99 protein-coding genes, 5 tRNA genes, 2 pseudogenes and 1 riboswitch (2 of these 107 cut by a window edge) are annotated in these 115343 nt (G+C 69.9%); of the genes and pseudogenes, 80 read left to right on the plus strand and 26 right to left on the minus strand.

What is annotated here, in order from left to right; all coding sequences use genetic code 11:
• Positions 1-17, minus strand: a riboswitch (glycine riboswitch); it reaches 79 nt to the left of the window's first position.
• A 232-nt stretch (positions 18-249) separates the two neighbouring features.
• The 12 genes from ACIHCQ_RS11300 to ACIHCQ_RS11355 all read left to right on the plus strand — a co-directional run bounded on the left by ACIHCQ_RS11300 (position 250) and on the right by ACIHCQ_RS11355 (position 12775).
• Positions 250-918: an AAA family ATPase gene (locus ACIHCQ_RS11300; protein ID WP_399660470.1), complete on the plus strand. Its 669-nt coding sequence runs from the start codon at positions 250-252 to the stop codon at positions 916-918.
• Positions 919-1202: 284 nt separating this feature from the next.
• Positions 1203-1955 carry an enhanced serine sensitivity protein SseB gene (locus ACIHCQ_RS11305; RefSeq protein ID WP_399660472.1) on the plus strand — a complete coding sequence of 251 codons (753 nt, stop codon included), beginning with the start codon at positions 1203-1205 and terminating at the stop codon, positions 1953-1955.
• Between the two features lie 115 nt (positions 1956-2070).
• Positions 2071-2859, plus strand: a complete 789-nt coding sequence (locus ACIHCQ_RS11310) for an enhanced serine sensitivity protein SseB C-terminal domain-containing protein (protein ID WP_399660474.1) — start codon at positions 2071-2073, stop codon at positions 2857-2859.
• Between the two features lie 328 nt (positions 2860-3187).
• Positions 3188-4192, plus strand: a complete 1005-nt coding sequence (locus ACIHCQ_RS11315) for an ABC transporter permease (protein WP_399660477.1) — start codon at positions 3188-3190, stop codon at positions 4190-4192.
• Between the two features lie 137 nt (positions 4193-4329).
• Positions 4330-6108: an ABC transporter substrate-binding protein gene (locus tag ACIHCQ_RS11320; protein WP_399660479.1), complete on the plus strand. Its 1779-nt coding sequence runs from the start codon at positions 4330-4332 to the stop codon at positions 6106-6108.
• 163 nt (positions 6109-6271) lie between these two features.
• Positions 6272-7270 carry an ABC transporter permease gene (locus tag ACIHCQ_RS11325; protein WP_399660481.1) on the plus strand — a complete coding sequence of 333 codons (999 nt, stop codon included), beginning with the start codon at positions 6272-6274 and terminating at the stop codon, positions 7268-7270.
• A complete protein-coding gene (locus tag ACIHCQ_RS11330) occupies positions 7267-8403 on the plus strand; it encodes an ABC transporter ATP-binding protein (RefSeq protein WP_399660484.1) in 1137 nt (378 codons plus the stop codon). The genes ACIHCQ_RS11325 and ACIHCQ_RS11330 overlap by 4 nt, the downstream gene beginning before the upstream one ends.
• Positions 8400-9602 (plus strand): ABC transporter ATP-binding protein, encoded by a 1203-nt coding sequence (locus ACIHCQ_RS11335; protein ID WP_399660487.1) that lies wholly within the window; start codon positions 8400-8402, stop codon positions 9600-9602. Before ACIHCQ_RS11330 ends, ACIHCQ_RS11335 begins: the two co-directional genes overlap by 4 nt.
• Positions 9603-9620: 18 nt before the next feature.
• A complete protein-coding gene (locus ACIHCQ_RS11340; RefSeq protein ID WP_399660489.1) occupies positions 9621-10292 on the plus strand; it encodes a trimeric intracellular cation channel family protein in 672 nt (223 codons plus the stop codon).
• A gap of 22 nt (positions 10293-10314) precedes the next feature.
• Positions 10315-11217 carry a thioesterase family protein gene (locus ACIHCQ_RS11345; protein WP_399660492.1) on the plus strand — a complete coding sequence of 301 codons (903 nt, stop codon included), beginning with the start codon at positions 10315-10317 and terminating at the stop codon, positions 11215-11217.
• Complete coding sequence (locus ACIHCQ_RS11350; protein WP_399660886.1) at positions 11214-11468, plus strand: DUF4190 domain-containing protein; 255 nt, start codon at positions 11214-11216, stop codon at positions 11466-11468. The genes ACIHCQ_RS11345 and ACIHCQ_RS11350 overlap by 4 nt, the downstream gene beginning before the upstream one ends.
• A gap of 143 nt (positions 11469-11611) precedes the next feature.
• Positions 11612-12775: a cysteine desulfurase family protein gene (locus tag ACIHCQ_RS11355; RefSeq protein ID WP_399660494.1), complete on the plus strand. Its 1164-nt coding sequence runs from the start codon at positions 11612-11614 to the stop codon at positions 12773-12775.
• Here ACIHCQ_RS11355 and ACIHCQ_RS11360 read toward each other — a convergent pair.
• Positions 12768-13496: an N-acetylmuramoyl-L-alanine amidase gene (locus tag ACIHCQ_RS11360; protein WP_399660498.1), complete on the minus strand. Its 729-nt coding sequence runs from the start codon at positions 13494-13496 to the stop codon at positions 12768-12770. The two genes, ACIHCQ_RS11355 and ACIHCQ_RS11360, sit on opposite strands and share 8 nt — an antisense overlap.
• A gap of 61 nt (positions 13497-13557) precedes the next feature.
• On the opposite strand from ACIHCQ_RS11360, the gene mnmA reads away from it, so the two are divergent.
• Positions 13558-14685 carry a tRNA 2-thiouridine(34) synthase MnmA gene (gene mnmA, locus ACIHCQ_RS11365; protein ID WP_399660500.1) on the plus strand — a complete coding sequence of 376 codons (1128 nt, stop codon included), beginning with the start codon at positions 13558-13560 and terminating at the stop codon, positions 14683-14685.
• A 662-nt stretch (positions 14686-15347) separates the two neighbouring features.
• Positions 15348-16172 (plus strand): carbonic anhydrase, encoded by an 825-nt coding sequence (locus ACIHCQ_RS11370; RefSeq protein ID WP_399660502.1) that lies wholly within the window; start codon positions 15348-15350, stop codon positions 16170-16172.
• Between the two features lie 137 nt (positions 16173-16309).
• On the opposite strand, the gene ACIHCQ_RS11375 is transcribed toward ACIHCQ_RS11370, so the two are convergent.
• Together ACIHCQ_RS11375 and ACIHCQ_RS11380 are read right to left on the minus strand one after the other, a co-directional pair.
• Positions 16310-17077 carry an alpha/beta fold hydrolase gene (locus ACIHCQ_RS11375; protein WP_399660504.1) on the minus strand — a complete coding sequence of 256 codons (768 nt, stop codon included), beginning with the start codon at positions 17075-17077 and terminating at the stop codon, positions 16310-16312.
• A gap of 67 nt (positions 17078-17144) precedes the next feature.
• Entirely contained in the window at positions 17145-17483 is a 339-nt protein-coding gene (locus tag ACIHCQ_RS11380; RefSeq protein WP_399660507.1) for a DUF427 domain-containing protein, read from the minus strand.
• Positions 17484-17588: 105 nt separating this feature from the next.
• Between ACIHCQ_RS11380 and ACIHCQ_RS11385 the strand changes: the two genes are divergently transcribed.
• From ACIHCQ_RS11385 to gatB, 9 genes are all read left to right on the plus strand, one after another.
• Positions 17589-18128, plus strand: a complete 540-nt coding sequence (locus ACIHCQ_RS11385) for a TIGR00730 family Rossman fold protein (RefSeq protein WP_399660510.1) — start codon at positions 17589-17591, stop codon at positions 18126-18128.
• 30 nt (positions 18129-18158) lie between these two features.
• Positions 18159-18848, plus strand: coding sequence for an SDR family oxidoreductase (locus tag ACIHCQ_RS11390; RefSeq protein WP_399660513.1), 690 nt, complete (start codon positions 18159-18161; stop codon positions 18846-18848).
• A gap of 50 nt (positions 18849-18898) precedes the next feature.
• Positions 18899-19933 (plus strand): methionine synthase, encoded by a 1035-nt coding sequence (locus tag ACIHCQ_RS11395; RefSeq protein ID WP_399660515.1) that lies wholly within the window; start codon positions 18899-18901, stop codon positions 19931-19933.
• A 30-nt stretch (positions 19934-19963) separates the two neighbouring features.
• Positions 19964-22150: an NAD-dependent DNA ligase LigA gene (gene ligA / locus ACIHCQ_RS11400; RefSeq protein WP_399660517.1), complete on the plus strand. Its 2187-nt coding sequence runs from the start codon at positions 19964-19966 to the stop codon at positions 22148-22150.
• A 327-nt stretch (positions 22151-22477) separates the two neighbouring features.
• Positions 22478-24607 (plus strand): putative bifunctional diguanylate cyclase/phosphodiesterase, encoded by a 2130-nt coding sequence (locus ACIHCQ_RS11405; protein WP_399660520.1) that lies wholly within the window; start codon positions 22478-22480, stop codon positions 24605-24607.
• 854 nt (positions 24608-25461) lie between these two features.
• The gene (gene gatC, locus ACIHCQ_RS11410) at positions 25462-25758 is read left to right on the plus strand and encodes an Asp-tRNA(Asn)/Glu-tRNA(Gln) amidotransferase subunit GatC (RefSeq protein WP_399660523.1); all 297 of its coding nucleotides are present in this window, start codon (positions 25462-25464) and stop codon (positions 25756-25758) included.
• Positions 25759-25763: 5 nt separating this feature from the next.
• Positions 25764-27275, plus strand: coding sequence for an Asp-tRNA(Asn)/Glu-tRNA(Gln) amidotransferase subunit GatA (gene gatA, locus ACIHCQ_RS11415; RefSeq protein WP_399660526.1), 1512 nt, complete (start codon positions 25764-25766; stop codon positions 27273-27275).
• Positions 27272-27511, plus strand: a complete 240-nt coding sequence (locus ACIHCQ_RS11420) for a hypothetical protein (protein ID WP_399660529.1) — start codon at positions 27272-27274, stop codon at positions 27509-27511. The genes gatA and ACIHCQ_RS11420 overlap by 4 nt, the downstream gene beginning before the upstream one ends.
• A 16-nt stretch (positions 27512-27527) precedes the next feature.
• Entirely contained in the window at positions 27528-29036 is a 1509-nt protein-coding gene (gene gatB, locus ACIHCQ_RS11425) for an Asp-tRNA(Asn)/Glu-tRNA(Gln) amidotransferase subunit GatB (RefSeq protein WP_399660531.1), read from the plus strand.
• 689 nt (positions 29037-29725) lie between these two features.
• Here the strand turns inward: gatB and ACIHCQ_RS11430 are convergent.
• Positions 29726-30637, minus strand: a complete 912-nt coding sequence (locus ACIHCQ_RS11430) for a hypothetical protein (protein ID WP_399660534.1) — start codon at positions 30635-30637, stop codon at positions 29726-29728.
• 240 nt (positions 30638-30877) lie between these two features.
• Here ACIHCQ_RS11430 and ACIHCQ_RS11435 point away from each other — a divergent pair, with 240 nt between their 5' ends.
• The 6 genes from ACIHCQ_RS11435 (at position 30878) to ACIHCQ_RS11460 (ending at position 38746) form a co-directional block, all read left to right on the plus strand.
• Positions 30878-33181, plus strand: a complete 2304-nt coding sequence (locus ACIHCQ_RS11435; RefSeq protein ID WP_399660537.1) for an MMPL family transporter — start codon at positions 30878-30880, stop codon at positions 33179-33181.
• An 18-nt stretch (positions 33182-33199) separates the two neighbouring features.
• Complete coding sequence (locus ACIHCQ_RS11440; protein WP_399660540.1) at positions 33200-33772, plus strand: GNAT family N-acetyltransferase; 573 nt, start codon at positions 33200-33202, stop codon at positions 33770-33772.
• 35 nt (positions 33773-33807) lie between these two features.
• Positions 33808-34425 (plus strand): hypothetical protein, encoded by a 618-nt coding sequence (locus ACIHCQ_RS11445; protein WP_399660543.1) that lies wholly within the window; start codon positions 33808-33810, stop codon positions 34423-34425.
• Positions 34426-34484: 59 nt separating this feature from the next.
• Positions 34485-35249: a GNAT family N-acetyltransferase gene (locus ACIHCQ_RS11450; protein ID WP_399660546.1), complete on the plus strand. Its 765-nt coding sequence runs from the start codon at positions 34485-34487 to the stop codon at positions 35247-35249.
• Between the two features lie 191 nt (positions 35250-35440).
• On the plus strand, positions 35441-35614 hold the full coding sequence (locus ACIHCQ_RS11455) for a hypothetical protein (RefSeq protein WP_399660548.1): 174 nt from the start codon (positions 35441-35443) through the stop codon (positions 35612-35614).
• 81 nt (positions 35615-35695) lie between these two features.
• The gene (locus tag ACIHCQ_RS11460) at positions 35696-38746 is read left to right on the plus strand and encodes an AAA family ATPase (protein ID WP_399660888.1); all 3051 of its coding nucleotides are present in this window, start codon (positions 35696-35698) and stop codon (positions 38744-38746) included.
• 372 nt (positions 38747-39118) lie between these two features.
• Here the strand turns inward: ACIHCQ_RS11460 and ACIHCQ_RS11465 are convergent, their stop codons facing one another.
• The 3 genes from ACIHCQ_RS11465 to ACIHCQ_RS11475 all read right to left on the minus strand — a co-directional run bounded on the left by ACIHCQ_RS11465 (position 39119) and on the right by ACIHCQ_RS11475 (position 41732).
• The gene (locus ACIHCQ_RS11465; protein WP_399660550.1) at positions 39119-39292 is read right to left on the minus strand and encodes a DUF6191 domain-containing protein; all 174 of its coding nucleotides are present in this window, start codon (positions 39290-39292) and stop codon (positions 39119-39121) included.
• Positions 39293-39317: 25 nt separating this feature from the next.
• Positions 39318-40475, minus strand: a complete 1158-nt coding sequence (locus ACIHCQ_RS11470; protein WP_399660552.1) for a PQQ-dependent sugar dehydrogenase — start codon at positions 40473-40475, stop codon at positions 39318-39320.
• Between the two features lie 159 nt (positions 40476-40634).
• Positions 40635-41732: an aldo/keto reductase gene (locus ACIHCQ_RS11475; protein WP_399660554.1), complete on the minus strand. Its 1098-nt coding sequence runs from the start codon at positions 41730-41732 to the stop codon at positions 40635-40637.
• 75 nt (positions 41733-41807) lie between these two features.
• Here ACIHCQ_RS11475 and ACIHCQ_RS11480 point away from each other — a divergent pair, with 75 nt between their 5' ends.
• The 6 genes from ACIHCQ_RS11480 (at position 41808) to serA (ending at position 52057) form a co-directional block, all read left to right on the plus strand.
• The gene (locus tag ACIHCQ_RS11480) at positions 41808-42776 is read left to right on the plus strand and encodes a 2-hydroxyacid dehydrogenase (protein WP_399660557.1); all 969 of its coding nucleotides are present in this window, start codon (positions 41808-41810) and stop codon (positions 42774-42776) included.
• 537 nt (positions 42777-43313) lie between these two features.
• Positions 43314-46421, plus strand: a complete 3108-nt coding sequence (locus tag ACIHCQ_RS11485; protein ID WP_399660559.1) for a putative bifunctional diguanylate cyclase/phosphodiesterase — start codon at positions 43314-43316, stop codon at positions 46419-46421.
• A 240-nt stretch (positions 46422-46661) separates the two neighbouring features.
• Positions 46662-48530 (plus strand): acetolactate synthase large subunit, encoded by a 1869-nt coding sequence (locus ACIHCQ_RS11490; RefSeq protein WP_399660562.1) that lies wholly within the window; start codon positions 46662-46664, stop codon positions 48528-48530.
• A gap of 29 nt (positions 48531-48559) precedes the next feature.
• Positions 48560-49084 (plus strand): acetolactate synthase small subunit, encoded by a 525-nt coding sequence (gene ilvN / locus ACIHCQ_RS11495; RefSeq protein ID WP_399660565.1) that lies wholly within the window; start codon positions 48560-48562, stop codon positions 49082-49084.
• Positions 49085-49202: 118 nt separating this feature from the next.
• The gene (gene ilvC, locus ACIHCQ_RS11500; protein ID WP_399660568.1) at positions 49203-50204 is read left to right on the plus strand and encodes a ketol-acid reductoisomerase; all 1002 of its coding nucleotides are present in this window, start codon (positions 49203-49205) and stop codon (positions 50202-50204) included.
• A 260-nt stretch (positions 50205-50464) separates the two neighbouring features.
• Entirely contained in the window at positions 50465-52057 is a 1593-nt protein-coding gene (gene serA, locus ACIHCQ_RS11505) for a phosphoglycerate dehydrogenase (protein WP_399660571.1), read from the plus strand.
• 31 nt (positions 52058-52088) lie between these two features.
• Here the strand turns inward: serA and ACIHCQ_RS11510 are convergent, their stop codons facing one another.
• A complete protein-coding gene (locus ACIHCQ_RS11510) occupies positions 52089-53519 on the minus strand; it encodes a PucR family transcriptional regulator (protein ID WP_399660574.1) in 1431 nt (476 codons plus the stop codon).
• Between the two features lie 173 nt (positions 53520-53692).
• Here ACIHCQ_RS11510 and ACIHCQ_RS11515 point away from each other — a divergent pair, with 173 nt between their 5' ends.
• The 3 genes from ACIHCQ_RS11515 to ACIHCQ_RS11525 all read left to right on the plus strand — a co-directional run bounded on the left by ACIHCQ_RS11515 (position 53693) and on the right by ACIHCQ_RS11525 (position 57316).
• The gene (locus tag ACIHCQ_RS11515; protein ID WP_399660577.1) at positions 53693-54619 is read left to right on the plus strand and encodes a proline dehydrogenase family protein; all 927 of its coding nucleotides are present in this window, start codon (positions 53693-53695) and stop codon (positions 54617-54619) included.
• A 47-nt stretch (positions 54620-54666) separates the two neighbouring features.
• Positions 54667-56298 (plus strand): L-glutamate gamma-semialdehyde dehydrogenase, encoded by a 1632-nt coding sequence (pruA, locus tag ACIHCQ_RS11520; protein ID WP_399660579.1) that lies wholly within the window; start codon positions 54667-54669, stop codon positions 56296-56298.
• 193 nt (positions 56299-56491) lie between these two features.
• On the plus strand, positions 56492-57316 hold the full coding sequence (locus tag ACIHCQ_RS11525; RefSeq protein ID WP_399660582.1) for an intradiol ring-cleavage dioxygenase: 825 nt from the start codon (positions 56492-56494) through the stop codon (positions 57314-57316).
• 30 nt (positions 57317-57346) lie between these two features.
• On the opposite strand, the gene ACIHCQ_RS11530 is transcribed toward ACIHCQ_RS11525, so the two are convergent.
• Both ACIHCQ_RS11530 and ACIHCQ_RS11535 read right to left on the minus strand, forming a co-directional pair.
• The gene (locus tag ACIHCQ_RS11530; RefSeq protein ID WP_399660585.1) at positions 57347-58327 is read right to left on the minus strand and encodes an alpha/beta hydrolase; all 981 of its coding nucleotides are present in this window, start codon (positions 58325-58327) and stop codon (positions 57347-57349) included.
• A gap of 45 nt (positions 58328-58372) precedes the next feature.
• The gene (locus tag ACIHCQ_RS11535) at positions 58373-58792 is read right to left on the minus strand and encodes a nuclear transport factor 2 family protein (protein WP_399660588.1); all 420 of its coding nucleotides are present in this window, start codon (positions 58790-58792) and stop codon (positions 58373-58375) included.
• Between the two features lie 110 nt (positions 58793-58902).
• On the opposite strand from ACIHCQ_RS11535, the gene ACIHCQ_RS11540 reads away from it, so the two are divergent.
• From ACIHCQ_RS11540 to ACIHCQ_RS11585, 10 genes and pseudogenes are all read left to right on the plus strand, one after another.
• Positions 58903-59469 (plus strand): TetR/AcrR family transcriptional regulator, encoded by a 567-nt coding sequence (locus tag ACIHCQ_RS11540; protein WP_399660591.1) that lies wholly within the window; start codon positions 58903-58905, stop codon positions 59467-59469.
• Positions 59470-59509: 40 nt separating this feature from the next.
• Positions 59510-60055, plus strand: a complete 546-nt coding sequence (locus tag ACIHCQ_RS11545; RefSeq protein ID WP_399660594.1) for a GNAT family N-acetyltransferase — start codon at positions 59510-59512, stop codon at positions 60053-60055.
• Positions 60056-60210: 155 nt separating this feature from the next.
• Positions 60211-60471: pseudogene (locus tag ACIHCQ_RS11550) on the plus strand (LysR substrate-binding domain-containing protein); the annotation flags it as partial.
• A 202-nt stretch (positions 60472-60673) separates the two neighbouring features.
• Positions 60674-60814: a hypothetical protein gene (locus ACIHCQ_RS11555; RefSeq protein WP_399660596.1), complete on the plus strand. Its 141-nt coding sequence runs from the start codon at positions 60674-60676 to the stop codon at positions 60812-60814.
• Between the two features lie 100 nt (positions 60815-60914).
• A complete protein-coding gene (locus ACIHCQ_RS11560) occupies positions 60915-61958 on the plus strand; it encodes a 3-isopropylmalate dehydrogenase (protein WP_399660598.1) in 1044 nt (347 codons plus the stop codon).
• A gap of 250 nt (positions 61959-62208) precedes the next feature.
• Complete coding sequence (locus tag ACIHCQ_RS11565; RefSeq protein WP_399660601.1) at positions 62209-63297, plus strand: branched-chain amino acid aminotransferase; 1089 nt, start codon at positions 62209-62211, stop codon at positions 63295-63297.
• Positions 63298-63416: 119 nt separating this feature from the next.
• Positions 63417-64091, plus strand: a complete 675-nt coding sequence (locus ACIHCQ_RS11570) for a TetR/AcrR family transcriptional regulator (protein WP_399660604.1) — start codon at positions 63417-63419, stop codon at positions 64089-64091.
• A gap of 275 nt (positions 64092-64366) precedes the next feature.
• Positions 64367-65980, plus strand: coding sequence for a citramalate synthase (gene cimA / locus ACIHCQ_RS11575; protein WP_399660606.1), 1614 nt, complete (start codon positions 64367-64369; stop codon positions 65978-65980).
• A gap of 264 nt (positions 65981-66244) precedes the next feature.
• Positions 66245-67570: a hypothetical protein gene (locus ACIHCQ_RS11580; RefSeq protein WP_399660608.1), complete on the plus strand. Its 1326-nt coding sequence runs from the start codon at positions 66245-66247 to the stop codon at positions 67568-67570.
• 106 nt (positions 67571-67676) lie between these two features.
• Positions 67677-68894: a S8 family peptidase gene (locus ACIHCQ_RS11585; RefSeq protein ID WP_399660611.1), complete on the plus strand. Its 1218-nt coding sequence runs from the start codon at positions 67677-67679 to the stop codon at positions 68892-68894.
• A 76-nt stretch (positions 68895-68970) separates the two neighbouring features.
• Here ACIHCQ_RS11585 and ACIHCQ_RS11590 read toward each other — a convergent pair whose 3' ends face one another.
• Entirely contained in the window at positions 68971-69621 is a 651-nt protein-coding gene (locus ACIHCQ_RS11590) for a YceI family protein (RefSeq protein WP_399660614.1), read from the minus strand.
• A gap of 337 nt (positions 69622-69958) precedes the next feature.
• Between ACIHCQ_RS11590 and ACIHCQ_RS11595 the strand changes: the two genes are divergently transcribed.
• The 3 genes from ACIHCQ_RS11595 to ACIHCQ_RS11605 all read left to right on the plus strand — a co-directional run bounded on the left by ACIHCQ_RS11595 (position 69959) and on the right by ACIHCQ_RS11605 (position 74355).
• Positions 69959-72322, plus strand: a complete 2364-nt coding sequence (locus ACIHCQ_RS11595) for a polysaccharide lyase 8 family protein (RefSeq protein ID WP_399660617.1) — start codon at positions 69959-69961, stop codon at positions 72320-72322.
• A 155-nt stretch (positions 72323-72477) separates the two neighbouring features.
• The gene (locus tag ACIHCQ_RS11600; RefSeq protein WP_399660620.1) at positions 72478-74061 is read left to right on the plus strand and encodes an acyl-CoA carboxylase subunit beta; all 1584 of its coding nucleotides are present in this window, start codon (positions 72478-72480) and stop codon (positions 74059-74061) included.
• Positions 74062-74145: 84 nt separating this feature from the next.
• The gene (locus ACIHCQ_RS11605; protein WP_399660623.1) at positions 74146-74355 is read left to right on the plus strand and encodes an acyl-CoA carboxylase subunit epsilon; all 210 of its coding nucleotides are present in this window, start codon (positions 74146-74148) and stop codon (positions 74353-74355) included.
• 452 nt (positions 74356-74807) lie between these two features.
• Here the strand turns inward: ACIHCQ_RS11605 and ACIHCQ_RS11610 are convergent.
• From ACIHCQ_RS11610 to ACIHCQ_RS11655, 10 genes and pseudogenes are all read right to left on the minus strand, one after another.
• Positions 74808-75291: pseudogene (locus ACIHCQ_RS11610) on the minus strand (response regulator transcription factor); the annotation flags it as partial.
• A 55-nt stretch (positions 75292-75346) separates the two neighbouring features.
• Positions 75347-75775 (minus strand): hypothetical protein, encoded by a 429-nt coding sequence (locus tag ACIHCQ_RS11615; protein WP_399660626.1) that lies wholly within the window; start codon positions 75773-75775, stop codon positions 75347-75349.
• Positions 75776-75931: 156 nt separating this feature from the next.
• On the minus strand, positions 75932-76513 hold the full coding sequence (locus tag ACIHCQ_RS11620) for an ATP/GTP-binding protein (RefSeq protein WP_050791473.1): 582 nt from the start codon (positions 76511-76513) through the stop codon (positions 75932-75934).
• On the minus strand, positions 76494-77117 hold the full coding sequence (locus tag ACIHCQ_RS11625; RefSeq protein WP_399660630.1) for a DUF742 domain-containing protein: 624 nt from the start codon (positions 77115-77117) through the stop codon (positions 76494-76496). The genes ACIHCQ_RS11620 and ACIHCQ_RS11625 overlap by 20 nt, the downstream gene beginning before the upstream one ends.
• A gap of 102 nt (positions 77118-77219) precedes the next feature.
• Positions 77220-77633 carry a roadblock/LC7 domain-containing protein gene (locus ACIHCQ_RS11630; RefSeq protein ID WP_018551717.1) on the minus strand — a complete coding sequence of 138 codons (414 nt, stop codon included), beginning with the start codon at positions 77631-77633 and terminating at the stop codon, positions 77220-77222.
• 10 nt (positions 77634-77643) lie between these two features.
• Positions 77644-80922, minus strand: coding sequence for a nitrate- and nitrite sensing domain-containing protein (locus tag ACIHCQ_RS11635; RefSeq protein WP_399660633.1), 3279 nt, complete (start codon positions 80920-80922; stop codon positions 77644-77646).
• A 337-nt stretch (positions 80923-81259) separates the two neighbouring features.
• On the minus strand, positions 81260-81841 hold the full coding sequence (locus ACIHCQ_RS11640; RefSeq protein ID WP_399660636.1) for a GTP-binding protein: 582 nt from the start codon (positions 81839-81841) through the stop codon (positions 81260-81262).
• Positions 81822-82229 carry a DUF742 domain-containing protein gene (locus ACIHCQ_RS11645; protein ID WP_399660639.1) on the minus strand — a complete coding sequence of 136 codons (408 nt, stop codon included), beginning with the start codon at positions 82227-82229 and terminating at the stop codon, positions 81822-81824. Before ACIHCQ_RS11645 ends, ACIHCQ_RS11640 begins: the two co-directional genes overlap by 20 nt.
• A 123-nt stretch (positions 82230-82352) precedes the next feature.
• Entirely contained in the window at positions 82353-82766 is a 414-nt protein-coding gene (locus tag ACIHCQ_RS11650; RefSeq protein ID WP_399660890.1) for a roadblock/LC7 domain-containing protein, read from the minus strand.
• A 9-nt stretch (positions 82767-82775) separates the two neighbouring features.
• Entirely contained in the window at positions 82776-86597 is a 3822-nt protein-coding gene (locus ACIHCQ_RS11655) for a nitrate- and nitrite sensing domain-containing protein (RefSeq protein WP_399660641.1), read from the minus strand.
• A gap of 690 nt (positions 86598-87287) precedes the next feature.
• Here ACIHCQ_RS11655 and ACIHCQ_RS11660 point away from each other — a divergent pair.
• The 18 genes from ACIHCQ_RS11660 to ACIHCQ_RS11745 all read left to right on the plus strand — a co-directional run bounded on the left by ACIHCQ_RS11660 (position 87288) and on the right by ACIHCQ_RS11745 (position 100836).
• Positions 87288-87458, plus strand: a complete 171-nt coding sequence (locus ACIHCQ_RS11660) for a hypothetical protein (protein ID WP_399660643.1) — start codon at positions 87288-87290, stop codon at positions 87456-87458.
• Between the two features lie 85 nt (positions 87459-87543).
• Complete coding sequence (locus tag ACIHCQ_RS11665) at positions 87544-88335, plus strand: fumarylacetoacetate hydrolase family protein (RefSeq protein ID WP_399660646.1); 792 nt, start codon at positions 87544-87546, stop codon at positions 88333-88335.
• Complete coding sequence (gene gltX, locus ACIHCQ_RS11670; RefSeq protein WP_399660649.1) at positions 88328-89806, plus strand: glutamate--tRNA ligase; 1479 nt, start codon at positions 88328-88330, stop codon at positions 89804-89806. The genes ACIHCQ_RS11665 and gltX overlap by 8 nt, the downstream gene beginning before the upstream one ends.
• Before the next feature lie 157 nt (positions 89807-89963).
• Positions 89964-90227, plus strand: a complete 264-nt coding sequence (locus tag ACIHCQ_RS11675) for a hypothetical protein (RefSeq protein WP_399660652.1) — start codon at positions 89964-89966, stop codon at positions 90225-90227.
• Positions 90224-90595, plus strand: coding sequence for a hypothetical protein (locus ACIHCQ_RS11680; protein WP_399660655.1), 372 nt, complete (start codon positions 90224-90226; stop codon positions 90593-90595). The genes ACIHCQ_RS11675 and ACIHCQ_RS11680 overlap by 4 nt, the downstream gene beginning before the upstream one ends.
• 359 nt (positions 90596-90954) lie before the next feature.
• Positions 90955-92265 carry a polysaccharide lyase family 1 protein gene (locus ACIHCQ_RS11685; RefSeq protein ID WP_399660658.1) on the plus strand — a complete coding sequence of 437 codons (1311 nt, stop codon included), beginning with the start codon at positions 90955-90957 and terminating at the stop codon, positions 92263-92265.
• 59 nt (positions 92266-92324) lie between these two features.
• Positions 92325-94340, plus strand: a complete 2016-nt coding sequence (locus tag ACIHCQ_RS11690) for a pectinesterase family protein (RefSeq protein WP_399660661.1) — start codon at positions 92325-92327, stop codon at positions 94338-94340.
• A 23-nt stretch (positions 94341-94363) separates the two neighbouring features.
• A complete protein-coding gene (locus ACIHCQ_RS11695; RefSeq protein WP_399660664.1) occupies positions 94364-95152 on the plus strand; it encodes a rhamnogalacturonan acetylesterase in 789 nt (262 codons plus the stop codon).
• A 76-nt stretch (positions 95153-95228) separates the two neighbouring features.
• Complete coding sequence (locus tag ACIHCQ_RS11700; protein WP_399660667.1) at positions 95229-96383, plus strand: pectinesterase family protein; 1155 nt, start codon at positions 95229-95231, stop codon at positions 96381-96383.
• Entirely contained in the window at positions 96376-97677 is a 1302-nt protein-coding gene (locus ACIHCQ_RS11705; protein ID WP_399660671.1) for a polysaccharide lyase family 1 protein, read from the plus strand. The genes ACIHCQ_RS11700 and ACIHCQ_RS11705 overlap by 8 nt, the downstream gene beginning before the upstream one ends.
• On the plus strand, positions 97674-98849 hold the full coding sequence (locus tag ACIHCQ_RS11710; protein WP_399660674.1) for a dienelactone hydrolase family protein: 1176 nt from the start codon (positions 97674-97676) through the stop codon (positions 98847-98849). The genes ACIHCQ_RS11705 and ACIHCQ_RS11710 overlap by 4 nt, the downstream gene beginning before the upstream one ends.
• Positions 98850-99056: 207 nt before the next feature.
• Positions 99057-99776 (plus strand): HAD family hydrolase, encoded by a 720-nt coding sequence (locus ACIHCQ_RS11715; protein WP_399660675.1) that lies wholly within the window; start codon positions 99057-99059, stop codon positions 99774-99776.
• A gap of 87 nt (positions 99777-99863) precedes the next feature.
• Positions 99864-99935: transfer RNA gene (locus tag ACIHCQ_RS11720), tRNA-Gln, on the plus strand.
• A 24-nt stretch (positions 99936-99959) separates the two neighbouring features.
• Positions 99960-100032: transfer RNA gene (locus ACIHCQ_RS11725), tRNA-Glu, on the plus strand.
• A gap of 83 nt (positions 100033-100115) precedes the next feature.
• Positions 100116-100188, plus strand: a tRNA-Glu gene (locus ACIHCQ_RS11730).
• A 13-nt stretch (positions 100189-100201) separates the two neighbouring features.
• Positions 100202-100273: transfer RNA gene (locus ACIHCQ_RS11735), tRNA-Gln, on the plus strand.
• Positions 100274-100318: 45 nt separating this feature from the next.
• Positions 100319-100391: transfer RNA gene (locus tag ACIHCQ_RS11740), tRNA-Glu, on the plus strand.
• Positions 100392-100479: 88 nt separating this feature from the next.
• Entirely contained in the window at positions 100480-100836 is a 357-nt protein-coding gene (locus ACIHCQ_RS11745; RefSeq protein WP_399660679.1) for an STAS domain-containing protein, read from the plus strand.
• Positions 100837-100867: 31 nt separating this feature from the next.
• Here ACIHCQ_RS11745 and ndgR read toward each other — a convergent pair whose 3' ends face one another.
• Positions 100868-101584 carry an IclR family transcriptional regulator NdgR gene (ndgR, locus tag ACIHCQ_RS11750; protein WP_399660682.1) on the minus strand — a complete coding sequence of 239 codons (717 nt, stop codon included), beginning with the start codon at positions 101582-101584 and terminating at the stop codon, positions 100868-100870.
• A gap of 144 nt (positions 101585-101728) precedes the next feature.
• Here ndgR and leuC point away from each other — a divergent pair, with 144 nt between their 5' ends.
• From leuC to ACIHCQ_RS11770, 4 genes are all read left to right on the plus strand, one after another.
• The gene (leuC, locus tag ACIHCQ_RS11755; RefSeq protein WP_399660684.1) at positions 101729-103162 is read left to right on the plus strand and encodes a 3-isopropylmalate dehydratase large subunit; all 1434 of its coding nucleotides are present in this window, start codon (positions 101729-101731) and stop codon (positions 103160-103162) included.
• A gap of 5 nt (positions 103163-103167) precedes the next feature.
• Positions 103168-103761 (plus strand): 3-isopropylmalate dehydratase small subunit, encoded by a 594-nt coding sequence (gene leuD / locus ACIHCQ_RS11760; protein WP_399660687.1) that lies wholly within the window; start codon positions 103168-103170, stop codon positions 103759-103761.
• 104 nt (positions 103762-103865) lie between these two features.
• Positions 103866-104093 (plus strand): hypothetical protein, encoded by a 228-nt coding sequence (locus tag ACIHCQ_RS11765; RefSeq protein ID WP_399660690.1) that lies wholly within the window; start codon positions 103866-103868, stop codon positions 104091-104093.
• Between the two features lie 143 nt (positions 104094-104236).
• The gene (locus ACIHCQ_RS11770; RefSeq protein ID WP_399660693.1) at positions 104237-104851 is read left to right on the plus strand and encodes an HU family DNA-binding protein; all 615 of its coding nucleotides are present in this window, start codon (positions 104237-104239) and stop codon (positions 104849-104851) included.
• Positions 104852-105059: 208 nt separating this feature from the next.
• On the opposite strand, the gene ACIHCQ_RS11775 is transcribed toward ACIHCQ_RS11770, so the two are convergent.
• Together ACIHCQ_RS11775 and cofC are read right to left on the minus strand one after the other, a co-directional pair.
• A complete protein-coding gene (locus ACIHCQ_RS11775) occupies positions 105060-105263 on the minus strand; it encodes a hypothetical protein (RefSeq protein ID WP_399660696.1) in 204 nt (67 codons plus the stop codon).
• Between the two features lie 35 nt (positions 105264-105298).
• Positions 105299-105943, minus strand: a complete 645-nt coding sequence (gene cofC, locus ACIHCQ_RS11780; RefSeq protein WP_399660699.1) for a 2-phospho-L-lactate guanylyltransferase — start codon at positions 105941-105943, stop codon at positions 105299-105301.
• Between the two features lie 189 nt (positions 105944-106132).
• Between cofC and ACIHCQ_RS11785 the strand changes: the two genes are divergently transcribed.
• The 3 genes from ACIHCQ_RS11785 to ACIHCQ_RS11795 are packed head-to-tail and all read left to right on the plus strand — an operon-like array spanning position 106133 to position 109087.
• Positions 106133-106885 carry a lysophospholipid acyltransferase family protein gene (locus ACIHCQ_RS11785; RefSeq protein ID WP_399660702.1) on the plus strand — a complete coding sequence of 251 codons (753 nt, stop codon included), beginning with the start codon at positions 106133-106135 and terminating at the stop codon, positions 106883-106885.
• The gene (locus tag ACIHCQ_RS11790) at positions 106882-107895 is read left to right on the plus strand and encodes an NAD(P)H-dependent glycerol-3-phosphate dehydrogenase (protein WP_399660705.1); all 1014 of its coding nucleotides are present in this window, start codon (positions 106882-106884) and stop codon (positions 107893-107895) included. The genes ACIHCQ_RS11785 and ACIHCQ_RS11790 overlap by 4 nt, the downstream gene beginning before the upstream one ends.
• A 34-nt stretch (positions 107896-107929) precedes the next feature.
• Positions 107930-109087, plus strand: a complete 1158-nt coding sequence (locus ACIHCQ_RS11795) for a D-alanine--D-alanine ligase family protein (RefSeq protein ID WP_399660708.1) — start codon at positions 107930-107932, stop codon at positions 109085-109087.
• 252 nt (positions 109088-109339) lie between these two features.
• On the opposite strand, the gene ACIHCQ_RS11800 is transcribed toward ACIHCQ_RS11795, so the two are convergent.
• On the minus strand, positions 109340-109573 hold the full coding sequence (locus ACIHCQ_RS11800) for an Lrp/AsnC family transcriptional regulator (RefSeq protein WP_029384521.1): 234 nt from the start codon (positions 109571-109573) through the stop codon (positions 109340-109342).
• Between the two features lie 250 nt (positions 109574-109823).
• Between ACIHCQ_RS11800 and ACIHCQ_RS11805 the strand changes: the two genes are divergently transcribed.
• Together ACIHCQ_RS11805 and thiD are read left to right on the plus strand one after the other, a co-directional pair.
• On the plus strand, positions 109824-110795 hold the full coding sequence (locus ACIHCQ_RS11805) for a thiamine-phosphate kinase (protein WP_399660712.1): 972 nt from the start codon (positions 109824-109826) through the stop codon (positions 110793-110795).
• Positions 110796-110825: 30 nt separating this feature from the next.
• Positions 110826-111653, plus strand: coding sequence for a bifunctional hydroxymethylpyrimidine kinase/phosphomethylpyrimidine kinase (gene thiD, locus ACIHCQ_RS11810; RefSeq protein WP_399660714.1), 828 nt, complete (start codon positions 110826-110828; stop codon positions 111651-111653).
• A gap of 143 nt (positions 111654-111796) precedes the next feature.
• Here thiD and rpmB read toward each other — a convergent pair whose 3' ends face one another.
• Positions 111797-111982 carry a 50S ribosomal protein L28 gene (rpmB, locus tag ACIHCQ_RS11815; protein WP_078877327.1) on the minus strand — a complete coding sequence of 62 codons (186 nt, stop codon included), beginning with the start codon at positions 111980-111982 and terminating at the stop codon, positions 111797-111799.
• A 394-nt stretch (positions 111983-112376) separates the two neighbouring features.
• On the opposite strand from rpmB, the gene ACIHCQ_RS11820 reads away from it, so the two are divergent.
• Positions 112377-113984 carry a DAK2 domain-containing protein gene (locus ACIHCQ_RS11820; RefSeq protein WP_399660719.1) on the plus strand — a complete coding sequence of 536 codons (1608 nt, stop codon included), beginning with the start codon at positions 112377-112379 and terminating at the stop codon, positions 113982-113984.
• A gap of 301 nt (positions 113985-114285) precedes the next feature.
• On the plus strand, positions 114286-115343 hold the start of the coding sequence (gene recG, locus ACIHCQ_RS11825) for an ATP-dependent DNA helicase RecG (protein WP_399660722.1). The gene runs 1153 nt beyond the window's last position; 1058 of the gene's 2211 nt are visible here — the first part of the coding sequence; it begins with the start codon at positions 114286-114288; the stop codon falls past the right edge of the window.

Below are 115343 nucleotides of genomic sequence, written 5' to 3' on the forward strand. Positions count from 1 at the left end.
TCTCCCGCGTGGATTCAAGCGGCCGGTATGCAGTTGGCGCGCACATCATTGCACGCATCATGGGGAAGTGGGCGGGTGGGGCGGTCCGTCCCGGCCTGCCCTGAGGCCGGTCTCGACTTGGCCTCAGCTTGTCCTCAATTTGTCCTCGGCGTGTCCCGAGCCCGTCCGCAGCCGCAGAACTATGGTGGGGCATTACCATTTCTTTACACTTCATGGGCAAGGGTGGGTGATCCGACATGGGGGAGCGTGATGACGTTGCAGCCGTCCGAGGCCTACGTTGCGACCGCGGGGGTGCCCGCCCGGCCGGACATGCCGGTACGGGACCTGTGCGGGGCGTCCGTGCCCGTACTCAGAGACCTGAGGGGCCGCTCGGGGCGCACTCCGCACAGTCTGGTTTTCGCCACCGGTGATGTGGTGGTCGTCTCCGGTCTGCCCGGCAGCGGGAAGTCCACGCTGATCCGGCGGGCGGCGCGCGGACGCGGGATCGACTCACAGGACACGCGCGACCGGTGGGACGCGCGGATGCCGCGGTTGCTGCCGTACGCGGTGTACCGCCCGTTCGTACGGATCGCCCACTACGCGGGGCTGCGGCGGGCGCTGCGCTCCGGCGAGAGCGTCGTCGTGCACGACTGCGGCACGCAGGCGTGGGTACGGCGCTGGCTGGCCCGCGAGACCCGGCGCCGGGGGAGCGGGCTGCACCTGGTGCTGCTGGACGTCGCCCCCGAGGTGGCCCGGGCGGGCCAGCGGGAGCGGGGCCGGGGCGTCTCCGGATACGCCTTCGCGAGGCACCGGCGGGCGGTGGGCCGCCTGATCGGCGAGGCGGAGGAGGGGAGGCTGCCGGGGGGCTGCGTGTCGGCGGTGCTGCTGGACAGGGATGCGGCGGGGGTGCTGGGGCGGGTGGGGTTCGGGGAGGCGTAGCTCGCGCTTGCGGGGTGCGGTGCGGTGCGTGCGGGGTGTCGGGTGCGGGGTGCGCCTGCGGCGGGCCTGTTCCCCTACCCGCCCCTTCCCGTAACTGGGGGCTCCGCCCCCAGACCCCCGGTCCTCAATCGCCGGACGGGCTGGAAATCAAGCCTCGCCGGCGATTGAGGCGCGGGGTTCGGGGCGGGCCCCGGCAAGGGCCCGGGCGCAGCGGTCCCCGGGGCGGCGCTAGGGTCGGGCGGACCGTGGAACCCGGGGCAGAAGGACGTAGAAGGACACCGCACATGCACACCCACCCGCCCAACACCTGGCCGGCGAACGAGCTCGAAGAGACGCTCGCCGCCTCCCTCGGCAACCCCTCCGCCGGCGGCCGGCTCGTCGAAGTGCTCGGCCGCAGCCGCATCTGGGTGCCGCTCCCCAACGGCGGCGGGCCCGACAGCCCCGATCTCGATCTCCCCACCATGGAGATCGACGGCGCCGCCTACGTCCCCGTCTTCAGCTCCGAGGAGCAGTACCTGCTCTGCGTCGGCAGCCATATCTCCTTCACCGTCGCGCCCGCCCGCGACTTCGCCCGCGGACTCCCCCCGCAGCTCGGCATCGCCGTCAACCCCGGCGGCGCGGTCGGCGCCCCCCTGCCGCCGCCCGCCGTCGCCGAGCTGTGCCGGGTGGGCCGTACGCCGCTCGACGGACCGACCACCGGCGGCCGGGTGCGGCTCTTCGAGCCCGACTGGCAGGAGGAACCCGTCGACTTCCTCGCCGCCGCGGCCGGGGAGTTCGAGTCCTCCGGCGTGGTGGAGAGCGCCCGCCGGGCGCTCGCGTCCATCGAGGGCGACCCGCCGACCCTGTTCATCGGTGTTCAGCTCAACTCCTGGGAGGCGGAGGAGCGCAACGCCCCGATGGACGCGCTCGGCAGGGCGCTGCACCGGGTACAGGTGGGCTGGCCCGTCAACCTCGTACTGCTGGATGTCGCGCAGGATCCCGTCGGCGAGTGGATGCTGGAGCGCGTGCGGCCCTTTTATCAACGACAGCACGCATAGTCGTCAGGGCAGTCAAGGCCGTCAGGGCCGTCAAGGCGTCAAGTCGATGTGCCGACTCCTGAATTAAGCTGGTTTGCTGTGCTGGATGCTGGATCGACGAGGGGCGGAACCCAGAGTGAGTGCGTCAGGCACTGCGGCGGCCGGGCAGGTCGAGCACATGCTGCGCCAGGTGACTCCCGGACGCTATGACGCGTACGAGGCGCTGCTGCACGCGCTCGCCGAGCCGGCCAGTGGCCAGATCTGGATGCTCCTCTGGCATGGCCAGGCCGGGTCGCCGGACGCCCAGTACGGGAACATGGAGGTCGACGGCGTCAATTACGCGCCCTGCGTCACCTCCGCCCAGGAACTCGCCGTCTCCGGCTGGAACCGTGCGCACGAAGTGGCCGCGGGCCGTGACATCGCCCGCGCCCTGTTCCCGGACCACTGGGGGATCTGGCTGAACCCGCATGCCCCGGGCGGCGGCGTCGGCATCCCGTGGCTGGATCTGCGCCGTATCGCCACCGGTCTCGACCGGATGCCGGCGGGACCGCTGCGACTGTCCGAACCAGCCATCGAAATCCCGCACTTCTACGGCCTGCTCTCGCAGAACGCCCACCGCACCCCCGCGGTCCGCTCGTTGCGCCGCGCCTGGGTACAGCCCGCGCTCGGTGCGCCGTATCTCGCCATCGGGCTGGATCTGTACGACACGAGCCACGCGTCGGTCGACGCGGTACGCGCCATGATGCGGCAGTCGATCGGCGCGGTTCCGGACGGACTTCCGGTCTCCACCGTCGCGATGTCCGACGACTACGACCCGGTGGCGATGTGGCTGCGGGCCAACTCCCGCCCGTTCTACGACCGCGACGCCCACGGCGGCGCACCGGCGGGCGGTGGCTACGGCTACCCGCCGCCGCACGGCCGCTGAGGTGGCTTGAATACGCCCCTTGGTGTAGACCTTTCGAGGGTCTTTCGTCCGATACGTCACGGATGGCCATCCGCTGAGCCGTTGGTGACGTCCGTATAACGGAAACCCCTCAACTCATCACGTTTGAGCAAACATTCCTCTGTGGGGCTGGCGGCTGATCACTTGACCGTTGAAGACTCCGCCACAAGGGGATATTCGTTCCCGCGTACGGAGCACTTCATGCGTGTTCGCCGTACAAGTGCACGACGTGCATCAGATGTTGTGAACAAAGCCGCTACAGCGGCGGGTACGGGCCGGTTACCTCCGGCCGAGAGGGGTCCCCACCACGATGACGGCACCATTGCACGACACGGGCACGGACGCGGAGAAGGCCGCGGCCGGCGATGTCGCGACGGATGTAGTCAAGAAGTCGGTAGAGGGGCGATCGCTGCGGCAGATCGCCTGGACTCGCCTGAAGCGGGACAAACTGGCGCTCACTGGCGGGATCGTCGTGGTCTTCCTGGTGCTCGTCGCGATCTTCGCGCCGTTGATTGTGAGCCTGCTCGGCCACCCGCCCAACGAGTTCCACCAGGACCAGATCGACCCGCTGTTCGGCACCCCCGCCGGTTCCTACGGCGGCATCAGTTCCGACTTCCTACTGGGAGTTGAGCCGCAGAACGGCCGCGACGTGTTCAGCCGCATCGTCTACGGCGCGCGGATCTCGCTGCTGGTGGCCTTCCTCGCGGCCATGGTGGCCGTCCTGCTCGGCACCATTTTCGGCATCGTCGCCGGCTACTTCGGCGGCTGGGTCGACTCGGTCATCAGCCGGGTGATGGACATGCTGCTGGCCTTCCCGCAGTTGCTCTTCATCATTTCGCTGGTCTCCGTGCTCCCCAGCGATCTGTTCGGCCTTACCGGCAGCAGCGTCCGTATCGCCGTCCTGGTCATGGTGATCGGCTTCTTCGGCTGGCCCTACGTGGGACGTATCGTGCGCGGCCAGACGCTCTCGCTGCGCGAGAAGGAGTACGTCGAGGCCGCCCGCAGCCTGGGCGCCGGTCGGCGCTATGTGCTCTTCAAGGAGCTGCTGCCCAACCTGGTCGCCCCGATCACCGTCTACACGACCCTGATGATCCCCACGAACATCCTCACCGAGGCGGCGCTCAGCTTCCTCGGCGCAGGCGTTCGGCCGCCGACCGCTTCCTGGGGTCAGATGCTCTCCAAGGCTGTGGAGTACTACAAGGAAGACCCGACGTTCATGGTCGTACCCGGCCTGGCGATCTTCGTGACGGTCCTGGCCTTCAACCTCTTCGGCGACGGCGTGCGGGACGCGCTCGACCCCAAGGGCACCCGTTGACGGCCACGGCCCCACCCCCTGCGGCACTGCCCGGCCGCGGACAACTGAACGCGCGCCTGCCACACAGGTCAGGCGGCTCCCCGATGGTTCCCCGGCAACAAGCCAAGGACCGCGCTACTCCGGAGGTTGCAGTAACAATGAAACCCCTACGTTCGTCGAGGAGCAGGCAGATCGCCGGTGCGGCGGTTGTCGTGGCATCTCTTATGTCCACCGCGGCGTGCGGTGGTGGCGACTCCAAGGATGAGGAGAGCGGCGGTGGCAAGGCCGCCGGGTACAACGCCGGTACGAAGGGTGTCGCCAACGCCTCCACCAAGGCGGGTGGCACGCTCAAGTTCATCGGCAAGCAGGACTTCGACTCCACCGACCCGCAGCGCCAGTACTACGGCATGGCCTGGGACTTCTCCCGGTTCTACGCGCGCCAACTGATCTCCTACGCGCCCAAGCCGGGCGCGGCCGGCGCCGAGCTCGTCCCGGACCTCGCCAAGGCGAACGGCAAGGTCACCAACGGCGGCAAGACGTACACGTACGAGCTGCGCGACGGGATCACCTGGGAGGACGGCACGCCGATCACCTCCAAGGACATCAAGTACGGCATTGAGCGCATCTGGGCCACGGACGTCATCACCGGCGGTCCCGGCTTCCTGCGGAATGTCCTCGACCCGAACGAGGAGTACAAGGGTCCCTACAAGGACGCGACGCCGGACAAGCTCGGCCTGAAGGCGATTCAGACGCCGAACGACAAGACCATTGTCTTCAACCTGGCGACGCCCAACGGTGACTTCGAGCAGATGCTCGCGATGCCGGCCGGCTCCCCGGTGAAGAAGGAGAAGGACACGGCGGGCAAGTACCAGCTCAAGCCGTTCTCCTCGGGCCCGTACAAGTTCGAGTCGTACTCGCCCAAGAAGGGCGCCGTCCTCGTCCGCAACGACAAGTGGACCAAGGCATCCGACCCGATCCGCCCCGCGCTGCCGGACAAGATCACGGTCACGGTCAACTCCAACCTTGAGGCGATCGACCAGCTGCTGATCAAGGGCGACTACGACGTCGACCTGAACGCCACGGGCATGACTCAGTCGGGTCGTACCACGGCGCTCAAGCAGCACAAGGACAACGTCGACAACATCGAGACCAGCTTCATCCGGTACGTCGACATCGCGACCAAGGTCGCGCCGTTCGACAACATCGAGTGCCGCAAGGCCGTCATCTACGCGGCCGACTACAAGTCGATGCAGACGGTCCGCGGCGGCCCGGACGCCGCCGGCGACATCGCCACGAACATGCTGCCCAAGGGCATCAAGGGCTCGGACGACTACGACCCGTACGGCATCCTGGCGCGCGACGGCAAGCCTGACGTCGCCAAGGCCAAGGACGCTCTGAAGAAGTGCGGCAAGCCCGCGGGCTTCTCCACCAACATCTCCGCCCGCGTCAACAACCCGGGTGAGGTCCAGACCGCCGAGGCGCTGCAGCAGTCCCTGCAGGCCGTCGGCATCAAGGCCCAGGTCGAGTCGATCGACGGCGCCGAGTCCTCCACCATCACCGGTTCTCCCGCGGTCGTGAAGCAGCGCGGTCTCGGTCTGGTCATGACCGGCTGGGGCCCGGACTTCCCGACCGGCCAGGGCTTCTCGCAGCCGCTGATCGACGGTCGCTTCATCGAGGCGAACGGCAACTACAACGTCTCCGAGACGAACGACCCGAAGATCAACAAGTTCTTCGACGACGCTCTCAAGGAGACCGACCCGGCGAAGGCCGGCGAGATCTACAAGCAGATGAACCACGCTGTCGCGGACCTCGCGGTCCAGATGCCGTTCATCTACGAGAAGAACTTCACCTGGCGCAGCTCGCGGCTGACGAACGCCTACTCCACGGCGGCGTACAACGGCCGCTACGACTACGTCTCGCTGGGCGTCGTCAAGTAGTCGTCGGTCAACCGTCACATGTGACGGGTTACGACACGTAACAACGAGTAACACCCCACCATCGCCCAACCCGCCAGTCCCGAAGGGCAGGTGATGGCCTCGGGCGGCGGCCCGGGGGACCCCGTAATCCGGGGATCTCCGGGCCGCCGCCGGGCCGCGCACAGTGCTTGCTTACATCATCCGGCGTTTGTTCGCCGTCGCCATGATGCTGCTGGTCGTCACGCTGACGACCTTCGTCATCTTCTTCGTACTCCCCAAGTGGGCCGGCTCCGACCCGGCGTATCTCTTCGCCGGCAAGCAGACCGACCCCGCCTCTATCGAGGGAATCCGGCAGAAGCTGGGCCTCGCCGACCCTGTGCTGGTGCAGTTCTGGCACTTCGTCCAAGGCCTGTTCGTCGGTCGGGACTACGCCAACGGCCCGGATGTCACGCACTGTCCGGCTCCCTGCTTCGGCTACTCCTTCCGCACCGAGCAGGCGGTTTGGCCGCAGCTCACCGAGGCCATTCCGGTCACCCTGTCGCTCGCGGCCGGCGCCTGCCTGCTCTGGGTCGTCGGCGGTGTCGCCGCCGGCGTCGTCTCGGCACTGCGCCGGGGCACCATCTGGGACCGCGCGGCGATGACCGTCGCGCTCGCAGGTGTCTCGCTTCCCATCTACTTCACCGGTCTGCTCTCGCTGGCCATCTTCAGCTACCAGCTGGACTGGATCAGCGGTGAGTTCGCTCAGTTCAGCGATGACCCGGCTCAGTGGTTCCAGACGCTGATCCTGCCGTGGATCACCCTCGCCTTCCTGTACGCGGCGATGTACGCCCGGCTCACCCGGGCCACCATGCTGGAGATAATGGGCGAGGACTACATCCGTACGGCCCGCGCCAAGGGCCTGACGGAGCGCGTCGTCATCGGGCGGCACGCGATGCGCTCGACCTGGACCCCGGTCCTGACGCTGCTGGGCCTGGACCTCGGCGCGCTGCTGGGCGGAGCGGTCCTGACCGAGTCGACGTACAACCTGCCCGGCCTCGGTCGGCTCGCCATCGACTCGATCAACACCAAGGACCTTCCGCTCATCCTGGGCGTCACCTTGATCGCGGCCATGTTCATCTGTGTCGCCAACCTCTTCGTGGACCTTCTCTACGCCGTCATCGACCCGCGAGTGAGGATCGGATGACCAACCTCGACAAGCCCGCCACCGGGGACCTCACCGGGGACCTCGCCGTGACCGGCACCGCACTGGGGGAGCCGGCCGCGGTCGGCTCCCCGGCCCCCACCGCCTTCCTCGAAGTACGCGACCTGAAGGTCCACTTCCCGACCGACGACGGGCTGGTCAAGTCCGTCGACGGGCTCAGCTTCCAGCTGGAGAAGGGCAAGACCCTCGGCATCGTCGGCGAGTCCGGCTCCGGGAAGTCCGTCACCTCGCTCGGCATCATGGGCCTGCACACGGCGGGCCAGTACGGCCGCCGCAAGGCGCAGATCTCCGGCGAGGTCTGGCTGGACGGCCAGGAGCTGCTGGGCGCCGACCCGGAGACGGTGCGCAAGCTGCGCGGGCGCGAGATGGCGATGATCTTCCAGGATCCGCTGTCCGCGCTCCACCCGTACTACACGATCGGACGCCAGATCATCGAGGCGTACCAGGTCCACCACAAAGTCGACAAGAAGATCGCGCGCAAGCGGGCGATCGAGCTGCTCGACCGGGTGGGCATCCCGCAGCCCGACAAGCGGGTGGACAACTATGCGCACGAGTTCTCCGGCGGTATGCGCCAGCGCGCGATGATCGCGATGTCGCTGGTCAACAACCCCGAGCTGCTGATCGCCGACGAGCCGACGACCGCGCTGGACGTCACCGTCCAGGCGCAGATCCTGGACCTCATCCGGGATCTGCAGAAGGAGTTCGGCTCCGCGGTCATCGTCATCACGCACGACTTGGGCGTCGTCGCCGAGCTGGCGGACGACATCCTGGTGATGTACGGCGGCCGGTGCGTCGAGCGCGGTCCCGCCGAGCAGGTCTTCTACGAGCCCCAGCACCCGTACACCTGGGGCCTGCTGGGCTCGATGCCGCGCATCGACCGGGACCAGACCGAGCGCCTCATCCCGGTCAAGGGTTCCCCGCCCAGCCTCATCAACGTCCCCCAGGGCTGTGCCTTCAACCCGCGGTGCACGTACGCCGATGTGCCCAAGGACAACCTGACGCGCACCGTCCGCCCCGATCTCCGCGAGGTCGGCAGCCGGCACTTCTCCGCCTGCCACATGTCGCAGGACGAGCGGACGCGGATCTGGACCGAAGAGATTGCGCCCAAGCTGTGAGTGAGAACGACGTGAAGAACCCGGAGTCCGCGCCCGCCGCTTCGCCGGCCGCGCCCGACGCGTTGCTGAAGGTCGAGGGCCTGGTCAAGCACTTCCCCATCAAGAAGGGGCTGCTGCGGCGGTCGGCCGGGGCGGTCCAGGCGGTCGACGGGCTGACCTTTGACGTCCGTTCGGGGGAGACCCTGGGCGTGGTGGGCGAGTCGGGCTGCGGCAAGTCGACGATGGGCCGGCTGATCACCCGGCTGCTCGAACCGACCGCCGGGAAGATCGAGTTCCAGGGCCACGACATCTCGCACCTGGGCGTGGGCAAGATGCGCCCGCTGCGGCGTGACGTCCAGATGATCTTCCAGGATCCGTACTCCTCGCTGAACCCGCGCCACACGATCGGCACGATCGTCTCGGCGCCGTTCAAGCTCCAGGGCGTCGCGCCGGAGGGCGGAATCAAGAAGGAGGTCCAGCGGCTGCTGGAGCTGGTGGGCCTCAACCCCGAGCACTACAACCGGTACCCGCACGAGTTCTCGGGCGGCCAGCGCCAGCGCATCGGCATCGCGCGCGCGCTCGCGCTCAAGCCGAAGCTGGTCGTCGCGGACGAGCCGGTGTCGGCGCTGGACGTCTCGATCCAGGCGCAGGTGGTGAACCTGCTGGACGACCTCCAGGACGAGCTGGGCCTGACGTACGTGATCATCGCCCACGACCTGTCGGTGATCCGCCATGTGTCGGACCGCATCGCGGTGATGTACCTGGGCAAGATCGTGGAGCTGGCGGACCGCAAATCGCTGTACGAGGCGCCGATGCACCCGTACACCAAGGCCCTGATGTCGGCGGTGCCGGTGCCGGACCCGAGGCGGCGGGGGGTGAAGAGCGACCGGATCCTGCTCAAGGGGGATGTCCCGTCGCCGATCTCACCGCCGACGGGGTGCCGGTTCCACACGCGGTGCTGGAAGGCGACGGAGATCTGCAAGACGCAGGAACCGCCGCTGCTCGAACTGAAGCCGGGCCAGCAGGTGGCCTGCCACCACCCGGAGAACGCGGCGGACCAGGCCCCGGAGGAGGGCGAGGTACTGGCGTCGGCGCGGGAGGCGATCGAGATAGTGACGGCTACGCCGAAGTCGGCGGAGCCGACGGTGACCAAGGCGGAAGCCGCGGAGACCGGCGGCGAGTCCGAAGGCTCGGAGGGCAGCCCCAAGATCAAGGAGTAGAACCGGCACAATCGTCCGGTGCTCCATGAACTCTTCACGCCCTCCGTCCAGCACGCGCTCGACCTCGCCGGGATCTTCGTTTTCGCGATCTCCGGCGCACTGCTCGCCGTACGCAAGAACTTCGACGTCTTCGGCATCGCGGTGCTCGCCGAGGTCACCGCGCTGGGCGGAGGGCTGCTGCGTGACCTGATCATCGGAGCGGTCCCGCCCGCCGCTTTCACCGACCTCGGGTACTTTCTCACCCCCCTGGTCGCGACCGTCCTGGTCTTCTTCCTGCACCCGCACGTCGAACGCATCCAGACAGGCGTCAATGTCTTCGACGCCGCCGGCCTCGGCCTGTTCTGCGTCACCGGCACCACCAAGGCGTACGAGTACGGGCTCGGCCTCACCTTCGCCGTGGTGCTCGGACTGGCCACCGCCGTCGGCGGCGGTGTGCTGCGGGACGTGCTGGCCAACGAGGTGCCCTCGCTGCTGCGCTGGGACCGTGACCTCTACGCCGTACCCGCCCTCGTCGGCGCGACGCTGGTGGCGCTGTGCATCCAGTTCGACATGCTCAACGCGGCCACCAGCGGTCTCGCCGCGGTGACCGCGTTCGTGCTGCGGCTGCTCGCGATGCGCTTCCACTGGCGCGCACCGCGGGCCTGGAACCGGCGCTCGGCGACCACCGAAGAAAAAGCTACCGCTCAGTAGTTCGACGTTGTACCGTTCAGCCATGGCTGAGGCGACAGAGGCAGTACGGGCATTCCAGGCAGTGCAGGCAGTGCAGGCAGTACAGACCATCCAGGCGACCATCGGCGACAGCGAGTTCGACCGCGACACCGCCGTCACTCTTCGCTCGCCCGGCGTCTACGACGTGGAGCTCTCGGCGGGCTGGACGATCCTGCACGCCGTCAACGGCGGCTACCTGCTGGCCCTGCTCGGCCGCGCGCTCGGCGACGCCCTCCCGCACCCCGACCCGTTCACGGTCTCGGCGCACTACCTCACCGCCTCCCAGCCGGGCCCCGCCGTCATCCGTACCGAGGTCGTCCGCGCGGGCCGCACCCTCTCCACCGGCCAGGCGGCCCTCTTCCAGTACGCGGACGACGGCACCGAGGTCGAGCGCATCCGCGTCCTCGCCTCGTACGGAGACCTGGCCGCGCTGCCCGACGACGTACGCACCACGGCGCAGCCGCCCGCCATGCCGGACCGGCAGCACTGCCTCGGCCCGTCCGACGGCCCCGCGCCTGAGATCGAGGGCAGCTCCGCGATCACCGAGCGCATCGACATCAAGCTCGACCCGGCGACCGTCGGCTGGGCGGTCGGCGCGCCCTCCGGCAAGGGCGAGATGCGCGGCTGGTTCGCCCTCGCGGACGGCCGCGACGCGGACCCGCTCTCGCTGCTGCTCACGGTCGACGCGCTCCCGCCGACCTCGTTCGAGCTGGGCCTGAAGGGCTGGACCCCCACGGTCGAGCTCACCGCCCACATCCGCTGCCGCCCGGCCCCGGGGCCGTTGCGGGTCTTCCTCACGACCCGTAACCTCGCAGGCGGCTTCCTGGAGGAGGACGCCGAGGTCTGGGACAGCGCGGACCGTCTGGTGGCTCAGTCCCGCCAGCTGGCGAAGGCCCCGCGCGGCTGACCGGGCCGTTTGCGGAAAGCGGGTTCACCCCCAACGGAGTGGCCTCCTTCGTCCTCGGGCTTGTCGGCCTGCTCGTGATGAACGTCCTGCTCGGCCCGATCGCCGTGGTCCTGGCGGCCATCGCCCTCAGGCGCGGCACCGCACGCCGCGGCCGGGCCCTGCTCGGACTGGCCCTGGGCGTGGCCGACCTGGCCGTTCTCGCCGTACTCCTCACGGTCAACGACGCGGTCGCCTGGTCCTTCGGCGGCTGACGGAGGCTTGCTGCGGCTGACCGAACGGGAGCCGCGCACACGTCCCCGTACGAACCTCGTACGGCTCTCCTACGCCCGTGCACCCCTCCTGCACCCCTGCGCCGCCCCGCGCCCCCGCCATGCCTCGTAGAATCGAGGCCACCATGGCTTACCTCGACCACGCTGCGACCACGCCCATGCTGCCGGAGGCGGTCGAGGCGATGACCGCGCAGCTCACCGTGACCGGCAACGCCTCCGCGCTGCACGCCGCCGGGCGTCGCGCCCGCCGCGCCGTCGAGGAGGCCCGCGAACTGCTCGCCGAGGCGCTCGGCGCACGGCCCAGCGAGGTGGTCTTCACCGCCGGCGGCACCGAGGCCGACAACCTCGCCGTGAAGGGCCTGTACTGGTCCAGACGCGGCGCCGACCCGGCCAGGACCCGGGTTCTGGCCAGCCCCGTCGAGCACCACGCCGTCCTCGACGCCGTGGACTGGCTCGGCGAGCACGAGGGCGCGACGGTGGAGTACCTGCCGGTCGACGCGTACGGGCGGGTGCACCCGGGCGCGCTGCGCGAGGCCATCGAGCGCAACCCCGACGATGTCGCGCTCGCCAGCGTGATGTGGGCCAACAACGAGATCGGCACGGTCATGCCGGTCGCCGGCCTCTCCGCAGTGGCGGCGGAGTTCGGCGTTCCGCTGCACGCCGACGCGGTCCAGGCCTTCGGCCAGCTCGACGTGGACTTCGCCGCGTCGGGGCTTGCCGCCATGACCGTCTCCGGGCACAAGATCGGCGGCCCGTACGGCATCGGCGCGCTGCTGCTGGGCCGGCAGTACAGCCCGGTCCCCGTCCTGCACGGCGGCGGCCAGGAACGCCACGTACGCTCCGGCACCCTCGACGCCCCCGCGATCGCCGCGTTCGCCGTGGCGGGCCACCTCGCGGCCCAGCGGCGCGAGGACTTCGCCCGCGAGATCGGCGGACTGCGCGACGAACTGGTCCAGGCCGTACGTACGGCAGTCCCGGACGCGATCCTCGGCGGCGACCCGGACGACCGCCTCCCCGCCAACGCCCACTTCACCTTCCCCGGCTGCGAGGGCGACTCGCTGCTCCTGCTGCTGGACGCGCAGGGCATCGAGTGCTCCACGGGCTCGGCGTGCACGGCGGGGGTCGCCCAGCCCAGCCACGTCCTGCTGGCGGCAGGAGCGGACCCGGACCTGGCCCGGGGCACGCTGCGCTTCAGCCTCGGCCATACGTCGACCAAGGCGGATGTGGAGGCGGTCGCGGAGGCGATAGGCCCGGCGGTGGACCGGGCGCGTACGGCGGGACTCAGCTAGCGCTTTTCGCCGCCGCTTCCGCCGACTCGGCCTCCGCCTGCTCCTTGCGCGCGGCCGGGGCGGCCTTCGCCACGAGCGCGATATAGCGGTTCCAGTCCCAGTGCGGCCCGGGGTCGGTGTGGTCCGTCCCCGGCACCTCCACATGGCCGATGATGTGCTCGCGGTCCACCGGTATGTCGTAGCGCGCGCATATGCCCGCGGTGAGCCTGGCCGACGAGGCGTACATCGCGGTCGTGAAACCGGCCGGCTTGTCCACGAACCCCTCGTGCTCGATGCCGATGCTGCGTTCGTTGTACGAGCGGTTCCCGGCGTGGAAGGCCACATCCAGCTCGCGGATCATCTGCGCCACATGGCCGTCCTTGCGTACGACGTAGTGTGTGGCCGCCCCGTGCCCGGGGTTCTTGAAGACCTTGAGCGCCGTCGGGTAGCTGCCCTGGACGACATGGATGATCACGCGGTCGATGCGGTAGTCGTCGGGCCGGTCGGCGAGCCGCCAGTTCGCCCGGGACGCGGCGGTCCACTCCGCGTCCCTGTGATCGAGCTCACCCTCGTTGCGCTCCTTGGTGATCCCGGGCGCCTTCCACCAGAGGCGCTCCAACTCGTCCTTGGCCAGAACGCCACCGCCCACGACGGCGACTCCGCCGCCGATCAGCAAGGCGCGCCGACTGACTCCGCGCCCGCTGTCGCTTTTGTCGCTGCCGTGCTTCGATTCGCTCCCCATGCGATGCTCAACGCTTACTCGCGAGCTTTCGGTTCCCCGCGCCCCGTACCCTGGTAGCGCTATGACTCACACTTCTCCTCAGCGCCCCCTCCGCGTGCTCGCCGCCATGTCGGGCGGCGTGGACTCCGCCGTCGCCGCCGCCCGCGCCGCCGAGGCGGGCCACGATGTCACCGGTGTGCACCTGGCGCTCTCCGCGAACCCGCAGTCCTTCCGTACGGGCGCGCGCGGCTGCTGCACCATCGAGGACTCCCGCGACGCGAGCCGTGCCGCGGATGTCATCGGCATTCCCTACTACGTCTGGGATCTCGCCGAACGCTTCCGCGAGGACGTGGTCGAGGACTTCGTCGCGGAGTACGAGGCGGGCCGCACGCCCAATCCGTGCCTGCGCTGCAACGAGAAGATCAAGTTCGCGGCGCTGCTGGACAAGGCGCTCGCGCTCGGCTTCGACGCGGTGTGCACCGGCCACTACGCCACGGTCGTGACGGCGGCGGACGGCAGCCGCGAGCTGCACCGCGCCAGCGACATGGCCAAGGACCAGTCGTACGTCCTGGGCGTACTGGACGAGCGCCAGCTCGCGCACGCGATGTTCCCGCTGGGCGACACCCTCACCACGAAGGGCGAAATCCGCGAAGAGGCGGAGCGCAGGGGCCTCGCGGTCGCCAAGAAGCCCGACAGCCACGACATCTGCTTCATCGCGGACGGCGACACCCAGGGGTTCCTGGCGAACCGGCTGGGCACGGCGGAGGGCGACATCGTCGACGAGTCGGGCACGAAGGTGGGCAGCCACGACGGAGCCTTCGGCTTCACGATCGGCCAGCGCAAGGGCCTCCGCATCGGCCACCCGGCGGCGGACGGCAAGCCGCGCTACGTGCTGGACATCTCTCCGGTGAACAACACGGTGACGGTCGGCCCGGTGGAGGCGCTGGACGTGACGGCTCTGACGGGGATCAAGCCCCGCTGGTGCGGGACGGCTCCGGCGGGCCCGGGGACGTACACGGCGCAGCTGCGCGCCCACGGCGGCGAGACGGAGGTCTCCGCCGAGCTGGTCGACGGCGAACTGCGCGTCTCCTTCGCGGAGCCGGTCCGCGGTGTCGCACCCGGCCAGGCGATCGTCCTGTACGACGGCACCCGGGTGGTCGGCTCGGCGACGATCGCGACGACGGAGCGGGCGACGGCGTCAGCGGTCTGACCCACGGGTCCCGCTCGCGTGCACCGGCCCAGCCCTGGTGGCCCCGGGCCGGCCTGCCTCGACATCTTCGTGAAGAGCAGCGCGGGAACGAGGTCCAAGGCATGGGCCGAAACGGCTCCGCGAACGGCGTCGCCCAATGGCTCCCAGCACGCCAAGTTCGGGCGAACCGTCAGGTTTCGATCATAGTAAGCGTCATCTTTGACCGAACATAACCTTGGTTTGCCTCCTCTTGTACGTGGCTTGTCCTGGCGATAGCGGACGAGGTCGAAAGATAGAGGTCAGCACCCGCCGGGTGACTGACCTCTCAGGAGCTGGCTCATGCCCCGCCGTGTTCGCAGGCCTATCACCCTCACCGTCGGCGGCCGCGCTGCGGATTCGCCCGGTGAGACGGGTGCCTGCTTAGAGGCCGTGGCACAAGCTGCTTGTCCTCGTCGTCGCCACACACCCTCTGGCTGATCACGGAACACCCTTCCCCGGCGATGCCCGGGGCAGGTTCCGTACGCCCACGCGCCGGGACGACGCGAAATTTCCCCAGCCTTGGTCAGCTGCTCTGTCATGCGCTGTCCCGCCGGATCGGCATGTCCACAACGGAGACATGCCACCGGCTTCCCCAACCATCATTTCTTTGAGGTGTATTCAACATGTCGCCGAAGCTCATACGTATGGCTGCGATAGCCGGAGTCGCCACCCTCACGGTATTCGCGGCCACATCCTGCGGCACCAGTGACAACAGCAGTGATGCGAAGGCGGATTCGACCCCCGCCGCGCACGCGTCCGCCTCGCCCCAGTCCAAAGACAAGCCAAAGGGCGCCCACTGGAGTTACGAAGGAGCTGCCGGGCCGGCGAACTGGGCCACCCTCGAAGAGGATTTCGAGGCCTGCGAGACAGGCCGTGAGCAGTCTCCGGTGGACCTGACCGAAGGCGCCGCAGTCGCGGTCAACAAGGGGATCACCGTCGACTACAGACCGGTGACCGCCGAACTGGTGAACAACGGCCACACGGTGCAGGCCACCGTTTCGGCGGGAAGCAGGATTGTCATTGACGGCGTTTCCTACGATTTGAAGCAGTTCCACTTTCACCTTCCGAGCGAGCACACCGAGGACGGCCACCACGCCGCGATGGAGATGCATTTCGTCCACTCCGACAAGAAGGGCAACCTCGCCGTCCTGGGCGTCTTGATGGAGGAGAAGACCGGCACCTCCGCGTTCGGGGACCTCTGGAAGAAACTGCCGGCCGAGGAAGGCGGCACGGCGAAGATCACTGAGGCGATCGACCTGACCAAGTTCCTGCCCGGCGACCGCGACCAGTACCGCTACGAAGGCTCGCTCACCACCCCGCCCTGCGCGGAGGGCGTCAAGTGGACCGTTCTCAAGGACCCGGTCCAGGTCTCTCCGGCCGAGACCGCCAAGTACCGCGAGCTGTTCCCGAAGAGCAACCGCCCGGTCCAGCCCCTGAACGACCGAAAGCTCACCGTCGTGGAGGACTGAGCGTGAACTGACCGTGAGGAGGTGACGCGGTTCCGCCCGGCCTTCCCGCATTCGACAGGTGGCCTGCTCGCTGACGGTGAGCAGGCCACTCCGTGGTTCAGCCGGTGCCGACGTCTCCGGCCACCTCGGCTGGGCGCTCAGCTGGTGAAGAACTCCGTCAGCGCCGGTGCCAGCACCTGCGGAGCCACCTCATGCGTCTGGCCGGTCAGCGTGTGGTGCCGGCCGCGCGGGACCGTGTTGGCCACCACGTGCGCCGCCTCCCGCATCCACGCCGGGCTCGCGCCGCCGTCGAGGATCAGGACGCGTTGGGTGACCGAGGTCAGCACGCACACCGGCACCTGTCCGCTGCCCATCACCTCGTCGTCGTAGACGAGCGTGTGCGCCACCGCCTCCAGGCCCGCCCACATCGGGGCCCGACGCATCCCGTCGAGTGCCTCCTGAGGCGTCCCGACCCTCCTCAGGAAGAGCGCGAGCGCATCGCCGGGCCGCCCCCGGGCGACCAGCTCGCGCAGTTCGCTGCCGTACGTCGTCGGCGGCGCGTCCAGGTGGAACGGCGGCTCGTAGACAGAGAGCTGAGTGATCGGCAGCCCGGAGGCCGCCGCCCTCAGCGCCAGTACCGCGCCCGAGGATATGCCGTGTACCGACGCCCTGCCGCCCGCCGCCGCGATCACCGCCGCGAGGTCCTCGATCTCGCGCTCCACCGCGTACGGAGCGGTGTCACCGCTCGCGCCGCGTCCCCGCCGGTCGTACGTGTACACGGTGAACCGGGAGGCGAGCCGCGCGGCCAGCGGCGCGTCCGTCGCCGCCGTGCACAGGGCGCCGCCGACCAGCACCACCGGTGGGCCGTCGCCCTGTTCCTCGTACGCGATGAACGTGCCGTCTCCCGACTTCGTCTTGTTCGCCATAAGAGGGGAGACTCGTGGCCGTCGCGGAACTCATCGCGCCGCGAGCAGAATTCTGAAGATTCCTACGTCAGTCCTGGACGACCTCGGTGTCGTAGAAGCAGAAATGGTCCTTGATCTCGGCGACCTCCGCCTTCGGCTCGGGGTACGCCCACACCAGATCGGCCGCGTCCGGCAGCGACCAGTAATCGGCGTCGCCCTTGAACGGGCAGTGCGTGTGCGTGTCCGACGGCGTGAGGAGATCCGTGCGTACGTCGGCGGGCGGGAGGTAGTAGCGAACGGGCAGCCCGGTCTCGCGCAGCAGCAGCGGGCGTCGGCTCTCCGCGAGGAGTAGTCCGTCGTGCACGACGCGTACATGGTCGGTGCCCTGCTCCACCGTGATGCGGTGGCCCTTGTGTGTCTCTGTCATGACTGTCGGAATCCTTTCGGTGATGACCGCGATGGCCCTCCTTGGTGCAGCGTCAGAAGCTGGCCGATTCTTCCGGCTGTCGGAGCCGGACCGTACCGTAGCCCCATGAATATCTGCGTCTTCCTCTCCGCCGCCGATCTCGACGATCGCTACACCCGCCCCGCCCGCGAATTCGCCGAGCTGATCGGCAAAGGCGGGCACACCCTGGTCTGGGGCGGTTCGAACGTCGGGCTGATGAAGGTCGTCGCGGACGGCGTGCAGGAGGCGGGCGGCCGGCTGGTCGGCGTGTCCGTGGACTTTCTCTCGGCCAAGGTGCGGGACGGCGCCGACGAGATGGTGGTCGCCAGGAACCTCGCCGAGCGCAAGGCGGAGCTGATCGCCCGCGCCGACGCGGTCGTGATCATGGTCGGGGGTACGGGGACGCTGGACGAGGCCACCGAGATCCTGGAGCTGAAGAAGCACGGTATCCACACCAAGCCGGTGGTGCTGCTCAACACCGCCGGGTTCTACGACGGGCTGAAGCAGCAGTTCCGCCGGATGGACGAGGAGGGCTTCCTGCCGCTGCCCCTGACTGATCTCGTGTTTTTCGCGGAGGACGGGGTCGCGGCCCTCGCGTATCTGGAGGAGTCCGCAGGCGTGCGGTAGCGAGGCGCGCGGTAGTGCGAGCATGGCCCTATGGCTACACATTTGATCACTGGAGCAGGTTCCGGCATCGGCGCGGCCGTCGCGCGCCGGCTGCACGAGCGCGGCGACGACCTCGTGCTGCTGGCGCGCAACGCCGGGCGCGCCAAGGAACTCGCCGCCCGGTACGAGGGCGCCCGTACGCTCGTCGCCGACCTGGCCGACCCGGACCGTATCTCCTGGGCCCTGGGCCAGCAGCCCATGCCGGACCGCCTGGACTCCCTCCTGCACATCGCGGGCGTGGTCGACCTCGGCCCGATCATCGAGCTGCGCCCCAAGACCTGGCATCAGCAGCTCAACGCCAATCTGATCTCTCCCGCCGAACTGACCCGGCTCTTCCTGCCCCAACTACGGGCCGCTCGCGGGCATGTGCTCTTCGTCAACTCCGGCGCGGGGATGAACGCCCATGCCCAATGGGGCGCGTACGCAGCGTCCAAGCACGGCCTCAAGGCGCTCGCCGACGCGCTGCGCCATGAAGAGCATGGCAATGGCGTACGCGTGACCTCGGTCTATCCGGGGCGTACCGCCAGCCCGATGCAGGTCAAGGTGCACTCGCAGGAGGGCAAGGAGTACGACGAGTCCCGCTGGATCCACCCGGATTCGGTCGCGACGACGATCCTGACGGCGATCGACCTGCCGCGTGACGCGGAGATCAACGACCTGACGGTGCGGCCGGGGCGGTAGGGCGGGGCGGTAAGGCCTGGTCAGCCGACCAGCGGGACTACCCTGCCTGAGTGAGCGACAACAGCGGCAACAGCGACAAGAGCGAGTTCCAGTGGGGCCCCGCCACCGGCATCGGGTCCATGCCCGGCGGCGACGCGCGCGAGGCCGCCAAGACCGTCATCGGCTCCTTCGGTGACTTTCCGTATCTGGCGGAGCTGCCCGCCCGCGGGCCCGGCGCCGACATGACCGGGCGCACCATCGGGATGCTGGTCGAGGTGTACGCGCACGTCGAGCCCAGTGGCTGGCGCGTCAGCGACCGGCCGGGCCGCGACACCCGCCGCGCCCGCTCCTGGCTCGGCGAGGACCTCGACGCGCTGGAGGAGTTCACCCAGGGTTACGAGGGCCCGCTGAAGGTCCAGGCGGTGGGGCCGTGGACCCTCGCGGCCGGCCTTGAGCGGCGCGGCGGCGAGGCGGCGCTCGGCGACCCGGGCGCCGTACGGGACCTGGCGGCCTCGCTCACGGAGGGGCTGCGCGCCCATCTCGCGGACGTACGCCGCCGGGTGCCGGGCGCGCAGGTGGTGCTCCAGCTCGATGAGCCGTCGCTCACCGCCGTACTGCGCGGGCACGTCAGGACCGCCAGCGGGTACCGCACCTACCGGGCGGTGGACCGTCAGCTGGTCGAATCCACGCTGCGGGACGTGATCGGGGGCGTGACCGAGGTCAGTGAGGGGCCCGTCATCGTCCACTCCTGCGCGCCGGACGTGCCGATCGAGCTGCTGCGCCGGGCAGGGGCCTCGGGCATCTCGCTCGATTTCGCTCTGCTCACCGAGCGTGACGAAGAGTCGATCGGTGAGGCGGTGGAGGGCGGTACGCAGCTGTTCGCCGGCATCGTGCCGGGTACCGACGCCCCATTGTCAGACCCTGCCGGTAGCGTCATGGGTGTCAGAACGCTGTGGCGCAGGCTGGGGCTGAATCCGGGGACTCTGAGCGAGTCCGTGGTGATCACCCCGTCGTGCGGGCTCGCGGGCGCTTCGCCCGCCTATGCCCGCGCGGCGCTCGCCCACTGCGTCCGGGCGGCGAGGTCACTCGCGGACAACCCTGAGTAACGGGTGCTTGGGATACGGGAGGACAGAACGATGGCTGGCGACGAACAGCAGACGGCACTGCCCGCCGACGTACGGGAGCAGCATGCCCAACTCGCCGAGCAGGTCGAGGAGCACCGCTTCCGGTACTACGTGAAGGACAGCCCGGTCGTCAGCGACGCGGAGTTCGACAAGCTGCTGCGCACGCTGGAAGCGCTGGAGGAGCAGTACCCCGGCCTGCGTACGCCCGATTCGCCGACCCAGAAGGTCGCCGGACAGTACGAAACAGAGCTCGCCAAGGTCGAGCACCGCGAGCGGATGCTGTCCCTCGACAACGCCTTCGACGAGGCCGAGCTGCTTGCCTGGGCCGAGCGGGTCGCCAAGGACGTGGGTTCCCCGGACTACCACTTCCTGTGCGAGTTGAAGGTCGACGGCCTCGCCGTGAACCTGACGTACGAGAAGGGGCTGCTGACGCGCGCGGCCACCCGCGGCGACGGCCGGGTCGGCGAGGACATCACTCCGAACGTCCGTACGATCGCCGATATCCCGAACCGACTCAAGGGCGACCGCATCCCGGATCTCGTCGAGGTCCGCGGCGAGGTCTATTTCCCGATGGACAAGTTCCAGAAGCTGAACGCCCGGCGGGTGGCGGCCGGGGAGCAGCCGTACGCCAACCCGCGCAACTCCGCGTCCGGCTCGCTGCGCCAGAAGGACCCCAAGGTCACCGCGACGCTGCCGCTGCACATGGTGGTGCACGGCATCGGCGCACGTCAGGGCTTCGACATAGAGCGCCTCTCGCAGGCGTATGACCTGCTGCGCGAATGGGGCCTGCCGACCGCCCAGCACTACAAGGTGGTCGACTCGCTGGAGGGCGTACGGGAGTTCATCGCCTACTTCGGCGAGCACCGCCATTCCATGGAGCACGAGATCGACGGCGTGGTCGTCAAGCTGGACGAGATCCGGCTGCAGGGGCGGCTCGGCTCCACCGCGCGGGCACCGCGCTGGGCGATCGCGTGGAAGTACGCCCCCGAAGAGGTCAACACCAAGCTGGTCAACATCCGCGTGGGCGTGGGCCGTACGGGCAGAGTCACGCCGTACGCCCAGGTCGAGCCGGTCACGGTGGCGGGTTCCGAGGTCGAGTTCGCCACCCTGCACAACCAGGACGTGGTCAAGGCCAAGGGTGTGCTCATCGGCGACACGGTGGTGCTGCGCAAGGCCGGTGACGTCATCCCGGAGATCCTCGGGCCGGTTGTGGATCTGAGGGACGGCAGCGAGCGGGAGTTCGTGATGCCCGCGGAGTGTCCCGAGTGCGGGACGGCGCTGCGGCCCATGAAGGAGGGCGACGTCGATCTGCGCTGTCCCAACAGCCGCTCCTGCCCGGCCCAGTTGCGTGAGCGCCTCTTCTATCTCGCCGGCCGCAAGTCGCTGGACATTGACAACTTCGGCTATGTGGCGGCGACCGCGCTCACCCAGCCGCTGGAGCCGTCGACGCCGCCGCTGACCGACGAGGGCGATCTCTTCAACCTCACGCCGGAACAGCTGCTGCCGATCAAGGCGTACGTCCTCGACCAGGACAGCGGACTGCCGAAGCGCGATCCGAAGACGGGCGAGGAGAAGGTCGTCACGGTCTTCGCCAACCAGGAGGGCGAGCTCAAGAAGAACGCCGCGGCGATGCTGGAGAGCATCGAGGCGGCCAAGCGGCGCCCGCTGGCCAGGTTCCTCACGGGACTGTCCATCCGTCATGTCGGCCCGGTGGCGGCCGAGGCGCTGGCCCGGGAATTCCGCTCGATCGAGCGGATCGAGCAGGCCTCGGTGGAAGAACTGCTGGCGGTGGACGGCGTCGCTGAGACCACTGCGGCCACCCTCAAACAGTGGTTCGAGGAGGACTGGCACCGCGAGATCCTGCGCAAGTGGCGGGCGGCGGGCGTCCGGATGGAGGACGAGGACGCAGGTAAGGACGCAGGGCCGGGTCCGCTGGCGGGACTCACCGTCGTCGTGACCGGAACTCTCCAGAACTACACCAGGGATGGCGCAAAAGAGGCCCTCCAGAGCCTCGGAGCGAAAGTGGCCGGTTCCGTTTCGAAGAAAACAGCCTTCGTTGTGGTCGGCGAGAACCCCGGCTCGAAGTACGACAAGGCAATGCAGCTGAAGGTTCCGGTGCTGGATGAGCAGGGCTTCACCGTACTGCTCGAACAGGGGCCTGACGCGGCGCGTGAGGCCGCTGTGCCCGCGGAGGCGTGACGGGACGTGAAAGTGGGGGGCGTGCGCGGGGCTTGGAAGGGGCTTGCGCGGAGGGCTGCAGGGGGCGTGCGGGGCTGGTTTCGGACGCGGGAATCAGCCTCTCAACGACCGGTACAGGTCACCCGTTCAGCGCATACCAGATGGATAAGGGTGGCCGGGTCGCATTCGGGCAAGAGCTGTAGAGCGCTGCCCGTCGGAGCCTGCTGCGGCCTACTGTTGAGACGTGCGCCTGTCGTGCACGGCTGCGTAGTGGGTTTTCAGTCGTGGTGGCATGACAACGCGAGCCATCGCGAGGCATCGGCACTGCCGGCTGTGAGAGGGACGGGAATGAAACCGACCGAGAGCGCCGCCCCGGTCTCACGGCCGCGTGGATGGGCGGCCTTTACGGGCATGAGTTCGAGCCTGCCCGCGGCCATTGGAGTGATCGCCGCGGCGGTGCTCGCCGCCGGAATCGTAGGGACCGTGCGCGCGGGCAACGCGCTCTTCCCCACCTCCACGGTGGGCTGGGCGCTCGCTGTCCTCACCGGGATCGTCGTAGGCCACCTTGTCGCGCTGGGCCGTGACCGCTGGTGGGGCGGCACCGGTTCCGGCGCCGCGCTCACGCTCGCCGTGCTCCTGCTGTTCGGCTGGGTGCCGGCCGGTCTGGTGAGTCTGGCCGTCGTCGTCCTGGTGGGAGCTGCCCGCAGGCACCGCTGGCGCCAGGGCGTCCTGCACGGTGCCATCGACATACTGGGCATCGGCGGCGCCGCGCTCGTCCTCGCGGTGTTCGGGGTGATGCCCACCGTCGAGGAGCCCTGGAACCCCCTGGAGTGGGACGTCGAGGCCGGGCCTCAAGTGATCCTGGCGGCCACCGCCTATCTCGCGGTCACCCGGCTGCTCCTCTGGTACGCGCTGGCGCCGCCGGGCGGCGGGCTGCCCACCGCCGCCCGTACGGCCGTGCTGAGGCAGGGGCTTGTCGCTGTCGCCCTGCTCGGCATCGCTCCGCTGATCTGCGTGGTCGCCACCGCCCTGCCGCTGCTGCTGCCCCTGTTCGCGGTCCCGCTGATCGCCCTGGACTCCACGCTCTGGATAGCCAGGGCGAGGGCCGAGGAGCAACTGCGCGACCCGCTCACCGGGCTGCCCAACCGTCAGTGGCTGCTGGAGCGGACCTGGGCCGCGCTGGAGGACGCCGAGGGCAGCGGGGCGCGATCCGCTCTCGTACTGATAGACCTCGACCGGTTCCGGTCGGTCAATGACACACTCGGCCACCTCGCGGGCGACCGGCTGCTCCTCCAGATAGCCGACCGGCTGCGCCTGGCCCTGCCTCGCGGGGCCGAGGCCGCGCGCCTCGGCGGCGACGAGTTCGCCGTACTGCTCCCGACAGCCGACTCCACCACCAGCGCCCAGCGCGTGGCCCGCCATCTGGTGGCCGAGCTGTCCTCGCCGCTCGACCTGGACGGGCTCACGCTGGTGCTGGAGGCGAGCGCCGGTGTCGCCGTCTTCCCCGACCACGCGCTGGACGCGGAGGGGCTGCTGCGCCGCGCGGATGTTGCGATGTACCAGGCCAAGCGGGACCGTACGGGCGTCGAGGTGTACGAGTCCAAGCGCGACCGCAACACCCCGGACCGGCTCGGCCTGCTGGGCGACCTGCGGCGCGCGCTGGACGCCGGTGACGTGGAGCTGCACTACCAGCCCAAGGTGGGCTTCGACGGCCATGTCGCGGGCCTGGAGGCCCTGGTCCGCTGGGTCCACCCGGAGCGAGGGCGGGTCCCTCCGGACGAGTTCATCGCGATTGCCGAGTCCTCGGGCCTGATGCCGCATCTGACCGAGTACGTACTGGACACGGCCCTCGCGCAGGTCGCCAGGTGGCGCGCGCAGGGCCTGAACGTCCCGGTCGCGGTGAACGTCTCGCCGCGCGACGTCCACACCCCCGGCTTCGCCGGTTCCGTCGCGGCGCGCCTCGCCCGCCATGGTGTGCCGCCGTGCTCCCTTCAGCTGGAGATAACCGAGCATGTCCTCCTGGAGGACCCGCAGCGCGCCGCGGACACCCTCGCCGGGCTCACCGACCACGGCGTGCGGATGTCCCTGGACGACTTCGGCACGGGCTACTCCTCGCTGGTGCACCTGCGCCGCCTCCCGGTGAGCGAGCTCAAGATCGACCGTTCCTTCGTGGCCCGGCTCGCCATAGACAACGAGGACGCGGAGATCGTCCGCTGCACGGTGGACCTGGCCCACTCGCTGGGCCTGCTGGTGGTCGCGGAGGGCGTCGAGGACGACGAGACGTGGGAGCGGCTGCGGGACCTGGGCTGCGACGCCGTGCAGGGCTGGCTGGTCGCGGCGGCGATGCCGCCGCAGGAGACGACCGCGTGGCTGCGCGCCAGGGGCGAGCGAGGCTGGCACCGCCCGGCGCGGCTGCCGGCGGGCTCGGAGGCGGACGAGCCCCCAGGGCCAGGTGCTGAACTGACGGCGCTGAACTGACGGCGCTGACGGCGGACGGGTCCGGGGAGCGGGCGAGACGGGTTCGCGGCCCAGCCCGGAGGGTCCCGGTGCCGGATGCGACGCCCGCCCCGAGGCCGGGGCACGGGTCCCGAAGCCCTTGCGTGGCCCCCTTCGAAGCCAAGGCGGAGCTGGATCTGAGGCCAGGCACAGGCTCTGGTCGGACAGATCCGAAGAGGTGCGCAGGCCAGTCGCTGCGTGGCGGGGCGCAGGCCCGTCCGAGGCGGGATCCCAGGCCAGTGAGCAGGATCCCGCCCTGTTGTGGCGAATTCCAGGCCAGTGCGCAGGCCCCCGCAGGGTCGTGGCGGAACCCAGGACAGGGCGTACGGCTCGGTTGGGCCCGGCCTGGCGGGATCCCCGTCCGGAGTGTCCGGGGCCGGAACGGAAGCCCCTCCGAAGCCACGGCGGATCCGGTGCGAGGCCAGGGCGTAGGCCCCGGTCCGGGCAGCCATCTGCACACGGTGCACGCTCCTCGGGGGGCGTTCCGGGCCTGGGGCAGGCTGGTCAAGGCGGGGGCGGGCCGGAACCCAGGCCTTGTCCGGGGTGGGGCCAGAGAGGGGCCGAAGCCCGGGCGCACGACCGGGTCGGGGCCGGGTCGGGGCCGAGCCGGGGCCGGGCTCGGCACGGTAGGAGGCCCGCCCGAGGCCGGGTCCCAGGCCTGATCGGAAGCCTGTTCCGAAGCACCCTCCGCAGCCACGGCGGAGCCGGGTTCCAGGCCCGGGGGAGCCGGGGCGGCGGCCCTCGCGGCGGCCCCTCGGGAATCCGTTTAGTGGCCGGAGGCCCGCGCCCCATAGGATTGGGCTCAAACCACACACTCTCACCCTGAGGATCGCTGCATGCCTGGCATCACGCGCGAGGAGGTCGCCCACCTCGCCCGGCTGGCACGTCTGGAACTGTCCGGCGACGAGCTCGACCATTTCGCCGGACAGCTCGGCGACATCATCGGCGCGGTCGCCCGCGTCTCCGAAGTCGCCGACCAAGACGTGCCCCCGACCTCCCACCCGCTGCCGCTGACCAACGTCATGCGCGCGGACGAGGTCCGTCCGTCGCTCACCCCCGAGCAGGCGCTCTCCGGAGCCCCTGCCCAGGAGCAGCAGCGTTTCAAGGTGCCGCAGATCCTGGGGGAGGACTAATCACCATGACGGCCATCAGCAACAACGAGAGCTGCATCAGGCTCACCGCCGCCGAGATCGCCGAGAAGATCGCCACAGGCGAGCTCACCGCCGTCGAGGTCACCGAGGCCCACCTGGCCAGGATTGAGGCCGTCGACGAGAAGGTGCACGCCTTCCTGCACGTCGACCGCGAGGGCGCGCTCGCCCAGGCGCGCGCAGTCGACGCCAAGCGCGCCGCGGGCGAAAAGCTCGGCCCGCTGGCCGGCGTACCCCTCGCGATGAAGGACATCTTCACCACGCAGACCATGCCGACCACGGTCGGTTCCAAGATCCTTGAGGGCTGGATCCCGCCGTACGACGCGACGGTGACCAAGAGGCTCAGGGCCGCGGACGTGATCATCCTCGGCAAGACCAACATGGACGAGTTCGCCATGGGGTCCTCCACCGAGAACAGCGCGTACGGCCCGACGGGCAACCCGTGGGACCTGACCAGGGTCCCCGGCGGTTCCGGCGGCGGTTCCAGCGCCGCCCTCGCCTCGTACCAGGCGCCGCTCGCCATGGGCACGGACACCGGCGGTTCCATCCGCCAGCCCGCCGCCGTCACCGGCACGGTCGGCGTCAAGCCCACCTACGGCGGCGTCTCCCGTTACGGCATGGTCGCGTTCTCGTCCTCCCTCGACCAGGGCGGGCCCTGCGCCCGTACGGTCCTGGACGCGGCGCTCCTGCACGAGGTCATCGCCGGCCACGACGAGCTGGACTCCACGTCCATCGACGCCCCGGTCCCGCCGGTGGTCGAGGCCGCGCGCAACGGCTCGGTGGCCGGGATGCGCGTCGGCGTCGTCAAGCAGTTCTCCGGCGAGGGTTACCAGGCCGGTGTCGTCCAGCGCTTCACCGAATCGGTCGAGCTGCTGAAGTCGCTCGGTGCGACGATTGTCGAGCTGGACTGCCCGTCCTTCGACCTCGCCCTGTCGGCGTACTACCTGATCGCGCCGTCCGAGTGCTCGTCCAACCTCGCCCGCTTCGACGCCATGCGCTACGGCCTGCGCGTCGGCGACGACGGCACCAGGTCCGCCGAGGACGTCACCGCGCTGACCCGCGAGGCGGGCTTCGGCGCCGAGGTCAAGCGCCGCGTCATCCTCGGTACGTACGCGCTGAGCTCCGGCTACTACGACGCGTACTACGGCTCCGCCCAGAAGGTGCGGACGCTGATCACCCGGGACTTCGAGAAGGCCTTCGAGCAGGTCGACGTGATCGTTTCGCCGACCACGCCGACCACTGCCTTCCCGATCGGCGAGCGCGCCGACGACCCGGTCGCGATGTACCTCGCCGACCTGTGCACCATCCCCACCAACCTGGCCGGCAACGCCGCGATGTCGCTGCCTTGCGGGCTCGCGCCGGAGGACGGCCTGCCGGTCGGCCTCCAGATCATCGCTCCCGCCATGAAGGACGACCGGCTCTACAAGGTCGGAGCCGCGGTCGAGGCCGCCTTCGTGGAAAAGTGGGGCCATCCGCTGCTTGAGGAGGCTCCGTCGCTGTGAGCACGCTGGCCAAGGCCAAGGGCTTCAAGAAGTCCAAGACCGGTACGTATCTGTCCATCGGCACCACCGCCTTCGGTGCGATCAGCGTCTTCAAGCAGGCCAGGAAGGCCCGCGACGAGGGCGACACGCTCCGGCTGATCGACGCCGCCGTATCCGCTGCCGCCATCGTCACCGGCCTGGCTCTGCTCTACCGCGAGCTGAAGCGCCTGGGCGACGACGACGTCCTGCTGGGCTGAGAGGGAAAGTTTCACCGTGACCGTCACTGAACTGGTGTCGTACGAAGACGCCCTCGCCGCCTACGATCCCGTCATGGGCCTTGAGGTCCATGTCGAGCTCGGCACCAAGACCAAGATGTTCTGCGGCTGCTCGACGGAGCTGGGCGCGCCGCCCAACTCGCAGACCTGCCCCACCTGCCTCGGCATGCCCGGCTCGCTGCCGGTCATGAACCGCATCGGTGTCGAGTCGGCCATCAAGATCGGCCTCGCGCTGCACTGCGAAATCGCCGAATGGTGCCGCTTCGCCCGGAAGAACTATTTCTATCCGGACATGCCGAAGAACTTCCAGACCTCCCAGTACGACGAGCCGATCGCCTTCAACGGCTATCTGGACGTCCAGCTGGAGGACGGCGAGATCTTCCGCGTGGAGATAGAGCGCGCCCACATGGAGGAGGACACCGGCAAGTCGCTGCACGTCGGCGGCGCGACCGGCCGTATCCACGGCGCGTCCCACTCCCTGCTCGACTACAACCGCGCGGGCATCCCGCTCATCGAGATCGTCACCAAGCCGATCGAGGGCGCGGGCGCGCGCGCGCCGGAGGTCGCCAAGGCGTACGTCGCCGAGCTGCGCGAGCTCATCAAGGCGCTCGGCGTGTCCGAGGCGCGGATGGAGCAGGGGCAGATGCGGTGCGACGTGAACCTGTCGCTGCGCCCGTACGGCCGGGAGAAGTTCGGCACGCGCTCCGAGACGAAGAACGTCAACTCGCTGCGCTCGGTCGAGCGGGCCTGCCGTTACGAGATCCAGCGCCACGCCGCGATGCTGAACGCCGGCGGCACGATCATCCAGGAAACCCGCCACTTCCACGAGGACGACGGCTCCACGACGTCCGGCCGGGTGAAGGAAGAGGCCGAGGACTACCGGTACTTCCCGGAGCCCGACCTGGTACCGGTCGCGCCGACCCGCGAGTGGGTCGAGGAGCTGCGGGCGACACTGCCGGAGCCGCCGCGGGTGCGTCGTAACCGGCTGCGTGAGCAGTGGGGCGTCTCCGAGCACGACATGCAGTCGATCCTCAACGCGGGCGCGGTCGATCTGATCGTCGCCACGATCGAGGCGGGCGCGGACGCGGCCGCCTCGCGCAAGTGGTGGATGGGCGAGCTGGCCCGCCGCGCCAACGAGGACGCCACGGACCTGACGGCGCTGCCGATCACGCCGGAGCAGGTCGCCCGGGTCGCGTCGCTCGTCGCGGCCGGCGACCTGAACGACAAGCTGGCCCGGCAGGTCATCGAGGGCGTACTCGCGGGCGAGGGCGACCCGGACACGGTCGTCGAGAAGCGCGGCCTCAAGGTCGTCTCGGACGAGGGCGCGCTGGGCGCGGCCGTCGACGAGGCGATCGCGGGCAACGCGGCGATCGCCGACAAGATCCGCGGCGGCAAGGTCGCGGCGGTGGGCGCGCTGGTGGGCGCGGTCATGAAGACGACCCGCGGTCAGGCGGACGCGGCGCGCGTCAAGGAGCTGATCCTGCAGAAGCTCGGCGCGGAGGGCTGACGCGGAACCGGGTCACCCGGGCGTATTGAGGAGGCGGCTCGCATGTGGGTGGTGCGGGCCGCCTCTTCGGCGTCCTGGGGGGCCTGCCGGGTGGGGCTGAGTGCGGGTTGCGGTGGTGCGGGCGGCATGGCGACCTGGCGGCGGGTCGTGCGGGTTGCCGCCCATGGCGGGTGCGGCGCTGACCGGGGAGCTGTGGGGCTGCCTCTGGCGGTTTGCCAGGGAAACCGACTACCGGGAGCAACCACCAATGCCCCGGCCCACGCCCACCCGATGCCGGTTGGCAGCTGCTCGCAGGAGAGTGTGTACGAGGTCGAGTTAGCTCGATCGTGTGATGGTTGGCTCGCGGGCTTGCGGCACCGTGGGTCGACCGGTCTGACGTGATCGTGCGGTCTGGGACGCCGGGTGCGGTGCCGGTGTGCGGTGCCGGTGTGCGGGGCCCCGCTCCACCAGAGGATGGTTCGGGGCCTCCCCGGTTGCCTCTGGCCGTACCCACGTCGCCAGGTCGCGCAGGGCAGTGTCCATGAGCGGCCTCCGGCCGCGTGGGCCTCCCGGGCTCGGACCACGCACAGGATGCGTGTCGCCGCCCTGGGGTTGAGTACGCCGGGGACCAGTGCGCCCAAGACCGTTCGGGGCGTGCGGCTGCATCGGCGCACGGCGGCGCATCCCGCATCAGTGGCGCGGGCCGCCGCTCAGTGGCGTATGCCCAGGCCCGGCAGCCACAGTTCGCCCCGGTCCTTGCAGCTGACGTCGCGCGCTCGTAGCTCCTCCGGCTCCCTTGTGCCGCGTGCCCGCAGTTCCGTCACCGCCAGCCGCGCCACCGCCGACACCTCCGCCCGCTCCGGCTCCGGGAATTCCGTCTGCCACCAGCCCCGGTCGCGGGAGTGCCAGCCGCGCGCTCGCATCAGCTCGGCCCGCTCCGGGCTGTCCTCGGCGTCCCGGTCGTCGACCGAGATGTACAGGCCGTCCCCCAAGGCGTACGAGATGAGCAGCTGCCGGCCACGATCCGCCGCGCTGGTCACGCTGAAGCTCGCCCAGTCGCCCCCGACCTGCACCGGAAGCTGCTCCACCCATGCCACGAGCAGCGCCTCCAGCGCACCCTGGAAGTGTTCGAGGCTGGACGCCGGCCGGGCGCCGGGGCGCTCGGTCGGGCGCTCGCCCGGGCCGCTGCGGTCCAACTGCCAGACGAAGGGCAGGAAACCGAAATCGTACGGCTCGTCAGCCGACCACGCGCCGCCCCACTCGAAGATCCGGCGCTCCTCGCCCTCCAGCGCCTCGGTGCCGTGGACCGAGAGCTGCGCACGCAGGCGGTCCCCGGCCAGCAGCACCAGCCTTCTGCCGTCCCGCCAGCGGACATTGGGGCCTTCCACCGAACCGCCGTAGAGCGTCGGCTGCCCGATCCCGGCCACAATCGCGTCGTACACGACCCGGAACCTTTCCCGCCGGTCCCTGAGCGATGCGCCGGGGTCATACGCGAACACCTGGACCGGGGCCCGGCCGAAATAGGGATCAGGCGTGTCATGGAAGGCGCGGGCAAACGCCGCCGCGCCGCCGGGCGTCAGCATCGACTCGTGGGTCCCCGCCGTGTATTCCATGGCACCCATCGTGCCAGCCGCTACCGACAACCCCCGCCGCACACAGGGGAATTTACCGTTCCGGCATCACCCGCCGAAGGGCGGAACAGGCCCTGCTGCCCCTCCGTCCTGGGCCGGCTTCATCGCTGTGAGTAACCCCACGAAAGGTACAAAAGATCATCATTGGCTGCCAGAGTGTCTTATACAGGTACTGAGTTCTTTGCGGGCTGTTCCCGGTCAAAGATCCACGACCACCAGGGAGCAACTCCGTTGGCAGCCATCGCGCGGTGGTGCATCACGCACCGACTCGGAGCCCTTCTGCTCTGGCTGCTCACCTTCGGCGGCGTCGCCGCAGCGGCAATCGTCGCAGGAACGGCGTACTCCAACGACTACGCGGTCCCGGGCACCGAATCCGGTCGCGCCACCGCTCTCCTGGAGGAGGGCTTCCACGACCAGGGCGGCGACAGCGGCACCATCGTCTGGCACACGGCCACGGCCACGCCCACCGGCACCCGGGCCGACGGCGGCACGGACACCGGCACCGGCACCGGCGCTGTCCGCGCCGCAGGCGTCCAGCAGCGCATGTCCCAGATGCTCCGCGACGTCGCCAGACTCGACGGCATCGCCTCCGTCACCAGCCCGTACGGCAGCGAATCCACCAGCGCCAGCGCCAGCGCCAGCGCCGGCGCCGACACCAGCGCCACCGGTCAGATCAGCGCGGACGGCCACACCGCCTACGCCACCGTCACCTTCGACCAGCAGGCCGACGCCATCCCCCTGGCCCAGGCCGAGGCACTCGTCACCACCGCGAAGGCCGCCGAGACCGACGGGATCGAGGTCGAACTCGGCGGCAGTGCCGTCGCGCTCACCCAAGCGCCGGGCACGCATATGGCCGAGATCGTCGGGGTGGCCATCGCCGCCCTCGTGCTCTTCCTCGCCTTCGGATCGCTCGCCGCGAGCATCCTGCCCATCGCCACCGCCCTCGTGTCCGTCGGCACGGCGTACGCGGGCATCGTGCTCCTCGGGCATGTGATGACCGTCGCCGACTTCGCGCCGATGCTCGGCATGCTGATCGGGCTCGGCGTCGGCATCGACTACGCGCTGTTCATTGTCACCCGGCACCGCAAGGGCCTGCGGCGCGGACTGCCCGTCGCCGAGGCGGCCACAGAAGCCGTCGCCACCACCGGTCGTGCCGTCGTCTTCGCGGGCGCCACCGTCTGCATCGCCCTCCTCGGCATGCTCATCCTGCGCCTCGGATTCCTCAACGGCGTCGCGATAGCCGCCTGCCTCACCGTCGTACTCACAGTGGCCGCGTCCGTCACCCTGTTGCCCGCGCTGTTGTCCTTCATCGGGATGCGGGCGCTCAGCGGGCGCGAACGCCGTCAGCTGATCGAACACGGCCCGCAGCCCGAGCTGCCGGCCGGCTTCGCCGCCCGCTGGTCCGCCTTCGTGGAACGGCACCCGAAGCTGCTGGGAGCCGTCGCCGCGGCGGTCATGCTGGTGCTGGCCGTGCCCACATTCTCCCTCCACCTCGGTACCTCGGACCAGGGCAACGGCCCCGCCCTGTCCACTACTCGCCAGGCGTACGACCTGATGCGGGACGGCTTCGGCCCCGGCGTCAACGGGCCGTTGACCCTCGTCGCCCGCCTCGACGGCGCGGACGACCGGCTGGCGATGGACAGGCTGCCCGACGCCCTGCGAGGCGCCGAGGGCATCGAGTCCGTCGGCCCGGTCACGTACAACGGCAGCGGCGACACGGCGCTGCTCAGCGCCGTACCGGACTCCGCCCCCCAGTCGCGGTCCACCAGCGATCTGGTCGACCGGCTGCGCCAGGATGTCCTGCCCGCCGCCGCGGACGGCACCTCCCTGCGGGTGCGCGTCGGCGGAGTGACCGCGAGCTACGACGACTTCGCCGAGGTCATCATCGGCAAACTGCCCCTCTTCGTCGGCGTCGTCATCGCCCTCGGCTGTCTGCTCCTGCTGCTCGCCTTCCGCTCCATCGGCATACCGCTGAAGGCCGCCGTGATGAATGTGGCCGCTGTCGCCTCGTCCTTCGGGATCGTCGTCGCGGTCTTCCAGTGGGGCTGGGGGAGCGAACTGCTGGGGCTGGGCAGTGCGGGCCCGATAGAGCCCTTCCTGCCGGTCATCATGGTCTCCGTCCTCTTCGGGCTCTCCATGGACTATCAGGTCTTCCTGGTCAGCCGGATGTACGAGGAGTGGCTGGAGACCGGCGACAACCGGCGGGCGGTACGGGTCGGCCTCGCCGAGACCAGCCGCGTGATCAACTCCGCTGCCGTCATCATGATCTCGGTCTTCCTCGCCTTCGTACTCAGCGGTGACCGGGTCATCGCGATGTTCGGCATCGCGCTGGCGGCGGCCGTCGCCCTGGACGCGTTCGTCCTGCGTACGCTGCTCGTGCCCGCGCTGATGCACCTGCTGGGCGGCGCGAACTGGTGGCTGCCCCAGTGGCTCGACCGGTGGCTGCCGCGGATCAGCATCGAACCGCCCGAGCGCCGTACGCATGCGAAAATCCCGGAGCAGCGCGCGAGCGAAGACCGACAGCTCGTGCCGTAACCGGCCGGAGGACGATCGATGTTCGCGATATCGCTGGGGGACGACGGAGCGGAACTGCGCCCCCTGGAGCCGTGGCGGGCCGAGGAGTTCCTTGCCCATATGGACCGCGGGCGGGATTACATCGGCGAGTACGTCGGGCTTCCCTCTGTCACCTCGGACCTCGAATCGACGCGGGCGTTCCTCCAGGTGTACGCGGAGAAGCAGGCCGCGGACAGCGGTCGGCTGTACGGCATCTGGCTGGAGGGAAACCTCGTCGGCGGGGTGATGTTCCGGCTCTTCGACGCGGCCGCGGGCACCTGCGAGGCAGGCTGCTGGCTGGAGCCGTCCGTCGCGGGCCGCGGCCTGGTCACGCGCGCGTGCCGGGTGCTGATCGACTGGGCGGTCAACGAGCGAGGGATACACCGGGTGGAGTGGCAGGTGTCCTCGGAGAACACGGCGAGCATCAACGTCGCCAAGCGGCTGGGGATGACGCGGGACGGGGTGCTGCGCGAGAGCTACCCGTACCGAGGCGTACGGCAGAACACGGAGATCTGGTCGGTGCTGGCCCCGGAGTGGCGGCAAGGACAGGAGCGGGCGGGGACCGGTCGTTAAGACGACTCTCATACGGGCCACCTAGCGTGCGGCTCATGAACCGCAGTGAGACCAAAGAGACCACCGAAACGACCGAGACCCCGGAGACGACCGAGAAGGTAGCGGAGCCCACCGGATCCGCCGCGCCCGCCCCCGCGGCCGACGAACGCGACGCCGACGACGCCCTGGAGGCGGACGACGCGGAGGGTGACGCGGCGGACGATGCGTACGACACCGAAGACGACGACGCCGAGGAGCAGCCGCCGAGCGCCTCCGGTGGCCTGGGAACCGCCGCCTCGGCCGTCGTCGCGGCCGGTCTCGGCATCGTGGCGCTCAGCGGCAGCTGGGTCGGGAAGGTCGCCGCCGAGCGGGAGACACTGATGGGCCAGATCGAGACCTCGCAGGGCGGCACCCCCGCCCAGCAGATCTCCGCGATCTACGGCGACGCCTGGCACACCACGGCCCTGTTCAACGGCATCTTCGCGGTGCTCGCGCTGATCCTCGGCGGGGCCGTGCTCGCCTGGTCGCGGAAGGCCGAGGCCGGCTGGGTACGGGCCTTCGCCGTGGCCGGAGTCGTACTTGGATTCCTGGGGCTGATCGTCTCCATCGGCATGTACTTCGACCTGTTCCTCGGCCTGCCCAGCGCCGAAGCACCCGCCCCCTCCGGTTCGTAGGCCCTCCACCACGACAAACTCGCTGGCCTCTATGGGCCCGCGGGTGCTGCAATGTGCGAATGGATCATGACAAGGCACTCACCCTGTTCGACCACCAGATGCGACAGCACCCGCGAGGGGGCGAACGGGTCGACGACGTGGTCCGGCAGACCGGCACAGGAGGCGACTGGAACGGAGTCGTCTGGTCGGGACTCGACCACGACACCGCCGACGCGGCGATCGCCGGGCAGGTGCGTTTCTTCGCCTCCCTGGGATGCGACTTCGAGTGGAAGCTGTACGGCTACGACCGGCCCGACGACCTCGGCGCACGCCTGCGGGCGGCCGGTTTCACACCGGAGCCCGACGAGACGGTGATGGTCGCCGAGATCCGCGAACTGCCCACGCGGGCCGACCTCCCCGAGGGCGTCCGGCTGCTGTCGGTCACCGATCCGGCAGGCGTGGATCTCGTGGCCGACGTACATGAACAGGCCTTCGGCACGAGCAGCGCCCGGCTGCGCGAACAGCTCCTCGCGCAACTGGCGCAGAGCCCCGACACGGTCACGATGACCGTCGCGATGGTCGGTGACCTGCCCGTATGCGCGGCGCGGATGGAACTGCACCCGGGCACCGAGTTCGCCAGCCTGTGGGGCGGCGGCACCCTGGCCGCCTGGCGTGGCCGTGGCATCTACCGGGCCCTGATCGCCCACCGGGCCCGTATCGCCGCCGCGAACGGCTACCGCTTCCTGCAGGTCGACGCCTCCGACCAGAGCCGCCCGATCCTCCAGCGGCTCGGCTTCGTACCGCTCACCACCACCACTCCGTACGTGTACGAGCAGCGGCCCTGAGGCGACCACTCCCGGTCTGAGGCACTAGGGAGTAAGGCACTCGGGAGGTACGCCTACGCATCCGGGCGCGCCTCCTAAGGCCCCCGCCGCCGCGAAGATGCGGAACTCTCCCGATGCGGCGTGACCCCCTGGGAGACGAGAGTCGAGGCATCGCAAGACGCCGGGAAACACTCGTCACCAGGGAGTACCAGATGTTCGAGTACGAGATCCAGAAGTACCGCCGGGCCGACCTGCTCCGGGAGGCGGAGGCCCAGCGGCTCGTGCGGCAGGTGCGCCTGGCCCGCCGCGCCGCCAGACGGGCCGCCAAGGACTCGGGGGAGGGCCGGGTGAGCCAGGACAGCACCCGTTTCGCACGCGCCGCGTAGAGCCGGAAACCGGGCGTCGAGTGACCTGACGTGATGACGATCATCCCGATAAGAAGTGCCGCGTTGTCAGAGGGCCGTGCGATGCTCGGCGACATGGAAACCAGGTCCGTCAGCCCGGTGTTCGTCGGCCGCGCCGCCGAACTGGCCAGGCTCACCGATGCACTCACCCGCGCCGCCGCGGGAGAGCCGCAGGCACTGCTCATCGGCGGTGAGGCCGGGGTCGGCAAGACCCGTCTCGTGGAGGAGCTGCTCGCCGAGGCGTGCCGCCGCGAGGCCGTCGTCGCGGTCGGCGGCTGTGTCGAGATAGGCGCGGACGGGCTTCCGTTCGCGCCTATCTCGACCGCCCTGCGCGCCCTGCACCGACAGGTGCCGAAGGAGCTGGCCGCTGCCGCCGCGGGTCAGGAGGACGAGCTGGCGCGGCTGCTGCCCGAGCTGGGGGAAGCCGCCCGCCGGGACCACAGCCCGCACGACGAGGAAGGCATGGCGCGCCTCTTCGAGCTCACCGCGCGCCTGCTGGAGCGGATCGCCGCCGACCGTACGGTCGTCCTGGTTCTGGAGGACCTGCACTGGTCGGACGCCTCCACCCGCCACCTCCTCGCCTACCTCTTCCGCACCCTGCGCCGCGGGCGGCTGGTCGTGATCGCGACCTACCGCTCCGACGACGTGCACCGGCGCCACCCGCTGCGGCCCTTCCTCGCCGAGCTCGACCGCATGCGCACCGTCCAGCACATCGAGCTGACCCGCTTCAACCGCGGCGAGGTCCACTGCCAGATGGCCGGCATCTTCGCCGCCGAGCCGGAACCCGCATTGGTGGACCGCGTCTTCGAGCGCTCGGACGGCAATGCCTTCTTCGTCGAAGAGCTCGCCTGCGGCATGACCGGCGATTCCTCGACGGGGCTTCCCGACTCGCTGCGCGACATCCTTCTCGTACGGGTCGAGGCGCTGCCCGAAGACGCGCAGCGGGTGGTGCGGATCGTCGCGGAGGGCGGCTCGACCGTTGAGTACGGGCTGCTGTTTGCCGTCGCCGGGCTGAGCGAGGACGACCTCATCGAGGCGCTGCGGGCGGCGGTGGGCGCGAACATCCTGCTGGCCACGTCCGACGGCGACGGCTACCGCTTCCGGCACTCCCTCGCGCGCGAGGCCGTCAGCGACGACCTGCTGCCCGGCGAGCGCTCCCGGCTCAACCGGCGTTACGCACAGGCGCTGGAGTCCGATCCGTCCCTCGTCCGGGACGCGGAGCGCGCGGCGCGCCTCGCGACGTACTGGTACCACGCCCGCGACGCGGCCAAGGCGCTGCCCGCCGTGCTCAGCGCCTCCGTCGAGGCCCGGCGGCGGCACGCCTACGCCGAGCAGCTGCACCTGCTGGAGCGCGCGATGGAGCTCTGGGAGGAGGTGCCCGACGAGGTACGGGCGGCGCTGCGGCCCGTCGACCACGCGGAGGTCTACCCACCGTGCGGCTGCGATCCGGCCACCTCGCCGCTGGGCTATCTCGACCTGATGGCGGAGGCGTCCGTAGCGGGCCGCCTCTGCGGTGAGCGCGAGCGCGCTCTGAAGATAACGAAGCGGGCCCAGCGGCTCGCGGAGGCGGAGGACGACGCGCTGCGCGCCGCGTGGTTCTCGGTCCAGCGTTCCCGGCTGATCTGCTCGCTGGGGCGTGGCAACGGCTGGGCGGAGCTGGGGAGGGCGCAGGAACTGGTGCGCGGACTGCCGCCGTCCGCTGTCCACGCGGAGGTGCTGGCGGAGGCGGCAGGCTGGGGCATGGTGCACGATCCCGGGCCGGGCAGCCTCGCGACGGCCGAGCGCGCGGTGGAGTACGCGCGCATGGTCGGCAAGGAGGACATCGAGCTGCGTGCCCGCCTCACGCTGGGCTGCCTGCTGGCCGACGCGGGCAACGTCGAGGGCGGGCTCGCGGAGATGTACGCCGTCAAAGAGCGGGTCATCGCACTCTGTCTGCCCGCACATGTGGGGCGGACGCATGTGAATCTGCCGTCCGTGCTGGAGGGGGCGGGCCGCTCCCAGGAATCGGTGGACGTCCTCACGGAGGGGATCGAACTCTCGCGTCACTACGGCCTGTTGGACACCGAGGCCTGGATCTCCTCCAACATGGTCGAGTCGTACGGGTCGCTCGGGCGGTGGGACGAGGCGTTCCAGATGGCGGAACGGGCCCTGCGTATCGCGCTGAGCCCCAAGCCGCGCGGATCTGCCACGACCTGGTCCGCCTTCCTGATACTCGCCCGGGGCGACGTGGCGAGGGCGGCCGAGCACGTGGAGACCGCACGCGCCCACTTCGGGCCGCACGACCCCGTACCGCAGAACACCCTTCCCCTGCACACCCTGGCGCTGAGCGTCGCCGCGGCGCAGGGGCGGGTGCTGGACGCGCGGGCGGAGTTCGAGCGCGCGGCGGCGGCGGGCTTCCCGCCGGGCACCCAGCGGTACGCGTGGCCGCTGCTGCGCGCCGCGGCCACGCTGGAGGCCGATACGCGGGGCCTGCCCGCCGCGGAACCGGGCCGCGCCGAGGCGCTGGAGCGGATCCGCAAGGCGAGCCGCGTTCTGGTCACGGCGGCGCCGGTGTGGATGGCGCACGAGCGCTGGGTCCGGGCGGAACTGCGACGGGCCGAGGGCGCGGGGGGCACGCAGACCGTGGCGGACTGGGCGGAGACCGGTGCGGCCTTTGCCCGGCTGGACCGCCCGTACGACCTGGCGAGGGTCCGCCACCGCTGGGCGGAGGCCCTGCTCGCCTCTGACCGGACCCAGGCCGCCGAGCTCCTGCGCCAGGCCCACACCACGGCCGAACACCTGGGCGCGCGCCCCCTCGCCGAGGACCTCGCCCTGCTCGCCCGGCGCGCCCGCATACCCCTGACCGACGCCCCGGCGCCGCCGCCCGCTGCCACGGCAGCTCCGGCGCTCGGCCTGACCCGCCGCGAGGAGGGCGTCCTGCGCCTGGTGGCGGCGGGCCGCAGCAACCGCCAGATCGCCGAGGAGCTCTACATCTCCCCGAAGACGGCGAGCGTCCACGTCTCCAACATCCTGGCCAAACTTGGCGTCTCGGGCCGCGGCGAGGCGGCGGCGACGGCCCACCGTCTGCGCCTCTTCCAACCCCCGGAGGAGGCGCCCCAGCAGACCCCGGCCTGACCCAGCCCCCAGAGGCAGCGGGGCGCTTCCCGGGGCCCCGGCCCGAGGGGCCTGCGCCCGCCCTCGCTGCGGAGTGCCCCCGTCGCCCGGGCGGCGGCTTCACGTCGTGAGCCGGCGCGCACGGGGTGGTGGCCGGGGGCTGCTCGGCCCCGCGGAGGCCCCGGCCCAACGGCGCCCTCGCGTCCAACGCCGCCCTCATGTCCGGCGGTGGCTCCGCGCCGTGGTCCCGGCGCGACGGGGTCGGGGCCGGAGGCCGCTCGGGTCCGGAGGCCGCTCGGGTCCGGTCTGCGCCCCCGCGCCCGTCGCGGCGGACGCCGCGGCACTCCAGGGAGCCGGCTCGTCCGCGCCCCACGGCCCACCCCCGGTTACCCGTTACGGCAGCCGCTCCTCCGCGGCGCGGACCGTGACCTTGCCCGAGTCCAGGTCTATGGGGCCGCGGCCGGGGTCGCTGTCACCCACGTCCGTTCTCGTCAGGGCCAGGCGGTTGTGTTCCTCTTCGGTGTGCTTGCGGCCCGGTGCGAAGAACTCCTCGAAGACGTTGAACACCAGCTGTCCACCCCTTCCGCCTCTGCTACCTCACCTCCAGCTGGAGGATCTTGTCGTCCCCCGCCTCGGGTGTGCCCCGTTTGTCCGTCTCGCTCGTGACAAGCCAGACCTTGTTGCCGCCTGCCGAGAGCACCGTACGCAAGCGGCCGTACGTCCCCTCCAGGAACGCCTGGGGCTCCGCCGAGGGTTCCCTCCCCGCCAGTGGGATGCGCCAGAGCCGCTCGCCCCTCAACGACGCCATCCAGATCGAGCCCCCGGCGTACGCGATACCGCTCGGCGAGGCCTCCGCCGTCCTCCACTGGGCCACCGGGTCGACGAAGCCGGACTTCCCGCCCCTGCCCTCGACCTCCGGCCAGCCGTAGTTTTTGCCCGGCTCGATCAGATTCAGCTCGTCCCAGGTGTTCTGGCCGAACTCCGCCGCCCACAGGCGCTTGTCGGCGTCCCAGGCGAGACCCTGCACATTGCGGTGGCCGTAGGAGTAGACGAGGGAGTCGGCCTCCGGGTTGCCGTGCACCGGCCGGCCGTCCGGGGTCATGCGCAGGATCTTGCCGCCCAGCGACTGCTTGTCCTGTGCCAGCCCCGTGTCACCCGTCTCGCCCGTGCCCGCGTAGAGCATCTTGTCCGGGCCGAACGCGATCCGCCCGCCGTTGTGGACGATGCCCTTGGGGATGCCCCTCAGTACCGTGTCCGGCGCGCCCAACTGCTGCCCGGCGGCCTTGTTCTCGTCGTACAGCATGCGGGCGATGCGGTTGTCCGACGCCGTGGTGAAGTACGCGTACACCTGGCGGTCCGAGGCGAATGACGGCGAGACGGCCAGGCCCAACAGGCCGCCCTCGCCCCCCGGGGAGACCCCTGGCACCGAGCCGATCACGGTCTTCTTGCCGCTCTCCCCGTCGACCCGGGTGATCGTCCCCTCGTCGCGCGACGCGACCAGCAGGTCGCCGTCGGACAGTGCGGCGGTGCCCCACGGCGACTCGAGCCCCTCGGTCAGCGTGGAGACCACCTTCACCGAGCCCTTCGCGGGCGGCCCCGTGGGACTCGGCGAGCCGCCCGGGGCCGAGACGGAGGCGGGGGGCGCCGGGGTGGACGAGGTCGGTCCCTTCCGGCCGGCCGCCGACTCATCGCCACCGGACGAGCACCCGGCCACGAAGAGAAGCGCGGCGGTGGCCAATACGGCCGTCACAGCAGGACGTTGCACAGATCTGATCCCTTCGACGGCTGCTTGAGCTGCCTGACTACTGTTCTTACACCGCGGAGTCCTTCCGGGTTCCCGATCTTCAGAGAAGAAACGCCGCCCTAATCAATCCCAGAGACTCAATCCCGGGGACTCAATCGCAGGGACTCAGTCCCAGGAACCGCGCGCCGGCGGCAGCCCCGATATCTCCGCCAAGTCGTACGCCGTCAGCGCCAGCCCCGCCGCGCCCGCGTTTTCCACCGCCCACTCGTCCCGCTTCGTCCCCGGCACCGCCACCACACTCCGCCCCCGCCCCAGCACCCACGCCAGCGCCACCTGCGCCGGAGTCGCCCCCGGACCGTGCCGTTCCGCGACCCGCCGCAGCCCCGCCACCACCGGCTGGTTCGCCGCCATCATCTCCGCCGTGAACCGCGGATGCCGCGCCCGTACGTCGTCCGGCTCGAACCCCTGTCCCGGCGTCAGCCGCCCCGTCAGGAACCCGTTCCCCAGCGGCATCGCCGCCAGGAACCCCACCCCCCGCGCCTCGCACCACGGCAACAGCCGCCCGAGCGCCTCCGGCGCCCACACGGACAGTTCGGCCTGCACCGCGCTCACCGGGAACACCTGCTGGACCCGCTCAAGCTGCCGGATCGTTCCTGCATGCAGATCCGCTCCAGGACCAGGACCAGGACCAGCTCCAGGACCAGCTGAAAGGCCGGCTCCAAGGCGGCCCCCAGACTGCGCCCCGGGGCGCGCCCCGTACGCCACCCGCCCGATCCGCCGCGCCGCCCGCGCCCCCACCGCACACATCCCCAGCGCCCGCACCTTCCCCGCCCCCACCAGCTCCGCCATCGCGCCCCACGTCTCCTCGACCGGTACCTCCGGATCCTCCCGGTGCAGTTGATAGAGGTCGATCGCCTCGATCTGCAGCCGCCGCAACGACGCGTCGCAGGCCCGCTTCACATACCCCGGCCGCCCATTGGCGACCACATGCTGATCGCCCACCAGCAGCCCCACCTTCGTCGATACGAAGGCGTCCGCCCGCCGCTGCTTCAGCACCCGGCCGAGCAGCAGCTCATTGGTGAACGGCCCGTACATGTCGGCGGTGTCCAGCAGGCTGGAGCCGGCGTCCAAGGCAGCGTGCACCGTACGGAGCGAGCGCTCCCCACGCTGCTGCGAGCCCGTGTACGCCCAGCTCATCGGCATACACCCGAGCCCAATAGCGCCCACTTCAAGGGCCGCCGCCCCGATTGTCCTGCGCTCCAACTCCCCGTACCTCTCCTCCGGCCGCTCCCCAAACTAGCCAATGCGGACCGCGGCCCTTCGCATAGCCTCCTGACCATGACTCTGACCATGACCGCGGACGACGTATGGCTCCCGTTTCAGGCCGCCGAGATCGAAGGCCTTCCCGACCCGGCCGACGCCGGCCTCAACTACCGTTTCTGGGACGGTGGTCCGGACTTTCCCGCTGATCCCGCCCGCTGCGCCTTCTACGCCGTCCCCTACCTGAAGCCGACCGAGATCGCGATCCGTCCGCTGGCCGCGATGACATCCGTACGCGTCGTCCAGACGCTGTCCGCCGGGATCGACCATGTGGAGCCGGGCCTCGGCTCGCTCCCCGCCGGCGTCCAGCTGTGCAACGCCAAGGGCGTCCACGAGGCCTCCACCGCCGAGCTCACGCTCGCCCTCATACTCGCCTCCCTGCGCGGCATCCCCGGCTTCGTACGCGGCCAGGACAAGGAAGAATGGCGGTCCGGCTTCTATCCGGCGCTCGCCGACAAGTCGGTGCTCATCATCGGGTACGGATCGATCGGCGCCGCCATCGAGGACCGGCTCGCGCCGTTTGAATGCGCGCGGGTGGCACGCGTCGCGCGCTCCGCCCGCACTGCAAAGCGCGGCGACGTGCGCGCACTCACCGACCTGCCCGTCCTGCTCCCCGAAGCCGACGTCGTGATCATCTCCACCCCGCTCACCGAGCAGACGAAGGGCTTGGTGAACGCCGGATTCCTGGGCCGGATGAAGAACGGAGCCCTCCTGGTGAACGTCGCCCGCGGTCAGGTCGTCGACACAAAGGCGCTGCTCGCGGAGATCGAGAGCGGGCGCATCACCGCCGCCCTCGACGTCACCGACCCCGAACCGCTGCCCGCGGGACATCCGCTCTGGCACGCTCCAGGTGTCTTGATTAGCCCCCATGTCGGTGGCTCCACATCGGCGTTCCTGCCGCGCGCCAAGCGGCTCCTCGCCGGGCAGCTGACCCGGTTCGCGGCCGGCGAACCGGCGCGAAATCTGGTTCTCACCACCGGGCAGTGAACCTTTTCGCCCCGCCATCCGTGCACTCTATGAAGTCATCTGAATGCGTGGCGTGCCGCTTTCTCCGCTTTTCGTTACGGAGAGTAGAGGGGGTATGTCCCTGAGTGACCGATCTGGTGTATCGTCCCCACCTGGGGGCCGCATCGGGCAGGGGCGATGCGGCAGCACGACCTGACTGCCGATCAGATTTCAAGGGGGGCGACGGGCGATGTACGGCCAATGGACCAACGACCCGACGCGGCGGGGCCGTCGACAGCGACCCTCGTACGCTCTGGAACGCCGACCGCGACACACAGCGGGACACAGGCCAGAACGCACAGTGGAATATCAGCCACAACTGGGATACCGGCCACAACCGGGGTACCGGCAGCAGGGATGCCATTCACGCCCCGGATGCCGGCCGGACCCGGCACGCACGCCGCAACCCACAGCGGGACGCCGGCCGGACCCGGCATGCCGCCCGGACCCGGCACGCCCGCCGCAACCAGCACGCGATCTTGCCGCCACACCGACGGCGGTGCTCCCCGGAGCGGCCCTATGACCGCCAACACCGTGCTCGTGGCCCGCCAGGCGCCCGCCGCCCCCGCCGCCGCCGACGGCCCCGCCGTCCCAGGACTGCTCCCCCAGCTCCTCCTCGCCACCGTCTGCGCCGGGTACGGCATCGGCGCCGCCCTCGGCTGGGGGTCGCGGGAACTGGCCCTGATCATGGGCGACTTCGGCCTCAGCGCCGCCGCCCTCGTCGCCGCCGTCTCCTGTTTCCTCTACGCCCGCACCCGCCAGAGCCGATTCCGCCCCGCCTGGCTGCTGTTCGCCGTCTCCTCCGCCATGGCCTCCATCGGAAACGCGGTCTGGGGCTGGTACGAGGTCGTACTGGACCGCGACGTACCGAGTCCTTCCATCGCCGATCTGTTCTTCCTCTGCTTCGCGCCGCCCGCCATCGTGGGCCTCCTCGTCCTCGCCAAACGCCCGGTCACCCGAGCGGGCTGGGTCTGCCTCGCGCTGGACGCCTGGCTGATCGGCGGCTCGCTGCTGACCCTCTCCTGGAGCCTCGCGCTCGCGCACACCGCGCGCGTGCAGGGCGAGAGCGTGGCCCCCGCGGCGCTCTCCCTGGCCTACCCGCTCCTGGACATCGTGCTGGTCAGCATGGTGCTCGCACTGCACTTCCGGCGCTCGGCCGCCAACCGCTCCGCGGTCAACACCGCCATCGCCGCCCTCGCGCTGACCGTGCTGTGCGACGCCCTGTTCACCTCGCCTCTGCTGCGCGAGAACTACCGCTCCGGGCAGCTCCTCGACGCCGGCTGGTTCGCCGGTTCCCTGCTGCTCGCGTACGCCCCCTGGGGCGTACGCCGTACGGCCGAGACCGCACGGCCCCAGCGCGGGCCCCGCCACCCCAGCCGCCCCGTCGCGGGCTCGCTGGCCGCCCTCACGCCGTACCTCGCGGCGGCCGTCTGCACCCTGGGAATCCTCTACAACGTCATCGAGGGCCGCCGCGTCGACCGCGTGGTCGTCCTCACCGGCTGCGCCGTCGTGCTCGCGCTGGTCGTACGCCAGGGGATCATGCTGCTCGACAACATCTCCCTCACCCACGAGCTGGCGCAGAAGGAGAACCACTTCCGCTCACTGGTGCAGGGCTCCAGCGACGTCATCATGATCGCGGCCCCCAGCGGGATCCTGCGCTATGTCAGCCCCGCCGCCGCCGGAGTCTACGGACGCGACGCCGAAGAGCTCATCGGCTCCGAGCTGGCCAGCCTCATCCACCCGGAGGACCTCGGCCGCGTCGTCCACGAAGTGCGCAGGTTCCTGGCCGCCCCGCCGGCCGAGGAGCCGACGACCCGGATCGAGTGCCGCTTCAAATCGGGCAGCGGCGACTGGCTCAACGTGGAGTCCACCGTCAACCGCCACCAGGGCGGGCTGATCTTCAACAGCCGGGACGTCACCGAACGGGTCCGCCTCCAGGCGCAGCTCCAGCACAACGCCGAACACGATCCGCTGACCGATCTGCCCAACCGCGCCCTGTTCACCGAACGGGTCCGCCAGGCCCTCACCGGCCGCCGCGCGGGCGACCCGGGCACCGCCGTGCTCTTCATCGACCTCGACGGCTTCAAGGGCGTCAACGACCGCCTCGGCCACCTGGCGGGCGACGAGCTGCTCATCCAGGCCGCCCGCCGCCTCCAGGACTCCGTACGGGCCGGGGACACCGCCGCCCGCCTCGGCGGCGACGAGTTCGCGGCCCTCATCGTCGGCGACGGCACCCGCGACCAGAACGCCCGCGAGTGCCAGGTCCACGAGATCGCCGACCGGCTGCGCCTCACCCTCTCCCAGCCGTACCGCGTGGACGGCCGAGAGGCCCGGGTCGCCGCCTCCATCGGGGTGGCCTTCGCCGAGCCCGGCATCACCCCCAGCGATCTCATGCGCAACGCCGACCTGGCCATGTACCGCGCCAAGGCCGCGGGCAAGGACCGCGTCGAGCTGTACGCCCCCCAGATGCAGGCCGACGTCGTACGCCGTACGGAAGTGGCCGCAAGGCTGCGCAGCGCCCTGCACGACGGGGAATTCACCCTCCTGCACCAGCCCGTGGTCAACCTCGCCTCCGGCCGGATCGCCGCCGTGGCCGCACAGGCCCGCTGGCGATCGGCCCGGGGCGTCCTGTTCACCCCCGCCGAATTCCTGCGGGCGGCAGCCGCCGACGACAGCCGGACGGCCGCGACCGGCGATGGCGGCCGTACCGCCGAGCTCGGCCGCTGGCTGATCCAGGAGGCCGTGGAACAGGCCGCGGAGCGGTTCAGGCTGGGCCACCGGGTGCCCGTATCGGTCCGGCTCTCGGCCGCCCAGCTGCTGGACAAGTCCCTGCCGCTCGGCTCCGTCGAGGCCCTCCTCGGCCGGTACGGGCTGCCCTCGGGCGCGCTGGTCGTCGAGCTGGCCGACAGCGACTCGCGGATCTCCTTCGAGGACCTGGAGCAGCGGCTCCTCGCGCTGCGCAGGCTGGGCGTACGGATCGCGCTGGACGGCTTCGGCAGCGGATACGCCGCCATCAACGCCCTGCGCCGCCTCCCCGCGGACGTGCTGAAACTGGACAGGGGGCTGGTCGAGGGCGTCGTGGAGTCCGCCCGGCTGCACAAGATCACCGCCGGGCTGCTGCGGATCGCCCGCGACCTCGGCATGCAGTCCGTGGCCGAGGGTGTGGATGTGCCGGAGCAGGTGCTCGCCCTGCGCGCCATGGGGTGTACGCATGGCCAGGGCATGGCCTTCTCCGCGCCGCTGGACGAGCACCGGCTGCGCCGCGCGCTGGTACGGGGGGAGTACCCCGTACCGGGCGGGCTCGCCCTGCCGGTCCTGACGGGCGGCGCGCTGGCGGGCGGCGCCATGGTCTGCGGCGGCGCCATGGCGGGCAGCGCCATGGCCGGTGGCTCCGTGCGCACGGGCACGGGGACCCTGACGGGCGGCGCTATGGCAGGTGGCGCTCTCACGGGCACCGGGGCCCTGGCGGCCGGCGCTCTGGCAGGCGGCGCGCTCACCGGCGGAGCCCTGACCGGTGGCGCTCTCGCGGGAGGCACGCTGACGGGCGGCGCCCTGACGAATGGTGTCGGTGTCCCGTTCACCACCCACAATGGCCCAAATAATGAGACGCGCGTCCCACCCGCTTGACAGTGACAGCGGGCCGGGGGGAGGGTCAATGCCATGCGCACCCGAATTCTCGTACTTGGACAGCGCGTCGGCTGAGCGGGGCAATGAACGCCCCGCAGACCCTCCCGACGCGCTCCCCTCGCTTGCCTCCCGGCACGAGGGGTTTTTTGTTGCACCGGCACACTGCCAAATCGATAGAAGTCCTCGCGAAACCCTCGCCCTCGCGAAACCATCGCGAACGCCCTCAGCTTCGAGAAGAGAATGCCGATGACCGAGCAGGCCACCGGGGCCCACCACCCGCAGCCGCGGGCCCGTAACGGCGGACCGACGTCCGCCACCGTTGAGCACGTCACGGGCGCGCAGGCCCTCATCCGCTCTCTTGAGGAAGTCGGGGCCGAGGTGGTATTCGGCATTCCCGGAGGCGCGATCCTCCCCGCGTACGACCCGATGATGGACTCCACCAGGGTCCGCCACGTCCTGGTCCGCCACGAGCAGGGCGCGGGCCACGCCGCCACCGGCTACGCCCAGGCCACCGGCAAGGTCGGCGTCTGCATGGCCACCTCGGGACCCGGCGCCACCAACCTGGTCACCCCGATCGCCGACGCGCACATGGACTCCGTCCCGCTGGTGGCGATCACCGGCCAGGTCTCCTCCAAGGCGATCGGCACGGACGCCTTCCAGGAGGCGGACATCGTCGGCATCACCATGCCGATCACCAAGCACAACTTCCTGGTCACCAAGGCCGAGGACATCCCCCGCACCATCGCCCAGGCCTTCCACATCGCCTCGACCGGCCGCCCCGGCCCGGTCCTGGTCGACATCGCCAAGGACGCGCTGCAGGCGAAGACGACGTTCAGCTGGCCGCCCCAGCACGACATGCCCGGATACCGGCCGGTCACCAAGCCGCACGCCAAGCAGATCCGCGAGGCCGCCAAGCTGATCGTCCAGGCCAAGCGGCCCGTCCTGTACGTCGGCGGCGGCGTCATGAAGGCCGGCGCGACCGCCGAGCTGAAGGTCCTGGCAGAGCTCACCCAAGCGCCCGTCACCACCACCCTGATGGCGCTCGGCTCGTTCCCCGACAGCCACCCGCTGCACGTGGGAATGCCCGGCATGCACGGTGCGGTCACCGCCGTCACCGCGCTGCAGAAGGCCGACCTGATCGTCGCCCTCGGCGCCCGTTTCGACGACCGCGTCACCGGCAAACTGGACAGCTTCGCCCCGTACGCCAAGATCGTCCACGCCGATATCGACCCGGCCGAGATCGGCAAGAACCGCACCGCGGACGTGCCGATCGTCGGAGACGCCCGCGAGGTCATCGCCGACCTGGTCCAGGCGGTCCAGGCCGAGCACAGCGAGGGTCACACCGGCGACTACAGCGCCTGGTGGACCGACCTCAACCGCTGGCGCGAGACCTACCCGCTCGGCTACGACCAGCCGGACGACGGCAGCCTCTCGCCGCAGCAGGTCATCCAGCGCATCGGCGAACTCGCCGACCCGGACACCATCTACACGGCGGGCGTCGGTCAGCACCAGATGTGGGCGGCCCACTTCATCAACTACGAGCGGCCCTCCACCTGGCTGAACTCCGGCGGCGCCGGAACCATGGGTTACGCGGTCCCGGCCGCGATGGGCGCGAAGGCCGGGCAGCCGGACCGTATGGTCTGGGCGATCGACGGCGACGGCTGCTTCCAGATGACCAATCAGGAACTCACCACCTGCGCGCTGAACAACATCCCGATCAAGGTCGCCATCATCAACAACGGCGCGCTCGGGATGGTCCGCCAGTGGCAGACCCTCTTCTACAACCAGCGCTACTCCAACACCGTGTTGCACTCCGGCCCCGAGGACGGCATCGCGGTGCCGGGCAAGTCCAGCGGCGGCACCCGCGTCCCCGACTTCGTCAAGCTCTCCGAGGCCATGGGCTGCTACGCGCTGCGCTGCGAGTCCCCGGAAGACCTGGACAAGGTCATCGCCGAGGCCAACGCCGTCAACGACCGCCCCGTCGTGATCGACTTCATCGTCCACGAGGACGCCCAGGTCTGGCCGATGGTCGCCGCCGGCACCTCCAACGACGAGGTCATGGCAGCGCGCGGAGTCCGTCCCGACTTCGGCGACAACGAAGACGACTGAGCCGACTGAGCCGAAAGAGAACGACGAACATGTCAAAGCACACGCTCTCTGTCCTGGTCGAGAACACCCCCGGCATCCTCGCCCGGATCGCCGCGCTGTTCTCCCGCCGCGGCTTCAATATCGACTCACTCGCCGTCGGCGTCACCGAACACCCCGACATCTCCCGCATCACCATCGTGGTCAATGTCGAGGACCTGCCGCTGGAGCAGGTGACCAAGCAGCTCAACAAGCTGGTCAACGTCCTGAAGATCGTCGAACTCGAGCCCGGCGCCGCGATCCAGCGCGAGCTCGTTCTGGTGAAAGTGCGCGCCGACAACGAGACGCGCTCCCAGATTGTCGAGATCGTCCAGCTCTTCCGCGCCAAGACCGTGGACGTCTCACCCGAGGCAGTCACGATCGAGGCCACGGGAGGCACCGACAAACTGGAGGCCATGCTCAAGATGCTGGAGCAGTTCGGCATCAAGGAGCTGGTCCAGTCCGGAACGATCGCCATAGGGCGCGGCTCCCGGTCCATCACAGACCGGTCCCTGCGCGCGCTCGACCGTTCCGCCTAGCCCACGCCCAGCCTGACCGTTTCGCCTGGCGAGACCCTTCGCCTTCCCCACACCGTCCCGCCGTACGGTAGGACACAAAGCGTCCCTTCCACGACGTGCACCCCAAGGAGATATCCCAGTGGCCGAGCTGTTCTACGACGACGACGCCGACCTGTCCATCATCCAGAACCGCAAGGTCGCGGTCATCGGCTACGGCAGCCAGGGCCACGCCCACGCGCTGTCGCTCCGTGACTCGGGTGTCGACGTCCGGGTCGGTCTGCACGAGGGCTCGAAGTCCAAGGCCAAGGCCGAGGAGCAGGGCCTGCGCGTGGTGACCCCCGCCGAGGCCGCCGCCGAGGCCGACGTCATCATGATCCTGGTCCCGGACCCGATCCAGGCCCAGGTCTACGAGGAGTCCATCAAGGACAACCTGAAGGACGGCGACGCGCTGTTCTTCGGTCACGGCCTCAACATCCGCTACGGCTTCATCAAGCCGCCGGCGGGCGTCGACGTCTGCATGGTCGCCCCCAAGGGCCCGGGCCACCTGGTCCGCCGTCAGTACGAGGAGGGCCGCGGCGTTCCGTGTATCGCGGCCGTCGAGCAGGACGCCACCGGCAAGGGCTTCGGGCTGACGCTCTCGTACGCGAAGGCCATCGGCGGCACCCGCGCGGGCGTCATCAAGACGACCTTCACCGAGGAGACCGAGACCGACCTGTTCGGCGAGCAGGCGGTCCTGTGCGGCGGAGCCAGCGCCCTGGTCAAGGCGGGCTTCGAGACCCTCACCGAGGCCGGTTACCAGCCGGAGATCGCGTACTTCGAGTGCCTCCACGAGCTGAAGCTCATCGTGGACCTGATGTACGAGGGTGGCCTGGAGAAGATGCGCTGGTCGGTCTCCGAGACCGCCGAGTGGGGCGACTACGTCACCGGCCCCCGCATCATCACCGACCAGACCAAGGCCGAGATGAAGAAGATCCTCGCCGAGATCCAGGACGGCACCTTCGCCAAGAACTGGATGGACGAGTACCACGGCGGTCTGAAGAAGTACAACGAGTACAAGCAGCAGGACGAGAGCAGTCTGCTGGAGACGACCGGCAAGGAGCTCCGCAAGCTCATGAGCTGGGTCGACAACGACGAGGCGTAAGCCTGGAGCGCCGGGGGGCCGGGACGAGCGAGTCCCGGCCCCCCGGCGTCATGTCCGAGCGCCTTTGGACACTGTGGGAACCCGTCCGGCCACGGACGGGTGATCTTGTCATCAAGGCGCGAGCCGCGTCGCACGACACCACTACACTTCATTCATACAACGCGTCAGGCCCACAGTGTCGTGCGTCTTCCACGCGGCTAGCCCCTCCACCGCCTGCGGCCGTCGGGACGGCCGTCCGCACTGCACTTGTGAGGACTCACGTGAGCTCGAAACCTGTCGTACTCATCGCTGAAGAGCTGTCGCCCGCGACGGTGGACGCACTCGGCCCGGACTTCGAGATCCGGCACTGCAACGGCGCGGACCGCGCGGAGCTGCTGCCCGCCATCGCCGACGTGGACGCGATTCTGGTCCGCAGCGCCACCAAGGTCGACGCGGAGGCCATCGCCGTCGCGAAGAAGCTGCGCGTCGTGGCCCGGGCGGGCGTGGGCCTCGACAATGTCGACGTCTCCGCCGCCACCAAGGCCGGTGTGATGGTCGTCAACGCCCCGACGTCCAACATCGTCACCGCCGCGGAGCTCGCCTGCGGTCTGCTCGTCGCCACCGCGCGCAATATCCCGCAGGCCAACACCGCCCTCAAGAACGGCGAGTGGAAGCGCTCCAAGTACACCGGCGTGGAGCTGAGCGAGAAGACCCTCGGCGTCGTCGGCCTCGGCCGTATCGGCGTGCTGGTCGCGCAGCGCATGTCGGCGTTCGGCATGAAGATCGTCGCCTTCGACCCGTACGTACAGCCCGCGCGAGCCGCGCAGATGGGCGTCAAGCTCCTCACCCTGGACGAGCTGCTCGAAGTCTCCGACTTCATCACCGTCCACCTCCCCAAGACGCCCGAGACGCTGGGCCTGATCGGGGACGACGCGCTGCACAAGGTCAAGCCGACGGTCCGTATCGTCAACGCCGCGCGCGGCGGGATCGTGGACGAGGCGGCGCTGGCCTCCGCGCTCAAGGAGGGCCGCGTCGCGGGCGCGGGCCTGGATGTGTACGCGAAGGAGCCGTGCACGGACTCGCCGCTGTTCGAGTTCGACCAGGTCGTCTGCACCCCGCACCTCGGCGCGTCCACGGACGAGGCGCAGGAGAAGGCGGGCATCGCCGTCGCCCGTTCGGTGCGCCTCGCGCTCGCCGGTGAGATGGTGCCGGACGCGGTCAACGTCCAGGGCGGAGTCATCGCCGAGGACGTCAAGCCGGGACTGCCGCTCGCCGAGAAGCTCGGCCGGATCTTCACCGCCCTGGCGGGCGAGGTCGCGGTCCGCCTCGATGTCGAGGTGTACGGCGAGATCACCCAGCACGACGTCAAGGTGCTCGAACTGTCCGCGCTCAAGGGCGTCTTCGAGGACGTCGTCGACGACACCGTGAGCTATGTGAACGCGCCGCTGTTCGCGCAGGAGCGCGGTGTCGAGGTCCGGCTGACGACGAGTTCGGAGTCCCCGGACCACCGCAATGTCGTCACCGTCCGCGGCACGCTCTCGGGCGGCGAGGAGGTCTCGGTCTCCGGCACGCTGGCCGGTCCCAAGCACCTCCAGAAGATCGTCGCGATCGGCGAGTACGACGTCGACCTGGCACTCGCGGACCACATGATCGTTCTGCGGTACGAGGACCGTCCGGGCGTCGTCGGCACGGTCGGCCGGATCCTCGGCGAGGCGGGCCTGAACATCGCGGGCATGCAGGTCTCGCGCGCGGAGGAGGGCGGCGAGGCGCTCGTCGTGCTGACCGTGGACGACGACGTACCGCAGTCGGTGCTGACGGAGATCTCGGAGGAGATCGGCGCGGCGTCGGCGCGTTCGGTGAACCTGACCGACTGAGCTCCGCCGACTGAGCCGCGTCGGTTGTGGGCTAGAGCCGTGCGGCTTTCAGTGCCATGTGCAGCAGCAGCCGGTCCTCGCCCTCCGCGAGGTCGAGGCCGGTGAGCTGTGCGACACGCGAGAGACGGTAGTAGAGCGTCTGGCGGTGGATCCCGAGCGCCGCGGCCGTACGCCCCGCCTGGCCCGCACAGTCGAGGAACACCTCGGCGGTGCGGGCCAGTTCCGCGTGTACGGGGGCGAGCAGTTGGCGTACGGCGGGGTCGGGCGCCTGGCCCGGGGGCAGCGCCGTCAGCATGCGGTACGGGCCGATGGCCGACCACTCGGCGACCGGTCCCAGCCCGGCCCTGGCCTTGGCCGCGCGGGCCGCGGCAGCCGCCTCCGCCCAGGCGGTGTTGAGCTCGGCGAGGCCCCGGCGGGGGGCCGCCACCCCGGCCGTCGCCGTATCGCCGCCGACGGCGGTGCGGAGCCGGTTCGCCATGGTGAGCGCGGGCGAGAGGGCATCGGGGGAGCGGAGCCGTACGAGGACGGCGAGGGCGTGCGGGGCGGCTTCGCCGCCGAAGTCGGCGTAGCCGACGTAGTCACCGTGGGGGAGTGCCGGGGCGCCGCCGGTTCGGCGGAGGGCGCTGCGGCCGCTGCGGTCCTCGCCCGAGAGGGCGCTGCCGCCCGCCGGGGTGCCGGTGGAGGCGCCGCCTTCCGCGCGCCCCGCCCCACGCCGTGCCGAGGCGTCGGCTCGGCTGCGGGCGCTTCGGTCGTCCCCCGAGGAGGCGCGCCCGCCCGCAGGGGCGCCAGTGCCGGCGCCGCCTTCCGCGCGCCCCACCCCCCACGGCACCGTGCACACCGCCGCCACCCCCGGCAGCGCCCGCGCCGACGGAGCCTCGTCCTCCCGCCACCCCGGCACGCACACCACCGCGTGCAGCCCCTCCGCCTCCCCGCCGCCCAGCGCCGAGCGGAACGCCGCCACCGCCATGTCGTACTGCCAGCCGCGCTCCGCCGTGAGCACCGCGCGGAACTCCCGCGACAGATCCGTGCCCGCCCGCTCCGCGTCCGCCAGCAGCACGCCGATGCGCTCGGCCACCCCCATCGCCGCCGCCAGCCGCTCCCGCGTCGGCTCCGGCTCGCCAGGACCGGCGTCCAGCAGCCATACGTAACCGAGCACGACGCCCCGATGGCGTACGGGCAGACAGATCCGCCCCCGGAAGATCCCCACCTCCGGCGCCGCCGGAATACGCACAGGACCCGTCGCGCGGGCGATGCCGAACCCCTCGAACCAGGCGCGGACGGCCGGAGTGGACTTCCGGGTCAGGATCGAGCGCGTCCTGACCGGGTCGAGCGTCGTCTCGTCGAAGTCGCCGCTGTCGTGCGCGCCGAAGGCGATCAGGCCGAAATCCCGGTTCTCCAGCGTCGCCGGGGCGGCGAGCAGCGCCGAGATCTCATCCACCAGCTCCTGGTAATCGTCCTTCACCCGGACATTCTCCCACCCCTTCAGACATATGTCTGAGATCCGGGCCACGAATGCGTGACAGCTGTCGATGGCAGGCCAACGGAGCGATCCTTAAGTTTCACGGTGGTTCTTCGTGCCGTTCCGCGCCGTACGGGTTCGGCCGGCTTTGTTTCGTACTCTCCGTGGAGGTCCCCGTGCTGGGTCCCGTGATCCTCGCCGCATCGCGCAGCGACAAGATGCGCCGAGCCGTCTCGGCCGCCCCGGTCACCAAATCCGTGGTGCGCCGGTTCATCGCCGGGGAGACGGTCCAGGAGACGATGCCGGTCGTCCAGGACACGGCCGACCGCGGTCTTGAGGTCACCCTCGACGTCCTCGGCGAGGACATCACCGACCCGGGCGAGGCGCTGCGCGCCCGCGACGCCTACCTGGAGCTGGTCGAGGCGCTCACCCCGCTGGAGCTCGGCCCCCGCGCCGAGCTGTCGGTGAAGCTCTCCGCCTTCGGGCAGGCGCTCCCCGGCGGTCACGACCTGGCCCTGAAGAACGTCACGGCGGTGGTCGAGGCCGCGGCCGAGATCGGCACCACGGTCACCCTCGACATGGAGGACCACACCACCATCGACTCGACGCTCGCGATCCACGCCGAGCTCCGCGAGCGCTACCCGCAGACCGGCGCCGTCGTCCAGTCGTACCTCTTCCGCACCGAGGACGACTGCCGTGCGCTGGCCGCCGCCGGTTCGCGCGTACGGCTGGTGAAGGGCGCGTACGAGGAGCCCGCGACCGTCGCGTACCAGGTCAAGGCCGAGGTCGACCGGGCGTACGTCCGTTGCCTGAAGATCCTGATGGAGGGCGAGGGCTACCCGATGGTCGGCTCGCACGACCCGCGGATCATCGCCATCAGCCAGGAGCTCGCCCGCCGCGCCGGTCGCAAGCCCGCCGAGTACGAGTTCCAGATGCTGTACGGCATCCGGGAGGCCGAGCAGCAGCGCCTCGCCGCCGATGGTCACCGGATGCGCGTCTACATCGCGTACGGCACCGACTGGTACGGCTATTTCATGCGCCGCCTCGCGGAGCGGCCCGCCAACCTCGCGTTCTTCCTGCGTTCGCTGGTCAGCCGCGGCTGATCCCCCCATTGGCCACCTGACCCACTGATTTAAGGAGTTCGCCCATCATGGACGCTGTGACCCAGGTTCCCGTGCCGGTCAACGAGCCGGTGCACTCCTACGCCCCCGGCAGCCCCGAGCGCACCCGCATCGAGGCCCGCCTCAAGGAGCTGTCCGAGAACCCGATCGAGCTGCCGATGACGATCGGCGGCGTACGGCGGATGGGCGGCGGCGAGCGCTTCGACGTCGTACAGCCGCACAACCACAAGGCCGTCATCGGTACGTTCGCAGGCGCGACCCAGCAGGACGCGCAGGACGCGATCGACGCCGCGCTCGCCGCCGCGCCCGCGTGGCGCGCCATGTCCTTCGACGACCGCGCCGCGATCATCCTGCGCGCCGCCGAGCTGCTGGCGGGCCCGTGGCGCGAGACGCTCGCCGCGTCCACCATGCTCGGCCAGTCCAAGACCGTGCAGCAGGCCGAGATCGACACGCCCTGCGAGCTGGTCGACTTCTGGCGCTTCAACGTCAAGTACGCCCGTGACCTGCTCGCCGAGCAGCCGGTGGCCAACTCTCCGGGTGTGTGGAACCGGCTGGACCACCGGCCGCTTGAGGGCTTCGTCTACGCGATCACGCCCTTCAACTTCACCGCGATCGCGGGCAACCTGCCCACCGCCCCCGCCCTCATGGGCAATGTGGTGATCTGGAAGCCCTCCCCGACGCAGACGCACGCCGCCGTGCTGCTGATGCGGCTGCTGGAGGAGGCAGGCCTGCCCAAGGGCGTGATCAACCTGCTGACGGGCGACGGCATCGCCGTCTCCGAGGTGGCCCTGAACCACCCCGAGCTCGCGGGCATCCACTTCACCGGCTCGACCAAGACCTTCCAGCACCTGTGGAAGACGGTCGGCAACAACATCGAGAAGTACCGCTCCTACCCGCGGATCGTCGGTGAGACGGGCGGCAAGGACTTCGTCGTCGCCCATCCGAGCGCCGACCACGCGGTCCTGAAGACCGCGCTCACCCGCGGTTCCTTCGAGTTCCAGGGCCAGAAGTGCTCCGCGTCCTCGCGGGCGTACGTCCCCGCCTCGATCTGGAACTCCGGCTTCAAGGAGGAGTTCGCGGCCGAGGTCGACGGCCTGAAGATGGGTGACGTCACCGACCTGTCGAACTTCATGGGCGCCGTGATCGATCAGCGTGCCTTCGCGAAGAACAAGGCCGCGATCGACCGCGCCGCCGCCGACCCGACCTGCACGATCGTCGCGGGCGGCACGTACGACGACTCGGTCGGCTACTTCGTCCGCCCGACGGTCGTGGAGTGCTCGGACCCGGCCAACGAGGTCTTCACGACCGAGTACTTCGGCCCGTTCCTGGCCATCCACGTCTACGAGGACGAGCAGTACGACGCCATGCTGGAGCAGATGGAGTCGGCGTCGGCGTACGCGCTCACCGGCGCGGTCATCGCGAGCGACCGCGCGGCGGCGGCGCACACGATGGAGAAGCTGCGGTACGCCGCGGGCAACTTCTACATCAACGACAAGTGCACCGGCGCGGTCGTCGGCCAGCAGCCCTTCGGCGGCGGGCGCGCGTCCGGGACGAACGACAAGGCGGGCGCTCCGCAGAACCTGATGCGCTGGACGCTGACCCGCGCGATCAAGGAGACGCTGGTCGCGCCGACGGACTACGGGTACCCGCACATGGGGTGACCGCTGCCCACTCCAGTACCGCCCCCGCCCGGCCTCCACGCGCCGGACGGGGGCGGTCTGCGTTCGCGGATCTATGGTTGCTGGAGTTGTGTAACTCTCAAGCGACTCACAGCCTTCTCCTGGGAGGCGTACAGGCCGGTTTCCTACCGTCGGCCTCATCCGTCGCACAGAATGAAGACAAGGCAGGCATCCCATGAGCGAAGAACTCCACGACCACGACAGAGGTCTCTGCTTCGACCTCCCCACGCTCGGCCGCCGCGGGATGATCCGCATGCTGGCGGGCGCGAGCCTGGTCCCGCTGGTGGGCTGCACCAACGACGACTCCGGCGCGTCCGCCGCCACCTCCTCGGCCTCTTCTCCGGCCTCCTCTTCCGCCGCCGTGGGCGCGAGCTGCGAGACGATCCCGACCGAGACGGCGGGCCCCTTCCCCGGCGACGGCTCGAACGGCGTCAACGTCCTCAAGGAGAGCGGCGTGGTGCGCAGCGACATCACTTCGAGCTTCGGAACGGCCTCAGGCAAGGCCGAGGGCATACCGCTGACGATCACCCTCACGGTCGTCGACGCGGCTTCCGGCTGTGGCACCCCCAAGCCCGGCGCGGCCGTCTATCTGTGGCACTGCGACCGGGACGGCAACTACTCCCTCTACTCCGACGGCGTCACCGAGGAGAATTACCTGCGCGGCGTCCAGGAGGCCGACGCCAAGGGGCAGGTGACCTTCAAGTCCATCTTCCCCGCCTGTTATACGGGCCGCTGGCCGCACATCCACTTCGAGGTGTACGGCAGCCTGGACGACGCCACCGCCGCCGAGTCCATCACCACCACCTCGCAGCTCGCCCTGCCGGAGGACGTCTGCGACGCGGCGTACGCGACCGACGGCTACAGCAGCAGCGTGCGGACCCTGGGTGAGGTCTCCCTGGACTCCGACAACATCTTCAGCGACGGCTCGGACCAGCAGATGGCGACGATGACGGGCAGCGTCGATCAGGGTTACACCGCGACCCTCCAAGTGGCGGTCTGACGGGTTCAGGAAGCGGGCAGGAGGGCGGGTTCAGGAGGCGCGGAGGGTGCCGCGGAGGACCGCGACGGCTTGGGCGATGGCCGCCTCGGCGGCGTGCGTGCCGCGAAGGGCGTTGAGCATGACGAAGTCGTGGATGATGCCCTGGTAGCGGACGGCGGTAACGGCGACGCCGGCTTCGCGGAGCTTGTTCGCGTACGCCTCGCCCTCGTCGCGCAGGACATCGGCCTCGGCGGTGATGACCAGGGCCGGGGGCAGCCCGGTGAGCTGTTCCGCAGTGGCGCGCAGCGGGGAGGCGGTGATCTCGGCGCGCTGTTTATCGTCCGTCGTGTACTGGTCCCAGAACCACTGCATGGCGTCGCGGCGCAGGAAGTAGCCGGTGGCGAACTGCTCGTAGGAACCGGTGTCGAAGTTCGCGTCGGTGACCGGGTAGAAGAGGACCTGCCCCGCGAAGGACACGTCGCCGCGCTCCTTGGCCATGAGGGTGAGGGCGGCGGCCATGTTGCCGCCGACGGAGTCTCCGGCGACGGCGAGACGCGTACCGTCCAGGCCCTTGTCCGCGCCCTGGGTGACGACCCACTGGGCGACGGTGTAGCCCTGCTCGATGGCGACGGGGTAGCGGGCCTCCGGCGAGAGGTCGTACTCGGGGAAGACGACGGCCGCGCCCGTGCCGACAGCGAGTTCGCGCACCAGGCGGTCGTGGGTGTGGGCGTTGCCGAAGACCCATCCGGCGCCGTGGAGGTAGAGGACCACGGGAAGGGGCCCGGTGGCGCCGGTGGGTTTGACGATGCGGGCGCGGATCGATCCGGTGGGACCGCCGGGAACGGTGATCCACTCCTCGTCGGCATCGGGCTTGGCCATCTCGCCGGACTGGACCTCGTCGACGGTCCTGCGGCCCTCGGCGGGGCCGAGGTCGAAGAGGTACGGGGGGTTGGCGGTGGCCTCGGCGAAGGCGGCGGCGGCTGGTTCCAGGACGGGCTGGACGGGCTGGACGCGGGCGGCGGTGCTGGCCATGACGTACTCCTTTGGACAGGGCGGCTTGGAGATCAGGGGGCAGGGTCAGACGGCGATGCGGCGTTCGTCGGGCCGGATCGGGAGGTCATTGATGCTGGCGTAGCGCTTGCGCATCAGACCGTTGGCGGCGAACTCCCAGTTCTCGTTGCCGTAGGCGCGGAACCACTGCCCGTCGGCGTCGTGGTACTCGTACTCGAAACGTACGGCGATCCTGTTGCCGTCGCAGGCCCACAGCTCCTTGCGGAGCCGGTAGCCGAGCTCGCGCTCCCACTTGCCGGTGAGGAACTCGACGATCTCCTCACGGCCCTTGAGGAACACGTCCCGATTGCGCCATTCGGAGTCCTTGGTATAGGCGAGGGCGACCTTCTCGGGGTCGCGGGTGTTCCAGGCGTCCTCGGCGAGCTGGACCTTGCGCTGCGCGGTCTCGGTGGTGAACGGCGGGACGGGCGGGCGGGCCTCGGTCATAGGAGTCTCCTCTGCGACGCCGACGAAGAGAACGATCGTTCTCCACGTTGTGCGCTACTGTAGGAGAACGATGGTTCTCGCGCAAGCGCGGTAAGGAAGGACGCCCGGCTGTGGACGCGGCAACGGCGAAGGAACGGGTCCTCGAAGCGGCCGAAGAGCTCTACTACCGCCGCGGCGTGCAGACGGTCGGCATGGACGCGGTCCGCACCGCCTCCGGTGTCTCCCTCAAGCGGCTCTACCAGCTCTATCCGTCCAAGAACGACCTGATCGAGGCGTATCTGCGCCGCCGCGACGCCCGTCTGCTGTGCCGGCTGGCGGAGTACGTCGACGCCGCGCCGGCGGCCGAGCCCGGGGACCGGGTCCTGACGGTCTTCGACTGGCTGCACGAGTGGTTCAGCGAGCCGGACTACCGGGGCTGCGCCTTCATCAACGCCTACGGCGAACTCGGCGCCACCTCACCGGCCGTCGCCGCGGCGGCCCGCGCGCACAAAGAGGCCTTCCAGCGCTATCTGACCGGCCTGGTCGCCGCCGCGGGTCTGCCCGCCGTGCTGGCCGGGCACCTCGCGCTCCTCGTCGAGGGGGCCATCACTACGGCCGCGATCTTCTGCACCCCCGAACCGGCACGCCAGGCAGGGGAAGCCGCCCGCGTGCTGTTGGCCGCCTCCCGCGAGGTCTGACCCTGGTCGGGCGCAAGAAGGCCCTGCGAGAGTGACTCGTATGAACCAGCCGCCTCCGCGCACTGCCCACACCTCCCAGCTCTCCGCTGCCGAACTGGCCGAAGTCCGCGCCCTGCTGGACGACGCCTTCGAGGGCGACTTCGGCGACGAGGACTGGGATCACGCGCTCGGCGGCATCCACGCCCTGGCGCGTGACGAGAAGGGACTCGCCGCGCACGGCAGTGTGATCATGCGGCGGGTGGAGCACCAGGGCCGTTCGTACCGCGTCGGCTATGTCGAGGCGCTGGCGGTGCGCGCCGACCGTCGCAGGCAGGGGCTCGGCGGCCTGGTGATGGCCGAGCTGGAGCGGGTGATCGACCGGGCGTACCACTTCGGTGCGCTCTCCGCGTCCGCTGACGGCGCGGCCCTCTACCGGGCCCGCGGCTGGCTGCTGTGGGCGGGCCGCATCGAGGCGCACGGCCCCCAGGGCGCCGTCCGGCTTCCGGACGAGGAGGACTCCACCTACCTGTGGGCCGGAGCTCGCGGGACGCTGCCCGCGCCGCCCGCCGCGCTGGCCTTCGACTGGCGCGACGGGGACGTGCTGTAGCGGATGTGCTGTAGCGGCAGCCAACCGGAGCTCGGAGCGCCCTGGCGTCGGCCGGAAGCCGAGAAGCCGAGAAGGGGAGAAGGCGAGCGCGCCGATTTGTACGTCGAATCCATGCTCCCGGTGCAGGGCAGCGCCCGCCCCGGAATGGGCGGGGCCAGGAGTGGCTGCCGAAAGCGACCGTTCAGGCCGAGGACGACGGAGCGGTGCTCTCGTTGGTGAGCAGTGGTTTCGGCATGGCGGTGATGCCGCAGCTGTTCCTCACCGGAGCACTCGCCGGAGCACCGCACGCCATCGAGATCACCGATCTCGGACCGGAGCGCCCGACCCGCTCCATCGGCTACGTCACCACCCCTGAGCCGGCCCGCACGGTCGCCGTCCGCGCCCTGATCCGGGAACTCAGAGCCCTCTCCCGGTGATCACCGTCTCAGATAGTAGGAAGTCCGAGTAATGAGGCGACACGGCCACGCACCCTGTCCTAGCTTGGTAGAAGCCGAACGTCTCGCTCGACCCAGCGAATGGCGGTTGTGAGCACGTGCCCCTGCGCAGGCAATCCCTGCGGCACCCGCTCTCCGCCCCTTCCGGCCCCTGAAATCACCGGATCTCAAGGAGTCGATCACCATGCCCGAGACGACCTCACGCTCACGCCGCGTCCGCCACGTCCCCCGTACGAGTACGAGCGAGTCCGACCGCAAGAACGCCGCCGCCGCTCTGCAGCGCGCCCTCGACCGCAGGGACAACGGCGGCTCCACAGGCCACTGACCACTGATTGCTGACCACTGAGGTCAACACCGGCGAGGGACCTTCGTCCAAATATTGGACTGCCATGTCATGTGGTGGGACGCAGAGTTAGGGTGCCGATATGTCTCGCAGCCTGAATCTCGCAGTGATCCCCGGTGACGGCATCGGCCAGGAGGTCGTGGCCCAGGCTCTCAAGGTCCTCACGGCCGTCCTCCCGCAGGACGTGAAGCTGGAGACCAAGGAGTACGACCTCGGCGCCCAGCGCTGGCACCGCACCGGAGAGACCCTCCCCGACGCGGAGCTCGAAGCCCTCAAGCACCACGACGCGATCCTGCTCGGCGCCATCGGCGACCCCTCCGTGCCGTCCGGCGTACTGGAGCGCGGGCTGCTGCTGAAGCTGCGCTTCGTCTTCGACCACTACGTCAACCTGCGTCCGTCGAAGCTGTTCCCCAACACGGCCACCCCGCTGGCGGGCCGCCCCGACATCGACTTCGTGGTCGTCCGCGAGGGCACCGAGGGCCCGTACACCGGCAACGGCGGCTCCCTGCGCACCGGCACCCCAGCCGAGGTCGCCACCGAGGTCAGCGTCAACACGGCGTACGGCGTCGAGCGCGTCGTCCGTGACGCGTACGAGCGGGCCAACGCCCGCCCCCGCAAGAAGCTGACGCTGGTCCACAAGACCAACGTCCTCGTCTACGCGGGCCACCTCTGGAAGAACATCTTCGACCGGGTCGGCCAGGAGTACCCCGAGGTCACCACGGACTATCTGCACGTCGACGCCGCGACGATCTTCTTCGTCACCCAGCCCGAGCGCTTCGACGTCATCGTCACCGACAACCTCTTCGGTGACATCCTCACCGACCTCGCCGCTGCCGTGACCGGCGGCATCGGCCTGGCCGCGTCCGGCAACATCAACCCGACGGGGACCTTCCCGTCGATGTTCGAGCCCGTCCACGGCTCCGCGCCCGACATCGCGGGCACGGGCAAGGCCGACCCGACGGCGGCGATCCTCTCCGTCGCCCTCCTGCTGCGCCACCTCGGCTTCGAGGCCGAGGCCGTGCGCGTCGAGAAGGCCGTCTCCGCCGACCTCGCGGAGCGCGACGGCGCCACCCCTCGTACGACCGACGAGATCGGCGACGTGCTCGCGGTACGAGTAGCGAACTGACCCTGCCGCTTTCATACAGCCGCCGGGTCGCACAAGCGCCCGGCGGCTGCGGCTTTTCCTGTGCGGTCTCCGGGTGTCACCATCAATCCTGGACCGCACTCACCCCGTCTTCTGCCCGTTTCTTCCGCAGCGCCCGCGAGCGATAATACGAACGCGGGCCGCGGCAAGCGGGAAAGCTCGGACGTCCTAGCACTTACAGCAGCGGCGTGAGCGCGGTCCGTCACTATCAACCGGTGAAGGACAAGCATTCATGACGACGCCCACGATCGAGCTCAAGCCCTCCGCGCATCCGTTGTCCGACGCCGAGCGCTCGGCGATCCTGGCCAACCCCGGATTCGGCCGCCACTTCACCGACCACATGGTGACGATCAAGTGGACGGAGGGTCGCGGCTGGCATGACGCCCAGCTCGTTCCGTACGCGCCGCTGGCCATCGACCCGGCCAACATGACCCTGCACTACGCGATCGAGATCTTCGAGGGCCTGAAGGCCTACCGCCGCCCCGACGGCTCGGTCGCCACCTTCCGCCCCGAGGCCAACGCCGCGCGCTTCCAGAAGTCCGCCCGCCGCCTCGCCATGCCGGAGCTGCCGATCGAGACCTTCATCGAAGCCTGTGACGTGCTGGTCCAGCAGGACAAGGCATGGGTCCCCGCCCACGGCGGGGAGGAATCCCTCTACCTGCGCCCCTTCATGATCGCGAACGAGGTCGGTCTCGGTGTGCGGCCCGCCAACGAGTACCTCTTCATCGTCATCGCCTGCCCGGCCGGCGCGTACTTCCCCGGCGGCGTGAAGCCGGTCTCGGTCTGGCTCTCCGAGAACTACGTCCGCGCCGTCCCCGGCGGCATGGGCGACGCCAAGACCGGCGGCAACTACGCGGCCTCCCTTCTTGCCCAGGCCGAGGCGGCCGAGAAGGGCTGCGACCAGGTCGTCTGGCTCGACGCCCTGGAGCACAAGTGGGTCGAGGAAATGGGCGGCATGAACCTGTACTTCGTGTATGGGGACCGGATCGTCACCCCGGAGCTGACGGGTTCGCTGCTCGCGGGGATCACCCGTGACTCGCTTCTCACGCTCGCCAAGGACCTCGGTTACGAGGCCGAGGAGGGCCGCATCTCCACGGACCAGTGGCAGCGCGACACCGAGAACGGCACGCTCACCGAGGTCTTCGCCTGCGGCACGGCCGCCGTCATCACCCCGGTCGGCTCGGTCAAGTCCATGGGCGGGGACTGGACACAGGGCGACGGTCAGCCGGGCGAGGTGACGATGAAGCTGCGCAAGGGGCTGCTCGACATCCAGACCGGCGTCGCCGAGGACCCGCACGGCTGGATGCACCAACTCGGCTGAGTGCGGGGCTGATTGCCGATGCCCACTGGTCGCCCACTGGTCGGGGCCGACGCGCTCCGGCCAGTGGGGATCAGATAGAACATAGGGGTGAACGAGACGCTCCGCGCGGCGGCTGCCGCATGACGCCACCCGCCCCCCGCCGCCGTAACATCGCGCCGCCCCGTGAATCCGTCCTCGCCGCCGCCATGGCCACCATCGCGGGGCACGGCCTGGACGGGCTGACCATGGCCGGGCTCGGCCGCGAGGTCGGAATGAGCAGCGGGCATCTCCTCTACTACTTCCGCACCAAGGACGAACTGCTCCTGCGGACCCTCGAATGGAACGAGGGCCGTCTCGGCGTTGAGCGCGGATCCTTACTTTCCCAGCAGGCGCCCGCCGCCGAGCGGCTCGACTTGTACGTAGCCCTGTACGTCCCCGAGGGGCCCGGCGATCCGCAGTGGGCGCTCTGGCTCGAAGTCGTCAACCGCTCGCAGAGCGCGGACGCCGATGCGCTCGCCCGCCAGGCGGCCATCGAGGACGCCTGGCACCAGGATCTGGTGGCGCTGCTCGCCGACGGGATCTCGCGCGGGGAGTTCCGGCTGGTGGACGCCGACCGGTTCGCGGCGCGGTTGCGGGCGCTGCTGGATGGTTTCAGCGTCCCTGTGGCGGTCGGCCTCCCGGGCACCGGACGTACTCAAGCGATTGCCCACGTAAGGGAGTTCCTGGACGACTCGCTCCTGAACCCGGTCCCGTCGGTGTTGGAGGAGCTGGGGTTCGGGGGCAGCGCCCCCGACAAGGGCCCGCTCGCATCGTGAGACCCCGCTCCCGCGCGCCGGACCCCTGTGGCAGACTGCCGGCGTGCTTACGTTCGCCATGATTATGGGCAGCAAGCGCGCCGGTCCTCAGTGATCGCCTCGTCCCACCAGTGACGACGTGACCACCGTGCCCCAGACCCGCGCGTAAACCTCTCGCACCCGCGAGGGGTTTTTTCGTTTTCCGGCCCCACCCCGGCCGGGCGAACCGCGCGATGATGGGGGCAAGTGGAGCCAGTAATTCCGGAGCCACTCATCCGACAGGAGTCAACACCGCCATGACCACACACGCCACGGACACGGAGACCGACGACGGCTTCCATGTCTTCGACACGACGCTGCGCGACGGCGCGCAGCGCGAGGGCATCAACCTCACCGTCGCGGACAAACTGACCATCGCCCGCCACCTGGACGAATTCGGCGTGGGGTTCATCGAGGGCGGCTGGCCCGGCGCGAACCCGCGGGACACGGAGTTCTTCGCCCGCGCCCAGCAGGAGATCACCTTCCGCAACGCCCAGCTCGTCGCCTTCGGCGCCACCCGCCGCCCGGGCGCCAAGGCCTCCGAGGACCCGCAGGTCAGGGGGCTTCTTGAGTCGGGTGCCCCGGTGATCACCCTGGTCGCGAAATCGCACGACCGGCATGTGGAACTGGCGCTGCGCACCACGCTGGAAGAGAACCTGGAGATGGTCCGCGACACCGTCTCGCACCTGTGCGAGCAGGGCCGCCGGGTGTTCGTGGACTGTGAGCACTTCTTCGACGGTTACCGCGCCAACCCCGAGTACGCCAAGTCCGTCGTCCGTACGGCGGCCGAGGCGGGCGCGGACGTGGTCATCCTCTGTGACACCAACGGCGGCATGCTGCCCGCGCAGATCCAGGCCGTCGTCTCCACCGTCCTCGCGGACACCGGCGCCCGCCTGGGCATCCACGCGCAGGACGACACCGGCTGCGCCGTCGCCAACACCCTGGCCGCCGTGGACGCGGGCGCGACCCATGTGCAGTGCACCGCGAACGGCTACGGCGAGCGGGTCGGCAACGCGAACCTCTTCCCGGTCGTGGCCGCGCTGGAGCTCAAGTACGGCAAGAAGGTCCTCCCTGAGGGCGCGCTCGCCGAGATGACCCGGATCTCGCACGCCATCGCCGAGGTCGTCAACCTCAGCCCCTCCACCCACCAGCCGTACGTCGGCGTCTCGGCGTTCGCCCACAAGGCCGGACTGCACGCCTCCGCGATCAAGGTCGACCCGGATCTGTACCAGCACATCGACCCCGAGCGGGTCGGCAACACCATGCGGATGCTCGTCTCCGACATGGCCGGACGCGCGTCCATCGAGCTCAAGGGCAAGGAGCTCGGCGTTGAGCTCGGAGACGACCGCGAGCTCGTCGGCCGCGTGGTCGAACGGGTCAAGGAACGCGAGCTCCGGGGCTACACGTACGAGGCGGCCGACGCGTCCTTCGAGCTGCTGCTGCGTGAGGAGGTGGAGGGCAGGGCCCGTTCCTACTTCCGTACGGAGTCGTGGCGGGCGATCGTCGAGGACCGGCCGGACGGTACGCACGCGAATGAGGCGACGGTGAAGCTGTGGGCGAAGGGCGAGCGCATCGTCGCGACGGCGGAGGGGAACGGGCCGGTCAACGCGCTGGACCGGGCGCTGCGGGTGGGGTTGGAGAAGATCTATCCGCAGCTCGCGAAGCTGGAGCTGGTGGACTACAAGGTCCGCATCCTGGAGGGTCGTCATGGGACGGAGTCCACGACGCGGGTGCTTGTCACGACGAGCGACGGGGGCGGGGAGTGGGCGACGGTGGGGGTGGCGGAGAACGTGATCGCGGCGTCGTGGCAGGCGCTGGAGGACGCGTATACGTATGGGTTGCTGCGGGCGGGGGTTGAGCCGGCGGAGTAGCTCGCCTGCGGCGGGCCTTAACTGGGGGCTCCGCCCCCAGACCCCCGGTCCTCAATCGCCGGACGGGCTTGAATTGCCGGGCCACCGGCAACCTGAGCCCCGCTGGCGATTGAGGCGCTGGGGGTCCCCCCACGCCCGCCAGGGCGTAGGGGGCGGGGTTCGGGGGCAGGGCCCCCGACAAGGGCCCACGCCGTACCCCGAACGCTGGCCGAAATTCGCTCCCCGAACGTGTCCGAAAATGCCTCATTCGGGTAGCGTCAAAGTATGAAGACCAGGCTGCTCACCGCACTGTCCGGTCTGCTCCTCGCCCTCTCGGCGACCGCCGTCGGCGCGGCCGCACCCACGGCCGGAGCCCCCGCCGCCACCGGACCCGAGACCGTGGCCGAAGCGTTCGAGGACGGCCCGGTCTACGTCGACCCGCGCGCCTCCACGCAGCTCTCGCCGAGCGAGGCGAATGCGCTCGCCGACAAGATCGAGGACGCCGACAAGCCGCTCTTCGTCGCGGTGCTGCCCACCGGCTCCGAGTTCCCCGAAAACACCGTTCTGCAGAACATCCGCGCCCAGACCGGGATTACCGGCCTCTACGCCATCCGCCTCGGCGACGGCTTCAACGCGGGCGCGGACAGCAGCGTCATGAGCGACAACGCGGTCGACAACCTGGTCACGGCGGTCAAGACGCCGGCGGGCGTCGACGCGGCCACCCAGCTCGACAACTTCGTGGACCAGGCACTGCCCCAGATTCGCGGCAGCGCCCCCGCCTCCTGGGACACCGGCGGCCCCGGTCCGGATGCCGACGCCGGCGCCCTGATCACGCTCGGCGCGGTCGCCGCCGCCGGTGGTGTGGGCGTGTACGCCGTCACCCGCCGCAACCGCCGCCAAAAGGCCGAGGCGGAGCGAGCAGCGCTCGATCGGCTGCGGGTGGTTGTGGACGAGGACATCACCGCCTACGGCGAGGAGCTGGACCGGCTCGACTTCCACCCCTCCGAGAAGGGCGCGGACGACGTGATGCGCGCCGATTATGAGCGCGCGCTCGACTCGTACGACAAGGCGAAATCCCTGATGGGGGCCGCCGAACACCCCAGCGACGTACGCGGGGTGACCCAGGCGCTGGAGGACGGCAGGTACTCGCTCGCGGTCCTGGACGCCCGCCGTACGGGCCAACCGGTGCCCGAGCGGCGCTCGCCCTGCTTCTTCGACCCGCGCCACGGACCCTCGGTCACCGACGTCTTGTGGTCTCCGCCCGGTGGAGCCACCCGCGACGTCCCCGTCTGCGCGGCCGACGCGGCGCGCCTGGAGGAGGGCGAGGACCCGATGGCCCGTACGGTCGAGACCGACTACGGCCGCCGCCCGTACTGGGAGGCAGGACCGGTGTACGGCCCCTGGGCGGGCGGCTACTTCGGTGGCGGGATCCTGCCGGGTCTGCTCATGGGCACGATGCTCGGCAGCATGCTCTCCACCCCGGCTTACGGCTCCGAGTACGGCGGCGGGGAGTTCACCGGCGGCGAGTACTCGGGCGCCGACTTCAACTCCTCCGACTTCGGAAGCGGTGGCGACTGGGGCGGCGGCGGGGACTTCGGCGGCGGCTTCTAGCGCTGTGCGCGGTCCACAGGGGCGGATATCGAATCTCTCACCGAAAGTGGCAAATCGCTACGGTTGGTAATTGATCGCGATTGTCCGTTTTGCTTATCTCTGCTTCATGTCAAAAAGAACGAGGCTCAGAGCCTTCGCCGCTGCCGCGCTCACCGCCGTCGTGGTGACCGCGGGCCCCCTGTCCGCTTCCGCCGACGGCGGTCCCGGCTCCGCCGAGACCGCCGAGACCCGTACTCCCGCACCCCTCTACAAGTCCGCGAAGGCCCTGTCCGGTCGCTACATCGTGACGCTCGAAACGAGCGCCAACGCGGAAGAGATGACGACCGGGCTCGGCGTGAAGCCGCTGTACTCGTACAAGTCGGCGCTGCGCGGCTTCGCCGCCGCGCTCAGCCCGGCCAAGCTCAAGGCCGTACGGGCCCTCCCGGGAGTCGCCTCCGTCGAGGAGGACGCCCAGGTCTCCGCCGTGAAGCCCACGCCCGCCGCCAGCGGCAAGCACGTACCGTCCGCCTCCTGGGGTCTTGACCGGATCGATCAGCGCGGTCTGCCGCTCGACGCCGAGTTCACGGTGAACGGGACCGGGCGGGGAGCCACCGCGTACATCCTCGATACCGGCATCGAGTACTCCCACAGCGAGTTCGAGGGGCGGGCCACGTACGGCTTCGACGCCATCGGCGACGGGCAGCGCGGCCAGGACTGCCACGGGCACGGCACACATGTCGCGGGCACGGTCGGCGGCAAGACGTACGGCGTGGCGCGCGAGGCCAATCTGGTGAGCGTGCGGGTCCTCGACTGTGAGGGCACGGGGACCTGGTCGAGCATCCTCGCCGGACTCGACTGGGTGTCCGCCCACGCCAGGCAGCCCGCCGTACTCAACGGCTCGCTCGGCGGCCCCAAGTCCACCGCCGTGAACGACGCCGCCAACGCGGTCGCGGCTGCCGGCGTCCTGCCGGTCGTCGCCGCAGGCAACGAGTCGTCGGACGCGTGCTCGGTCTCCCCGGCGTCGGCGGACCGCGCGGTCACCGTCGGCGCGTCCACCCGATCCGACCAGGAGAGCGACTTCTCCAACTTCGGGCCCTGCCTGTCGCTGTACGCGCCGGGCGCCTCCATCGTCTCCGCCAAGATGGGCGGCGGCAGCGTGGCCCTGAACGGCACCTCCATGGCCACTCCGCACGTCACGGGAATTGCTCTGCTCCGCCGGGCGAGCATGGCGACCGCGACACCGGCCGAGGTCGCCACCTGGCTCGGCGAGTCGTCGACCAAGAAGGCGCTGTCCGGCCTGGGTGAGGGGTCGCCCGACCAGCTCCTCTACACGGGCGGAAGCTGAGCCGACGAGCGCCCGCCCATGCCGTGGGGACGGCAGGGCGGGCACGCTCGTGAGCACGCTCGTGAGTGCGGGATGGTCAGGCTGCCGAGGCTGCGGCCCTGATCGCGGAGATGTCGAAGATCAGCTTGACCTTGTCGCTGAGCATCACGCCACCGGTCTCCAGCGCCGCGTTCCAGGTCAGGCCCCAGTCGGAGCGCAGGATCTGGGCGCTGCCCTCGAAGCCGACGCGCTCGTTCCCGTACACGTCCGTCGCGGAGCCGTTGAACTCCAGGTCGATGGTGACCGGGCGCGTGACGTCCTTGATGGTGAGGTCGCCGGTGATGCGGTAGTCCTCGCCACCGAGCTGCTCCGCCCGCGTCGAGCGGAACGTCATCTTCGGGAACTTCTCGGCGTCGAAGAAGTCGGCGCTGCGCAGGTGGCCGTCGCGGTCGGCCATACCGGTGTCGACGCTCGCGATCTGGATGTCGAGCTCGGCCGTGGACTGGGCGGGGTCGGAGCCGTCCAGGTGCAGGGTGCCCTGGAAGTCGGTGAAGGAGCCACGGACGTTGGTGACCATGGCGTGGCGGACTGTGAAGCCGATGCTGGTGTGGGCCGGGTCAAGGGTGTAGTCGCCGGTCAGTGCGGCCAGCGCCGGGTCCACGGGCGCCGACCGGGAGATCGAGGTGACGGTGGCGGCGGGGGTCGTGGCGGCCGAGTCGTTGGTGGGCCTGCGGTTGAAAAGAGCCATGGCTGGGTCCTCGGGGTCGGAGCGGGCTGAAAAGGATCGGTGGTTCTTTAAACCTCAACAACATTGACCGTAGCTCTATCTATTTCGACCTTCAACAAATACTTCAGATGTTTCCAGGGATTGCCCACGACGTCCCCGAGGCCCTCTGGCGGACGCGCGTAGATCTCGGGCACCATCTCCTTGCCCCACCTGAGCCCACGTACGGGTGCCCGGCCGTTCCCCCATGCCGGCTGGGCACCCGTACGTGCCATTGAAGGCAGGAGCGTTGATGGCAGGGACGGCGCGTGCTAGACCAACGGGCAACCGGTCTACACCACTTCCGTTTCCGGAGGCTCCCGTGCAGCTGCCGTCCGCGTGGTCCCGCCGTACGTTCCTCGCCTCGGCGACGGGGGCCGGTGCGCTCGTACTCGCCGCCGCCTCCCACGCTCCCTCGGCGGCGGCGGCGGTGGTGGTGGCGGACGAGTTCGAGGCGCTGCGGCTCCGCTGGGTCGAGATCAGCCTCGGCACCGGCTACGACCCGGCCGCCGAGCCGTACGCCTCCAGCCTCGCCGAGACCGGAACCCTGGCCGCCGTATTCCGCGGGTCCATGGCCCCCGCCGATACGTCCCTGTGGCCCAACTACCCCTTTGATCCGCCCTCCGGCATCACCCAGAGCTACTACCGCCTGTGGACCATGACCCAGGCGTACGCCCAGCAGGGCACCGGCCTCACCGGCGACGCGGGGCTGCTGGCCGACATCCTCCTGGGCCTCGACCACGTCGCCGCGAGGATCTACAACCCCTCGACCACCCGCTACGGCAACTGGTGGGACTGGCAGATCGGCAGTCCGCGCCTGCTCATGGACATCGTCGCCGTCCTGTACGACCGGCTCAGCGAGACGCAGCGCGCCCAGGCCTTCGCCGCCGTCGACCACTTCATCCCCGACACGATGCTCGGCGACTACACCGGCACTTCCACTGGCGCCAACCGCGTCGACCTCTGCCGCTCCGTCGTCCTGCGCGGCCTGCTGGGCCGGGCCCCCGCCAAGCTCGCGCTGGCGCGCGACGCGCTCTCGCCCGTCTTCCCGTACGTCACCAGGGGCGACGGCCTCTACGCCGACGGCTCGTTCGTCCAGCACACCTGGGTCGCCTACTCCGGGACGTACGGACAGGTCATGCTCGACGGCCTCGGCCGTCTCTTCGCGCTCCTCGCGGGCTCGGCCTGGGCCGTCACCGACCCGAACCGGCAGATCATCCTGGACAGCGTCGAGCACGCGTACGCGCCCCTGATCTACGACGGGCTGATGATGGACAGCGTCAACGGCCGCGCCGTCAGCCGGGGCTTCCTCAGACACGACGAGCGCAGAGTCATGCGCAGCGACCACTTCCACGGGCAGGCGCTGATCGCGGCGATCGCGCTGCTCGCGGGCGGGGCGTCCGCCGCGGAGCGGGAGCGGTGGCATGCACGGATCAAGGGCTGGATCGAGCGGGACACGGTCACCCCGATCCTCACCAGCCGTCAGTTCGGGGTCGCTGACCTGTCCCGGCTGCACGCGGTCGCCGCCATGCCCGTGGCCGCCGCGCCCGAGCCGGTCGGGCATCAGCTCTTCGCCTCGATGGACCGGGCCGTGCACCGGGGGCCGGGGTGGGCCGCGAACATCTCGATGGCGTCGGAGCGGATCGCGTATTACGAATGCGGCAACGGCGAGAATCCGCGCGGCTGGCACACGGGTGCCGGAATGCTCTATTGGTGGGCGGGACGGCGCTCGGATCAGTACACAGACTGGTTCTGGCCGACCGTCGACCTCTACCGGCTGCCCGGGACCACTGTGTCCACGAAGCGACTGCCCGAACGGGCGGGCGGCGAATGGGGCGAGCCCAAGCCGGCCGCGCAGTGGGTGGGCGGCGCGAGCGACGGAGAGTACGCGGCGGTCGGCCAGCATCTGCTGGGCCTCGGCTCCACGCTCCAGGCGCGTAAGTCCTGGTTCTGCGTCGCGGACACGGTCATCTGCCTCGGCGCGGGCATTTCGGCGAGCGACGGCGTCCCCGTCGAGACCATTGTCGACAACCGCAGTCTCGGCGCGGACGGGACGAACGCTTTCACCGTCGAGAACCGGCCCCGGCCGCGCTGGGCCCATCTGGAGGGCCACGGCGGCTGGATCTTCCCCGGCGGCGGTACGCGCGCGCTCCGCACCCTGCGCGAGGACCGTACCGGCGCGTGGAACGACATCAACACCTCCGGCACCACCGATCGGGCCACCCGCCGCTACCAGACCCTCTGGCTCGACCACGGCACCGACCCGGCGGACGCCTCGTACGCGTATCTGCTGCTGCCGGGCGCGGGCCGCCGCGCCGTGACCGCCCGCGCCATGGACGAGCACTGGCTGCGGATCCTCGCCAATACCGGGGCGTGCCAGGCGGTGGCCGTCCGCTCGCTGGGACTGACCGCGGCGAACTTCTGGCAGGCCGGTACGGTGGGGCCGCTCACTGCAACGGCCCCGGCCAGTGCCCTCGTACAGAGCAATTGGCGCACCGCCTCGCTGCATATCAGCGAGCCGCCGCGTACCGGGGTGCCGCTGGAGATCACCTGGCACCACCCCGTGCGCCGGGTGACCAGCAAGGACGCGTCGGTCGAGGTGCTTGCCACGGGGCGTTCGCTGCGGCTGCGGATCGCAGGCGGGACCGCTGGGGCCACGCACCGGTGTGAGGTGGCTCTCAGCTGAATGGCTTGTTGACTCTCTACAAAGCTTTGGTGCTGTGAGCTGGTACTAAGGCTGCGACGCGGGAGGGTTCTGTGTGAGGCCGACAGGAGATCGACCCGGAGACTGTGAGGAGTTGACGGCAGGGTTTTCGCGCTCCGGTCCGTAGGGTTCAATGCATGACCGTTTTGGACGAGACCACCGGCGAGCCGAACGACGCGCGCGGGCGCGTCGCCGAGCTGCATGCCCTGCGCGAGGAGGCCCTGCGCGGGCCCAGCGACCGTGCGACCCAGGCGCAGCACGCGAAGGGCAAGCTGACCGCACGCGAGCGCATTGAGCTGCTGGTGGACGAGGGGTCCTTCCGCGAGGTCGAGCAGTTGCGGCGGCACCGGGCGACCGGGTTCGGCCTTGAGGCCAAGAAGCCGTACACGGATGGCGTGATCACTGGCTGGGGGACCGTCGAGGGCCGGACGGTCTTCGTCTACGCGCACGACTTCCGGATCTTCGGCGGCGCGCTGGGCGAGGCGCATGCCACGAAGATCCACAAGATCATGGATATGGCGATCTCGGCGGGCGCGCCGCTGGTGTCGCTGAACGACGGCGCCGGTGCGCGTATCCAGGAGGGCGTCAGCGCGCTTGCCGGGTATGGCGGGATCTTCCAGCGCAATACGCGAGCCTCTGGGGTGATCCCGCAGATCAGTGTGATGCTCGGCCCGTGTGCCGGTGGGGCCGCTTACTCGCCGGCGCTGACGGACTTCGTCTTCATGGTCCGCGAGACCTCGCAGATGTTCATCACCGGGCCCGATGTCGTCAAGGCCGTGACGGGTGAGGAAATCAGCCAGAACGGGCTCGGCGGCGCGGATGTGCACGCGGAGACCTCGGGCGTCGCGCACTTCGCGTACGACGACGAGGAGACCTGCATCGCGGAGGTCCGCTACCTGCTGGCGATGCTCCCCTCCAACAACCGCGAGAACCCGCCCACCGTCCACGCCGAGGACCCGGCCGACCGCCGCTCCGACATGCTGCTCGACCTGGTGCCGGCGGACGGGAACCGCCCGTACGACATGCACAAGGTCATCGAGGAGCTCGTCGACGAAGGCGACTACCTGGAGATCCACGAGCGCTGGGCCCGCAACATCATCTGCGCCCTGGCGCGGCTGGACGGACAGGTGGTGGGCATCGTCGCCAACCAGCCGCAGTCCCTGGCCGGTGTCCTGGACATCGAGGCGAGCGAAAAAGCCGCGCGTTTTGTGCAGATGTGCGACGCTTTTAATATTCCGATCATCACTCTTCTGGATGTGCCCGGGTTCCTGCCCGGTGTCGACCAGGAGCACGGTGGGATCATCCGGCACGGCGCGAAGCTGCTGTACGCGTACTGCAACGCCACCGTGCCGAGGATCTCGCTGATCCTGCGCAAGGCGTACGGAGGTGCGTACATCGTCATGGACTCGCAGTCCATCGGTGCGGACCTCACCTATGCCTGGCCCACCAACGAGATCGCGGTGATGGGCGCCGAAGGTGCCGCCAACGTCATCTTCCGCAGGCAGATCGCGGAGGCCGAGGACCCCGAGGCGATGCGTGTCCGCATGGTCAAGGAGTACAAGGCCGAGCTGATGCACCCGTACTACGCGGCGGAGCGCGGCCTGGTCGACGATGTGATCGACCCGGCGGAGACGCGCGGGGTGCTGATCGCATCGCTCGCGATGCTCCGCAACAAGCACGCGGATCTGCCCTCCCGCAAGCACGGAAACCCCCCGCAGTAACGCTGCGGAGAAACCGGAGACACGACAACGATGAGCACTTCTTCTCCTGCCGAGCACTCCTCCCCTTCTTCGGTGAATCCTTCGGTGAACTCTGTGACCTCGCTGTCCTCGCTGCTGCGCGTCGAAAAGGGCGACGCGGACGCGGAGGAGCTGGCCGCGATTACGGCGGTGCTGATGGTGCGCGCGTCGGCGCAGCCGGATGCGGCGCCGACGCGGAGGGGGCGCTCCACGGCGGGCTGGCGCCGGCTGGAGCGGCAGTCGGGCTTTCGGACGGCGCACAGCTGGCAGGGCTGAGGCGGGGGTGTGTTGCGGGGTGCGGGATGCGCCTGCGGCGGGCCTGTTCCCCACCCCGCCCTCCCCCTACTCCCCCTACGCCCTGAGGGCGTGGGGGGACCCCCAGCGCGGCGTGGGTGGGGGCACCTCCCACGCCGCGCTGGCGTAGGGGGAGTACCCCCATCCCGTAACTGGGGGCGCTGCCCCCAGACCCGCCCCCTACGCCCTGGCGGGCATGGGGGGACCCCCAGCTCCTCAATCGCCGGCCGGGCTGGATTTTCCAGCCTCGCCGGCATTTGAGGCGCGGGGTTCGGGGCGGAGCCCCGACAAGGGCCCGGGGGCAAATCAAGCCCCGCCGGCGATTGAGGCGTAGGGGGAGGGTTCGGGGGCAGCGCCCCCGACACGGGCCCGAGCGCCGGCAGGGTGAGGTCGAAGATCAGGGTGCGGCTCAGCACGCGTCCCGGGTTGCGCAGGAACAGTTCCAGCAGGGCGTACTCGGTCCGGGTCAGATCCAGCGGACGCCCGCCGCGCCGCGCCCGGCAGGCGGCGGTGTCCAGCTCCAGACCCGCGAAGCCCAGCACCTCCTGGTCGGCTCCGCTGCGGCGCAGCAGGGCGCGCAGGCGGGCCCGCAGCTCGTCCAGCGCGAACGGCTTGACCAGATAGTCGTCGGCCCCCGCGTCCAGGCCCGCGACCCGGTCGTCGACCAGGTCGCGGGCGGTGAGCATGAGGATCGGCGTACGGTCGCCGCGGGCCCGCAGCCGGCGGCACTTTCAGGCCGTTGGGCGCGGGCATGAGGATGTCCAGGATCACCACATCCTGGCGGGTCAGCGCCAGCTGCCCCAGGGCTTCGGCGCCGTCGGCCGCCTTCGCCACCTCGTAGCCGTCCCGGCCCAGGGCTCGTGCCAGTGAGCTCCTCACCGCCTCGTCGTCATCGACCACCAGCACACGCAGTGACATGTCCGCAGACTATGTGCGGGTCGTGAGAGTCCGATGAGAGCGAGGAACCTCTTGCTCAGCCGGACTTCTGCTGGAGGCCCGGACGGCCCGAATCTCCGTCGATCACGCAACTGACGCCCTTGGAGGGCTGCTTGGTGTGATTCTTTTCGGCCTTCGGCAGCGGCGGCGGGACCTCGCCTTTGGAACCCGTGAAGGTGGTGATCTTCTTACCCTCGACCTTGGTGGTGGTCTCCAGTTCGCCCGCCTGGGCACCCGTGGTGTGGGTGGTGATCTTGTCGCCGTCGACCTTGGTGGTCGTGACGGTCGCCCCGTCGCCCGGCTTCGGGCACTTGTCGCCGGACGCGCTCGACGCCGTACTCAACGCCGTACTGGAGGCCGTACTGGAGGCCGAGTCCGACGTCGCGGACGCGGATGCCGATCCGGCCAACGCGCCGACGGCGGCGAGGACCGCCACCACTGCCGCTGTGCGCTTCGTGTACTTCATCCCGTGTTCCTTTCGCTGTGCTGCAAGGACGAAGGACACGTTCCAGTGCGGACCTTCAGATCAACTCCTCAAGGACCTTGGAAAAACCTCAGAAGCCCCCGCGCTCCGTCAGGAGTGCGAGGGCTTCCGGGGGGCCGCGTGAGGGTGGGGCGGGTGCTACCGCAGGCGGGCCATCAGGGCGTGTTCGACGAGCGTGATCAGCGCGCTCTTGGCGTCCGCGCGGTGGCGGGCGTCGGTGGTGATGATCGGGGTGTCGGGGCCGATCTGGAGCGCCTCGCGTACCTCTTCGGGGTTGTACGGCTGGTGCCCGTCGAAGCCGTTGAGGGCGATGACGAAGGGCAGCCCGCTGTTCTCGAAGTAGTCGACCGCGGGGAAACAGTCGGCCAGCCTGCGGGTGTCGACCAGGACGACGGCGCCGATGGCGCCGCGGACCAGGTCGTCCCACATGAACCAGAAGCGGTCCTGTCCGGGGGTGCCGAACAGGTACAGGATCAGGTCCTGGTCCAGGGTGATACGGCCGAAGTCCATGGCCACTGTGGTGGTGGTCTTGTCTCCGGTGTGGGTGAGGTCGTCGATGCCCGCGGATGCGGACGTCATCACGGCCTCGGTACGCAGCGGGTTGATCTCCGAGACGGCGCCGACGAACGTGGTCTTGCCCACGCCGAAGCCGCCCGCCACCACGATCTTTGCGCTGGTGGTTGAGCGGGCCGCACCGCCACTAGAGCTTGCGAAGTCCACTGAGCACCCTTTCGAGCAGTGTCACGTCTGGCGTGCCGCCGGCCTCGTCGCCGGCGGGTTGGTGGATGGCGACAAGTCCCGCCTCCGCCAAGTCGGCTACGAGGATCCGGGCAACGCCGAGAGGAATGGAGAGCAGTGCCGAGATCTCGGCGACCGACTTGATCTCGAAGCAGAGCCGGCAGATCCGCTGGTGCTCGGGCAACTGCCCTTGCAGCCGTGAAGGATCGGCCGTGGTACTGACCAGCGCCTCGATGGCGAGCTGGTAGCGCGGCCGGGTCCGGCCGCCGGTCATGGCGTACGGGCGCACCAGCGGGTTGTGCGCCGCGGGAGCGGCCTGCTGCCGCGCCCGCCGCGCTGCCGCCGGCTGGATGCGCGGCTGCTGCGGCTGGCCATACCCGCCGTACTGGTTGTTCTGGCTGTTCGGGTTGTACGGCGCGTTCGGGTTGTACGGCGACTGAGCCGTCTGCGGCTGCTGGTAGGGCTGCTGTCCGCCCTGTCCGGTCGGCGTAGAAGGAAAGTTGAAACGGTTCTGAGAGTGCTCACCCGGCGTCTGGTGGGCACTGTCATAACCGTCATACGGGCGTCCGCCCGGGGGTGTTGCCACTTTTCCTCCTCCGCCTGCCGGTCGCCGTCGCCGGTTCCTGTCCCTGTAGAGCCGCGCCACCGCACCCTATGATGCGGTGGCGTGAAACGCACTGTCAGCCTGTCAGTTGAGAAGACTGCCTTGCAGCTCCGCTCGCAGATCCGGCGTGAGCACACTGCCCGCGCGGTCGACGAGCAGTGCCATCTCGTAGCCCACGAGGCCGATATCGGCATCGGGGTGGGCGAGCACGGCCAGTGAGGACCCGTCGGAGACAGACATGATGAAGAGGAAGCCGCGCTCCATCTCCACCACTGTCTGGTTGACCGCGCCGCCTTCGAAGATCCGGGATGCCCCGGCGGTCAGCGAGGTCAGTCCGGATGCCACGGCCGCCAGCTGATCGGCGCGGTCGCGGGGAAATCCTTCGGACATCGCCAGCAAGAGTCCGTCTGCGGAGACCACCACTGTGTGGGACACCCCTGGGGTGTTGTCCACGAAATTGGTGATCAACCAGTTCAGATTCTGCGCCGCCTGGCTCATCGGGCTCACACTAACGCTCCTGGTTGTAGGTACTGCCCGGGCCGAAGCCCAGTCCGTTCGTGTCCGTCCCCGCGTTGCGTCCCTGCTGGACGCCGCGCCGCAGGTTGCTCAACCTGCCACGCACGTCCTCCGGGGCGCGGGAGACCTGGGGGCCCTCCTGCGGGGTCTGTTCCGCCTTGCCCTCGACGAGATTGGCCTTGGGCACCCGCCGCGGAAGCCCGGACGGGGTGACCCCGCCCGCCTTCGGCTCACGGAGCTTCTCCGCCCGCTGCCAGCGATCGTCGTTGGTCGAGCGCCAGTCCTCGGGGCCCGCGCTGTTCCCATTCCCATTGCTGCTGCTATTGCTACTGCTGTTGCCGTTGCTGCTGACGCCTTCCGGCTGGGCCGGCTCGGCGGGGAGCTGCCACTGCTGCGGGGACTCCGGCTGCGGTGACTGCGGTGACTGCGGTTGCTGCGGCTGCTGGGTGGAGCCGCGCCGCGGCAGACCGGCGTTGGTCAGCTCGTGGCTGCTGCTCGGGGACGGGCCCGGACGTTCGAAGCCTACGCTTTCGGGGACGTCTCCGGGAACGCTCGGCGCAGATTCCGATTCGGGCTGATACTCGGGCTGGTAGCCACCCTGGTAGGCGTTCTGGTCCGGCCACTCTGCCTGGTGGGGCTGGGGGGCGAACTGGCCGTCGTACTGCGGCTCCGGGGGCTGCAGCTCGTTGTAGTTGGCTTCCGCATACGGGGCTTGCGGGTGCTGCTGCTGGGGCTGGTGCTCCTGCTGCTGCTCGTGCTGCTCCTGCGGCTCGGCATAGCCGGTGGGCATCTCGAAGCCCTCGTACGCCTGCTGCTGGGGCTGCTGCTCCGGAACGTACTGCTGCTGCGTGTAGTCCTGGCCGTACTCAGGGGCAGGGGCGTACGCCTGCTGTTCCGGGGCGGGGGCGAACCCCTGCGCGGCCTGCACGCCCTGGTCGCCCGCTGTCGCCTGGGCCTCCAGCGCGGCACGGCGCTCCTTGCGCAGCAGCGAACGGCCCACCGGGTCGAGCTGCGGAGCGGGCTCCGAGGGGGTCTCGTAGCGGGAGTCGTCGAAGCCCAGTTCCGCGGCGGTCCGCATCGTGGGGCCCGGCAGCGGCGGAGGCTCGTACACCGCCTCCGGCTCCGGCATGATCTGCGAGAGCGTGAAGTCGTCCTCGGGCAGCGCCCCGCCACCGCCACCGTGGGTGATGGCGTCGGGCAGCATGACCAGCGAAGTGGTGCCCGCCTGCTCGCCCGAGGGGCGCAGCTGGACGCGTACACCGTGCCGGTCGGCCAGCCGGCCGACCACGAACAGGCCCATGCGCTGCGAGACCGCGGCGTCCACCGTCGGCGGGTTGGCCAGCTTGTGGTTGATGTCGGCGAAGTCCTCGGCGGTCAGGCCGATGCCCTTGTCGTGGATCTCGATCATGACCCGGCCGTCGGGCAGCCGGGTCGCGGTCACCCGGACCTTGGTCTGCGGCGAGGAGAACATCGTGGCGTTCTCCAGCAGCTCCGCCAGCAGGTGCACGAGGTCGGTCACGGCCTGGCCGTGGATCTCCGTCTCCGGGACGCCGGACAGCTCGATGCGCTCGTACGACTCCACCTCGGACGACGCGGCGCGCAGGACGTCGACCAGCGGTACCGGCTGGTTCCAGCGGCGGCCGGGCTCCTCACCCGCGAGGACGAGGAGGTTCTCGCCGTTGCGGCGCATACGGGTCGCCAGGTGGTCCAGCCTGAAGAGGTTCTCCAGCTGGTCCGGGTCGGCCTCGTTGTTCTCCAGGTCCGTGATGAGGGTCAGCTGGCCCTCGATCAGCGACTGGTTGCGGCGCGAGAGGTTGGTGAAGATCGCGTTGACGTTGCCCCGGAGCATGGCCTGCTCGGAGGCGAGCCGGACGGCCTCGCGGTGGACCTGGTCGAAGGCGCGGGCGACCTCGCCGATCTCGTCGCGGGTGTTGATGGGGATCGGCTGGACCCGGGTGTCGACGCGGCCCGGCTCCGTACGCGAGAGCTGGTCGACCAGCATCGGCAGCCGCTGCTCGGCGATGGAGAAGGCGGCCGTGCGCAGCTGGCGCATCGCGCGGCTCATCTGGCCCGCCATCAGCCCGGCCAGGATGAACGCGGTCAGCAGGGCGAGCAGGACGATGGCGCCGTTGATGATGGCGTCCTGCTTGGCGTCATCGGATATCGCGGCGGCCTCGGCCACGGCCTTGTTGACGAGGTCGGTCTCGACCTCGGTGTATCCGTCGAACTTGGCGGTGGCGGTCGCCATCCACGTCGCCGGGGTGATGCCCTGCCGTGCCAGCTGGTCGGCATCCTTGCTGGAGACGATGGCCTGAAGCATCGTGGCCATGGGCGGCGGGGCGACAAAGGGCTGGCCCGCGGTCGCCGCCTTTTGCTTCGCCTCGGCGACCTGCTTCGCGCCCTCCTCCTGTTTGGCCTTCATGACCGCTGTGAGCTGGGCGGCGTCCGCTTCCGTGCCACCCGAGACGTACTCCTGGAGGGCGATGCCCTCCAGATAGGCGTACGAGGTGAAGGCGGTGACCTGCCGGGTGTACGTGTTCGCGTCGGCGCTGGGCTTGACCAGCAGATGCATGCCGATGGAGCGCTGCAGCGATTCCGCTCCCTTGGCCAACGAAATAGCGTACACTGTACGGCCGTAGCTGGTGACGTTGCCTGTGCCGAGACCGAGTTCGTTGGAGAATTCCAGCAGCAGGTGCTCGATCTTGACGTAGCCCTCTTCGGTCTTCGTCGGGTCCTGCGAGGTGGTGTACGCCAGCTGGCGCAGTTGTTTCAAGCCAGGTTCCGCGGCATTGACCAGTTGCAGACGGCGCTCCAGGCCGTATCCCTTGGGCATGTCCTTGACAGCTTCGCGGAAGGCGGCGGCCGTCTGGTCGGTGGTGGCGCGCGCCTGCACTACCACCGGGTCGGTCCTCTTGCCCTCCAGTATCGGCTGGGCGGTGAGGTCACGCTCGTTCAGCAGGGCTGTGGAGTACTCCGAGGCGGAACGTACGATCCCGGCGATTTTCTCGGCGTCCTGCGCCTCGCTCCAGGTGTCGATGGACGACTTGACCTGAAAACCGCCCATCACCAGACCGACGAGAGCGGGTATGAGAAGGATGGCGTTCAGCCGGGTGGGGACCCGCCAGTTGCGGGGGGCCAGCCGGCTGCTGCTGCCGGCGGCCGGGGGCGGGGGTGGACTTGGCGTGTTCGCGGGCGACGCCGCTGTGCGCGTCGGCGGCGTGAAGTTACCCCGCGCCTGCTGCTGTGCGGAGCTCGTCATGCTTCGCCTCACTCGACCAACAACCTCTCGGCGCAGGCACCTACGATGTGCCGTGTTTCGTTCAGAGCCGTACTACGTGGGAGTTCATCGAATTCCAGCACGGGGAGTGGGTCCATTCCAAACACTTGGAATCAGCCATTCCGAGTGGCGTACACCTCAGATAAAACGGGCATAGAGAGCGAGCCCCGCCAAAAGGCTAGGTAAAGGTGAGCGCAGCGGTACCGGTCGTATGCAACGAGTGTGCGCGAGCTGCTATTTCTCTGTCGAAACGTTATGAACGCGGGAGCGGACCGTGTCAAAGGACACAGTCCGCCCACGCATAACTACGACAACTTCCGTATCCGGGCGTCTACTTTAGACGGGCCATCAGAGCGTGTTCGACGAGCGTGATCAGCGCGCTCTTGGCGTCCGCGCGGTGGCGGGCGTCGGTGGTGATGATCGGCGCGTCCGGGCCGATCTGGAGCGCCTCGCGCACTTCCTCCGGTGTGTACGGCTGGTGCCCCTCGAAGCCGTTGAGGGCGATGACGAAGGGCAGCCCGCTGTTCTCGAAGTAGTCGACCGCGGGGAAACAGTCGGCCAGCCTGCGGGTGTCGACCAGGACGACGGCGCCGATGGCGCCGCGGACCAGGTCGTCCCACATGAACCAGAAGCGGTCCTGTCCGGGGGTGCCGAACAGGTAGAGGATCAGATCCTGATCCAGGGTGATACGGCCGAAGTCCATGGCGACGGTTGTCGTCGTCTTGTCTCCGGTATGAGTGAGGTCGTCGATGCCCGCGGACGCGGACGTCATCACGGCCTCGGTACGCAGCGGGTTGATCTCCGAGACGGCCCCGACGAACGTGGTCTTGCCCACGCCGAAACCGCCCGCCACCACGATCTTCGCGCTGGTGGTCGATCGGGCCGCACCGCCACTAGAGCTTCCGAAGTCCACTGAGCACCCTTTCGAGCAGTGTCACATCCGGCGTGCCGCCGGCCTCGCCGTTACCCGGCTGATGGATCGCCACCATGCCCGCCTCCGCCAGGTCGGCCACGAGAATTCGCGCCACACCCAGGGGCATCGACAGCAGTGCCGACACCTCAGCCACCGACTTGACCTCGCGGCACAGGTGGCAGATTCGCTGGTGCTCGGGGAGCATCCCGGACATATGCGCCGGATCGGCCGTGGTGCTGACCAGTGCCTCAATGGCGAGCTGGTAGCGCGGCCGGGTCCGGCCGCCGGTCATGGCGTACGGACGGACCAGCGGCTGGTCGCCCTCGTATCCGTACGAGGCGTCGGCTGAGGCGCCGTACGGATCGTGAGAGGCGGGTGGCGGGGTCATTAATCCTCCGGGCGTGACAGCAAGTGGTCGGCGTGCCGTCTGACTGGGCCGGTGGGGGGCTGGTTTCGGCCTGACGGTGGCGTTTGGTGGCGCATACCTGAGAGTCCTGTGGGGAGGTCGGGCTCAGTGCAAGATGGATCCCTGGAGCTCGGCACGCAGATCCGGCGTGAGGACGCTGCCCGCGCGGTCGACGAGCAGTGCCATCTCGTAGCCCACGAGGCCGATGTCGCAGTCGGGGTGCGCGAGCACGGCCAGTGAGGACCCGTCGGAGACGGACATAAGAAAGAGGAAGCCACGTTCCATCTCGACGACGGTCTGGCTGACCGGACCGCCTTCGAAGATCCGGGACGCTCCCGCGGTCAGCGAGGTCAGTCCGGATGCCACGGCCGCCAGCTGATCGGCGCGGTCGCGGGGAAATCCTTCGGACATCGCCAGCAAGAGTCCGTCTGCGGAGACCACCACTGTGTGGGACACCCCTGGGGTGTTGTCCACGAAATTGGTGATCAACCAGTTCAGATTCTGCGCCGCCTGGCTCATCGGGCTCAACTAGTGCTCCTGCTGGTGTGTGGGGCCGAGGTTGAAGCTGCCGGTCGTCGAGTTGTTCTGCTGACGACCCTGCTGAATGCCCCGACGGAGATTGGTCAACCGGCCGCGTACGTCATCTGGAGCACGGGAAACCTGCGGACCGGCCTGGTGGTTCTGCTCCTGCGCGGTGCCCGGTACGAGGTTGGCTCGTGGGACCCGACGGGGCAGACCAGAGGTGGTGACGCCGCCGGCCGCGGGCTTTCTTACCCGCTCGGCCTGACGTACCAACTCGTCATTGGGCGAGGTGCGCCAGGACGCACCGATCGCGTGGGGTGCGTTGCCCGGGATTGCCGGGGTCGGCGGATTGGGAGGGGTGAGCGTATTGGACGATGTGGCCGGCAGGGCCGCGTTGGGCGCGCTCGGCCCGTTCGGCGCGGGGGTACGCCGCGGTATCGGCGGGGCGGAACGCTCCGACGGCTGCTGCTGTTGCTGCGGGTCGGCGGATCCGCGCGGCTGCTCGGCGGGCCGGCCGCCACCCTGCTGGCCGCTGCCGTACTGGCTGTCGTCCTGCTGGTTGCCGCTTTGCTGGTTGCCGCTCTGCGGGCCGTGGAACCAGTTTGTCTCCAGGGTGTCGTAAAGCGGCGTACGGCCGTCGCCGGGACCGGCCGGCGGCAGGGCGTCCTGCTGCGGCTTCGGCGCTTCCCCATAGCCTTCGGCAGGGGAGGCACCCCCCATGTCGGGGCGGTCGGGGCGGGCGAACTGATTCACCGGCGCGGGGGCCGCGTAGCCCGAGTTGTTCGCCGCGCTGGGCGCGCCGAACACATCGGGACGTACGAACTGCCCGGTGGAACCGGCTCCGGCTCCACCACCCTGGCGTGGGGCCGGGTTACCGCCCCGCGGCGGCGGCCCGCTGAAGTCCGGCCGCGAGAACTCGGCCGTGGCAGCGGGACCGTGACTGGAGTCGTAGTCCTCGTGACCGCGCGGCGCGTCCGCGGGCTGCTGCTGCGGTACGGGCGGCTGCTCACCCCAACCGGTGCCCCGGGGCTGCTGCTGGCGCTGCGGCTCGTCCTGCCGGGGCACCGGGTTGCCGCCCGGCAGTTCGGCGCGCGGGCCGCCGGGGGGCGGCAGCTGCCTGCCGCGGTCGCCCGGAGCGCCCTGCGGTGAACTGTTGAGGCGCGCGTCCTGACGTGCCGGAGTGTGCTGCGCGCCGCTGCGGCCGGTGCCCGAGCCGAAGGCGCCGGCGAGACCGCCGCCCGGCCCCTGACCCTGGCCTTGTCCCGGCCCCTGTCCCTGGCCCTGCTGGTTGTTACGGGCCGGGGGAGCGGGCTGCGCGGGCAGCGCGGGACGCGGGGGCGCGCCTGCGCCGACCTGGCCGCGCGGCGCACCGGCGGGCGGTCGCCCACCGGACGGCGCGCCGCCGAAAGCACCCGCGGACGACGGACCGCCGAAGGCGCCGCCGGACGACGGACCGCCGAAGCCGGAAGCGCCGCCACCGCCGTTGAGACCGGGAGAGCCGGAACCGACCGGGCCGCCGGGAGCGCCGGCCGGCCGGCCGCCGCCGATTCCCCCCGGACCGTTCGGCCCGGGGGGAACCGAGCCCTGGCCGGGCGTGCCGGACATGGCCGGAACCTTCTTGCCGCCCTGGGCGACATCGACGGGAAGCATGACCAGCGCCGTCGTACCACCGGAGTCGGAGGGACGCAGCTGGATGCGGATGCCGTGTCGCAGGGACAGCCGGCCGACCACGAACAGACCCATGCGTCGCGACACCGAGACATCCACGGTGGGCGGCGAGGCGAGCCGTTCGTTGATCGCCGCGAGGTCCTCGGGCGAGAGGCCGATGCCGGTGTCGTGGATCTCGACGAGCACCCGCCCGTCGGGCAGCGCGTGACCGGTGACACGGACCTTGGTCTGCGGGGAGGAGAAGGAGGTCGCGTTCTCCAGCAGCTCTGCCAGGAGGTGCACAAGGTCGTTGACGACGCGTCCGGCGACCTCGGTCGTGGGGACCGAGGACAGCTCGATGCGCTCGTACTGCTCCACCTCGGAGGCGGCGGCGCGGAGCACGTCGACCAGCGGGACCGGCCGGGTCCACCGGCGGCCCGGCTCCTCGCCCGCGAGGACGAGGAGGTTTTCGCCGTTCCGGCGCATACGGGTCGCGAGGTGGTCCAGCTTGAAGAGGGAGGACAGCTGGTCCGGGTCGGCCTCGCGGGACTCCAGTTCGGAGATGAGCGAGAGCTGACGCTGGATGAGGCCCTGGCTGCGGCGCGAGAGGTTGGTGAACATCGCGTTGACGTTGCCCCGGAGAAGGGCCTGCTCGGCGGCGAGGCGGACGGCCTCGCGGTGCACGTCGTCGAAGGCCGCGGCCACCTGGCCGATCTCGTCCCGGGAGTGCACACCGACGGACTCGACCGAAGTGTCGACGTCCTGCGGGTCGGACTCGGAGAGCTGGGCGACCAGCTCGGGCAGGCGCTCCTGGGCGACCTTGGTCGCGGTGTCCTGGAGCCTGCGCAGCGAGCGGATCATGGAGCGGGCCACGACGAAGGCGCCGACGAGCGAGACACCGAGGACGACGAGGATGAGCGCGCCGTTGATGATCGCGTCGCGCTGCGACTCTTCCTTCAGCTCGCGGGCCTTGCCCTCCATCTCGCCCAGCAGCGTGGCCTCGATGGTCTTCATCGCGTTGATGCGGACCGAGTAGTCGTCGGTCCAGTCCAGGTAGGTCCGCGCGGGCTGGCCCGCCAGAGCGTCCTTGTTGCGGAGCACGCGCTCGGCGAACTCCTCGGACTTGCCGATCGTGGGGTTGCCCTCTTCCAAGGGAGCCAGCAGCTCGACGGCGTTGCCGCCGGAGGACTCGTAGATCGTCTGGAAGGCGTCGATCTGCGACTGGGACTGCTCCAGGGCGGACTTGCCGTAGAGCCGGTCGGGCTCGGTGAGGCCCGGGGCCTTGGCATCGCGCTGGCCGGGCAGGGCCGCGGCGATGATCGCGCGCTGGATGGAGGCGAACTCCTTGGCGGAGGAGAAGGCCGCCAGGGCGCGCGTCCGCTTGATCATCTCCGGGTTGCTGGTCGCCTGCGCCATGTCCGCGGAGAGACTCAGCAGCGACTCGATCAGCAGGCTGTAGTTCTCCACGGTGGTGGACTGGGGAATGCTGCCCCCGGCGTACGCCTCTTTGCGGATGGAGCCGAGCGAGTTGATCTGCGAGGCGATCCGGATCGCGTTCGCCCGGATGGACTCAAGCGCGTCATCCCCCTCCGTATTGGGGATGTCGCGGGTGGTCTCAAGGAAGGACTTCCTTGCCCGTTCGCTCGCCGCGCGCGGCCCCTCGATCTGGAAGTTCGTCACGGGCAGGCCGTTGGACAGCGGTCCGGCGGACGCGTCCCGCTCCGTCTGGAGCGCCTGCGCCAGCTCGGTCGCTTGCTCGGTCATCGTGGTCAGCAGCTGCATGTGTTCCAGCTGCTGCATGTCTTCCAGCGAATCGGTGATGCGGAGTCCGCCCAGCGCGGTCGCGGCGACGACCGGGAGGGTCAGCAGGGAGACCAGTCGCGTGCTGATGCGCCAGTTGCGCAACGCTAGGCGTGAACCGGTGTCCGTGGGTCCTTTGGATTTGAGCGGGGGCTTGGCCCCGTCGGCCCCGGGCGGCGCCGCGCCGGGGCGCGTCGCACCGCGGTCACCACTGTCGCCGGAGGCCGTCGGGCCATGGGCAGACGAGTTGGTTTGACCTGCCTGACCCTGACCGGCCTGGTTTTGGGCGTGCTGGGGCGAGGAGCCGCGGTCGGTCCCGCCACGCGACTCGTGGTCCGCGGCAGCTTCCCCTCGGCCCTGGCGGGCCTGGGGAGACCCCATGCCATCCCTCTTGAAACGTCCCTGCACTGGCGTCGCAACCTCTGGACCAGGCGTCCCCCCGCGCATGGCGGTGGACGGTGTCGGCGTCGTGGAGCGCAGAACGCGCCCCAAGGTGGTCTGGTGAGTGACCGGCGCTGCCTCCCCTTCCCCGCCACTCGGCGCTGCGTTGCGCCCTTGCGCGCCGGTCTGAAACCTGCGGCGGTGCGTGGAATTCCAGCACAGTGCAGGATCTCCAACAAGAGCCGCGTACCGGGCTGTGACCTGGGTGACGCGCTGTGAAGAATGGGTCACCAAACGTAGAGGGATTTCACGGAGGAAACGGACTATTCCTTACGAGTTCCTTAGGTGGAGGGGGTGTCCCAGTCGCCATGATCAGGAGCGGAATATTAGCGTCCGTGACGCAATGTCCGTTTCCTTACCCATCGGCCGCTGTCGCGAATGGTGGAATTGTCCTGCGTCCCGTGAGGAAACTCACATGGAGATCGGGGTCTGCCTTCGGCCTTGGCGGGGAATTGGATGTTTAGCCTGACGCTTTACAGGGACAGGCGATTCGTCAAGCCGCGGCCCGAAAGCCGCCGGAAGGCGGTCCGAAGTCGATTCGCCGTGCCACTGCGTCACCACACCAACACCGTCCGTCCATTATCGGCGCCCGCTGAAGCGCCCCGTACCGACAAGGTCTGAGAACAACAGATGAAGACGATGATGTTCCGCAACATAGCCAACCCCCGTCGCACCACGCTGGCGCACCTCGAGGACGCCACCGGACTGGAGACGCCGGAGCAGCCGGAGCACACAGTCGATCTTCCGACCCGGACGGCCAACCCCCGCCGCACGATTCTGATGGACGCCCCCGCGCAGTAATGCGCCGGGCGGTGCGCGCACCCGCGTTAGCCTGGGGCGTCAGACTCCAGCAGCGTAAGCAGTAGTAGAGGGGCACCCGCATCCCGTGCGCATCGCCAGGTTCTCCATCGACGGCAATGTCGCCTTCGGCGCGGTCGAGGGCGAAGGAACCGATCCATCCGGATCAGGTGGCCTCGTCCTCGACATCATCAAGGGCATCCCGTTCGCGGACTTCGAACTCTCCGGTACGAAGGTCCCGCTGAGCAAGGTCCGGCTGCTGCCGCCGGTGCTTCCCAGCAAGGTTGTGGCCTTCGGCCGCAACTACGCGGAACACGCGGCGGAGCTCGGCAACGAGGTGCCGGACGAGCCGTTCGCGTTCTTCAAGCCGTCCACTTCGGTGGTCGGTCCCGGCGACCCGATCGCGTACCCCTCCTTCTCGCAGGAGCTGCACCACGAGGCCGAACTGGCCGTGGTCATCGGCCGTATGTGCCGCGAGGTCCCGCGTGAGCGCGTCAAGGACGTCATCCTCGGCTACACCTGCGCCAACGACGTCACCGCGCGTGACGTCCAGAAGCGCGAGAAGCAGTGGGCGCGAGCCAAGGGCTTCGACGGCGCCTGCCCGCTCGGCCCCTGGGTGGAGACCGACCTCGACCCCGGCGACCTGGTCATCCAGTGCACGGTCAACGGCGAACAACGCCAGCTCGGCAGTACGAGCCAGATGATCCACTCCATCGAGGATCTGATCGTCAACATCTCCGAGGCCATGACGCTGCTCCCGGGCGACGTCATCCTCACGGGCACCCCCGCCGGGGTCGGCCCCCTGAACGTCGGCGACGAGGTCGCCGTCACCATCCAAGGCATCGGCACTCTCACCAACAAGGTGATCAAGCGTGGTTAACCGCCCCGTCCGCGTACGTTTCTGTCCCTCGCCGACCGGCAACCCCCATGTGGGGCTGATCCGCACCGCCCTGTTCAACTGGGCGTTCGCCCGGCACAACGGCGGCAGCCTGGTCCTCCGCATCGAGGACACCGACGCCGCCCGCGACTCCGAGGAGTCCTACCACCAGCTCCTCGACTCGCTGCGCTGGCTGGGCCTCGACTGGGACGAGGGCCCCGAGGCCGGCGGCCCGCACGCGCCCTACCGCCAGTCGGAGCGGATGGATCTCTACCGTGACGTGGCGCAGCGGCTGCAGGCCGGGGGTTACGCGTACGAGTGCTTCTGCACCGCGGTCGAGCTGGAGGCCCGCCGCGACGCGGCCCGCCTGGCCGGCAAGCCCTCCGGTTACGACGGCACCTGCCGCAACCTCAGCGCCGAGCGCATCGCGCGGTACAAGGCCGAGGGCCGGGACTCCATTGTCCGGTTCAAGATGCCCGACGAGCCGATCACCTTCACGGACCTGGTCCGCGGCGAGCTGACCTTCACCGCAGACAACGTCCCGGACTACGGCATCGTCCGGGCCAACGGCGCGCCGCTCTACACGCTGGTCAACCCGGTCGACGACGCGCTGATGGAGATCACGCACGTCCTGCGCGGGGAGGATCTGCTCTCCTCCACCCCCCGCCAGATCGCGTTGTACCAGGCGTTGACGGAGCTCGGCATCGCCAAGAGCACGCCCGCGTTCGGCCACCTTCCGTACGTCATGGGCGAGGGCAACAAGAAGCTCTCCAAGCGCGACCCGCAGGCGTCCCTGAACGTCTACCGCGAGCGCGGCTTCCTGCCCGAGGGCCTGCTGAACTATCTCTCGCTGCTCGGCTGGTCCTTCTCCGCCGACCAGGACGTCTTCTCGATGTCCGAGATGGTCGAGCGGTTCGACATCGTGGACGTCAACGCGAACCCGGCGCGCTTCGACGTGAAGAAGGCGGAGGCGATCAACGCCGACCACATCCGCCGGCTGGACGTGAAGGCCTTCGCCGAGGCGTGCACGCCGTGGCTGCGGGCACCGCACGCGCCCTGGTCCCCGGAGAACTTCGACCAGACGGCGTGGGAGGCGATCGCCCCGTACGCCCAGACCCGGGTGACCGTGCTGTCGGACATCACGGCGAACGTGGACTTCCTGTTCCTGGACGCGCCGGTCGAGGACGAGGCGTCCTGGACGAAGGCGATGAAGCAGGGCTCGGACGCGTTGCTCCGCACGGCGCGCGAGAAGCTGGTGGAGGCGGACTGGTCCAGCGCCGAGTCCCTGAAGAACGCGGTCCTGGCGGCGGGCGAGGCCCATGGCCTCAAGCTGGGCAAGGCGCAGGCCCCGGTGCGCGTGGCGGTCACAGGCCGGACGGTCGGCCTGCCGCTGTTCGAGTCCCTGGAGATCCTGGGCCGGGAGCGGACGCTGTCGAGGATTGACGCGGCGCTGACGAAGCTGGCGGCTGCCTGAGGGCTGGGGCGGCTGACGCCTGACGCTTGACGGCTGTGTAGTGCGCAGTACGTACTGCGGACTGCGCAGTGCGCACGAAGGGGCGGGCCTCGCACGTGGCGAGGATCCGCCCTTTCGTGTGTCTCCGGACGCTGGTATTCAGTTGTATTCTGCCGCCATGGCCGACACGACGATAAAGATCACTGAAGAGGCGCGGGACCGGCTCCGGCTGCTGGCGGAGGAGCGTGGAGTGAGCACGCGCGCCTTCGTCGAACGACTGGCCGCGACGACGCCCACGGAGGCGGAACGGGCCGAGCACACGGCACGGGGAATCGCTTACGTACGTGCCAATCTGCGGCCTGATCTGAAGGACGACGATGTGCGCGAGGCCCAGGTGTGGCGCGCCGCGATCGCCGCCGGGCGCATCGGGGAGCGTAGGTGATTTTTCTTGATCACACTGCGGTGCTTGCCCTGTGCCGGGGCCACCGATTGCTGTCGGGCATCGCCGTGGTGGAGGTGCCCGATCCGGCGCAGCGCGCCCATGTTCCGGCACTGTGCCTGGTGGCCGCGAGTCTCGATCTGCCGGGGGCTAACGCGCATGTCGGGGCCCTGCCCGGCCTGGAATTCCTGCCGCTCGACTTCGCCGCCGCGGCGGCTGTCGAGGATGCCGTCGCGGCGGGCGTCGACTGGCGCTACTCGCATGCCGTCTTTGCCTCTGTGTCGGGTGCGGCCGAAGGCCAAGTGCTGACCGCGACCCCGGACGCCTACGACGGAACCGGGGTGTGGGCGGTCGACATCGGCAAGCCCTGAGCGTCCGGACTTCATGCGGCAGAGCGGCCCAGGATCTTGGGCCGCTCTGTGCGGCTGTCGGAAGCCGCGCGCAACGCGCACCCGACGGGCAATCACAACTTCTTTTGTTAGAAGCGTTGACGAAACCCACGGCCGCTTCTAGCTTCAACGCGTCGTATTCCGTACGTCATATATGAGACGCGATATGGAGGTCCCAAGCAGCCCATGACTTCTGACCTCTGCGCCGACGTCGATCCGTCCCGCACTCAGTACGTGCGACCTCGCCCCTGAGCCGACTCACCGAGTCATCCTGACCCCGCGTCAGCATGCCGTTCAGCAAGCGCTTACTGCTCAGCTCCCAGCAAAGGACGGTGCACCCGATGCCCACCCCGAGAGTCCGTCACTCCCTCCAAGTCGCCCTGGTGGTACCCCTGCTGGCCGCACTCGGAGCCCCCGCCTCCGCGGACGCCCGGGACCTGAGCCGCGAGACCCTCGCCGCCGACGACGGCTGGGCGGCTGCCGACGGCGGTACCACCGGGGGCGCCGCCGCCGATGAGGCGCACGTCTTCACCGTACGCAACCGGGCCGAGCTGGCCCGCGCGCTGGACGGCGGCAGCGCGACCCCGAAGATCATTCGGATCGCGGGCGCCATCAACGCGAACACGGACGACCGGGGGCGGCGCCTGGACTGCTCCGACTACGCCACCGACGGCTACAGCCTGAAGCAGTACCTGGCCGCATACGACCCCCGCACCTGGGGCGCCGCCAAGCCCTCCGGGCCCCAGGAGGACGCCCGCAAGGCATCAGCGGCCCGGCAGGCCGAGCGCGTCGAGCTCGCGGTCGGGTCCCACACCACCATCGTCGGGCTCGGCGGCAACGCCGTACTGGAGGGCGCCAGCCTCCAGGTCGCCAATGCCGACAACGTCATCATCCGCAACGTGGAGCTGCGCGACGCCTACGACTGCTTCCCCGCCTGGCAGCCCAACACCGGCGGCCTCGGCGACTGGAAGACCGCGTACGACACCCTCTGGGTGCGCGGCGCCACCCACGTCTGGATCGACCACATCACCGCCTCGGACGGCAAGCGCCCCGACGCGAAGGAACCCACCTACTTCGGCCGCAACTACCTGCGCCACGACGGGCTGCTGGACATCACCAACGGCTCCGACCTGGTCACCGTCTCCTGGAGCCGGTTCGTCGACCACGACAAGGCGATGCTCATCGGCAACAGCGACTCCGCGACCGGCGACCGCGGCAAGCTGCGCATCACCCTGCATCACAACGAGTTCGAGTCCGTCGTGCAGCGCGCCCCGCGCGTCCGCTTCGGCCAGGTGCACCTCTACAACAACCGCTACGTCGTTCCCGAGGACGTCCACGACTACCGCTACTCGTGGGGCGTCTCCACCGAGTCCGCGATTTACGCCGAGAACAACGCCTTCACCACCCCCGGCCATATCGAGGCCGCCGACCTGGTGAAGAGCTGGAACGGCAGTGCGCTGCACCAGACCGGCACGCTGTTCAACGGCTTCCCCGTCGATCTGCTGGCGATCAACAACTCGTACAACTCCGGCAGCGAACGCGACTTCACGGCCGACGTGGGCTGGGTTCCCGCCCTGCACGGCCGCGTCGACGGCGCGGCGAAGGCGGACCGCGACGTCGCACGCGGCGCGGGCGCCGGAGAACTCCGCTGAACACGAGCACCGCCGCGCGAACGTAACCGATTGCACCCTCACGCCTGTTGGGAGTCCGCATGACGCACCTCAACCTGAATAGCAAGCGCTTGCGCGCACGAGCGGTCGCCGCCGTCGTCGCCCTGTCCGCCGCGCTGGGGCTGACCGCTCTGAGCCCCGTACAGACCGCCGAGGCGGCCGAACCGGCAGCGGTAAGCGCTTCCGGCCCGCTCGCGCCGGGAGCGGGGCACGACCGGCTGTGGCCCGACACCGCGCACGGCTTCGCCTCCCTCGTCGGCGGCACCACCGGCGGAGCGGGCGGCAAGGTTGTCACCGTCACCGACCAGGCCGCCCTCGCCGCGTACGCGGCGGCCGAAGGCCGTTACATCATCCGGGTCAAGGGGGCCATCGCCTTCGAGCCGTTCGGCTCCGAAGTCGTCGTGACCTCGGACAAGACCATCGTCGGCGTCGGCGACACCGGCGAGATCGTCCAGGGCGAGCTGAACCTCAACCCCGGCACGAGCAACGTCATCATCCGCAATCTGACGATCCGTGATTCGGCGATCGACGGCGACTGGGACTGCAAGACCACCGACTTCGACGGCATCCGCATGGACACCGTCCACCACGTCTGGATCGACCACAACCGCTTCTCGCGGATCTGCGACGGCCAGCTCGACATCCGCAAGGACAGCGAGTACATCACCGTCTCCAACAACCGCTTCGAGAACAACAACAAGACCTTCGGCATCGGCTGGACGCCGAACGTCAAGACTCAGATCACCATCGACCACAACTGGTTCAACGGCACCAAGCAGCGCAACCCGTCCGCCGACGACTGCGCCTACGCGCACCTCTACAACAACTACCTGTCGGCCCAGGCCGACCCGGGCGATCCGGTCTGGACGTACGGCAACTGGTCGCGCGGTCAGACCAAAATGGTGATCGAGAACAGCTACTACAAGGACGTCCAGCACCCCTACCAGGCCGATGCCACCGCCGAACTCGTACAGCGCGGCTCGATCCTGAAGAACACGACCGGCCGACACGACACGCTGGGCACCGCCTTCAACCCGCGTGACTTCTACGACTACCGGCTGGACCCGGCCGCCGCCGTCCCGGCGCTGGTACGGAAGTTCTCCGGCCCGCAGCCGACCATCGGCACGAACACCGTGCTGAACGTCCCGCGCGACTACCCGACCGTGCAGGCCGCCGTGGACGCCGTGCCCGTGGGCAACGACTCCACCGTCACGCTGAAGCTGGCCCCGGGCACGTACCGCGAGAAGGTCCGCATCCCGGCGACCAAGCCGCGACTCGCGCTGCGCGGAATGGGCAAGGACCGCTCCCAGACGAAGATCGTGTACGACACCCCGGCGGCGCAGGGCGGTTCGACCGGCAGCGCCACCGTGCTGATCGCCGCCAGTGACGTCACCGCGCACAACCTCACCTTCGCCAACGACTTCGACGAGGCCGCGCACGAGATCAGCGGCGAACAGGCCCTCGCCATGAAGACCACCGGCGACCGCATCGTCTTCGACGACACCGCCTTCCTGGGTAACCAGGACACGCTGATGACCGACACCCCCAAGCTGAACATCATCAGCCGCGTCTACATCCGCGACTCCTACATCGAGGGCGACGTCGACTTCATCTACGGGCGCGCCACCACCGTGATCGAGAAGTCCGTCATCAAGGCGCTCAGCCGTGGCTCCGCCACCAACAACGGCTACATCACGGCGGCTTCGACCTGGAAGGAGAACCCCTACGGGTTTCTGATCACCGGGTCGAAGGTCGTCAGCGACGCGCCCGCCGACTCGTTCCACCTGGGCCGCCCCTGGCACCCGGGCGGCGAGCCCAACGCCATCGCGCAGGTGCTGTTCCGCGAGACCCGGCTGCCCGCGGCGATCAAGGCGTCGCCGTGGACGGACATGAGCGGTTTCTCGTGGAAGGACGCGCGCTTCACGGAGTACCGCACCTACGGTCCGGGCGCCACCGAGACCGCCGACCGGCCCCGGATGGGCAACGCGGAGGCGGCGCTGCACACGGTCACCGACTACCTGTCCGGTTCGGACGGCTGGGCCCCGCACCGCCGCTAACACGAGTGGAAGGCAGGACACACATGACCACTACCCGCCGAACCCTGATAGCGGCACTCGCGGGCGTTCCGCTCGCGGCAGCCGTGACCCAGGCCGCCGTCGCAGACCCCCGTGCCCGGCGCACGCTCTACATCGCCGGTGACTCCACCGCCGCCCAGAAGTACGCCACCGCTGCCCCCGAGACCGGCTGGGGCATGGCACTGCCCTTCTTCCTGCACCGGGATCTTCGCGTCGACAACCACGCGGTGAACGGTCGCAGTTCGAAGAGCTTCATCGACGAGGGACGGCTGGCCGCCATCCTGGAGACGATCCGGCCGGGAGACCTCCTCCTGGTCCAGTTCGCCCACAACGACGAGAAGTCCGAGGACCCCACGCGCTACACCGAGCCCTGGACGACGTACCAGGACCGCCTGCGTGAGTACGTGAACGGGGCGAGGGCGCACGGGGCGCGGCCCGTGCTGGCCACCGCGGTCGAGCGCCGGAGGTTCGACGCCGCGGGCAACGCCCTGCCCACCCACCGCGACTATCCGGCGGCGATGCGGGCCCTCGCGCAGCAGGAGGGTGTGGCGCTGCTCGACACTCAGGCGCTGTCCCTGGCGCTGTGGCAGCAGCTTGGTGTCGAGGAGACGAAGCGGTACTTCAACTGGACCGCGACCGAGCAGGACAACACCCACTTCAACCCGCCCGGCGGGATCGCGGTGGCCCGGCTGGTCGCCCGGCAGCTGGTGGCGCAGCGGGTGCTGAGGGCGCGGGATGTGCGCCGCCTGGACGACGAGATCCCTGAGTCCTGGATCACCTGGCCGACCGCGTAAGCACCACGCACCGCACCGCACCGCATCACATCGCACCGCATCACACCGCACCGCACCGCACCGAAGGAGCAGCACCATGCGCAGTCACCACCCCGGCGCCCATTCTCCGCTGAGCAGGCGTTCGTTGCTCGTCGCCGGCACAGGCGCGGCGCTCGCCTTGGGCGTGTCGGCCCCGGCCCGCGCCGACGAAGGCACCGCTCCCGCCACCGCCATCACCGCCGGCCGCCCCTTCGGCTGCTACGGCTCCCCGGCCGCGCGCCTCACCGCCCTGACCCTGTACGTCCACCAGGGCGGCGCGGGCGACTTCACGACCGTGCAGGCGGCGGTGGACGCCGCCGTCGGCAGCGGCTACACCCTGGTCCTGGCCCCCGGGACGTACCGCGAGATCGTCAGCATCACCGCAGCCCGCGAGGGCCTGACCCTCATCGGCGCGAGCCAGAACCCACGCGACACGGTCATCGTGTACGACAACGCGGCAGGCACCCCGGTCCCGGGCGGCGGCGGAGCCACCTATGGAACCTCCGGCTCCGCGACCACCACCGTCCGGGCGGCGGACTTCACCGCGCGCGGGATCACCTTCGCCAACGACTGGCTGCGCTCGGACAACCCCGAGTACACCGGCACCCAGGCCGTGGCGATCAAGGTGATGGGCGACCGCTCGGCGTTCCACCACTGCCGTTTCCTGGGCCACCAGGACACCCTGTACCCGGACACGCTGAACCTGGCGCTCGTCGCCCGCCAGTACTTCTCGCACTGTTACGTGGAGGGCGACGTCGACTTCGTCTTCGGGCGGGCCACCGCCGTATTCGCCCACTGCCACTTCCACACGCTGGACCGGGACGTCTCCTTCAAGCCCGAGGGCATGGTCTTCGCGCCGTCCACGGCTCGCGCCACGGCGTACGGCTACCTGGCCGTGAAGTGCCGTATCACCAGCGGCGCGGAGGACGGCGCGTACAAGCTGTCCCGCCCGTGGGTGCCCAGCTCCGACATCACGGCGTGGCCGTCCCTGGTGGTCCGCGAGAGCTGGTTCGGGCCCGGCATCGACGCGGTCACGCCGTATACGAACATGCGGGCTGAATATCCGTGGCAGTCGCAGCGGTTCGCGGAGTACCGCAACTTCGGCCCCGGCGCGGAGATCTCCGTACCGGAGAACCGGCCGCAGCTCACGCGCCGGCAGGCCCGGACGCACACCCCGGCCGCGTACCTGGGTGACTGGAGGCCCTATGCGTAGGGCCGCTGTCGTCGCGGCGCTGCTGGCCTGCGCACTGCTGCCGACGAATACGGCTACGGGGGCCACCGGACCGGCCCCCGTAGCCGGGTGGGCATCCCTGAACGGCTCCACCACCGGCGGCGTGGGCGCCGCCCCCGCATCCGTATGGACGGTGTCGACCCGCGCCGAACTGAAGACCGCCCTCGCCAACCACGGTGACCCGACCGCACCCAAGGTCATCCGGGTGGTGGGGGACATCAACGGCCACGAGAGAGACGACGGAACGCTGCTCGGCGAACAGGACTACGCGCCCGGTTACGACCTGGCCAAGTACATGTCCTGCTTCGGCGAGGACGGCACCGAGTGGTCCGACACCCGCTACGACTACTGCAAACCGCAGCGCACCCTGCGCCAGAACGGCTCCAACAAGGAGAAGCTCCAGATCCAGCTGACCGTGCCCAGCAACACCACGCTGGTCGGGCTCGGCGGCAGCGCACGGTTGCTCGGGGTCTTCCTGACCGTCAACACCGGCACCAACATCGTCGTACGGAATCTCCACCTCGAAGCGCCAGTGGACCACTTCACCACCTGGTCGCCGGGAGACGGGGAACAGGGCAACTGGAACGCCCGCTTCGACGCGATGACCGTGGTCACCGGCAAGAACATCTGGGTCGACCACTGCACCTTCACCGACGGCCGCTTCCCCGACCGGAAGGCTCCCGTCGGCTTCCACGGCAAGCCGGTCCAGCACCACGACGGGCTGCTCGACATCGAGGACGGCTCGGACTTCATCACGGTCTCCGACAGCCGGTTCACCGACCACGACAAGGCGCTCCTCATCGGCTCGGGCGACGGGCGGGGCGACCGTGATCGCGGACATCTGAAGGTCACCTTCATCCGCAACCTCTTCACCGACATCGGGCAGCGCGCCCCGCGCGTCCGCTTCGGGCAGGTGCACGTCGTCAACAACGTGTACCAGGGCCGGGCGGCGGACACGGTGTACGCCCTCGGCATCGGCCTGGAGTCGGCGATCGTCTCCGAGCGGAACGTCTTCGCGTACGCGGGACCGGGCGCCGAAGCCGGTGTGGCGGTCGCGAACTACGGGGGCACCCGCTTCCGTGACACGGGCTCCTGGCTGAACGGCCGCCGGACCGACCTCAACGCCGCGGCAGCGGCCGAGGTGGGAGACGCCTTCACCACGGACACCGGCTGGGACCCGGCCGAGGTCTACCGCTACCGCCCGCTGAAGTCGGCGGCGGCGGTGTACCTGTACGTCCTGCACCACTCGGGACCAGAAAGGAATCGGCGCTCATGAATCGACGCGCCTTCGTGTCACTGGCTTCGCTCTCCCCTCTGCTCCCGGCGACCTCGGCGGTCGCGGCACCCTCTGCCGTGCCTGTCCCTGGTCCCGGCGGCCTGACCGAGAAGGTCCTCCCCGCCTTCTACGAGCAGCTGAAGGACGAACTGACCTTTCCCCTGGCCTGGGAGAACTCCCGCACCAAGGACTTCCGGACCTGGCGCGCGGCGGCCCGCGCCCGGGTCGAGGAGTCGCTGCTCCAGCCGCGCCCCCGGGACACCACCCCGTTCGCGCCGAAGACGATCGACGAACAACCCACGGCCCGATACCGCCGCCGCACGGTGGAATTCACCCTCAGCCGCTACGGCCGCGCCCGCGGCTCACTGCTCCTCCCGCACGGCAGGGGCCCTTTCCCCGCCGTGCTCCTCCTCCACGACCATGGCTCCAAGTTCGACATCGGCAAGGAGAAACTGATCCGCCCGTGGGCGGACGAGACCCGCCTCGCGTCCGCGCAGGCGTGGTCCGCGAAGTACTTCAGCGGCCGTTTCGTGGGCGACGAACTGGCGGCACGCGGCTACGCGGTCCTGGCGGTGGACGCCCTCGGCTGGGGCGACCGCGGCCCGCTCACCTACGAGGACCAGCAGGCCCTGGCGGCCAACTTCTACAACCTGGGCTCTTCCCTGGCCGGCCTCATGGCCCACGAGGATACCCGCGCGGCCGCCTTCCTGGCTTCCCTCCCCGAGGTGGACGACACCCGCGTGGCCGCACTGGGCTTCTCGATGGGCGCGTACCGCGCCTGGCAGGTCGCCGCCCTGTCCCGGCACATCCGCGCCACGGTCGCCGTCTGCTGGATGACCACGCTGAAGGAGATGATGGTCCCCGGCAACAACACCCTGCGCGGCCAGTCGGCCTACTACATGCTCCACCCGGGCATCTACCGCCACCTGGACATCCCGGACATCGCCTCCCTGGCAGCCCCACGCCCGGCGCTGTTCCACGCGGGGGCGCTGGACGGCCTGTTCCCGCAGGCGGGGGTGACCGCCGCGTACGCGAAGATGCGCGCGGTCTGGGAGTCGCAGCGCGCGGGCGACCGCCTGACGACGAAGGTCTGGCCTGACCACGCGCATGTCTTTACAGCCGACATGCAGGACGAGGCGTACGCCTGGCTGGACACCTGGGCCGCGGGGTGACGGAACGCGTCTGTGGCCGCCCCAGAAGGGACGGCCACTACGCGGAAGCGCAATTTGCCCGGTACCGCAGTGGCCTGTCCGCCCTGCTCGCGTCGATCAAGGCAAAGGGCGGTCGGAGCTGCTCGGTGGCCTACTCGTTGCGATCAGGACCCGCGCACTTCCCGCCACGCTCGCCGCCTGAGGCGCACGGCAGAGTAGATTCGGGTCATGCCGATACGCGCGGTTCTCTGGGACGTGGACGACACGATCTTCGACTACAGCGGCGCCGACCGCATCGGCATGCGGCACCACCTCGACAGTGAGGGCATGCCCGCCGGATACGAATCCGTCGACCAGGCCCTCGACGCGTGGCGCGAGATCACCGACGTCCACTGGGCCCGCTTCGCCGACGGGGAGACCGACTTCCAGGGGCAGCGCCGCGACCGGGTGCGGTCCTTCCTCGGTACGGCGCTGAGCGACGCCGACGCCGACGACTGGTTCTCTCGACACGCCGGCCACTACGAGGCCGCCTGGTCCCTCTTCCCGGACACCGTGCCCGTCCTGGACGTCCTCGCCGACGACTACCGGCATGCCGTCCTGTCGAACTCCAGCATCCACAACCAGGACCGCAAGCTGCGCGTTCTCGGCGTACGGGACCGCTTCGAGGCCGTCGTGTGCGCCGTCGAGCTCGGGGTGTCCAAGCCCGAGCCCGGTGCCTTCCACGCCGCCTGCGACGCGATCGGCCTGGCGCCGCAGGAGGTTGCGTACGTGGGGGATCATCCCGATATCGACGCGCGCGGCGCCGTCGCCGCCGGGCTGGCCGGGATCTGGCTGGACCGCACCGGCCTCGGCGGGCGGCCCGAGCTCACCCGGATCACCGGGCTCGGTGAGCTTCCTGGGCTGTTGCGCGGCGATACCCGTTTTGGAGCGCCGGACACCTTCAGGTAATGTTCTTCCTGCGCCGCTCGCAAAGACCAAGAGGTCCGATCGGAGGGCGCAAGCCAAATAAACCCCCTCCTGGGGGTTGTGTTTTGGTGGGCTATGGTGTAATTGGCAGCACGACGGTTTCTGGTTCCGTTAGTCTAGGTTCGAGTCCTGGTAGCCCAGCTCGCAGAGTAAGTCCTCTGCAAAGCCCCCGTTGTGTAGCGGCCTAGCACGCTGCCCTCTCACGGCAGTAGCGCCGGTTCGAATCCGGTCGGGGGTACAGATCCATCCCGTTGATCATCAGGGTCGCACCCATTGATCACGCGGTGACATCACCCGGTTCCGCCGGGTGGGATCGCTAGGGCCCCCGTTGTGTAGCGGCCTAGCACGCTGCCCTCTCACGGCAGTAGCGCCGGTTCGAATCCGGTCGGGGGTACTGGTATAAACCATGGGCTATGGTGTAATTGGCAACACGACGGTTTCTGGTTCCGTTGTTCTAGGTTCGAGTCCTGGTAGCCCAGCACAGTCGTACAGCTCGGCAGTCGAGCTGCCGCGGCAGTCAGCTAGCCCCCGTTGTGTAGCGGCCTAGCACGCCGCCCTCTCAAGGCGGTAGCGCCGGTTCGAATCCGGTCGGGGGTACGTACCGATCAGGCCCTCCGCGAAATGCGGGGGGCCTCCTCGCGTCAGTGCCTTCCTCGCGCGCCATGCCCGGCGGGATAATCCGTCCATGGATCCTGCCTGCGGCCCGGAACCTCTCATACGTACCGCGGAGTTGCGCATCCTGCGTCTCTGCCGGCCGCCGGGGCTGCGCATAGAAGGCGTGGTCGACCTCCGCACCCACCGCCACCTGCGCACCGCGCTCGACGTCATCGCCCCGACCGACGGCGACCTCCAACTGGAGCTCTCCCGGCTGGAGTACCTCGACATCGGCGGACTGCGGATGCTGATTTCCTTCGCCGGCACGCGAGATGAGGGTCACCACGTGGAGCTGACCGGCCTCGCCCCGCACCTGCGGAATGTGATCGCCCTCGTCGGCTGGGACGAGACGCCCGGTCTCCGGCTGGGAGCCCACCGCGCAAATTAGCGCCGGTGGAAGCCGGTGGAAGCCGGTGGAATCAGCCGGTGCGGCGCAGCGCCTCGCTCAGCCGACCCGCCGCGTCGATCACCGCCTGCGCGTGCATACGCCCCGGGTGCCGGCTCAGCCGCTCGATCGGCCCCGACACCGAGACCGCCGCGACCACGCGGTTCGAGGGCCCGCGCACGGGCGCGGAGACCGACGCCACCCCCGGCTCCCGCTCGCCGATCGACTGGGCCCAGCCCCGCCGCCGTACGCCCGACAGGGCCGTCGCCGTGAAGCGCGCCCCCTGCAGTCCGCGGTGCAGGCGCTCCGGCTCCTCCCACGCCATCAGGATCTGGGCCGATGAGCCCGCCTTCATGGTGAGCGTCGAGCCGACCGGCACGGTGTCCCGCAGCCCGGACAGCCGCTCCGCCGCCGCCACGCAGATCCGCATGTCGCCCTGGCGGCGGTAGAGCTGCGCGCTCTCGCCGGTGACGTCACGGAGGTGGGTCAGCACCGGGCCCGCCGTCGCCAGCAGCCGGTCCTCACCCGCCGCCGCGGCCAGCTCCGCCAGCCGCGGGCCGAGAATGAACCGGCCCTGCATGTCCCTCGCCACCAGACGGTGGTGTTCCAGTGCCACGGCCAGACGGTGTGCCGTGGGTCGTGCCAGCCCTGTCGCCGCGACCAGCCCGGCGAGGGTGGCCGGACCGGACTCCAGTGCGCTCAGTACCAGAGCTGCCTTGTCGAGAACGCCGACGCCGCTAGAGTTGTCCATGCAACGATATTCACGTCTCACACTGTGAAACGCAAGTTCAATTTTCCGGGGAAATTGCGACGCTGTAGGTGCGGCCCGCGGACCAACGGGCTCCGCACAAGATCTCTAGTTGCGCCGGCGGTGCCGCCGGCCGGAGGGAAAGCGATGGGTAGGACACTCGCGGAGAAGGTCTGGGACGACCATGTCGTCCGGCGCGCGGAGGGCGAGCCCGATCTCCTCTTCATCGATCTTCACCTGCTGCACGAGGTGACCAGCCCCCAGGCCTTCGACGGCCTGCGCCTCAATGGCCGCCGGGTGCGCCGCCTCGACCTCACCATCGCCACCGAGGACCACAACACCCCGACGATCGACATCGACAAGCCCATCGCGGACCCGGTCTCCCGCGTGCAGTTGGAGACGCTGCGCAAGAACTGCGCCGACTTCGGCGTACGTCTGCACCCGCTGGGCGACATCGAGCAGGGCGTCGTCCACGTCGTCGGCCCGCAGCTGGGTCTCACCCAGCCCGGCACGACCGTGGTCTGCGGCGACTCGCACACCTCCACCCACGGCGCGTTCGGCGCGCTGGCCTTCGGCATCGGCACCTCCCAGGTCGAGCATGTCCTGGCCACCCAGACCCTGCCGCTGGCCCGCCCCAAGACCATGGCGATCACGGTCGACGGCGAACTGCCCGACGACGTCACCGCCAAGGACCTGATCCTGGCGATCATCACGAAGATCGGCACCGGCGGCGGCCAGGGCTACATCCTGGAGTACCGCGGCTCCGCCATCGAGAAGCTCTCGATGGAAGCCCGGATGACCATCTGCAACATGTCGATCGAGGCGGGCGCCCGGGCCGGAATGATCGCCCCGGACCAGACGACCTTCGACTACCTCCAGGGCCGCGACCACGCCCCCGAGGGCGCGGACTGGGACGCCGCCGTCGCGTACTGGCAGACCCTGCGCACCGACGACGACGCGGTCTTCGACGCCGAGGTGGTCATCGACGCCGCCTCACTCGCGCCGTTCGTCACCTGGGGCACCAACCCCGGTCAGGGCGCGCCCCTGTCCGGACACGTCCCCGACCCGGCTTCGTACGAGGACGCTTCGGAGCGGAACGCCGCCGAAAAGGCCCTGGAATACATGGCGTTGACCGCCGGACAGGCGCTGCGCGACATCAGGGTCGACACCGTCTTCGTAGGCTCCTGCACCAATGGCCGCATCGAGGACCTGCGGAACGTGGCCGCCATCGTGGAAGGCCGCAAAGTCGCCGACGGCGTACGGATGCTGGTGGTCCCCGGCTCCGTACGCGTCTCCCTGCAGGCCGTCGCGGAGGGCCTGGACAAGGTCTTCACCGCCGCCGGCGCCGAATGGCGGCACGCGGGCTGCTCGATGTGCCTGGGCATGAACCCCGACCAACTGGCCCCCGGCGAGCGCTCCGCGTCCACCTCCAACCGCAACTTCGAGGGCAGGCAGGGCAAGGGCGGACGCACCCATCTGGTCTCGCCACAGGTCGCCGCGGCCACCGCCGTACTGGGCCATCTGGCCTCGCCCGCCGATCTGGCCGACCTGTCCGACGCCCCCGCGACCGCCGGAGTCTGAGCACCATGGAAGCTTTCACCGCACACACCGGCCGCGCCGTGCCGCTGCGCCGCTCCAACGTCGACACCGACCAGATCATCCCGGCCCACTGGCTGAAGAAGGTCACCCGCGACGGCTTCGAGGACGGTCTCTTCGAGGCGTGGCGCAAGGACGACTCCTTCGTCCTCAACCGGCCCGAGCGCAAGGGCGCCACCGTCCTGGTGGCCGGACCCGACTTCGGCACCGGCTCGTCGCGCGAGCACGCCGTCTGGGCCCTGCAGAACTACGGTTTCAAGGCCGTCATCTCCTCGCGTTTTGCCGACATCTTCCGTGGCAACTCGCTCAAGAACGGGCTGCTGACGGTGGTCTTGGACCAGAAGGTGGTGGACGCGCTCTGGGAGCTGACCGAGGCAGACCCGACCGCCGAGATCACCGTGGACCTGGAGAAGCGCCAGGTACTGGCCGAAGGCATCTTGGCTGACTTCGAGCTTGACGAGAACGCCCGCTGGCGACTGCTGAACGGTCTGGACGACATCAGTCTCACCCTTCAGAACGAAGCCGACATCACGGCATATGAGGCCTCTCGACCGGCCTTCAAACCCCGCACAATTCAGGCCTGAACAGCGCTTTTCCCCTACTGCGCCCCCCACCGCCAGGTGGGGGGCGTAGTCGCTTGTTGAGACCCGCTTGGGCGACAACTCGCCCCAGATGGCACAATCGGTGCATGGACCGTGACGGCCAACTCGAGCTCTACGGGTCAGTTGCGGCCAAACTGAAGGAAGCGCACGCACGGGTGCGCGCACTGCAAGTCCCGGAGGGCGTAAAGATGGCGCTGTCCCGGAAGCTGCTGATCGTCACGGCAGCGGCGAAACACGATCTCCCGGACGCGGCGAGGCGTCTGGACCGCTTGATGAAGGACCTCGATGAGGGCCGATTCCCGCAGGGGGACTGACACCCGGAACTTCCACGAAGGTCGCCTTCGTTGCGGCACTAGGGTGATTAGCCCGTTTCGTGTTTGATTTGCGGTATATATCTGCCTAACGTGCGAAAAGGCCTGGACGCATTCGTTCCGGCAATGTCTCCGAAGGGGAAGACGTGAACAAGGCGCAGCTCGTAGAAGCGATTGCCGACAAGGTCGGAGGCCGACAGCAGGCCGCTGACTCTGTCGACGCGGTACTTGACGCGATCGTCCGGGCGGTTGTCGCTGGAGACCGAGTTTCGGTCACTGGCTTCGGTTCGTTCGAGAAGGTCGACCGCCCCGCCCGCTATGCCCGCAACCCGCAGACGGGTGAGCGCGTACGGGTCAAGAAGACATCCGTTCCCCGCTTCCGCGCGGGACAGGGCTTCAAGGACCTGGTCAGCGGCTCGAAGAAGCTGCCCAGGGGCGGCGAGGTCGCCGTCAAGAAGGCTCCCAAGGGGAGCCTCCAGGCGGCCGCCACCCGGGCGGCGGTCAAGAAGGCTGCCGCCAAGAGGGCGGCCCCGGCCGCGAAGAAGGCCGCGGCGAAGAAGGCCGCACCGGCCAAGAAGGCCGTCACCAAGAAGGCGGCCCCCGCCGCCAAGAAGGCCGCACCGGCCAAGAAGGCGGCCCCGACCGCCAAGAAGACCGCGGCCAAGACGACCACGGCCAAGAAGGCGACGGCGAAGAAGACCGCGCCCGCCAGGAAGTCGGCGGGGCGCTCCACCACCGCCAAGAAGGCGACCGCCAGGTAACGGCGGCCGCCGGGCAAGAGGACCGCCAGGTAGAAGGAGGCGGCAGCAGGCCACGGGCCGCTCATATGCCGGGCCGGACTCCCCTCGGGGAGCCCGGCCCGCGGCACGTCCGCCCTCCCTGGAGCGCCTGGAGCGCCTGGAGGGTCTAAAGGGCCTGGAGGGCCTGGGGGTTCTAGAGGGTCTGATGGGTCTAGAGGGTCTGGAGGTTCTAGAGGGTCTGCAGTGTCACCAGCGTGATGCGCAGGGACGCGCCCTCGCCCTCCGTCTCGATACGGACCCGCTGCCCGGACCGCAGCAACCGCAGTTCGCCCGCGTCGAAGGCCGCCGCGTCGAAAGGCACCGGGGTTCCATCGTCGAGCAGCACACTCCCGCAGCGGCTTTCGGAGTCGTATGTGTACGAGGTCGCCTGCATACCCGCCAGCCTAGTCGCCGGCCATGGCTGTAGTGTCAGCCGTCCATCGCATGGGCGCCGGTCTCCCAGCGCTCCGCCGTACGCGGACCCACCCCCAGGGCGAGAGCCGCCCGCAGATCATCTCCGGTGTCCACGTCCTGCCGTACCGAATCAACATCGTCGAGCAGGATTTCCGCGGCCCCCGACGCCAAATGCCGACGCCGCGACAGCCCACCGAAAGCAGGACGCAATTCCACCCCGGACGCCGCCGCGAGCAATGTTGTGCCGATTCCGGCCGCATCCGTCAGAAATGCCCGCGGAAATATCGATGCTGTCGTCAGTACTCGCGTCAATTCCGCGGGGCGCAATGCGGGAAGATCAGCATTGAGCACGGCGACGGCAGCGGCAGGGCGCCGCGCCCGCACCGCCCCCGCCCCGTACGCCAGCGCCGCATTGAGCCCCGCCGCCGGGGTGTCCGGCACGACCCGCGCCCCCAGCGCGGCGAGCTCCGCGGTGGCCGCCGGATCGTCCGTGACGACTGCCACATCCCGGACCGCCGGGCAGGCCAGCGCCGCGGCCACGGTGTCCAGTGCGAAGGCCAGCGCGAGATACGGCCGCAGCGCCTCGTCCGCCGTGTCCGCGAGCCTGCTCTTTGCCAGGGCGAGCGGCTTCAGCGGGACGACCAGGGACCAGACGGCCATCGGGTCGGTGTTCGTGGCGAGATCTCCATCCGTGCGCGAGGGGTGCCCATTGTCACCTGAGGGTGCGAACGCCCGTAGGGCCGGGCGCTGAGAGCGGGGCGTACGGTGTTCTCGACAGACCAGGGGCCTGGGGCGACACTTGACCCCCAGCAGCCGGGCAGCAGGCCCGGCATAGAGGAAGGTGGCCTAGTGTCCCGCCGTAGAATCGGCTTCTGGTACCGCCTTGCGGCGGTCATTGCCAAGCCGCCGCTGTTGGTTCTGTTCAAGCGGGACTGGCGGGGAATGGAACACATTCCGGCGGACGGTGGATTCATCACTGCCATCAATCACAACTCGGTCATCGATATGTTCTCCTACGGCCACTTCCAGTACAACACCGGACGTGTGCCCCGATTCCTGGCCAAGGCCACGCTCTTCGAGACGCCCATTGCCGGCGCACTCCTGCGCGGCACCCGCCAGATTCCCGTCTACCGCGAATCCACCGACGCCTACGGGGCCTTCCGTGCCGCCGTGGAGGCCATCGAGCGCGGAGAATGCGTCGCCTTCTACCCCGAGAGCACCCTCACCCGCGACCCCGACCAGTGGCCGATGACCGCGAAGACCGGGGTGGCGCGGGCGGCTCTGGTGACCAAGGCGCCGGTCGTCCCGGTCGCCCAGTGGGGCGCCAACCTGGCGGTTCCGCCGTACGCCAAGGCGAACAAGATCAGCTTCTTCCCGCGCAAGACGCTCCAGGTGAAGGCCGGTCCGCCGGTCGACCTCGCGAGCTTCTACGGCAAGGAGCCGACGCCGGAAGTACTGAAGGAGGTGACCGAGACCATCATGGCCGCGGTCACCGACCTGCTGGAGGATCTGCGCGGCGAGCAGGCGCCCGAGCAGCCGTACGATCTGCGCGAAGTCCTCGCGCAGCAGCGCCGCAAGGCGGCCGAGGAGGGCACCAAGTGACGCGCGCAGCCACCAGGGCGGCAGTATTCGGAACCGGCTCGTGGGGCACGGCCTTCGGGATGGTCCTCGCGGACGCGGGCTGCGAAGTGACCCTGTGGGGCCGCCGCGCCGAACTCGTCGACGCTATCAACACCACGAACGCCAACCCCGACTATCTGCCGGGGATTGAGCTTCCCGCCTCGATCCGGGCCACCACCGACCCGGCAGAGGCACTGCAGGACGCCGACTTCACCGTCCTCGCGGTCCCTTCGCAGACGCTGCGCGGCAATCTCGCGGCATGGGTGCCCAAGCTGCCCGCCGACACCGTCCTCGTCTCCCTGATGAAGGGCGTCGAACTGGGCACCGCCAAGCGGATGAGCCAGGTCATCGAAGAGGTCGCGGGGGTGCCCGCGGAGCGCGTCGCCGTTGTCACAGGCCCCAACCTCGCCAAGGAGATCGCCCAGCGCCGCCCGGCCGCCGCGGTGGTCGCCTGCCGCGACGAGGCGGTGGCCCAGCGGCTCCAGTCCGCCTGCCACACCCCGTACTTCCGCCCGTACACCAACACCGACGTCGTCGGCTGCGAGCTGGGCGGCGCGGTGAAGAACGTCATCGGCCTCGCCGTCGGCATCGCGGACGGCATGGGCCTCGGCGACAACGCCAAGGGCTCGCTGATCACCCGCGGACTGGCCGAGACGACCCGGCTGGGACTGGCGATGGGCGCGGACCCGCTGACCTTCTCGGGGCTGGCCGGACTCGGCGACCTGGTGGCCACCTGCTGCTCGCCGCTCTCCCGCAACCACACCTTCGGCACCAACCTGGGCCGCGGCATGACGCTTCAGGAGACCATCGCGGTCACCAAGCAGACCGCGGAAGGCGTCAAGTCCTGTGAGTCGGTGCTCGATCTGGCGCGCAGGCACGGCGTCGACATGCCCATCACGGAAACGGTCGTCGGCATCGTCCACGAGGGCAAGCCGCCGGTGGTCGCGCTGAAGGAACTGATGTCGCGTACCGCCAAGCCCGAGCGTCGCTGACGTTGTCACAACCACCGGGTAGTCTCATCGCGATATGAGCAGCGAGAACCTCCCCCAGAGCCCTCAGCAGCAGCGCCGCAAGCCGCGCGTAGCCGTCGTCTTCGGCGGCCGCAGCTCCGAACACGGAATCTCCGTGGTCACCGCCGGCGCCGTGCTGCGTGCCATCGACCGTACGAAGTACGACGTACTGCCGATCGGCATCACCACGGACGGCCGGTGGGCGCTCACCGCCGACGAGCCGGAGCGGATGGCTATCGCCGACCGCTCCACGCCGAACGTCGACCAGCTGACCGAGTCCGCGGAGGGCGGCGTGGTTCTCTCCGTCGACCCCGGCAGCCGCGAAGTCACCTACAGCGAGCCCGGCTCCGTCCCCAAGGCGCTCGGCGAGGTCGACGTCGTCTTCCCGATGCTGCACGGCCCGTACGGCGAGGACGGCACCCTGCAGGGGCTGCTGGAGCTCTCCGGCGTCCCGTACGTCGGCTCCGGCGTCCTCGCCTCGGCCGTCGGGCAGGACAAGGAGTACATGAAGCGGGTGTTCACCTCCTTCGGGCTGCCCGTCGGCCCGTACGAGGTGATCCGCCCCCGTGAGTGGCAGCAGGACCCCTCCGCCGCCCGCAAGAAGATCATCGACTTCGCGGGCGAGCACGGCTGGCCGCTCTTCGTGAAGCCCGCGCGCGGCGGATCGTCCATGGGCATCACCAAGGTCGACGACCTCGCCGGACTGGACGAGGCGATCGCCGAGGCGCAGCGTCACGACCCCAAGATCCTCGTGGAGTCGCTGCTGCGCGGCCGCGAGATCGAGTGCGGAGTGCTGGAGTTCGAGGACGGCCCGCGCGCCAGCGTGCCCGCCGAGATCCCGCCCGTCACGGCCCATGAGTTCTACGACTTCGCGGCCAAGTACATCGACTCGGCGCCCGGCCTGGTGCCCGCGCCGCTGACGCCCGAGCAGACCGCCGAGGTGCGGCGGCTCGCCGTCGAGGCGTTCGACGCGGCATCCTGCGAGGGGCTGGTCCGCGCGGACTTCTTCCTCCAGGAGGACGGCGAGTTCGTGATCAACGAGATCAATACGATGCCGGGATTCACCCCGATCTCGATGTACCCGCGGATGTGGCAGGAGAGCGGCGTCAGCTACCCGGAGCTGGTGGACAGGCTGATCCAGGCCGCGCTGCGCCGCCCGACCGGCCTGCGCTAGAGCGGAACGACCCTCGGCCGGTCCCCCGCAGCGCAGTACGATCGCGACGAACGCGACGATCGTGGCATCGCCCCGGCCGGCGGTCAGTTCGGAAGCCTCCTCCGGCGGGGGCCGGGAACCGTGATCGACACCGCTGCGTCCGTGGAGGAGCAGCCCGCGGCGGTCAGCAGCACCGCGCGACGGCGGACGAGCAGGCTGACAGGCAGCGGAGCCGACGGCGGGAAGACGCCACCGGCCGAGTATGGACGGGGGCTACAGGTGCACGACCGGGCAGGTCAGAGTGCGGGTGATGCCGTCCACTTGCTGGACCTTGGCAACCACCATGCGTCCGAGGTCATCGACAGTGTCGGCCTGAGCACGCACGATCACGTCATAAGGACCGGTCACGTCCTCGGCCTGAATCACTCCTGGAATCTTGCCAATGGTCTCGGCGACTGTCGACGCCTTGCCCACCTCGGTCTGAATGAGGATGTACGCCTGTACCACGGAACCTCCAGGGCGGCCACGAGGATCATGTGGGGAGAGAAGAGACGCCACGGTATCGCGTCGCCGCGGGCAGCGGGGAGACCCCCGCACCGGGCGATCCCCGCAGCGTGGCGCACGGAAAGCGGAAGTTGACGTATCTCTTGACGGTACCCAGGGCGCGGACGACTCGCGACCGCAGGCAATGTGGCCGCGAACGAGAGCAAGCAGCATCGCCGGAGCACCCGGCGGGACGACGGAGAGGTGAGACTCGGTGAAGGGCACTGTGGGCGAGTTGGGGGAGTTCGGGCTCATCCGGGAGCTCACCTCCCGGCTCACCTCGACCCCCGCGGTACAGCTGGGACCCGGCGACGACGCCGCGGTCATCGCCGCACCCGACCGCAGGGTTGTGGCGAGTACGGACGTCCTGCTCGAGGGGCGGCACTTCCGCCGCGACTGGTCGACGGCGTACGACGTGGGGCGCAAGGCAGCCGCCCAGAACCTGGCCGACATCGCCGCGATGGGCGCGGTCCCGACCGCGCTGCTGCTCGGCCTGGTCGTCCCGGCCGAACTCCCGGTCACCTGGGCCACCGAACTGATGGACGGCATCCGCGACGAGTGCCAGGTCGCGGGCGCCGCCGTCGTGGGCGGCGATGTCGTACGCGGTGACCTGATCACCCTCGCGATCACGGCGCTCGGCGATCTGCGCAACCACGAGCCGGTGACCCGGGCCGGCGCACAGCCCGGCGATGTCGTCGCGTACACCGGCTGGTTGGGCTGGTCGGCGGCGGGCCACGCGGTGCTCTCGCGCGGCTTCCGCTCGCCGCGCGCCTTCGTGGAGGCGCACCGGCGGCCCGAGCCGCCGTACCACGCGGGCCCCGCGGCGGCCGGTCTCGGCGCGACCGCCATGACGGACGTCAGCGACGGACTCGTCGCCGACCTCGGGCATATCGCGGTCGCCAGCAAGGTGCGCATCGACCTGAGATCCGGTCTTATCGACATCCCGAGCCAGATGAACGACATCGGCCAGGCGGTCGGCGTCGACCCGCTCCAGTGGGTGCTCACCGGGGGAGAGGACCACGCGATCGTCGCCACTTTCCCGCCGGACGCGAAGCTGCCCGCCCGCTGGAAGGTGATCGGCGAGGTGCTCAACCCGTCGGCGCTGCCGCAGGTGACGGTCGACGGGGCGCCGTGGACCAGCAAGGGCGGCTGGGACCACTTCGGGGACATCGAGGACGGCAAGTAGCGTGCGAGTCCGTTCTGTAGGTTCGGGCGCATGAACGTACCTCCGCTTCACGTACCTCTGCTGCGCATACCTCCGCGGGTTCTCACCGTCGCCGGGTCCGATTCCGGCGGCGGTGCGGGCATCCAGGCCGATCTGAAGACCATGCTGGCGCTGGGCGTGCACGGCATGAGCGTGCTCACGGCCGTCACCGCCCAGAACTCCCTGGGCGTACAGGGCGCGTGGGAGCTGCCCGTCGAGGCCGTACGGGCGCAGTACCGCAGCGTCGTCGACGACATCGGCGTACAGGCTGTGAAGACCGGAATGCTGGCGTCGGCGCCGCTGGTCGAGGCCGTCGCCGAGCTGCTGGCGGACACGGCGGCGCCGGTGGTCGTGGACCCGGTGGGGGTGTCCAAGCACGGTGACCCGCTGCTGGCGGCCTCGGCGCTCGACTCCGTACGCGGCGCTCTGCTGCCGGTCGCGACCGTGGCCACGCCCAACCTCGACGAGGTGGCCCAGCTGACAGGCGTGGTGGTCGAGGACGAGCGCGGCATGCGCAAGGCGGCGGACGCCGTCCTCGCCTTCGGCCCCCGGTGGGCGCTGATCAAGGGCGGGCATCTGCCGGGCGACGCCGTGGATCTGCTGACGGACGGCACCGAGGAGCACTGGCTGCGCGCGCCCCGCCATGACAACCGGCACACCCACGGGACCGGCTGCACCCTCGCGTCCGCGGTGGCGTCGGGGCTCGCGGGGGGAATGGACGTGCCGGAGGCCGTACGGGCCGCGAAGGAGTACGTGACGGGCGCGATCGCGGCGGGGTTCCCGCTGGGCGGGGGACTCGGCCCCGTGGACCACGCCTGGCGGTTCAGAACCCGCCGCTAGAGCGAAGCGGCGGGTTCTCGCGCGAACGGCGAAAAGCCGGCCCACCCAAAGGTGGACCGGCCTTCAAAGCAACCGGAAGGCAGCTGCGCTACGACGGAACGTACGTCGGCGGGGTCACCCCCGCATAGGCGGGGAACCGTCGCTTAGCGCGAGACCTTACCGGCCTTGATGCACGAGGTGCAGACGTTGAGCCGCTTCGGCGTCCGACCGACCACGGCACGCACGCGCTGGATGTTGGGATTCCAGCGACGGGACGTACGGCGGTGCGAGTGCGAAATGCTGTTGCCGAAGCCCGGCCCCTTGCCGCAGACGTCGCAGTTGGCAGCCACGGGTTACTCCAAAGACCTCAGATGCACTTACGGTCACCTTCCCGGCCGCAGACCAATTCTGCGCCAGGATCGCGGCTCCCGCCCGCCACTGGAAGTGACGTATGGACCGCATCTGCCGGAGCGGAGGCTCCGGCACGGGCACGATGACAAGTACCCACGCCGTACCATCGGTAGCACGGCGGCACTACTGCGATTCGATGCCCCAACCGTGACCCCGGCTAGCCGGTTCGTGCCTTAAGGCTCAAGCAGTAGATTCGCCCGGCAGAAGCCGAGCGACCGCAGAATCATACAACGGCCCGAGGACTACGACGAACCGGTCCGGGGTCTACCCTGCGGGCATTCCGCTGCTCAGGATACGTCGGACGCGAGTCGGCTTTACGAGGAGGATCACCAGGTGCCGCAGACCCTCGACGCCGCAGCGGTGCGGACCTGGTGCTCACTGTCGCTGGAAGCCCTCGGCCGGGAGCGCGAGGAGATCGACGCGATCAATGTGTATCCGGTCGCGGACGGGGACACCGGCACGAATCTGTATCTGACCGTGGAGTCGGCCTCCCAGGCGGTCGAGGCGGTCTTCGCCGCGCACGCGACCGGGTCCTCCGTGCCCGCTCCGGCCGATGTGGCGCGGGCGATGGCGCACGGCGCGCTCCTCGGGGCGCGGGGAAACTCCGGGACGATCCTGGCGCAGCTGCTGCGGGGCATGGCGGAGCGGATCGGCGCGGGGGACCACCTGGCGGGCGCGCTGCGGCGGGCCGCAGGGCTGGCGCGCGAGGCGGTGGCCCATCCTGTCGAGGGCACGATCCTGAGCGTGGCGGCCGCGGCGGCGTACGCGGCGGAGGCCTGCGTGGGGAAGGCTTCGGGTGACGTGGCGCGGGCGGCGTACGCGGGGGCACGGGCCGCGCTCGACGCGACGCCCGGTCAGCTCGCGGTGCTGGAGCGCGCGGGTGTCGTGGACGCGGGCGGGCGCGGACTGCTGATGGTGCTCGGGGCGCTGGTCGAGGCGGTGTCGGGGGAGGCGGCCCCGGCGGCGCCGGCGATGGCACACGTACGACGGGATCCCGCATATGGCGCTGACAGCGCGGTGGAGTCCTGCGCGGTCGGGGGCCCCGCCTTCGAGGTGATCTACCTGCTGGAGGCGGACGAAGCGGCGGTGGCGAAGCTGCGCGCCCGGCTCGACGGGCTCGGCGACTCGCTCGTCGTCGTCGGCGGCGACGGCCTGTGGAACGTCCATGTGCATGTGGACGACGCGGGCGCGGCGGTGGAGGCGGGCGTCGAGGCGGGGCGGCCGTACCGGATCCGTATCACCCACTTCGACACCGCCGCGCCGGTGGCGCGTGAGCAGGCACAGCGGGCGGTCGTCGTGGTCGTCGCGGGGGAGGGCCTGGCGGGCCTGTGCACGGAGGCGGGCGCGACGACGGTGCTCGCGCGCCCCGGGGAGCCGCCCGCGAGCGGCGAACTGGTCGACGCGATCCGGCGCGCGCACGCGCGCGAGGTAGTACTGCTGCCGAACTCCGCGGAGCTGCGGCACACGGCCGCAGCGGCGGCGGAACAGGCCCGTACGGAGGGGGTGCGGGTCGCCCTCATCCCGACCCGCGCGGCGGTCCAGGGCATCGCGGCGCTCGCGGTCCACGAACCGGACCGGCGCTTCGACGAGGACGTGGTCGCGATGACCGCGGCGGCGGGCGCGACGCGCTACGCGGAACTGGCGATCGCGGAACGCCAGTCGTGGACGACGGCGGGGGTCTGCCAGGCCGGGGACGTACTGGGCCTGATCGACGGCGACGTGGCGGTGATCGGCACAGACCTGGCGGCCACGGCGGAGACGGTGCTGAACCGGATGCTGTCGGCGGGCGGCGAACTGGTGACGCTGATCCTGGCGGACGAGGTGGACCAGGTGGTGGCGGACCACCTGGAGAGACGGATCAGGGACGGCCACTGGGCGGTGGACACGGTGATCTACCGGGGCGGCACGCAGTCGCCGCCGCTGCTGATCGGCGTGGAGTAGGGGCGCTGCCCCTTGTCGGGGGCTCCGCCCCCGAACCCGCCCCCTACGCCCTGGCGGGCGTGGGGGACCCCCAGCGCCTCAATCGCCGGCGAGGCTTGAGTTGCCGGTGGCCCGGCAATTCAAGCCCGTCCGGCGTTTGAGGACACCGCCCGAAGGGCGGTACGGGGGTCCAGGGGGCGGAGCCCCTTGGTTACGGGATGGGGCGGGTAGGGGAAAAGCCCGCCGCAGGCGCACCGCACCCCGACCAGCCGATGTCCCCACCTGCCCGCCGACTGTCAGCGCCGTGGTGTGCAATAGATCCGTGCCCGCGCTCGACGAACCCCTCAAGAAGTCCCTCGGCGCCGCCACCGCGAAGGTGATGGCCGACCACCTCGACCTGCATACGGTCGGTGACCTGCTCCACCACTATCCACGGCGGTACGCCGAGCGGGGTGAGCTCACCCCGCTCTCCGAGCTGCCCCTGGACGAGCACGTCACGGTCGTCGCCCAGGTCGCGGACGCCCGCGTCCTGACCTTCAACCAGGGGCGCGGCCGGCGGCTCGAAGTCACCATCACCGACGGCAGCGGGCGGCTGCAGCTCGTCTTCTTCGGCAAGGGCGTCCACAAGCCGCACAAGGACCTGCTGCCCGGCAGCCGCGCGATGTTCGCCGGCAAGGTGTCGGTGTTCAACCACAAGCTGCAGCTCGCCCATCCCGCGTACGAACCATTGGGCGTCGTCGGCGCCGAGGACGCGGTCGACGCGGCGGACGCGTTCGCCAACCAGCTGATCCCCATCTACCCGGCCTGCAAGCAGCTGGAGTCCTGGAAGATCGCCAAGGCGGTGGACGCGGTCCTGCCGCACGCCGCCGAAGCCGCCGACCCGCTGCCGCCCTCCCTGCGCGAAGGCCGCGGACTGGCCACGCTCCCCGACGCGCTGCGCAAGATCCACCGCCCCCGGACGAAGGCGGACATCGCCGAGGCCAGGGACCGCCTCAAGTGGGACGAGGCCTTCGTCCTCCAGGTCGCGCTGGCCCGGCGGCGGTTCGCCGACAGCCAGCTGCCCGCCGTGGCCCGCAAGTACCGGCCGGGGGGACTGCTCGACGCCTTCGACGCCAAGCTGCCCTTCACGCTCACCGAAGGCCAGCAGAAGGTCACCAAGGAGATCTTCGACGACCTGGCGGCCGAGCATCCGATGCACCGACTCCTCCAGGGCGAGGTCGGTTCCGGCAAGACGATGGTCGCGCTGCGGGCGATGCTCACCGTCGTGGACGCGGGCGGCCAGGCCGCGATGCTCGCGCCCACCGAAGTCCTCGCCCAGCAGCACCACCGCTCGATCACCCAGATGATGGGCGAGCTCGCGGAGGGCGGCATGCTCGGCGG

The organism is Streptomyces sp. NPDC052236, from assembly GCF_044548015.1.
Lineage (GTDB): Bacteria > Actinomycetota > Actinomycetes > Streptomycetales > Streptomycetaceae > Streptomyces.

What these genes read in the sequence shown, in the direction of transcription:
- ACIHCQ_RS11300 (WP_399660470.1), top strand. Translation starts at nt 250, where the DNA reads ATGACGTTGCAGCCGTCCGAGGCCTACGTTGCGACCGCGGGGGTGCCC.
- ACIHCQ_RS11305 (WP_399660472.1), top strand. Translation starts at nt 1,203, where the DNA reads ATGCACACCCACCCGCCCAACACCTGGCCGGCGAACGAGCTCGAAGAG.
- ACIHCQ_RS11315 (WP_399660477.1), top strand. Translation starts at nt 3,188, where the DNA reads ATGACGGCACCATTGCACGACACGGGCACGGACGCGGAGAAGGCCGCG.
- ACIHCQ_RS11320 (WP_399660479.1), top strand. Translation starts at nt 4,330, where the DNA reads ATGAAACCCCTACGTTCGTCGAGGAGCAGGCAGATCGCCGGTGCGGCG.
- ACIHCQ_RS11330 (WP_399660484.1), top strand. Translation starts at nt 7,267, where the DNA reads ATGACCAACCTCGACAAGCCCGCCACCGGGGACCTCACCGGGGACCTC.
- ACIHCQ_RS11345 (WP_399660492.1), top strand. Translation starts at nt 10,315, where the DNA reads ATGGCTGAGGCGACAGAGGCAGTACGGGCATTCCAGGCAGTGCAGGCA.
- ACIHCQ_RS11355 (WP_399660494.1), top strand. Translation starts at nt 11,612, where the DNA reads ATGGCTTACCTCGACCACGCTGCGACCACGCCCATGCTGCCGGAGGCG.
- ACIHCQ_RS11360 (WP_399660498.1), bottom strand. Translation starts at nt 13,496, where the DNA reads ATGGGGAGCGAATCGAAGCACGGCAGCGACAAAAGCGACAGCGGGCGC.
- mnmA (WP_399660500.1), top strand. Translation starts at nt 13,558, where the DNA reads ATGACTCACACTTCTCCTCAGCGCCCCCTCCGCGTGCTCGCCGCCATG.
- ACIHCQ_RS11370 (WP_399660502.1), top strand. Translation starts at nt 15,348, where the DNA reads ATGGCTGCGATAGCCGGAGTCGCCACCCTCACGGTATTCGCGGCCACA.
- ACIHCQ_RS11375 (WP_399660504.1), bottom strand. Translation starts at nt 17,077, where the DNA reads ATGGCGAACAAGACGAAGTCGGGAGACGGCACGTTCATCGCGTACGAG.
- ACIHCQ_RS11380 (WP_399660507.1), bottom strand. Translation starts at nt 17,483, where the DNA reads ATGACAGAGACACACAAGGGCCACCGCATCACGGTGGAGCAGGGCACC.
- ACIHCQ_RS11385 (WP_399660510.1), top strand. Translation starts at nt 17,589, where the DNA reads ATGAATATCTGCGTCTTCCTCTCCGCCGCCGATCTCGACGATCGCTAC.
- ACIHCQ_RS11390 (WP_399660513.1), top strand. Translation starts at nt 18,159, where the DNA reads ATGGCTACACATTTGATCACTGGAGCAGGTTCCGGCATCGGCGCGGCC.
- ligA (WP_399660517.1), top strand. Translation starts at nt 19,964, where the DNA reads ATGGCTGGCGACGAACAGCAGACGGCACTGCCCGCCGACGTACGGGAG.
- ACIHCQ_RS11405 (WP_399660520.1), top strand. Translation starts at nt 22,478, where the DNA reads ATGAAACCGACCGAGAGCGCCGCCCCGGTCTCACGGCCGCGTGGATGG.
- gatC (WP_399660523.1), top strand. Translation starts at nt 25,462, where the DNA reads ATGCCTGGCATCACGCGCGAGGAGGTCGCCCACCTCGCCCGGCTGGCA.
- gatA (WP_399660526.1), top strand. Translation starts at nt 25,764, where the DNA reads ATGACGGCCATCAGCAACAACGAGAGCTGCATCAGGCTCACCGCCGCC.
- ACIHCQ_RS11430 (WP_399660534.1), bottom strand. Translation starts at nt 30,637, where the DNA reads ATGGGTGCCATGGAATACACGGCGGGGACCCACGAGTCGATGCTGACG.
- ACIHCQ_RS11440 (WP_399660540.1), top strand. Translation starts at nt 33,200, where the DNA reads ATGTTCGCGATATCGCTGGGGGACGACGGAGCGGAACTGCGCCCCCTG.
- ACIHCQ_RS11445 (WP_399660543.1), top strand. Translation starts at nt 33,808, where the DNA reads ATGAACCGCAGTGAGACCAAAGAGACCACCGAAACGACCGAGACCCCG.
- ACIHCQ_RS11450 (WP_399660546.1), top strand. Translation starts at nt 34,485, where the DNA reads ATGGATCATGACAAGGCACTCACCCTGTTCGACCACCAGATGCGACAG.
- ACIHCQ_RS11455 (WP_399660548.1), top strand. Translation starts at nt 35,441, where the DNA reads ATGTTCGAGTACGAGATCCAGAAGTACCGCCGGGCCGACCTGCTCCGG.
- ACIHCQ_RS11460 (WP_399660888.1), top strand. Translation starts at nt 35,696, where the DNA reads ATGCTCGGCGACATGGAAACCAGGTCCGTCAGCCCGGTGTTCGTCGGC.
- ACIHCQ_RS11480 (WP_399660557.1), top strand. Translation starts at nt 41,808, where the DNA reads ATGACTCTGACCATGACCGCGGACGACGTATGGCTCCCGTTTCAGGCC.
- ACIHCQ_RS11485 (WP_399660559.1), top strand. Translation starts at nt 43,314, where the DNA reads ATGACCGCCAACACCGTGCTCGTGGCCCGCCAGGCGCCCGCCGCCCCC.
- ACIHCQ_RS11490 (WP_399660562.1), top strand. Translation starts at nt 46,662, where the DNA reads ATGCCGATGACCGAGCAGGCCACCGGGGCCCACCACCCGCAGCCGCGG.
- ilvN (WP_399660565.1), top strand. Translation starts at nt 48,560, where the DNA reads ATGTCAAAGCACACGCTCTCTGTCCTGGTCGAGAACACCCCCGGCATC.
- pruA (WP_399660579.1), top strand. Translation starts at nt 54,667, where the DNA reads ATGGACGCTGTGACCCAGGTTCCCGTGCCGGTCAACGAGCCGGTGCAC.
- ACIHCQ_RS11525 (WP_399660582.1), top strand. Translation starts at nt 56,492, where the DNA reads ATGAGCGAAGAACTCCACGACCACGACAGAGGTCTCTGCTTCGACCTC.
- ACIHCQ_RS11530 (WP_399660585.1), bottom strand. Translation starts at nt 58,327, where the DNA reads ATGGCCAGCACCGCCGCCCGCGTCCAGCCCGTCCAGCCCGTCCTGGAA.
- ACIHCQ_RS11535 (WP_399660588.1), bottom strand. Translation starts at nt 58,792, where the DNA reads ATGACCGAGGCCCGCCCGCCCGTCCCGCCGTTCACCACCGAGACCGCG.
- ACIHCQ_RS11545 (WP_399660594.1), top strand. Translation starts at nt 59,510, where the DNA reads ATGAACCAGCCGCCTCCGCGCACTGCCCACACCTCCCAGCTCTCCGCT.
- ACIHCQ_RS11555 (WP_399660596.1), top strand. Translation starts at nt 60,674, where the DNA reads ATGCCCGAGACGACCTCACGCTCACGCCGCGTCCGCCACGTCCCCCGT.
- ACIHCQ_RS11560 (WP_399660598.1), top strand. Translation starts at nt 60,915, where the DNA reads ATGTCTCGCAGCCTGAATCTCGCAGTGATCCCCGGTGACGGCATCGGC.
- ACIHCQ_RS11565 (WP_399660601.1), top strand. Translation starts at nt 62,209, where the DNA reads ATGACGACGCCCACGATCGAGCTCAAGCCCTCCGCGCATCCGTTGTCC.
- ACIHCQ_RS11570 (WP_399660604.1), top strand. Translation starts at nt 63,417, where the DNA reads ATGACGCCACCCGCCCCCCGCCGCCGTAACATCGCGCCGCCCCGTGAA.
- cimA (WP_399660606.1), top strand. Translation starts at nt 64,367, where the DNA reads ATGACCACACACGCCACGGACACGGAGACCGACGACGGCTTCCATGTC.
- ACIHCQ_RS11580 (WP_399660608.1), top strand. Translation starts at nt 66,245, where the DNA reads ATGAAGACCAGGCTGCTCACCGCACTGTCCGGTCTGCTCCTCGCCCTC.
- ACIHCQ_RS11585 (WP_399660611.1), top strand. Translation starts at nt 67,677, where the DNA reads ATGTCAAAAAGAACGAGGCTCAGAGCCTTCGCCGCTGCCGCGCTCACC.
- ACIHCQ_RS11590 (WP_399660614.1), bottom strand. Translation starts at nt 69,621, where the DNA reads ATGGCTCTTTTCAACCGCAGGCCCACCAACGACTCGGCCGCCACGACC.
- ACIHCQ_RS11600 (WP_399660620.1), top strand. Translation starts at nt 72,478, where the DNA reads ATGACCGTTTTGGACGAGACCACCGGCGAGCCGAACGACGCGCGCGGG.
- ACIHCQ_RS11615 (WP_399660626.1), bottom strand. Translation starts at nt 75,775, where the DNA reads ATGAAGTACACGAAGCGCACAGCGGCAGTGGTGGCGGTCCTCGCCGCC.
- ACIHCQ_RS11630 (WP_018551717.1), bottom strand. Translation starts at nt 77,633, where the DNA reads ATGAGCCAGGCGGCGCAGAATCTGAACTGGTTGATCACCAATTTCGTG.
- ACIHCQ_RS11645 (WP_399660639.1), bottom strand. Translation starts at nt 82,229, where the DNA reads ATGACCCCGCCACCCGCCTCTCACGATCCGTACGGCGCCTCAGCCGAC.
- ACIHCQ_RS11650 (WP_399660890.1), bottom strand. Translation starts at nt 82,766, where the DNA reads ATGAGCCAGGCGGCGCAGAATCTGAACTGGTTGATCACCAATTTCGTG.
- ACIHCQ_RS11655 (WP_399660641.1), bottom strand. Translation starts at nt 86,597, where the DNA reads ATGGGGTCTCCCCAGGCCCGCCAGGGCCGAGGGGAAGCTGCCGCGGAC.
- ACIHCQ_RS11660 (WP_399660643.1), top strand. Translation starts at nt 87,288, where the DNA reads ATGAAGACGATGATGTTCCGCAACATAGCCAACCCCCGTCGCACCACG.
- ACIHCQ_RS11675 (WP_399660652.1), top strand. Translation starts at nt 89,964, where the DNA reads ATGGCCGACACGACGATAAAGATCACTGAAGAGGCGCGGGACCGGCTC.
- ACIHCQ_RS11685 (WP_399660658.1), top strand. Translation starts at nt 90,955, where the DNA reads ATGCCCACCCCGAGAGTCCGTCACTCCCTCCAAGTCGCCCTGGTGGTA.
- ACIHCQ_RS11690 (WP_399660661.1), top strand. Translation starts at nt 92,325, where the DNA reads ATGACGCACCTCAACCTGAATAGCAAGCGCTTGCGCGCACGAGCGGTC.
- ACIHCQ_RS11695 (WP_399660664.1), top strand. Translation starts at nt 94,364, where the DNA reads ATGACCACTACCCGCCGAACCCTGATAGCGGCACTCGCGGGCGTTCCG.
- ACIHCQ_RS11700 (WP_399660667.1), top strand. Translation starts at nt 95,229, where the DNA reads ATGCGCAGTCACCACCCCGGCGCCCATTCTCCGCTGAGCAGGCGTTCG.
- ACIHCQ_RS11705 (WP_399660671.1), top strand. Translation starts at nt 96,376, where the DNA reads ATGCGTAGGGCCGCTGTCGTCGCGGCGCTGCTGGCCTGCGCACTGCTG.
- ACIHCQ_RS11710 (WP_399660674.1), top strand. Translation starts at nt 97,674, where the DNA reads ATGAATCGACGCGCCTTCGTGTCACTGGCTTCGCTCTCCCCTCTGCTC.
- ACIHCQ_RS11715 (WP_399660675.1), top strand. Translation starts at nt 99,057, where the DNA reads ATGCCGATACGCGCGGTTCTCTGGGACGTGGACGACACGATCTTCGAC.
- ACIHCQ_RS11745 (WP_399660679.1), top strand. Translation starts at nt 100,480, where the DNA reads ATGGATCCTGCCTGCGGCCCGGAACCTCTCATACGTACCGCGGAGTTG.
- ndgR (WP_399660682.1), bottom strand. Translation starts at nt 101,584, where the DNA reads ATGGACAACTCTAGCGGCGTCGGCGTTCTCGACAAGGCAGCTCTGGTA.
- leuC (WP_399660684.1), top strand. Translation starts at nt 101,729, where the DNA reads ATGGGTAGGACACTCGCGGAGAAGGTCTGGGACGACCATGTCGTCCGG.
- leuD (WP_399660687.1), top strand. Translation starts at nt 103,168, where the DNA reads ATGGAAGCTTTCACCGCACACACCGGCCGCGCCGTGCCGCTGCGCCGC.
- ACIHCQ_RS11765 (WP_399660690.1), top strand. Translation starts at nt 103,866, where the DNA reads ATGGACCGTGACGGCCAACTCGAGCTCTACGGGTCAGTTGCGGCCAAA.
- ACIHCQ_RS11775 (WP_399660696.1), bottom strand. Translation starts at nt 105,263, where the DNA reads ATGCAGGCGACCTCGTACACATACGACTCCGAAAGCCGCTGCGGGAGT.
- cofC (WP_399660699.1), bottom strand. Translation starts at nt 105,943, where the DNA reads ATGGCCGTCTGGTCCCTGGTCGTCCCGCTGAAGCCGCTCGCCCTGGCA.
- ACIHCQ_RS11795 (WP_399660708.1), top strand. Translation starts at nt 107,930, where the DNA reads ATGAGCAGCGAGAACCTCCCCCAGAGCCCTCAGCAGCAGCGCCGCAAG.
- thiD (WP_399660714.1), top strand. Translation starts at nt 110,826, where the DNA reads ATGAACGTACCTCCGCTTCACGTACCTCTGCTGCGCATACCTCCGCGG.